94 protein-coding genes, 1 other RNA gene, 1 riboswitch and 2 other annotated features (1 of these 98 running past the window's edge) are annotated in these 115,343 nt (G+C 28.7%); of the genes, 72 read left to right on the forward strand and 23 right to left on the reverse strand.

Annotated features, from left to right (window positions below; genetic code table 11):
* Window positions 1–286 precede the first annotated feature (286 nt).
* Window positions 287–1,678, forward strand: coding sequence for an MATE family efflux transporter (locus AYC61_RS15775; protein WP_066504644.1), 1,392 nt, complete (start codon window positions 287–289; stop codon window positions 1,676–1,678).
* A gap of 75 nt (window positions 1,679–1,753) precedes the next feature.
* Here the strand turns inward: AYC61_RS15775 and AYC61_RS15780 are convergent, their stop codons facing one another.
* Window positions 1,754–2,281, reverse strand: a complete 528-nt coding sequence (locus AYC61_RS15780) for a hypothetical protein (RefSeq protein WP_066504646.1) — start codon at window positions 2,279–2,281, stop codon at window positions 1,754–1,756.
* A gap of 225 nt (window positions 2,282–2,506) precedes the next feature.
* On the opposite strand from AYC61_RS15780, the gene AYC61_RS15785 reads away from it, so the two are divergent.
* The 4 genes from AYC61_RS15785 (at window position 2,507) to AYC61_RS15800 (ending at window position 7,283) form a co-directional block, all read left to right on the forward strand.
* The gene (locus AYC61_RS15785; RefSeq protein ID WP_066504648.1) at window positions 2,507–3,229 is read left to right on the forward strand and encodes a class I SAM-dependent methyltransferase; all 723 of its coding nucleotides are present in this window, start codon (window positions 2,507–2,509) and stop codon (window positions 3,227–3,229) included.
* Between the two features lie 108 nt (window positions 3,230–3,337).
* Window positions 3,338–3,781, forward strand: a complete 444-nt coding sequence (locus tag AYC61_RS15790; RefSeq protein WP_066504651.1) for a hypothetical protein — start codon at window positions 3,338–3,340, stop codon at window positions 3,779–3,781.
* 445 nt (window positions 3,782–4,226) lie between these two features.
* Entirely contained in the window at window positions 4,227–6,335 is a 2,109-nt protein-coding gene (locus AYC61_RS15795) for a M6 family metallopeptidase (RefSeq protein ID WP_066504654.1), read from the forward strand.
* A gap of 639 nt (window positions 6,336–6,974) precedes the next feature.
* The gene (locus AYC61_RS15800; RefSeq protein ID WP_066504656.1) at window positions 6,975–7,283 is read left to right on the forward strand and encodes a DUF2325 domain-containing protein; all 309 of its coding nucleotides are present in this window, start codon (window positions 6,975–6,977) and stop codon (window positions 7,281–7,283) included.
* A 135-nt stretch (window positions 7,284–7,418) separates the two neighbouring features.
* Here the strand turns inward: AYC61_RS15800 and AYC61_RS15805 are convergent, their stop codons facing one another.
* The 5 genes from AYC61_RS15805 to AYC61_RS15825 all read right to left on the reverse strand — a co-directional run bounded on the left by AYC61_RS15805 (window position 7,419) and on the right by AYC61_RS15825 (window position 14,474).
* Complete coding sequence (locus AYC61_RS15805) at window positions 7,419–8,501, reverse strand: YibE/F family protein (RefSeq protein ID WP_066504657.1); 1,083 nt, start codon at window positions 8,499–8,501, stop codon at window positions 7,419–7,421.
* A gap of 388 nt (window positions 8,502–8,889) precedes the next feature.
* The gene (locus AYC61_RS15810) at window positions 8,890–10,161 is read right to left on the reverse strand and encodes an MFS transporter (protein ID WP_066504658.1); all 1,272 of its coding nucleotides are present in this window, start codon (window positions 10,159–10,161) and stop codon (window positions 8,890–8,892) included.
* A 335-nt stretch (window positions 10,162–10,496) separates the two neighbouring features.
* Window positions 10,497–11,531 carry an ArsR/SmtB family transcription factor gene (locus tag AYC61_RS15815; RefSeq protein ID WP_066504660.1) on the reverse strand — a complete coding sequence of 345 codons (1,035 nt, stop codon included), beginning with the start codon at window positions 11,529–11,531 and terminating at the stop codon, window positions 10,497–10,499.
* Between the two features lie 23 nt (window positions 11,532–11,554).
* Complete coding sequence (locus tag AYC61_RS15820; protein WP_066504662.1) at window positions 11,555–12,835, reverse strand: MFS transporter; 1,281 nt, start codon at window positions 12,833–12,835, stop codon at window positions 11,555–11,557.
* A 367-nt stretch (window positions 12,836–13,202) separates the two neighbouring features.
* Complete coding sequence (locus AYC61_RS15825; RefSeq protein WP_066504663.1) at window positions 13,203–14,474, reverse strand: MFS transporter; 1,272 nt, start codon at window positions 14,472–14,474, stop codon at window positions 13,203–13,205.
* 226 nt (window positions 14,475–14,700) lie between these two features.
* On the opposite strand from AYC61_RS15825, the gene iorA reads away from it, so the two are divergent.
* The 5 genes from iorA (at window position 14,701) to AYC61_RS15850 (ending at window position 20,785) form a co-directional block, all read left to right on the forward strand.
* Window positions 14,701–16,476: an indolepyruvate ferredoxin oxidoreductase subunit alpha gene (gene iorA, locus AYC61_RS15830; RefSeq protein ID WP_066504664.1), complete on the forward strand. Its 1,776-nt coding sequence runs from the start codon at window positions 14,701–14,703 to the stop codon at window positions 16,474–16,476.
* 15 nt (window positions 16,477–16,491) lie between these two features.
* Window positions 16,492–17,067: an indolepyruvate oxidoreductase subunit beta gene (locus tag AYC61_RS15835; RefSeq protein WP_066504665.1), complete on the forward strand. Its 576-nt coding sequence runs from the start codon at window positions 16,492–16,494 to the stop codon at window positions 17,065–17,067.
* A 102-nt stretch (window positions 17,068–17,169) separates the two neighbouring features.
* Window positions 17,170–18,249 carry a butyrate kinase gene (gene buk, locus AYC61_RS15840; protein WP_066504666.1) on the forward strand — a complete coding sequence of 360 codons (1,080 nt, stop codon included), beginning with the start codon at window positions 17,170–17,172 and terminating at the stop codon, window positions 18,247–18,249.
* 440 nt (window positions 18,250–18,689) lie between these two features.
* Window positions 18,690–19,340 (forward strand): GntR family transcriptional regulator, encoded by a 651-nt coding sequence (locus tag AYC61_RS15845; protein WP_162265481.1) that lies wholly within the window; start codon window positions 18,690–18,692, stop codon window positions 19,338–19,340.
* Between the two features lie 179 nt (window positions 19,341–19,519).
* On the forward strand, window positions 19,520–20,785 hold the full coding sequence (locus tag AYC61_RS15850; protein WP_066504672.1) for a BaiN/RdsA family NAD(P)/FAD-dependent oxidoreductase: 1,266 nt from the start codon (window positions 19,520–19,522) through the stop codon (window positions 20,783–20,785).
* Window positions 20,786–20,878: 93 nt separating this feature from the next.
* Here the strand turns inward: AYC61_RS15850 and AYC61_RS15855 are convergent, their stop codons facing one another.
* Window positions 20,879–22,720: a helix-turn-helix domain-containing protein gene (locus AYC61_RS15855; protein WP_066504677.1), complete on the reverse strand. Its 1,842-nt coding sequence runs from the start codon at window positions 22,718–22,720 to the stop codon at window positions 20,879–20,881.
* Between the two features lie 193 nt (window positions 22,721–22,913).
* Here AYC61_RS15855 and AYC61_RS15860 point away from each other — a divergent pair, with 193 nt between their 5' ends.
* From AYC61_RS15860 to AYC61_RS15870, 3 genes are all read left to right on the forward strand, one after another.
* Window positions 22,914–24,098 (forward strand): M20 metallopeptidase family protein, encoded by a 1,185-nt coding sequence (locus AYC61_RS15860; RefSeq protein WP_066504680.1) that lies wholly within the window; start codon window positions 22,914–22,916, stop codon window positions 24,096–24,098.
* 188 nt (window positions 24,099–24,286) lie between these two features.
* Window positions 24,287–25,825 (forward strand): AbgT family transporter, encoded by a 1,539-nt coding sequence (locus AYC61_RS15865; protein WP_066504683.1) that lies wholly within the window; start codon window positions 24,287–24,289, stop codon window positions 25,823–25,825.
* A 227-nt stretch (window positions 25,826–26,052) separates the two neighbouring features.
* Window positions 26,053–27,165, forward strand: a complete 1,113-nt coding sequence (locus AYC61_RS15870; RefSeq protein ID WP_066504686.1) for a M20/M25/M40 family metallo-hydrolase — start codon at window positions 26,053–26,055, stop codon at window positions 27,163–27,165.
* Window positions 27,166–27,247: 82 nt separating this feature from the next.
* Here AYC61_RS15870 and AYC61_RS15875 read toward each other — a convergent pair whose 3' ends face one another.
* Window positions 27,248–27,997, reverse strand: coding sequence for a hypothetical protein (locus tag AYC61_RS15875; RefSeq protein ID WP_066504688.1), 750 nt, complete (start codon window positions 27,995–27,997; stop codon window positions 27,248–27,250).
* A 242-nt stretch (window positions 27,998–28,239) separates the two neighbouring features.
* Between AYC61_RS15875 and AYC61_RS15880 the strand changes: the two genes are divergently transcribed.
* From AYC61_RS15880 to AYC61_RS15895, 4 genes are all read left to right on the forward strand, one after another.
* Entirely contained in the window at window positions 28,240–28,620 is a 381-nt protein-coding gene (locus AYC61_RS15880) for a (deoxy)nucleoside triphosphate pyrophosphohydrolase (protein WP_066504692.1), read from the forward strand.
* A gap of 302 nt (window positions 28,621–28,922) precedes the next feature.
* Entirely contained in the window at window positions 28,923–29,762 is an 840-nt protein-coding gene (locus tag AYC61_RS15885) for a hypothetical protein (protein ID WP_066504695.1), read from the forward strand.
* An 11-nt stretch (window positions 29,763–29,773) separates the two neighbouring features.
* A complete protein-coding gene (locus tag AYC61_RS15890) occupies window positions 29,774–32,026 on the forward strand; it encodes a DUF3160 domain-containing protein (RefSeq protein WP_066504698.1) in 2,253 nt (750 codons plus the stop codon).
* A gap of 147 nt (window positions 32,027–32,173) precedes the next feature.
* On the forward strand, window positions 32,174–33,988 hold the full coding sequence (locus tag AYC61_RS15895) for a methyl-accepting chemotaxis protein (RefSeq protein ID WP_066504700.1): 1,815 nt from the start codon (window positions 32,174–32,176) through the stop codon (window positions 33,986–33,988).
* 45 nt (window positions 33,989–34,033) lie between these two features.
* On the opposite strand, the gene AYC61_RS15900 is transcribed toward AYC61_RS15895, so the two are convergent.
* Window positions 34,034–35,194, reverse strand: coding sequence for an MFS transporter (locus tag AYC61_RS15900; protein ID WP_066504702.1), 1,161 nt, complete (start codon window positions 35,192–35,194; stop codon window positions 34,034–34,036).
* Window positions 35,195–35,267: 73 nt separating this feature from the next.
* Between AYC61_RS15900 and AYC61_RS22110 the strand changes: the two genes are divergently transcribed.
* A complete protein-coding gene (locus AYC61_RS22110) occupies window positions 35,268–35,390 on the forward strand; it encodes a hypothetical protein (RefSeq protein WP_275935257.1) in 123 nt (40 codons plus the stop codon).
* Between the two features lie 74 nt (window positions 35,391–35,464).
* Here the strand turns inward: AYC61_RS22110 and AYC61_RS21405 are convergent, their stop codons facing one another.
* From AYC61_RS21405 to leuC, 4 genes are all read right to left on the reverse strand, one after another.
* Window positions 35,465–35,659, reverse strand: a complete 195-nt coding sequence (locus AYC61_RS21405) for a hypothetical protein (protein ID WP_156456495.1) — start codon at window positions 35,657–35,659, stop codon at window positions 35,465–35,467.
* A 601-nt stretch (window positions 35,660–36,260) separates the two neighbouring features.
* Entirely contained in the window at window positions 36,261–37,346 is a 1,086-nt protein-coding gene (leuB, locus tag AYC61_RS15905; RefSeq protein WP_066504707.1) for a 3-isopropylmalate dehydrogenase, read from the reverse strand.
* Window positions 37,347–37,364: 18 nt separating this feature from the next.
* Window positions 37,365–37,859 carry a 3-isopropylmalate dehydratase small subunit gene (leuD, locus tag AYC61_RS15910; protein WP_066504711.1) on the reverse strand — a complete coding sequence of 165 codons (495 nt, stop codon included), beginning with the start codon at window positions 37,857–37,859 and terminating at the stop codon, window positions 37,365–37,367.
* A 10-nt stretch (window positions 37,860–37,869) separates the two neighbouring features.
* Entirely contained in the window at window positions 37,870–39,129 is a 1,260-nt protein-coding gene (leuC, locus tag AYC61_RS15915; RefSeq protein ID WP_202906855.1) for a 3-isopropylmalate dehydratase large subunit, read from the reverse strand.
* Window positions 39,130–39,211: 82 nt separating this feature from the next.
* Window positions 39,212–39,445: a binding site (T-box leader), on the reverse strand.
* 172 nt (window positions 39,446–39,617) lie between these two features.
* Window positions 39,618–39,861, forward strand: a binding site (T-box leader).
* A 535-nt stretch (window positions 39,862–40,396) separates the two neighbouring features.
* On the opposite strand from leuC, the gene AYC61_RS15920 reads away from it, so the two are divergent.
* Window positions 40,397–41,896 (forward strand): 2-isopropylmalate synthase, encoded by a 1,500-nt coding sequence (locus AYC61_RS15920; protein WP_066504714.1) that lies wholly within the window; start codon window positions 40,397–40,399, stop codon window positions 41,894–41,896.
* 186 nt (window positions 41,897–42,082) lie between these two features.
* On the opposite strand, the gene AYC61_RS15925 is transcribed toward AYC61_RS15920, so the two are convergent.
* Window positions 42,083–43,336 carry a GNAT family N-acetyltransferase gene (locus AYC61_RS15925; protein WP_066504722.1) on the reverse strand — a complete coding sequence of 418 codons (1,254 nt, stop codon included), beginning with the start codon at window positions 43,334–43,336 and terminating at the stop codon, window positions 42,083–42,085.
* Between the two features lie 347 nt (window positions 43,337–43,683).
* On the opposite strand from AYC61_RS15925, the gene AYC61_RS15930 reads away from it, so the two are divergent.
* The 4 genes from AYC61_RS15930 to AYC61_RS15945 all read left to right on the forward strand — a co-directional run bounded on the left by AYC61_RS15930 (window position 43,684) and on the right by AYC61_RS15945 (window position 49,141).
* Entirely contained in the window at window positions 43,684–44,691 is a 1,008-nt protein-coding gene (locus AYC61_RS15930) for a dipeptidase (RefSeq protein ID WP_066504725.1), read from the forward strand.
* A 17-nt stretch (window positions 44,692–44,708) separates the two neighbouring features.
* Window positions 44,709–46,820 carry a CocE/NonD family hydrolase gene (locus tag AYC61_RS15935; protein ID WP_066504728.1) on the forward strand — a complete coding sequence of 704 codons (2,112 nt, stop codon included), beginning with the start codon at window positions 44,709–44,711 and terminating at the stop codon, window positions 46,818–46,820.
* Between the two features lie 246 nt (window positions 46,821–47,066).
* On the forward strand, window positions 47,067–47,717 hold the full coding sequence (locus tag AYC61_RS15940) for a response regulator transcription factor (RefSeq protein ID WP_066504736.1): 651 nt from the start codon (window positions 47,067–47,069) through the stop codon (window positions 47,715–47,717).
* Window positions 47,714–49,141 carry a sensor histidine kinase gene (locus AYC61_RS15945; RefSeq protein ID WP_066504739.1) on the forward strand — a complete coding sequence of 476 codons (1,428 nt, stop codon included), beginning with the start codon at window positions 47,714–47,716 and terminating at the stop codon, window positions 49,139–49,141. The genes AYC61_RS15940 and AYC61_RS15945 overlap by 4 nt, the downstream gene beginning before the upstream one ends.
* 298 nt (window positions 49,142–49,439) lie before the next feature.
* Here the strand turns inward: AYC61_RS15945 and AYC61_RS15950 are convergent, their stop codons facing one another.
* Together AYC61_RS15950 and AYC61_RS15955 are read right to left on the reverse strand one after the other, a co-directional pair.
* A complete protein-coding gene (locus tag AYC61_RS15950) occupies window positions 49,440–49,955 on the reverse strand; it encodes a hypothetical protein (protein ID WP_066504744.1) in 516 nt (171 codons plus the stop codon).
* Window positions 49,956–50,763: 808 nt separating this feature from the next.
* A complete protein-coding gene (locus AYC61_RS15955) occupies window positions 50,764–50,970 on the reverse strand; it encodes a hypothetical protein (RefSeq protein ID WP_066504747.1) in 207 nt (68 codons plus the stop codon).
* 156 nt (window positions 50,971–51,126) lie between these two features.
* On the opposite strand from AYC61_RS15955, the gene AYC61_RS15960 reads away from it, so the two are divergent.
* The 26 genes from AYC61_RS15960 (at window position 51,127) to AYC61_RS16080 (ending at window position 83,985) form a co-directional block, all read left to right on the forward strand.
* Window positions 51,127–52,494 carry an MATE family efflux transporter gene (locus tag AYC61_RS15960; protein WP_066504750.1) on the forward strand — a complete coding sequence of 456 codons (1,368 nt, stop codon included), beginning with the start codon at window positions 51,127–51,129 and terminating at the stop codon, window positions 52,492–52,494.
* 194 nt (window positions 52,495–52,688) lie between these two features.
* A complete protein-coding gene (locus tag AYC61_RS15965; RefSeq protein ID WP_066504751.1) occupies window positions 52,689–54,683 on the forward strand; it encodes a transporter substrate-binding domain-containing protein in 1,995 nt (664 codons plus the stop codon).
* Window positions 54,661–56,007 carry a sigma-54-dependent transcriptional regulator gene (locus tag AYC61_RS15970; RefSeq protein WP_066504752.1) on the forward strand — a complete coding sequence of 449 codons (1,347 nt, stop codon included), beginning with the start codon at window positions 54,661–54,663 and terminating at the stop codon, window positions 56,005–56,007. Before AYC61_RS15965 ends, AYC61_RS15970 begins: the two co-directional genes overlap by 23 nt.
* 243 nt (window positions 56,008–56,250) lie before the next feature.
* Entirely contained in the window at window positions 56,251–57,483 is a 1,233-nt protein-coding gene (gene gltS / locus AYC61_RS15975) for a sodium/glutamate symporter (protein ID WP_202906856.1), read from the forward strand.
* 32 nt (window positions 57,484–57,515) lie between these two features.
* Window positions 57,516–58,412: a glutamate formimidoyltransferase gene (gene ftcD / locus AYC61_RS15980; RefSeq protein WP_066504753.1), complete on the forward strand. Its 897-nt coding sequence runs from the start codon at window positions 57,516–57,518 to the stop codon at window positions 58,410–58,412.
* Between the two features lie 95 nt (window positions 58,413–58,507).
* Complete coding sequence (locus AYC61_RS15985) at window positions 58,508–59,116, forward strand: HutD/Ves family protein (RefSeq protein ID WP_066504755.1); 609 nt, start codon at window positions 58,508–58,510, stop codon at window positions 59,114–59,116.
* Window positions 59,117–59,181: 65 nt separating this feature from the next.
* Entirely contained in the window at window positions 59,182–59,799 is a 618-nt protein-coding gene (locus AYC61_RS15990; protein ID WP_066504757.1) for a cyclodeaminase/cyclohydrolase family protein, read from the forward strand.
* Window positions 59,800–60,066: 267 nt separating this feature from the next.
* Window positions 60,067–61,335, forward strand: coding sequence for an MFS transporter (locus tag AYC61_RS15995; protein ID WP_066504759.1), 1,269 nt, complete (start codon window positions 60,067–60,069; stop codon window positions 61,333–61,335).
* A 603-nt stretch (window positions 61,336–61,938) separates the two neighbouring features.
* Entirely contained in the window at window positions 61,939–63,174 is a 1,236-nt protein-coding gene (locus AYC61_RS16000) for an MFS transporter (protein ID WP_156456497.1), read from the forward strand.
* Window positions 63,175–63,569: 395 nt separating this feature from the next.
* Entirely contained in the window at window positions 63,570–64,805 is a 1,236-nt protein-coding gene (locus AYC61_RS16005) for an MFS transporter (protein WP_066504767.1), read from the forward strand.
* A 718-nt stretch (window positions 64,806–65,523) separates the two neighbouring features.
* Window positions 65,524–66,627 (forward strand): BMP family ABC transporter substrate-binding protein, encoded by a 1,104-nt coding sequence (locus tag AYC61_RS16010; protein WP_066504770.1) that lies wholly within the window; start codon window positions 65,524–65,526, stop codon window positions 66,625–66,627.
* 459 nt (window positions 66,628–67,086) lie between these two features.
* The gene (locus AYC61_RS16015; RefSeq protein ID WP_066504773.1) at window positions 67,087–68,634 is read left to right on the forward strand and encodes an ABC transporter ATP-binding protein; all 1,548 of its coding nucleotides are present in this window, start codon (window positions 67,087–67,089) and stop codon (window positions 68,632–68,634) included.
* Entirely contained in the window at window positions 68,627–69,676 is a 1,050-nt protein-coding gene (locus AYC61_RS16020; protein ID WP_066504776.1) for an ABC transporter permease, read from the forward strand. Before AYC61_RS16015 ends, AYC61_RS16020 begins: the two co-directional genes overlap by 8 nt.
* Window positions 69,669–70,592 carry an ABC transporter permease gene (locus AYC61_RS16025; protein WP_066504777.1) on the forward strand — a complete coding sequence of 308 codons (924 nt, stop codon included), beginning with the start codon at window positions 69,669–69,671 and terminating at the stop codon, window positions 70,590–70,592. The genes AYC61_RS16020 and AYC61_RS16025 overlap by 8 nt, the downstream gene beginning before the upstream one ends.
* A gap of 32 nt (window positions 70,593–70,624) precedes the next feature.
* Window positions 70,625–71,557, forward strand: a complete 933-nt coding sequence (locus tag AYC61_RS16030; protein WP_066504778.1) for a nucleoside hydrolase — start codon at window positions 70,625–70,627, stop codon at window positions 71,555–71,557.
* An 18-nt stretch (window positions 71,558–71,575) separates the two neighbouring features.
* A complete protein-coding gene (locus AYC61_RS16035) occupies window positions 71,576–72,958 on the forward strand; it encodes an ADP-ribosylglycohydrolase family protein (protein ID WP_066504779.1) in 1,383 nt (460 codons plus the stop codon).
* Between the two features lie 390 nt (window positions 72,959–73,348).
* Window positions 73,349–74,149, forward strand: coding sequence for a M55 family metallopeptidase (locus AYC61_RS16040; RefSeq protein ID WP_066504781.1), 801 nt, complete (start codon window positions 73,349–73,351; stop codon window positions 74,147–74,149).
* Window positions 74,150–74,176: 27 nt separating this feature from the next.
* Window positions 74,177–75,349, forward strand: a complete 1,173-nt coding sequence (locus tag AYC61_RS16045; RefSeq protein WP_066504783.1) for a phosphopentomutase — start codon at window positions 74,177–74,179, stop codon at window positions 75,347–75,349.
* 18 nt (window positions 75,350–75,367) lie between these two features.
* Window positions 75,368–76,693: a pyrimidine-nucleoside phosphorylase gene (locus tag AYC61_RS16050; protein ID WP_066504785.1), complete on the forward strand. Its 1,326-nt coding sequence runs from the start codon at window positions 75,368–75,370 to the stop codon at window positions 76,691–76,693.
* A 345-nt stretch (window positions 76,694–77,038) separates the two neighbouring features.
* Window positions 77,039–77,164 (forward strand): hypothetical protein, encoded by a 126-nt coding sequence (locus AYC61_RS22115; RefSeq protein WP_275935258.1) that lies wholly within the window; start codon window positions 77,039–77,041, stop codon window positions 77,162–77,164.
* A 112-nt stretch (window positions 77,165–77,276) separates the two neighbouring features.
* Window positions 77,277–77,443, forward strand: a riboswitch (Lysine riboswitch).
* A gap of 228 nt (window positions 77,444–77,671) precedes the next feature.
* Window positions 77,672–78,874 carry an aspartate kinase gene (locus AYC61_RS16055; RefSeq protein ID WP_066504793.1) on the forward strand — a complete coding sequence of 401 codons (1,203 nt, stop codon included), beginning with the start codon at window positions 77,672–77,674 and terminating at the stop codon, window positions 78,872–78,874.
* A gap of 118 nt (window positions 78,875–78,992) precedes the next feature.
* Window positions 78,993–79,985 (forward strand): aspartate-semialdehyde dehydrogenase, encoded by a 993-nt coding sequence (locus tag AYC61_RS16060; protein ID WP_066504795.1) that lies wholly within the window; start codon window positions 78,993–78,995, stop codon window positions 79,983–79,985.
* A 16-nt stretch (window positions 79,986–80,001) separates the two neighbouring features.
* Window positions 80,002–80,895 carry a 4-hydroxy-tetrahydrodipicolinate synthase gene (gene dapA, locus AYC61_RS16065; protein WP_066504798.1) on the forward strand — a complete coding sequence of 298 codons (894 nt, stop codon included), beginning with the start codon at window positions 80,002–80,004 and terminating at the stop codon, window positions 80,893–80,895.
* 1 nt (window position 80,896) lies between these two features.
* A complete protein-coding gene (gene dapB, locus AYC61_RS16070) occupies window positions 80,897–81,655 on the forward strand; it encodes a 4-hydroxy-tetrahydrodipicolinate reductase (protein ID WP_066504802.1) in 759 nt (252 codons plus the stop codon).
* Window positions 81,656–81,777: 122 nt separating this feature from the next.
* Window positions 81,778–82,488, forward strand: coding sequence for a 2,3,4,5-tetrahydropyridine-2,6-dicarboxylate N-acetyltransferase (gene dapD, locus AYC61_RS16075; RefSeq protein WP_066504806.1), 711 nt, complete (start codon window positions 81,778–81,780; stop codon window positions 82,486–82,488).
* Window positions 82,489–82,791: 303 nt separating this feature from the next.
* Window positions 82,792–83,985: an aspartate aminotransferase family protein gene (locus AYC61_RS16080; protein ID WP_066504809.1), complete on the forward strand. Its 1,194-nt coding sequence runs from the start codon at window positions 82,792–82,794 to the stop codon at window positions 83,983–83,985.
* Between the two features lie 55 nt (window positions 83,986–84,040).
* On the opposite strand, the gene AYC61_RS16085 is transcribed toward AYC61_RS16080, so the two are convergent.
* The gene (locus AYC61_RS16085; protein WP_066504811.1) at window positions 84,041–84,874 is read right to left on the reverse strand and encodes an MBL fold metallo-hydrolase; all 834 of its coding nucleotides are present in this window, start codon (window positions 84,872–84,874) and stop codon (window positions 84,041–84,043) included.
* 180 nt (window positions 84,875–85,054) lie between these two features.
* Here AYC61_RS16085 and AYC61_RS16090 point away from each other — a divergent pair, with 180 nt between their 5' ends.
* The 6 genes from AYC61_RS16090 to AYC61_RS16115 all read left to right on the forward strand — a co-directional run bounded on the left by AYC61_RS16090 (window position 85,055) and on the right by AYC61_RS16115 (window position 92,788).
* Window positions 85,055–85,594: a GNAT family N-acetyltransferase gene (locus AYC61_RS16090; RefSeq protein WP_066504815.1), complete on the forward strand. Its 540-nt coding sequence runs from the start codon at window positions 85,055–85,057 to the stop codon at window positions 85,592–85,594.
* A gap of 312 nt (window positions 85,595–85,906) precedes the next feature.
* The gene (locus tag AYC61_RS16095) at window positions 85,907–87,040 is read left to right on the forward strand and encodes a glycerate kinase family protein (protein ID WP_066504820.1); all 1,134 of its coding nucleotides are present in this window, start codon (window positions 85,907–85,909) and stop codon (window positions 87,038–87,040) included.
* A gap of 219 nt (window positions 87,041–87,259) precedes the next feature.
* Window positions 87,260–88,585: an amidohydrolase gene (locus AYC61_RS16100; protein WP_066504821.1), complete on the forward strand. Its 1,326-nt coding sequence runs from the start codon at window positions 87,260–87,262 to the stop codon at window positions 88,583–88,585.
* Between the two features lie 2 nt (window positions 88,586–88,587).
* A complete protein-coding gene (gene deoD, locus AYC61_RS16105; RefSeq protein WP_066504822.1) occupies window positions 88,588–89,283 on the forward strand; it encodes a purine-nucleoside phosphorylase in 696 nt (231 codons plus the stop codon).
* 95 nt (window positions 89,284–89,378) lie between these two features.
* Complete coding sequence (locus AYC61_RS16110; protein ID WP_066504824.1) at window positions 89,379–90,989, forward strand: amidohydrolase; 1,611 nt, start codon at window positions 89,379–89,381, stop codon at window positions 90,987–90,989.
* A gap of 71 nt (window positions 90,990–91,060) precedes the next feature.
* Window positions 91,061–92,788 (forward strand): phospho-sugar mutase, encoded by a 1,728-nt coding sequence (locus AYC61_RS16115; protein WP_066504833.1) that lies wholly within the window; start codon window positions 91,061–91,063, stop codon window positions 92,786–92,788.
* A 79-nt stretch (window positions 92,789–92,867) separates the two neighbouring features.
* Here the strand turns inward: AYC61_RS16115 and AYC61_RS16120 are convergent, their stop codons facing one another.
* Window positions 92,868–93,758, reverse strand: coding sequence for a fumarylacetoacetate hydrolase family protein (locus AYC61_RS16120; protein WP_066504836.1), 891 nt, complete (start codon window positions 93,756–93,758; stop codon window positions 92,868–92,870).
* 323 nt (window positions 93,759–94,081) lie between these two features.
* On the opposite strand from AYC61_RS16120, the gene cobO reads away from it, so the two are divergent.
* The 4 genes from cobO (at window position 94,082) to AYC61_RS16140 (ending at window position 98,384) form a co-directional block, all read left to right on the forward strand.
* Complete coding sequence (gene cobO / locus AYC61_RS16125) at window positions 94,082–94,594, forward strand: cob(I)yrinic acid a,c-diamide adenosyltransferase (RefSeq protein WP_066504840.1); 513 nt, start codon at window positions 94,082–94,084, stop codon at window positions 94,592–94,594.
* A gap of 17 nt (window positions 94,595–94,611) precedes the next feature.
* A complete protein-coding gene (locus tag AYC61_RS16130; protein ID WP_082760012.1) occupies window positions 94,612–95,418 on the forward strand; it encodes a GTP pyrophosphokinase in 807 nt (268 codons plus the stop codon).
* Window positions 95,419–95,568: 150 nt separating this feature from the next.
* Window positions 95,569–97,368, forward strand: a complete 1,800-nt coding sequence (gene pepF, locus AYC61_RS16135) for an oligoendopeptidase F (protein WP_066504848.1) — start codon at window positions 95,569–95,571, stop codon at window positions 97,366–97,368.
* Window positions 97,369–97,787: 419 nt separating this feature from the next.
* The gene (locus AYC61_RS16140; RefSeq protein ID WP_066504851.1) at window positions 97,788–98,384 is read left to right on the forward strand and encodes a hypothetical protein; all 597 of its coding nucleotides are present in this window, start codon (window positions 97,788–97,790) and stop codon (window positions 98,382–98,384) included.
* A gap of 41 nt (window positions 98,385–98,425) precedes the next feature.
* Here the strand turns inward: AYC61_RS16140 and AYC61_RS16145 are convergent, their stop codons facing one another.
* The gene (locus AYC61_RS16145; protein ID WP_066504855.1) at window positions 98,426–99,229 is read right to left on the reverse strand and encodes an NAD(+)/NADH kinase; all 804 of its coding nucleotides are present in this window, start codon (window positions 99,227–99,229) and stop codon (window positions 98,426–98,428) included.
* A gap of 224 nt (window positions 99,230–99,453) precedes the next feature.
* Here AYC61_RS16145 and AYC61_RS16150 point away from each other — a divergent pair, with 224 nt between their 5' ends.
* On the forward strand, window positions 99,454–100,353 hold the full coding sequence (locus tag AYC61_RS16150) for an RluA family pseudouridine synthase (RefSeq protein WP_066504858.1): 900 nt from the start codon (window positions 99,454–99,456) through the stop codon (window positions 100,351–100,353).
* 4 nt (window positions 100,354–100,357) lie between these two features.
* Here AYC61_RS16150 and AYC61_RS16155 read toward each other — a convergent pair whose 3' ends face one another.
* Entirely contained in the window at window positions 100,358–101,104 is a 747-nt protein-coding gene (locus AYC61_RS16155; RefSeq protein WP_066504861.1) for a hypothetical protein, read from the reverse strand.
* Between the two features lie 303 nt (window positions 101,105–101,407).
* Here AYC61_RS16155 and AYC61_RS16160 point away from each other — a divergent pair, with 303 nt between their 5' ends.
* The 7 genes from AYC61_RS16160 (at window position 101,408) to ssrS (ending at window position 106,982) form a co-directional block, all read left to right on the forward strand.
* Window positions 101,408–101,689, forward strand: a complete 282-nt coding sequence (locus tag AYC61_RS16160) for a hypothetical protein (protein ID WP_066504863.1) — start codon at window positions 101,408–101,410, stop codon at window positions 101,687–101,689.
* 213 nt (window positions 101,690–101,902) lie between these two features.
* The gene (locus AYC61_RS16165) at window positions 101,903–102,673 is read left to right on the forward strand and encodes a nucleoside phosphorylase (protein WP_066504866.1); all 771 of its coding nucleotides are present in this window, start codon (window positions 101,903–101,905) and stop codon (window positions 102,671–102,673) included.
* 59 nt (window positions 102,674–102,732) lie between these two features.
* Window positions 102,733–103,077, forward strand: coding sequence for a DUF2500 domain-containing protein (locus tag AYC61_RS16170; RefSeq protein ID WP_066504870.1), 345 nt, complete (start codon window positions 102,733–102,735; stop codon window positions 103,075–103,077).
* 300 nt (window positions 103,078–103,377) lie between these two features.
* Window positions 103,378–103,935, forward strand: a complete 558-nt coding sequence (locus tag AYC61_RS16175; RefSeq protein WP_066504873.1) for a histidine phosphatase family protein — start codon at window positions 103,378–103,380, stop codon at window positions 103,933–103,935.
* Between the two features lie 442 nt (window positions 103,936–104,377).
* A complete protein-coding gene (locus tag AYC61_RS16180; protein ID WP_066504875.1) occupies window positions 104,378–104,701 on the forward strand; it encodes a nucleoside triphosphate pyrophosphohydrolase in 324 nt (107 codons plus the stop codon).
* Between the two features lie 202 nt (window positions 104,702–104,903).
* Complete coding sequence (locus AYC61_RS16185) at window positions 104,904–106,691, forward strand: ATP-dependent metallopeptidase FtsH/Yme1/Tma family protein (protein WP_066504877.1); 1,788 nt, start codon at window positions 104,904–104,906, stop codon at window positions 106,689–106,691.
* 114 nt (window positions 106,692–106,805) lie between these two features.
* Window positions 106,806–106,982, forward strand: a non-coding RNA gene (ssrS, locus tag AYC61_RS16190) — 6S RNA.
* A gap of 84 nt (window positions 106,983–107,066) precedes the next feature.
* Here ssrS and AYC61_RS16195 read toward each other — a convergent pair.
* Window positions 107,067–108,593, reverse strand: a complete 1,527-nt coding sequence (locus AYC61_RS16195) for a putative polysaccharide biosynthesis protein (protein WP_066504880.1) — start codon at window positions 108,591–108,593, stop codon at window positions 107,067–107,069.
* Window positions 108,594–108,677: 84 nt separating this feature from the next.
* On the opposite strand from AYC61_RS16195, the gene AYC61_RS16200 reads away from it, so the two are divergent.
* The 4 genes from AYC61_RS16200 to AYC61_RS16215 all read left to right on the forward strand — a co-directional run bounded on the left by AYC61_RS16200 (window position 108,678) and on the right by AYC61_RS16215 (window position 111,621).
* The gene (locus AYC61_RS16200) at window positions 108,678–109,490 is read left to right on the forward strand and encodes a motility protein A (RefSeq protein WP_066504882.1); all 813 of its coding nucleotides are present in this window, start codon (window positions 108,678–108,680) and stop codon (window positions 109,488–109,490) included.
* Window positions 109,477–110,193, forward strand: coding sequence for an OmpA/MotB family protein (locus AYC61_RS16205; protein ID WP_066504888.1), 717 nt, complete (start codon window positions 109,477–109,479; stop codon window positions 110,191–110,193). The genes AYC61_RS16200 and AYC61_RS16205 overlap by 14 nt, the downstream gene beginning before the upstream one ends.
* 163 nt (window positions 110,194–110,356) lie before the next feature.
* On the forward strand, window positions 110,357–110,596 hold the full coding sequence (locus tag AYC61_RS16210) for a hypothetical protein (RefSeq protein WP_066504889.1): 240 nt from the start codon (window positions 110,357–110,359) through the stop codon (window positions 110,594–110,596).
* A gap of 131 nt (window positions 110,597–110,727) precedes the next feature.
* On the forward strand, window positions 110,728–111,621 hold the full coding sequence (locus tag AYC61_RS16215; RefSeq protein WP_066504890.1) for a diacylglycerol/lipid kinase family protein: 894 nt from the start codon (window positions 110,728–110,730) through the stop codon (window positions 111,619–111,621).
* Between the two features lie 67 nt (window positions 111,622–111,688).
* Here the strand turns inward: AYC61_RS16215 and AYC61_RS16220 are convergent, their stop codons facing one another.
* Together AYC61_RS16220 and AYC61_RS16225 are read right to left on the reverse strand one after the other, a co-directional pair.
* Window positions 111,689–112,114 carry a bactofilin family protein gene (locus AYC61_RS16220; RefSeq protein WP_066504893.1) on the reverse strand — a complete coding sequence of 142 codons (426 nt, stop codon included), beginning with the start codon at window positions 112,112–112,114 and terminating at the stop codon, window positions 111,689–111,691.
* A gap of 2 nt (window positions 112,115–112,116) precedes the next feature.
* Window positions 112,117–113,058, reverse strand: a complete 942-nt coding sequence (locus AYC61_RS16225; RefSeq protein ID WP_066504897.1) for a M23 family metallopeptidase — start codon at window positions 113,056–113,058, stop codon at window positions 112,117–112,119.
* Between the two features lie 509 nt (window positions 113,059–113,567).
* Here AYC61_RS16225 and AYC61_RS16230 point away from each other — a divergent pair.
* A protein-coding gene (locus tag AYC61_RS16230; RefSeq protein WP_066504902.1) for a diguanylate cyclase crosses the window boundary here: on the forward strand, window positions 113,568–115,343 show its 5' end (the start). Its footprint extends 3,561 nt past the window's final position; 1,776 of the gene's 5,337 nt are visible here — the first part of the coding sequence; it begins with the start codon at window positions 113,568–113,570; its stop codon lies off the right edge, out of view.

Below are 115,343 nucleotides of genomic sequence, written 5' to 3' on the forward strand. Positions count from 1 at the left end.
TACAGCATATTATTCAAAGTTATACGAATAATCCGGGATAATTATTACAAAAAGTCTGGGTATAAACTTTTAAATAAGTAAACTGAAATATTGACAAAATATAAAAATTCATTTATAATAAATGAAGTTTGGCAAGTGAAAAATAATTAAATATATAGATATTTTTAATATCAAAGTGTTGAACATCCACTTCAAAAAAACTCGAAGTGGGTGTTTTTTTAATTTTGTGTAAATCTTACTTCATAGAACGAAGTATGTAGGAGCAAGATTTGAAAGGAGCTTTTATATGTCATACAATTTAATCAAGGATTTTAGAAATAATAAAAAATTTTACAAGTATTTGTTTACGATAACTTTACCAATAGTTTTACAAAATTTAATAGCGTCATCACTAAATATGCTAGATACTATGATGATAGGTAAAGTTGGAGAAACTGAACTAGCATCTGTTGGTATTGCAAATCAATGTTACTTTTTATTTACTTTATTTGTAATGGGAATAGGTAGTGGCTGTGGGGTATTAGTTGCACAACTTTGGGGTAAGAAAGATAAAAATAATATAAAAAAAGTTTTGAGTAAATCATTAATTGCAAGTTTACTTATATCTTTAATTTTTTTATTTCTAGGGCTTACAATACCTGATAGAATAATGGCAATCTTCACTAAAGACTCAGCAGTTATTTCTATAGGCAGTCAATATTTAAAAATAACAGTTATAAGTTATGTATTTACAGGTATTACTTTTACTTTTGCTTCTGCGCTTAGGAGCATAGGAAATACTAAATTACCTATGTTTGCAAGTTTAATTGGATTTATCGTAAACGGAGTATTAAATTATTTACTTATATTTGGTCATTTTGGTATGCCTGAGCTTAAAACTCAAGGTGCTGCAATAGCAACTCTTATAGCTAGGACATGTGAGTGTAGCATGATATTATTTGCTGTATATTTTAAGGACAAGCGATTAAATATTAAACTAAGTGATTTAAGGGGATTGTCTAAGAACCTGACAAAGACATTAATAAATGTCACAATACCAATAGTTTTAAATGAAGCATGTTGGGGATTTGGAAATGTAACATATATTGCAATTTATGCAAGGATAGGTAAACGTGCTGCCGCATCAATGCAAATATGTTCAACTATTATGAACTTATTTATGATTATTTCTTTTGGTCTTGCTTATGCTTCGGTAGTTATTATAGGAAATGAAATTGGTGCTAATAGAGAGGAACGTGCAATTGAAGCATCTAAGAAAATTTCGAGATTATCAATTTTAATATCTATATTTTTAGGTGTGGTTCTTTTTATACTAGCAAAGCCAATAGTTTCTTTCTTTAATGTGTTAAATGAAGTTAAATTAAGCTCAATTTACATACTTTACATTTATTCAATAGTTATGGTTATTAAGGTTTATAATGGCGTTATGATAGTTGGGATACTTAGAGGTGGTGGAGATACTACTTACGGTTCTATACTTCAAGGAATTACACTTTGGTTTATAGGTATACCTCTAGCTTTTGTTGCTGCATTTATACTTGAATTACCAGTATATTTAGTAGTAGCATTTACTGTAATAGAGGAGATTGTAAAGGTAATTTTTATGATAAAAAGATTTAGGTCTTTCAAATGGATAAGGAATATGACAAATGATAAGACCGAAACTGCTGTAATATAAAATTAAAAGATTTAGTAAGAGACAATAGCTCTCTTATTAAATCTTTTAAACATAAACCCAAATTCTATTCTGGTATTATGAAACAGCTATATCAGTTAGTTCCAAGTTCCATTTCTCATTTCTATATGTAGCTTTATACGTTGGAAAATAAGCAGCATTATTAGAATACCATGAGGTTGCAGTGATTTTAGCGCAGTTATTGTCATATTCGTGTACATTTATAGATAATACTGTGCCATTTTTTGCATGTGTTAAATTCCCGCTTTCATCTATTTCAAATTTATTAACATCATTTTTTACATCATCAAAAGCATAAACATTATCAGATAATGTTACAAGTCTTTTTAAAACTTCCTGTTTACCATCTTCAGATAGATTGACTAGTGTATTTTTATTTACTGCAATGAAATCATTACCTCCATTTCCCTCATTAAAAGCAGCCTTCATTACTTTTACATATAAATGAATTCTTTTCATTTCATCATAACTAAACTCTGTAGAGTTATTCTGTAAACTGTTTTCTGGGTTATTGTTTGTAGATTTTGTGCATCCGCTTACAAGTAAAGTAAGAATTAAAATAATAATTAGCATTGATTGTTTCATAAAATTGCTCCTTTCGTGATAGTATTTCTTCATAACAATTAGACTAAAATAGGTTTTATTTGTTCCAAAAATAAACAAAAAGTTTTTATTTATTTTTTGTCATATTTACATGTACTGATATTAACTAAGGTTTACTTTAATTTTAATATGAATAATATTCTTTTAAATGAATTTATAGGAAAATATGATAAAATTAAATATATTAAATAAAAAAGAGGTGAAGTTATGGAAAAAGTAAAAGAAGTTTTAAAAAATTATTCAGCAGGTAAGTTACTCGATGTAGGAACAGGAAGAGGAAATTTTATTCATTTAGTCAAAAATTGTTTCAATAGTTATGATGAAATTATAGCTATTGACAAAACAGAAAGAGCAAAAGAATTTTTTGAAAATGAATTTCAAGAAGAAAACATAAAATTTATACAAATGGATAGTTGTAATTTAGATTTTGAGAATAATTATTTTGATACTGTTTGTCTATCGAATGCAATACATGAATTAGAAGATATAAACAAGGTATTAGTAGAAATCAAAAGAGTTCTCAAAAGTGGGGGATTACTTATAGTAAATGAAATGTTCTGTGATAATTTATCTGATAAACAAATGTCACATGTATTAATTCATCATTTTGGTGCTAGATTGGATAGATTAAGAGGAAATTGTCATAATGAGACATTTAAAAAAGAAGAAATATTAGATATTGTAAAAGGTTTAAACATGGAAATTTTGAATTGTTTTGAATATAATACGCATGAAGATCAGTTGTTGGAAGATGAAGAAGATGATGATGTTGAAAGAATAACTGATTCTATAGGTAAAAAGGTAAAACAGTTTGAAGATAATCCGGAATATGAGGATTTAGAGCAAAACTTGAGAGAAATTAAGAAGTATATTAAAAATAATGGTATTTTTGGAGCAACAGAATTAATGATTGTTGTTAGAAAAAATTAAAATAATCTGGGTTTAGTGCAAAATCTATTAAGGTTTTATAAAACCATGTTATTATAAGGATATATATGATATAATATACAAAAATATATAAATTAGGGGGTCACTAAAATGATAAGAAAAAGTATAATAAGTACAGGTCATTTAAAGAAAAATAGTTATAACATTCTCAAAAAGTATCATGACTTAGCTGATAGAAAAAAATTCGAAAGAATATATGCAATAAAGGACGGAGAAGAGTATTGTTTTGTTACCTTAGTTCAAAATTTAAGAGAAATAATGAAAAATTCTCTTAGTAATATAGAGGACGGGGATTGTAAACTTATGGCAGAAGATTACCTTAATAAGCTAGGACATTTAACTAAAAGAGTAGAGGAATGTGCAAATAATAACAGTACGATACATGAGAGTTTTGTAACAAGTGTTTTAAAAGCACATACAAATTTATTCAATCGAATGGTTGAGGTTAAAGAGAAATTTAATTTTAATGATGCATGTAAAGAACTTTGGGATAATTGCTATAATACAGCATATAGTATTTGGAATAAGTTTTAAAAACTATTTCTAAAAATGTTATAATAAATGCTCAAGTAGACACCTAATTTACACTGATTTATATTTTTGGAATTTTAATAATAACAACAAATATAAAAGACAGATACTTTTTAAATAGCATCTGTCTTTTATATTTTTGAATAATACATTGACAATAAAACGGTAACACTAAATCATTTGCATCTATTTAGCTAAAATGGATCCTATGTCAGAAAATTTTGAAAAAACTTTCTATTTTATGAAGGAAAAACTTAAAGAAATGTAGAATAGTAAACATATTAAGTTAAAAAAGTAATATGATGAAATAAAAGACAAATAACCTCAAAAATTGTTTTATTATGAATGAAAAAATAAAATTTTGCTATAAAATGACTTAAAAGGGGGGATTATAAGAATTTTAGGAAACAAAGGACTTATAAAAAAACAAATATAAAGGGGGATATTTATGAAAAAAGTTTTATCAGTTTTTTTAAGCTTAGTGTTAGTATTTGGTATGCTTTCAATAATGGGCATGTCTAATGTTCAAGCTACTAAGGATGAGTGGGATACTGAGCGATACGGAGATGTATTAGACATAGGTACCTACTTAAGACATTTAGAAAATGATGAAGATTATAGAGACGAACTAGATAATGTAATAAAAGAAATGGCAGAAAATCTTAACCTCAATGAAGAAAGCAATATGGAAGCAGATAACAATGATGACAACTTTACTTTCAATGGTGGAACTAAGTATTACCTAGGCTATGATTCATTAAATGGCTATTATATAAAAACTTATACATTAAGAAGTTTAGGAGATACTGTAGAAGTTTGGGTTGCTGATGATTTATCTTTTGAAGATGGTAGACCAACTCATGTAGTTACTCAGGAACAAGTAGATAAGCTAAGAGATGAATTTGACAATAACATATATCAAAAAGATACTGAATTTTTCGGAGTACCTGATTCACATATAGGTGAAAATGCTCAGCTACCAGGCATGGTTGGATTACCACAGGATTATTATACACCTAATGATGGAATCGAAAGAGTGATTATGCTTGTTGATAATATAAGAGATGAAAACTTTTATGATTCTGAATATCCATTTTTTGTAGCAGGATTTTATTCATCAACTTATGAATCATATTTTGATAGAAATATAATTAGTATAGATACCAATGATTGGGAAGAAAGATTAGAGACAACATTCTGTGGGACTGTTGCACATGAGTTCCAACATTTAATACATGATGACAATGACAGCGCAGAAGAAACTTGGATAAATGAAGGAATGTCAGAGTTTGCAGAATATTTATGTGGATATGGACATCCTATGGGACATGTAAATTTCTTTTTAGATCATCCAGAAAATTCATTAGTTGAATGGGATGACCATTATAGTGCCACATCAGGTCCAGAAACATTAGCTGATTATGGTCAAGCATATTTGTTACAATTATATTTTAATGACAAGTATGGGAAAGATTTTGTTAAGGCTCTAGCTACTGACGGTGAAGATCAAGGGATTGAAAGTGTTAACAAAATTTTAGCTGAATTTGGAACAGGAATAGATTTTGAAGAGCTATTTAGAAGATTTACTATTGCAGTTGCAATAGATAGTAATAAACCAGGAAATGGTATATATGAATTTGACAATATAGATGTAAGTGTAAACTACGAATCAGCACTAGAATATGATAAAGATGGCGTACCTGCTTGGGGTGGCGATTATAAGGCTATAGATATATCAGATAAGATTAGAACTATAATCTTTGACGGTACTGACTTTATGCCAATACCTTGGGAAGTTGTTGAAGATCCTTTAGGAGTACAAGATCAAGTTATATGGGGTAATTTTGGTGATGAAGCTGACAACAAGATAATCATAGAGGCAGATTTAACATCAGTTGAATCAGCTACTCTAAAGTTTGACAATTATTATGAGATAGAAGAGCAATGGGACTTCGGAATGGTTCAAGTATCTACAGATGATGGTGAAACTTGGGTTAGCTTAGGAAATGAAAACACTAGAAACGATGTTGTAGAAGAAGGATATCCAAAGATCAAAGAAAATCTTCCTGGTTTTACAGGAGTTAACTATGAAGAAGAGCCTGTTTGGACTGAAGAGATATTTGATTTATCTGAATATGCTGGTGAAAAGATTTATATAAGCTTCAGATATTTAACTGATTGGGGTACAAATGAGGCTGGTTGGTTTATAGACAATATAGAAATACCAGAAATTGACTATGAGAATACATGTGATTCCATAGAAGCGTTTGTTAATATAAATGAAATAAAAGAGAACTATGTTGAATATGCAGTATCGTTTATAAACAAAAGAACTGTAGGGAAAAATGGGAAAAATACTCTTTACAAAGTTGTAAACGTTGAGCCGTTTAATATTAATGAAGAAGATGCCCTTGAATTAAGGCAGTTATTCAAAGACGGCGAGAACTATATGATTATATGGTACGCTGCACCTTCAGGAGAAAAAGGCTCAGCAGAATTTACTTATGAAATAATAACTAAAGAAAATCATAAGAAAAATGGACATGGTAATAATTAGTTAGAAATACTAAACTACTCTTATGTAGAACCGTTATGTTATATAAAATGGACCCTAAGTTAAGGGTTTTGAAAAAGTCTAGATAACTAAAAGCTGATTTCTATATTGTATAGGAGTCAGCTTTTCTAATCTCCATTTTTTCTAGCAATTCAACCTCGGTTTTTCAGTATGCTATTTCTGCACCTTTTTTAATAATTGAGAAGGTCAAATATAAGGTTAAGAAAGCTTTTTTTGCCTAATATAATTTAGTCCTTGTATATACAGTAAAAGAGCATGTAGTGATTTAGCTAAGAAAATGGATAACTGTAGAAACTGTAAACATAAAAATATGTTTACTACATATAAAAAGTACTACGATTTATTTTGATAATAATGAAACAAGAGTAAAAAAAAGCTCCATAAAGAAGCTATAAAAAAGGTAGTGTTATTTTATATTATGGAAAATGAGCATTTGTTTTATTTTAGATAGGAAATAGATTAATTATATAGATAATTATTATGTGCTGTATTTCTAAAAGCTATATATGTAGCTATGAGAGCGGTTATTGGAAGATAAATTTTAAATGAAACATTGACAAAAGAGAAGTAAAATGATATATTAACAATAATGATAATCGATATCAATAAGGAGGATGAAAAATGACTGCATTAATCGTTGGAGGAGATAAATTAGGAAATATTCCGCAGGTTTTAAATAATAAGGGAGTAGATGATTTTATTCATTGGACGGGTAGAAAGAAATTGATGTATAACAAAGAAATACCTAGTAATATAGATATGGTGATAGTTTTTTATGATTTTATTAATCATAATACAGCAGGTGCAATAAAAAAGATGACAAAGAACTTAGAGATTCCTTGTATATACAGTAAAAGAGCATGTAGTGATTTAGCTAAGAAAATGGATAACTGTAGAAACTGTAAACATAAAAATATGTTTACTACATAATAATAGGCACTACGATTTATTTTGATAATAATGAAACAAGAGTAAAAAAAAGCTCCATAAAGAAGCTATAAAAAAGGTAGTGTTATTTTATATTATGGAAAATGAGCATTTGTTTTATTTTAGATAGGAAATAGATTAATTATATAGATAATTATTATGTGCTGTATTTCTAAAAGCTACATATGTAGCTATGAGAGCGGTTAGTGGAATTGTTAATATTAGTCCTATGCTTCCACAGAGTGCTCTTATTACTTCTACTGCTAGTAATTCTGTATTTAATGCATTTAGAAATGGAGTTTTTGACATTATAAATATTAATAACAGTGGCAAAAAACTACCTGCATAAGCTAATATTAAAGTGTTTATCATTGTAGACATAACATCCTTGCCAACATTCAATCCTGAGTGTAATAAATCCGTAAATGGTATTCGTGGTGATTTTCTTTTGATTTCAAATATAACTGAGGTTATGGACATGCTAACGTCCATTATTACACCTATTGTACCTATTATGACCGCACATAAATATAAGCCTTTAAAATCTACTTCTAATCCCATGTTGGCTGCTAGGAAAACAGCTTCATCTTCAGCTAGACCTGTTATATTTGATAAGTTTGTAAATATTAGAGAGAGTATTCCAGCACTTATAGTTCCACCTATAGTTCCGAGTATAGAAACCAGAGTTTTTTTAGTAAATCCTGAAATAAGTAAAAAACTGATTATTATTATTATTGATGAGCAAATTACTGCACACAGTATAGAGTTATATCCTTTTATAATATATGGTATCAAGAGTTTAATTATTATATATCCAGAAAAGATTAGTGCTAGAAGTGATCTAATACCCTTCAATCTTCCAAAAATAATTAACAATATGACAAATATTATGCTAAGCTTTTTTAAAGAATCAAGCCTCCAAGTATCAACTATAGTACCCATTAATATTCCATTGGTGTTAGAAACTTCTACTAATAAAGTATCTCCAATATTAAAATGCTGATTATTTGCTGAGTAATCAATTATTAGATGTTTAATATTTAAAGTTTTGTTTTTATAGGGCTTATCCAATATTACAACATCTAAAAGCTGATAATCTGTTGAATCAATAGAAGTATTATTTGTATCTACAATTTTTGCTTTTAATATATTATTAGTAGAAGCATAGGCTATATTAGTTATCAATATAAAAATTAATAGTAATAAAATATATTTTTTCATAAGTGCACCTCCTATTAATTCATATGTATATTCAATAAAAAAAAGAACTTAAAAAAGGGGATGTCTCAAAATGATGAATTTTTGAGGTGAGTAGTGAATTTCATAAATTCATACGACTAATCGCGTATAATAAGTATGCTCTTATCGATGAGAATTTCAATGCCTTGAACTTCATTTATTTTTATTTCTAAAAGGAGCTGTCTTAATTTGAGACAGCTCTTATAGGAGATAAAGTTCTTTTTGTGTTATTTTATTTTGCATTAGTATAGTTCAATGAATATATTTCCTATACCTAAATTTTTCTTTTTATTTCTAGTATAATTGAAAAAATTAATAAATAAGCATACCTATAGCAAATACAGTAAATAAATATCAATAAAATATATAATTATATTTTATGTAATGTTTTATTAAAAGATATCATTATACCTACAATTACAAGTAGTCCACCTGATATGAAAACTATTAAATGACTTGGAACTATATCGATTAGAAAACCAAATAATATACATGCTATTGGTGTAATTATGCTTGATATAGTATCTAATATACCAAATAATCTACCTCTGAAATTCTCAGGAGTTTTTCGTTGTAAGGTTAGGTTTAAAGGAAGATTAATTAGTACAATGAAACATCCAATAATTAATCCAATTGTGCAGTAATATATTACATAAAACATTAAGCTTTTTGTTTCCACTAATCCTGATACAGGTATCCCTATTAGAGATGTTAATAGTCCGAGTGACGCAGTACATAATCCAATGCTTAAACCTACTCTTTTAATTTCTGGGATATATGAGAATATTAAAGACATTAAAAGCATGCCGCATGCAAAAGATCCTTCTATAATTCCAACGTATTTAGAAGGTAATAATAAATCCTGTACTGTTATATAAGGAAAACATATATTTATTGCAGTAAACAAAAAGTTAATAATTGGAAAGATCATAAATAAGGTAAAGAGAACTTTTTTTTGTTTAATATAATTTAATCCTTCTTTTATATCGTTTAAAATTGAAGACTTTTCTTTAGAAGAAGTTTGCACAGAATTTGATTTGTAAGCTTCAAAATCAATCATGTACTCTGAAATTGATGATAAAACGAATGATATTCCATTTATCAATATGATGTATTTAATGTCAAAGAAACCATATACTAATCCACCTACTACAGGACCTAAGATATTTGTTAATGAATTTATTGATGTATTATAAGAGGTTATTTTAACAAGGTTTTCATCATTGACTAAATTAGGCAATGATGAGGTGAATGATACACCAAATATAGTGTTAAGTGAAGTTAACAAAATAGTTGTAATATAGATATATATAATATTTAATTCATTAGTGATAATGATAAAGAAAAGTATAATTAATAAAAGTCCACTTAACATATCTGTAATTACTACAAGTTTCTTTTTGTCCAATCTGTCAGATATAACACCTGCTATTGGTCCTAATAATATTCTGGGAATAGTATTTAGTGCAAAGTTTAATGAAAAACTCATACCAGAACCCGTTATTTTTAACAGATATAAACCAATAGAAAATGCATAAATATTTGTGCCGAATAATGAAACAAATTTACCCGTTAAGAATAGAATTATATTTCTATTGTCAACAGTTTTTATTTTTTTTATCAGTTCAAGTTTGTTATTCAAAGCAAATCCCTCCAAAATAGCATTATATAAATAATTTTAATGTTAACATCTTTTATATTAATATATTTATAATAAAAAGTAAATATATTTAATAAAATATAAATAAAATTAATATTACTTTCAAAAGACAAAATCAATGAAGTTAGATTGACAAAAAGTTATCAGAAATACTGTTAAAGAAAAATTTATTAATATTAATATAATTTTAACAAGAGGGATGGAAGTTGCTTCATTCAAATTAAAGAGGTGATAATATAAAATAACATAGAATTTTGAAAGGAGCTGGCTTAAAAACATTTTGAGACAGCTCCTGTGGGAGATAGTATAGTTTATTATTATTCATCTAGTATTTCATTTAATGCAATTTGAAACATTTCCTTAATTCTTTCTTTATTTATTTTATAATATAACTTATTTTGTTCACCGAACTCGAAAAATACAAGTCCTGCATCTAATAGTTTGTTCATATGGTATGACATGGTTGCTGGAGTAAGTTTAAAATGTTTAGCTAGTTCATTAGAAAACCATTGTTTTTTATTTAACAGCTTTAATATTTCTAACCTTTTATCATCACTTAGTACCTTAAAAAGTTCTTTACTTTTTTCACGCATAATACTTTCATCAAATCTTTGTTCATAACCATAACCATATATGATAATAGTTTTATCATTTTTTAATATGATTGATGTTGTAAATTCTACAAGATAACATATATACATAATAATTGGTTTATCTTGAGGCAATATTTTCATAGAAGAAAAACAAGTTGTTTCAAGATATTTTAAAGAATTATTTTCGTATTTTTCTTTGTGTTCTTTTATTTTATTTCTCATAAACTCTTCAATTTGTTTTTCATAGGCTTTAAAATGATCATTGTAGAAAATATATATTAAAGTTTCTAGTTTTGATTTTACTATTTCAGGGTGCTTTAAAAATTGTATGAAAAATTTTGCTTCTTCTTCTCCATTAGTATTTACTATTGCGTTATAAATATCTTTTTCATCTGATTCTAGTGTTAAATCATAGCCATTTTCAGATAAATCATATTCATTGAAGCAATCTTTTAAAAATTCTTTAGAATCAAGCTGTTTTAAAAAAGTGAAAAATTCATCAACATTTTTTATGTTTCGTGTTGAAATATAATAAATTAAACATAATAATCCTATAGTGTTATCTCTAACTAATAGATTCAAATCGTTCTTGATAAATATAGACATATTATTGTTAAAATCTTCGATTATGGCTTTAATAGTTTCATCTAATTTATAACCGAATTCGCTTAATTTATTTAAGACTACATCATTTTTAGCACACCTGAACAGTGCTGTTATTAGTTCTATAGCCATGTTGTGTTTTATTGTTACCTTCATATTTGCCTCCTTCAGTACAGCTATTATATTTTATGTAAAGTCTTATTTGCTGATATAATCAAACCAATAATTGCAAGTAATGCACCTGATATAAATACTATCAAATGACTAGGTACCGTATCTAATAGAAAACCATATACTATACATGCAAGAGGTGTAATTATACTTGATATCGTACCTAAGGTACCGTAAACCCTACCTCTATATTCAGCAGGAGTTTCTCGTTGCACTGTTAAATCAATAGGTAGATTAATAAAGACAATAATTGCTCCAATGATTATTGCTACTGAACAATAGTATATTGCGTAGAACAGTAAACTATTTACTGTCATCAATCCTGATATAGGTACACCTATAAGAAATGTAGCTATTCCAATTAATATAGTTCCTATACCAATAACTAAACCTTTTCTTTTTACTTCTGGTATAATTGAAAAAACTAATGACATAATAAGCATACCTATAGCAAATGCTCCTTCGACTATTCCAACAAGTTTAGAAGATAGCAGCAAATCATTTACTAGAATGAATGGTAAACATATACTCAATGCTATAAATAGAAAATTTATTATTGGAGTAAACATAATTAGTGTAAATAATATCTTTTTTTGTTTAATATAATTAAAACCTTCTTTTAAATCATCTATAATACTATTTTTTTCGATTGAAGAATCTTTTTCTTCTTTTTTATTATCTACCTTATAAGCATTAAAATCAATAAAATATTCTGAAATAGCAGATAAAATAAACGATATTCCATTCAATAGTATAAACAGATTGATGTTAAAAATACCAAATATAAGTCCACCCAAAATAGGTCCAAGGATATTTGTAATTGAGGTAATAGATGTTCTATAAGAATTTATTTTTACAAGATTTTCGTCTTTTACTAAATTTGGTATAGATGCATCGAATGATATACTGAATATAGTATTTAGAGAAGTTAACAAAGCTGTAGTAATATATATATAGGTTAAACTCAAACCTTTATTAATGGAAATACTATATAGCAAAATTAAAAGAATCCCACTCAATATATCAGAATATACAACAAGCTTTTTTTTATCAAATTTGTCTGATATGACACCGGCAACGGGTCCTAATAATATTCTAGGAACCATATTTAAGATAAAGTTTATAGAAAAATTCATAGCAGAGCCAGTTAGCTTTAGTACATATAAACCAATTGCAAAAGCATAAATATTAGTTCCTAATAATGAAATAAATTTACCTGATAAAAATAGTAAAATGTTTTTTTTGTCATTAGCTGTTGTTTTCTCATTTGTATTAAATTGATAACTCATAATGAATACCTCCAATAGATTATTTTGTAATAAAAGAATTAGATAAAATTCTAATTACAATTTCAAAATTATCGACCATTAAAGGTACTTAATATAACTAAACTAAGATGACAATCTAAATTCAAGTAAAATATTAGCAATAATGTTGTACTAAGAAACGATAATTTTGAAAATTTACTTAAGTTAAATATATAATTGTGATTAATAATTAGAATTATTTCTAATGATATAATATTATGCATTTATAAAATTGTCAATATATTTTTCGAAAGTTATTAGAAAAAAATCTAATAACTTTCATTATAAATGTTTCTAATTCTTTTGTTTCTTTTTTAAAAGTTATATAAATAATTAGGTAATAGTGTATTTATATTTTATGTAGCGTTTTATTACAAGCTATTATTGTTCCTATAATAATAGTTAGTCCACCTGATACAGCTACGATTAAATAACTAGGAATGATATCTAATAGAAGACCAAATATTATACATCCTAGAGGAGTTATTATACTTGAAATTGTTTCTAATGTTCCAAATACTCTTCCTCTATAATTTTCAGGAGTTTCTCGTTGTAAAGTTAAGCTTAAAGGCAGATTAATTAATACTAGTAATAATCCGATGATCAATTTAATAGTGCAAAAATATATGGAATAAAACATTAAGCTTTTTACATCAAATAATCCTGATACAGGTAAGCCTGTAAGAGATATTAATATTCCAATTGACATAGTGCTAAAGCCTATAATTAAACCTATTCTTTTTATTTCTGGCAAGTATGAAAACACTAAAGACATTATTAACATACCACATGCACAAGATCCTTGTATTATCCCAACTACTTTAGAAGGTAACATCAATTGATGTACTGTTATATAAGGTAAAGTTATACTTGAAGAATTAAATAAAAAATTAATAATTGGGAAAGTCAAATATAAGGTGAAGAAAGCTTTTTTTTGCCTAATATAATTTAGTCCTTCTTTAATTTCAGATAACATCGAAGCTTTATATTCAGAAGGAGATTGTATAGAATTATCCTGAGATTTATAGGCATCAAAATCAATCATATATTCTGAAATTGATGATAATATAAACGATAATCCATTAATTAATATTATAAATTTTATGCTAAATAGTCCATATACTAGTCCACCTACGATAGGACCAAAAATATTTGTGAAGGAGTTGATTGATGTATTATAAGAATTAATTTTAACAAGATTTTTATCATTGACTAAATTAGGCAGTGATGAAGTAAATGCTATACCAAATATAGTATTAAGTGAAGTTAATAAAGTAGTAGTAATATAAATAGATACAATATTTAAGCTATTTACCTGAGATAAAATGAAAAGCATAACCAATAGAAGTCCACTCAACATATCAGTAATTACTACAAGTTTCTTTTTATCAAATCTATCAGATATAACTCCTGCTAGTGGTCCTAAAAGTATTCGTGGAATAATATTTAGTGCAAAGTTCAAAGAAAAACTCATTCCAGAACCGGTTAATTTTAATAAATGTAAACCAATTGCAAAGGCATAAATATTAGTGCCGAATAAAGAAACGAATTTACCTGTTAAAAATAGAAACATATTTTTATTGTCAACAGTTTTGTTTTTCAGTTTAATTTCATTTGTCATGTAAAACCTCCCATAGATTTACAATGTTAAATAAATTTCATATTTGAAATATTTTAACATTTATACTATTAATACTAATATATTTTTGTAATAAAGTAAATATATTCAATGAAAAATAAAGAAAATTAATAATAATTTTCAAGCTCTTATTATTGCATTGATAATCAATAGCAAGTAATATATAATATATTACATGTAATATATTATTAGATAAAGGGGTGTTAAAATGAAAAAACTTATGACAGGAAATGAAGCTATAGCCAGAGGAGTTTATGAAGCTGGAATAACTTTTGCTGCTGCTTACCCTGGTACACCTAGTACAGAAATCCTTGAAAATGTTGCATTATATAAGGATGATATAGTTGCTGAATGGGCTCCAAATGAAAAGGTAGCATTTGAATCTGCTTTAGGAGCTTCTATTGCTGGCGCGAGAACGTTTGCCAGTATGAAACAGGTTGGTGTAAATGTTGCTGCTGATCCAATGTTTTCATTTTCATACACAGGTGTTAATGGTGGATTTGTAATGGTTTCTGCTGATGAACCGGGTATACATTCATCACAAACAGAGCAGGATAACAGATACTATGCTAAATTTGCTAAACTTGCTATGCTCGAGCCAAGTGATAGTGGGGAAGCTAAAGAAATGGTAAAAGAAGCGGTTAAAATAAGTGAAGAATTCGATACTATAGCTTTAATTAGAATGACTACAAGGGTATGTCACAGTAAAAGTATAGTAGAGCTTAATGAAAGATGTAATGTACCATTAAAAAACTACACAAAAAATATTAACAAATATGCTACAATGCCTGCTATATCTATGAAGTTGAGAGTAAAAGTTGAAGATAGAATGAAGAAACTAGAAAAGTTTTCAAATGAAACTCCTTTAAACTATATTGAGTGGAATGATAAAAAAATTGGTGTTATTTCATCAGGAGTTGCTTATCAATATGCTAAAGAAGTTTTTGGTGATACTGTTTCATATTTAAAGCTTGGCTTTACATATCCATTACCAATGGATAAAATAAAAAGCTTTGCTGATGAAGTGGATACTTTATATGTTATAGAAGAATTAGAACCTTTTATTGAAGAACAAATAAAAGCTAATGGAATTGATTGTATAGGTAAAGACAAAATACCAAATGTGGGAGAACTCAATCCTCATATCATAAGAAAAAATATCTTAGACAAGGAAAACGATTCCTTGGATACAGATGCTAACAAATTGATACCAAGACCACCAACATTATGTGCAGGTTGTCCTCATAGGGGAGTTTTTTACGAACTAGGTAAAAGGAAAAATATCATGGTAACCGGAGATATCGGTTGTTATGGCTTAGGTGCACTACCTCCACTTAGTTCGGTAGACACAATCATATGTATGGGTGCAAGTGTAAGTGCAGGTCATGGCGCAGCAAAGGTATATAGAAATAATAATAGTGATAAAAAAGTAGTTTCTGTTATTGGAGACTCGACATTTTTCCATTCAGGGATGACAGGTTTATTAGATGTAGCATATAATCAAAGTAATACTGTAACAATAATACTAGACAACAGAATTACAGGTATGACAGGTCATCAAGATCACCCGGGTACAGGAATCACTGCTCAAGGACAAGAGACATTAGAGGCTGATATAGAAGTGATAGTTAAAGCTTTAGGAATCAGAAATGTCAAAACTATAAATCCTTTAAGACTAAATGAAATGAAAGAAGCACTTGATTGGGCTCTAGATTTAAATGAGCCATCAGTGATAATTACCAGATGGCCATGTGCACTTAAAAGAAGAACTGAAAAAGAAAAAAATGAGTTTGGAAGTAGATTTGATATATGCAAAGTAAATGAAAGTATTTGTATTGGATGTAAAAAATGTTTAAGTACAGGATGTCCAGCACTTTCATTTAATTTAGAAGATAAAAAAGCTGTTATAAATGAAAATATGTGCCTTGGTTGTGAAATTTGTTCGCAGGTATGTCCTGTAAATGCAATTGATACTATTAAGTAAAAGGTGGGTGAAAATGTGGATACTAAAAGTATATTGTTAGTTGGAGTAGGTGGTCAAGGAACAATATTGGCCAGTAAAATATTGACTACAGGTCTTATGAATGCAGATTATGATGTAAAAATGTCTGAAATACACGGTATGTCTCAAAGAGGGGGAAGTGTAAGCACTCAAGTTAGATATGGTAAAAAAGTATATTCTCCTATAATTGGACTGGGTGAAGCTGATATACTTGTATCATTTGAAGAAATGGAATGTTATAGATATTTACGATATCTCAAAAAAGATGGAAATGTTATATTAAATGATTATCAAATGCCATCAGCACCGATACTTAGTGGTAAAGCTGAGTACCCTGAAGGGCTAAAAGAAGAAATAGTTAAAAAAGTTGATAATTCATTGGTGATTGATGCAGCAAAAATTGCTAAAGAAATAGGAAATATTAAAACCATGAATATAGTATTATTAGGAGCTTTAATAAAATCAATGAAATTAGATTTCATTGATTGGGAAGATGTTATAAGAAATAACGTTAAAGAAAAATTTATTGATATTAATATAAAAGCTTTGAAAAGAGGTATGGAAGTAGTCTAGAAGTTTTTAGAGATTTTTAAGTTTAACAAAATAAAGTATTTTCTTCTCCTACTATAGTAATAAAAAGTAATAAAAATCCAAAATTTATAAAGAGGTGATTAAGTGAAGGATTATACAATTTTAGCCATAAACCCTGGATCAACATCTACCAAAATAGCTATATATATAAATGAAAAAGAAGTCTTTGTTAATAACATTGTTCATTCGAGCGAAGAACTTGAACAGTTTGAGACGATTAGCTGTCAATATGAATTTAGGAAAAATGCTATTATAGATTTGCTAAATAATGAAGGCTATAAATTATCAGATTTATCAGCAATTGTTGCAAGAGGAGGTCTTTTGCCTCCTGTAAAATCAGGTGCATACATCATTAATGAAGCCATGGTTGAAAGATTAAAAAACAGACCAATAGCTGAACATGCATCAAATCTTGCTGCAATAATTAGCTATGATATAGCTAATCAATTAGATATTCCAGCATATATATATGATTCAATAGCTGTTGATGAATTAGAAGATGTAGCAAGAATATCAGGAATGAAAGATATAGAGAGAGAAAGCTTAACGCATATGTTAAACATGAGAGCAGCAGCTATTAAATGTGCTAATGATAAAGGTAAAGAATACAAAGATCTAAATATTATTACAGTACATTTAGGAGGAGGAATATCATTAGCTATCCATAGTAAAGGTAAAGTTATAGATGTCATAACGGATGATGAAGGACCTTTTTCTCCTGAAAGAGCAGGCAGAGTACCTTGTAGAAAACTAATAGATTTGTGCTACAGTGGTAAGTATACGAAAAGAGAAATGAAGAAGAAATTAAGAGGTAAAGGTGGCTTGATTTCGTACTTATCTACTAATAGTGCTCTTGAAGTTGAAAAGAAGATAGCAAATGGTGATGAAAATGCAAAATTAGTATATAGTGCTATGGCATATCAAATTGCAAAAGGTATTGGAGAATTGGCTACTGTTGTAGAAGGAGAAGTTGATTTTATCATAATAACTGGAGGTATAGCTCATTCAAAGTTTATGACTAGCCAGATAAGTAATAGAGTCAAATTTATAGCTCCTGTAATAATTGTACCAGGTGAAAATGAACTACAATCTTTGACTTTAGGTGCTTTGAGAGTATTGAGAGGGGTAGAGCAGCCACACATATATACAGAAAGGGAGATTTAAAATGACGAATTTCTGCGTTATTGAAATGTCACACGACTAATCACGTACTATAGTACGCTCATATCCGTGTGAATTTCAATGCCTTGAATTTCAACATTTTTACCGTCTTCTCGGGGATTAGTCAAAATGATGAAATTCTGCGCTGAGTAGAGAACAGAAATCTATGATTTCTTGTGAATCGCTTACTCAGAGGAAGAATGAGTCTGAGTTTCAATTATAAAGCTTATGCCTTGAATTTCAACATTTTTACCGTCTTCTCGGGGATTAGTCAAAATGACGAATTTCTGCGCTGAGCAGAGAACAGAAATCTATGATTTCTTGTGAAACAATTACTTGTAGAAATGAGTGAAAGCATCAATAATTTTGGGCTATCTCAAAAGAATGATGTTAGGATATTAATAATAAATTATGGATAATATATAATGCAAGAAGGTGTAGTAATGAGTGATGAAATTATAGTAAAAATGTCACTATCAGATCAAATATATTCTTTACTAAAAAAACAGATAATTAATGGACAGCTTAAGCAAGGTGAAAGAATAAATATAGAAGCAATTGCAAAAAAATATAATGTAAGTAGGACTCCTATACGTGAAGCATTAAACAGATTGCAACAGGAAGGGTTTGTAGAAAATATACATAATGTAGGCCCGAGTGTTGTAAAATTTGAATCAGAAGATATAGTAGAACTAATATATGTCAATAGAATTTTGTTTTCAGGAGTTATTGAATTGCTTTTTAAAAACTGTAACATGAAATTATTATTAGCAGAATTAAAAAAGTGTCTAGACCAACAAATATTAGCTCATGAAAATAACGATTTTGAGAGTTTTCTAAATTATTCAGTTGAATTTCATAGAATACTAATTAAAAATTGTGGTAATAAAAGAATAAAACAGCTTACTTTGCAAACTCAAACACAGTTAGATATAGGTGTGCTAAACTATGTTAAAATTGAAGAAAACAAGGAAAAAGGCATTAATGATCACAAAAAAATATATGAAGCTTTAGAGAATAATGATATGAAAGGCGCTATCGAGATAATGGAGAAGCATAATGTAGATGCTGAGGAATTCTATAACAAAGCGTAAAGTGTCTTCAACCTTTATAGGTGCGGGTATCGATCAGACTTACAAGACAGGCAGTGTGCAATCTAGCGCCTTGTAGAAACGGTGTGTTGCAATTACTATGTAATTGTTTCCGTTGTTATAAAAAAAGATGATAGAGAGAGAAATATATTAATAAGAGTCTTGACAAGACTCTTATTAATATGTATATATACAATATAACGATATTTAAAGATGGTGATAATATGTATGATGTAATAGTTATTGGTGGAGGACCGGCTGGATTATTTACAGCAATTAATACAAGTATTAAAAATAATAGAGTATTATTACTTGAAAAAAAAGCTTCAGCTGGTAGAAAATTATTAATATCAGGAGCTGGTCAATGTAATATAACTCATGAAGGTGATATAAAGGATTTTTTAGAGCATTATGGCGATAACAATAGATTCTTAAAAAATGCTTTATATAATTTTAACAGTGAGAGACTAAAAAGTTTTTTTAATAAAAGAGGAATACACTTTATAACTGATGAAAATGGTAAAGTGTTTCCACAAAGTTTAAAAGCAATGGATATCTTAAATGTATTATTAAATGAATGTAAATTTAGAAATGTAGTTATGAAATATAATTCAAGGATAACTAATATAACTAAAGAAGATGAGTGTTTTGTTGTGAATTGTGAGAATAAAACATATAAATCTAAAATAATAATAATAGCAACAGGTGGAAACTCATATCCAAATACGGGATCAACGGGAGATGGGTATGGTTTTGGAGAAAAATTAGGACATACGATAACAGATATATCTCCTGCTTTGACCAGCGTATATGTACAGAATTATCTTTTTAAAGATTTAGCAGGTGTTTCTTTTACAGACATACCCGTGTCGCTATGGAGGAATAATAAAAAGCTTAAAAACTGGAAGGGAGATTTATTGCTAACACATAAAAATATATCTGGTCCAGCAATAATAAATTATTCTAGGTATATTAGAAAAAATGATGTATTAAAATTTAATTTTGTAAAAGCTGACAATGAAGAAGATTTCAGAGTCCAATTAAAGAACAGTATAAATAAAAATGGACATCTTATTGTTAAAACAATTATCAAAAAATTTGATTTACCTAAGAGGTTTTTAGATAAAATTTTAGATATATCAAATATTAGTAGTGAATTAAAATGTGCTGAGTTAAATAAAAAATTAAGAAATAATCTAATGAACAATCTTCTATCATATCCGATGATTGTACAAAAACTTGAAGGTTTTAACTTAGCAATGGCAACAGCTGGAGGAGTATGTTTAAAAGAAGTGAATTCAAAAACAATGGAATCTAAGATAGTAGAAGGATTATATTTTGTGGGTGAAGTATTAGATATAGATGGAGATACAGGAGGCTATAATATTCAGGCTGCTTTTTCAATGGGTAAATTGGCAGCTGATCATATAGTTTCAAAACTTGATTAGAGTTCAATATAAATACAAAAAAATTAAATGGAATTATACACACATCTTTATATGCTGTAGAAGTTTTATGTATAATTCCTATAGATAAAATTATCATAATAAATCAAGAATTTCAAAAGCTATTTGTAGCTTTAATCTTTGTTTATAATTATTTAGATCTATATTTAAAATATTCATTATTTTATTTAATCTGTAGCTTAGAGTATTACCGTGTATATGAAGATAATCTTTTGTATAAGTCCAATTACCATTACTTCTCAAATATACCTCAAGAGTTTTTATAAATTCATTTTTTGATATTTTAGGATAATTAATTAATGCCCCTAAGTTTCTATCTACAAAGTCTTTGAGTTCTGCTGAATCATTTTTTAGCAAGAATTTTTTTATTTCTAAATCTTCATAAAATAAATAACTGACATTTTTCTTAGAATTTATAGCCATATTTAAAGCTTGAATAGTATTATAAAAGGACTGTTTGAATTCGTTTAGATTATTAATTATATTGCTAATTCCTGCTTTAAAGTTTATTTTTTCATATCTATCTAAAAATATTGAATTATTATTTTTTAATTCATCTAAAAACAATTCTATGTTTTTCCTATTACTTGATTCATCAGTTTTAAATATTATTATAATTTTTTGATCTTTAATTAGAACAATAGAATTAGAGAAAAAATGTTTTGTTTTTATTGCAATAGTTTTATAGTAATATTTCATATATCTAATAAAAATTTTTTCGCAATTTTCACTGCTTAAAAAAGAACTATCTTTTAATATTTCTAGTATAATTAATTGGCATTTATCATTGAAATCAAAATTATATTTTTGTGAGCATTTTTTCAAGTAATCTTTGTCTTGATTTTTTAATAGACCATCTAAAAAATCTCCTTTAAGAGTTTGTTCTAAATCATTAAGTTCATTAAGCTTTAAATGCTCTAATGCTATTATAGTTGTACCTTTTTCAATGGTGATATTATCTATTTCAGGTAAAGAATAATCCTTCGAAACTACACAAATCCATCCTAATGTATCAAGGTTCACTATTATTGGGTAGAATAAATAGTAAAGGTCTTTAGTTTCATCAAACCAACGAGTTTTGTTGTGGTCATTTAAATGCTTATTAATATTAATTTCTTGTTTTTGAATAACATCTATATCTATAAAATAATTTAGATTTGAGCTAGTTATGTTATAAAACAAATCAATAACAAAGACATCTCTTTTTATCATTGATGCTAAATCAGATAATATATCTTCAATAGAACATCCGTTTAAAACCATCTTAGAAAATTTATTGTGAAGATTTGTTGAGTATTGATATCTGTTTTTTTCATCCTCCAATAATTTGTTATATTTCTCTAATTTTTTGTTGTTTTCAATTTCTCGTCTATAATTTTGAGCATTTATAATAGCAACTGCCGCCTGAGCTGAAATAGCTTCTAAAAAATCTACATCATCTTGTGTAAACGTTGATTGTCCATCAAAATTATCTATTACAATAACACCAATACATTCCTTTCTATACATTAAAGGACAACATATAGAGCTTTTTAATTCATTTGATTTAATTCTAAGTGATTTGTCAACTATTATTTTATTTTGTTCTCTCATAGTTGACATAGTTTCTTTTATGGTATCTATTTTGTTGAGGAAAACAGTTTCTTGTTGTTTAAATGCTAATCCTGTCATTGATTCACCGGGCAATAATCTGATATATTTTATACTTTCATGAAAGCCAATGTAAAGTTTTGGCTTTAAAATACCCTGATCTTTGCTATAAAGAAATATAACCCCTGTGTCTCCATTTTTAATTATTTCCATAGATTTTTTCAATAGAAAGTTCAGAATGTAGTTTATATCTTGTGTTGAGTTCAATAATTTGCTAGCTTCCAATATAACTTGTAACCTGTCAATAGTGCTGTGTTTTTTATGCAAAGCTAATCATTCCTTTCTACTTTTATGACATTATACACTTTAGCACAATAAAATGCAAAAAAATTTGTTGTTAACAACATAGATATTATTAACTGATGCTGATATAATTATGTAACAACTTTTTAAGATTTTGTAACAACTTTTTAAAATTTGTAACAAACATAATTGTTAGTTGAAAGGGGAGGTTAATTTAATGCTTGAGCAAAAAATTATTGAAAAATCTAAAGAAATTCAAGATGAATTAGTAGCTATTAGAAGAGATATTCATTCAAATCCAGAAGTTGGCTTAAAAGAAAAAAGAACATCTGAATTAGTAGCAAAAAAACTAGAAGAACTGGGTTTGGAAGTTCAAACAAATATTGGAATAACTGGAGTGATAGGAATATTAAGAGGTAAAAATCCAGGGAAAACAGTGTTGTTAAGAGCTGATATGGATTGTCTCGAAATGGAAGAATTGAATGATGTACAGTATAAATCAAAAAATAAGGGTTTGATGCATGCTTGTGGTCATGATGCTCATACAACATGGGTATTAGGAGCTGCTATGATATTGTCTCAGTTCAAAGATGAAATAAATGGTAATATCAAGTTTCTATTTCAACCAGCTGAAGAGACATTAGGTGGAGCTGATAGAATGATTAAGCAAGGCGCATTGGAAAATCCTGCTGTAGATACTGCAATTGGTGCACATGTTTGGCCTATAGTTGAATCAGGGAAGATAGGTATAAAATATGATTCAATGATGGCAGCTCCAGATATGTTCAAGTTAACGATATATGCAAAAGGCGGTCATGCTGCTGAACCACATAATTGTACAGATCCTATTTCAATAGGATGCCAGGTATATACTGCTTTACAAACAATAGTCAGCAGAAAAGTTAATCCTATTGATTCGGTAGTATTATCAGTGACAATGTTTAATGCTGGATCAGCTCATAATATTATAGCAGATAGAGTTGAAATGGTTGGATCAGTCAGAACATTAACTAATGAAATGCGTGAAAAAATGCCTAAATGGATGGAACAAATAATAAAAGGTATTACAGAAGCAAATGGGGGAACATATAAATTTGAATATATTCCATACTATCCACCAGTAATTAATAATAATGACATGGTAAAACTAGTTAAAGAAGCAGGACAAAAAATATTGGGTACTGACAATGTTGTCGAGCTTGCTGTACCAACAATGGGAGGAGAAGATTTTTCTTATTTCCAACAAAAAGTACCTGGTGTTTTCTTTGTAGTTGGCACATACAACGAGGAAAAAGGATTAGTTAATCCATTACACAATCCTAAATTTAACATAGATGAAGATATACTTCATAAAGCAGCAGCTGTTTTAGCTGAAGCAGCAATGTTATATCTAAACAAATAGTTATAATATGCTCTAAAAATAGGGTTAGGATTTGTATCTAAATTTTCTGTTAAGTATATATTTAAACTAGATTATTTGAATTAAATGAATAATCAATCTTATATAAAATAGTAAAAGATTAGGAATTATTATATTTAATATATTCAGAATTTTCAGGCTATTTAAAACACTAAAAGAGGAGGAGTAAAATGAAAAATACCAATAGTGTTACACCAAAAAAGAAGCGGAGTGGATTTGATAAGTTCCTAGATTTTATTGAAAAAGCAGGTAACAAACTTCCTGAACCATTGACATTATTCGTATGGTTAGCAGGATTTGCAGTGCTAATATCATTAGTAGGTTCATTATCAGGAATATCAGCGGTTCATCCACTGACAAAAGAGACAATAAAAGTAGTTAATTTATTCTCTAAATCAGGAATACAAAAGATGTTAATGAATGCGGTAGGAAATTTTGCTGGATTTCCACCATTAGGACTAGTATTAACATGTATATTAGGTGTTGGATTAGCAGAAAAAACAGGACTATTTTCAGCTTTACTTAGAAAAACTCTTGGAAATGTAAAAGGTTCTAAGGTTGTTATTATAGTTATTTTTACTTCTATTATGGCTAATGCAGCAGCAGATACAGGTTTTATAGTAATGCCGCCACTAGCAGCTATGTTGTTTGCAGCAGTAGGTATGAATCCAATTGTAGGTATGATGGCAGCATATGCAGCAGTGGCAGGAGGATTTAGTGCAAATTTAATTGTTAATTCATTAGACGTTTTGGTAGTAGGTTTTACTCAAAAAGCTGCTGAAATGGTTGATCCAAGTTTTGGAGTTAACCCTGCTTGTAACTGGTATTTTCTAATTGTATCAACTTTTATTTTAACATTTGTTGCAACGTGGGTCACTGTAAAGGTTGTTGCCCCAAGAATGGGTATGGGTGATTATAATATTGAAAAGGTAGAAGAAGTTACAGACAAAGAAGTTAAAGGTTTAAAAGCTGCTGGAATAGCTACATTAGTTTTCATTGGAGTAATATTAGCATTGGCAATTCCTAGCAATGGATTATTAAGAGAGCCTGAGACCGGATCTTTATTGTCTTTTAGCTCACCTATGATGAAAAGTTTAGTAGTGCTTATAACGTTGTTATTCTTTATACCAGGTTATACCTTTGGTAAAGTTTCGGGAAAAATTAAAAGTGATAAAGATGTAGTAAGTATTCTTGGACAGGCAATGTCGGAAATGGGTCCTTATATTGTATTATCATTCGTTATTGCACAGTTTATTAATTATTTTAATTGGTCAAATTTAGGTATTATAATGGCTATTAAAGGTGCAGATTTCTTAAAAGCAATAGGAGCTCCAACACCTGTATTGTTAGTGTTGTTTATCATTATTTCAGGTATTATAAATATATTTGTAGGAAGTTGTTCAGCAAAATGGGCGATATTGAGTCCGATTTTTGTACCAATGTTTATGTTTTTAGGTTTCCATCCTGCATTAACACAAATGGCTTACAGAATAGGTGATTCTATAACAAATGTCATAACTCCTTTATTACCATACTTTGCAATTCTCGTAGCTTTTGCAAAGAAATATGACAAAAATATAGGAATGGGTACTTTGATAGCAAATATGTTACCTTATTCCATAGCTTTCTTTATATTCTGGTCAATTCTAATTGTAGCTTGGTATTTCTTAGGATTACCATTAGGACCAGGATCACCTATAATGTTATAAATAAAAACTCCTATAATTACATTTGCAACACCCCCCTAAAGAGCTGTCTCATAAACATTTTGAGATAGCTCTTTATCTATGGAGTTATTGAGTAGAAGTTATTAGAAAGTCGCCTCCAAAGTATGATTTTAGCGATTTATTTACTTTCATTTTAGGGGTTGTAGTTGGGATTAAAAAAATATAAAATGTATATGAATTAATAGAGTAATAATAAGGGGGATTCTGTAATGATAAATAAGGAAAGGTTAATAAATACTTTTATTGATTATGTGAAAGTTGACAGTGAGAGTTTAAATGAAGGAAGATTTAGTGATCTAATGGTAAAAGAATTAAAAAGCTTAGGTATGGATGTATGGACTGATAATGCAGGAGAAAAAATAGGTTCAAATGGAAACAATGTTAATGCATACATGGAAGGCTCTAAGGATATTGAACCATTGATTTTTAGTTGTCATATGGATACGGTTAAACCGGGTGTTGGTATTGAACCAATTATTGAAAATGGCGTTATAACAAGTAAAACAGATACAATATTAGCTGGTGATGACAAATCTGGCATAGTAGCTTTAATAGAAGCATTAAAAGTTATTAAAGAAAATAATTTGCCTTGTGGTCCAGTTGAAATTATTTTAACTATCTCTGAAGAGGACGGTCTTAAAGGATCTAAAAATGTAGAATATGACAAATTAAAATCTAAGAGAGTATTAGTATTAGATAGTAGTGGTGATGTTGGTAAAATAATTATCAATGCTCCTTCACATAATAAGATGACATTTAAAGTTAAAGGTAAGCCATCACACGCAGGAGGATCACCTGAAAACGGTATAAGTGCTATTATGGTAGCTGCTGAGGCAATTTCAAATATGAAACTGTTAAGGATTGATGAAGAAACAACTGCTAATATAGGCAAATTTAATGGTGGCGTAGCTACAAATATTGTTTGTCCTGAAGTAGAAGTTGTAGCAGAAGCCAGAAGTTTAGATAATGAAAAATTAAAGGTTCAAACTCAGCATATGGTTAAATGTTTTGAGGATGCTGTAAATAAATATGGAGCTGAGCTTGAATATGAAATAATAAATAATTATAAAGCTTATAATATAGATAAAGAGGATGCACTTGTAAAAATGGCAGAAGGAGTGTATGAAAAACTAGGAATTCAAGCAATACTAACCTCATCAGGTGGAGGTAGTGATGCTAATAATTATAATACAAAGGGATTAACAGCTATAAATATAGCTACAGGCATGCAGAAGCCACATACTTTAGGTGAATATATAAAAGTTCAATCATTAATAGACATAACAAGATTTGTTCTAGAAGTTATGCTTAGAAATAAGTAGATTTATAAAAGCCTAAGTTAAGTAGTAATCTAAACTTAGGCTTTCTATTAAGTTATATTCAGATTGTACAAAAGATTAATGATTATAATGAAATACTTTTAGCTTGTAAAGGTTTTGTATAAAAATTATAGCCTTGAGAAAATACTATATATGGTTTTAATATGAAGTATCCATGTTCATCATTAAGTAAAAAATTAACACGAATAAAACATTTTCCGTTTGGTAGAATTTCTATATCTTTATTAATATAAGAATAATCAATACCATTTTTAGAGTAAGCTATGCTTATTTTATCAAAGACATCATTTCCGATTACAACATCTGATATATACACAGTTTCATCTGATATATTTCTTACTAAAGCATGATAATTGTCATTTTCCAAAATTGATTTTTCTAATTTTATTATTTCTTGTGTATCTACTATTCTTGCTATTTTGTTTTCAGATAAGTTTTTGTCAACTAAGATTTCAAAAATTAAATCTTTTGTGCTAATGCTGTATATATCATTGTTGATTTTTGTTAAAAAATCATTATAAATATAAGTACCTGGTGTATCGATTTTAAATATCATTTGGAGAACATCATCAAACAATAAATTGGTAGTTAACCATTTTAATTTATAATCATATTTTAAATTTTTAAGAGTATAACTTCCTTTGTGCTTTCTTGGCAAGTCAATTCTTAAATCTATCAATTCATTTTCGTATGAACAAAAAAAACCTTTGATATTGATAGTATTTTCCATACTTTTTTCATTTGTATCTGTTTGATTGCAGCTTGTAGTAAAAAGTAATAATATAAACAATAATAAATAAAGCTTCTTTATCATAATTAAACATCTCCAAATAGGTATTATCTTTGATTATTCATATAACGTTGAAAATTTACTTTCAAAAACTAGTATTTATTATTATTTTGTTCCGATAACATAGAAAATACATTGATGGATATCAAAAAAATATTAGTAATTATTAGTTAAAATTTATCTTTATGATAATACAGCGATCTAATGTAAATAATAGAAAATATATATAATAAAAAACTTTATTATTATAAAAAAGGAGAGTATATATGATTACTGTGGTTGCTGCTATAATAAGTCATGATAATAGAATTTTGATTGCTAGGAGAAACAGAAATAAATCGTTTGGAGGTTTGTGGGAATTCCCTGGTGGCAAGGTAGAAATTGGTGAAACATATCAAGATGCTCTTAAAAGAGAAATCAAAGAAGAGTTGAGTATTAATATCATAAACTTCAAATACTTTGGAACATCAAAGAATGATACTATAAAATTGATAGCATATACAGCAAATATGAAGAAAGATAGTATAATCAAAATAAACGAGCATGAAGAAATAAAATGGGTTCTAAAAAATGAATTAAGAGACTATAAATTTACACCTGCAGATAAGGTGTTTGTACATTCGCTTATAAGTAGCGACAAATATTAAAAATCCCTATATACATAACTATATGGGGATTTTTGATGTTATAACAAAATTTTATTATTAACTAATTTTATATAAATAACTAACCAGATTACATGAATAATTATAGACATGAAAATATTCTGTGATTTTATGTAAATCGCTTACTCATTAGTATAATGAGATTTATTAAAGAAAGTATTCAATTTTCTAGGAATAATCTGGATTAATTTATTAATGCAAATAATGTAAATATCAATAAAATATGATAAAATGTATACGTTGATAATAAAGATTATGAGTTGTTATAAATTTTGGGGGCAAAAATGAAAAGATATATTAAATATATAATAATTATATTTATTGTTAGTAGTGTGTTTTTGTTAGGGTACTATTTTTATAAGAATAATACTTTAAAAAATAGTGAATATACACGATTATTTGTTGAAGGTGATAAGCATTTATTAATGAGTATAAAAAACAACACAATACAGATATATTCAGATAATAAAAAGCTTATAAACGAAATGTCTATAGTAGGTGATGAAGAAACTATAATAAGTTATGATGTTATAGATTTAAATGATGATGGTAATGATGAAATAATTGTACTTACTGCTGAAAAATCTCAAGTGGATGGTAAGGAAGTGAAGATATTTTCATGTAATAGTGGACTTAAAGAAATATATAGTGAAGATTTCTCGTCTATAAAACCATGGAAGGTACAAGCTTGTGATGTTGAAGGTGATGGAGTAAAAGAGATATCAATTGGAGTTTATAAAAAAACAAAATTTCATCCTATTATGGCAAAACGACCATTTATTTATAGTTGGGAGGGTAACAGATTATATGCTAAATGGCGTGGGTCAAGGTTATCAAAACCTTTTGATGATTATATATTTGTTGATATTGATGAAGATGGAAAGGATGAAATTGTAGCAATTGAGTTACTTCAAAATGGAAAAAAGGTGATTAATACATATGATTGGATAGGCTTTGGGTTTGAGGGGAAAGTTCAAAGTGAAGCATTTGATGATATTTTATCTATTGAAAAAATAAGTAGAGAAGCAAATACATTTGAAGCGACTATTAGTAATAACAATAAAATTGAAGAGATTATCATGGTATATGATTTTGATAATTTAAATATTTATTTAGAAAAATGAGGAGGGAAAATATGTTAAAGAGAAGATGTATAGCTATGTTAGTGTGTATTGTTTATATTACAGCAATTACATTAGGAGCAATAGGCTGCAAAAACCAAGAGGTTAAGCTTACTGAACCTGCCGAAAATGTAAGTAATGAAAATTTATCAGGTGATAATGATAAGAATACTAAAGAGGATAATGAAATAAAATGTGTAGCTTCTCAGTACAAATTAAGCTTTAAGAATGAACCTGCAAGAAATACCATAGATGTTCCTTACCAAGTACCAAATTTTAAAGCATTAGTTAAGCCATATGAAGTAAAAGCTGATTTATCAAATGTTGAAAATCTAAAACAATTTGGTAATTTTACTAAAGGACAGATGGAGTTATTATCTAAAAATGGTTTTGTTGTAACTCCTACAAATGAAGACCAGCTTTTTTATATATACGAATATAACCAATATAATAAAATACCAAGTTTTATTACTACAGATTCTGTTTTACAGGTATATCATGTTTTTTATAGTTATTCATTAAGAAAGCTAGAAAGTGAAAAATTTTTAGATTCTTTAGATACATTAACTAAGGATATGCTCGACAAATCTCAATATTTATATAGACAGACAGAAAACGAAACTGTAAAAAAGGCATTGCTTAGAAATATTTCATATTTTACTGTTGCATGGATGCTATTAGATAAAGAAATACCAACAGATATACCAGAAGATGCTTTAAATTTAGCAAAACAAGAATATGATCTTATTGAAAAGAAAGAAGGCTTTAAAGATTCTTGTATATTCCCTTATGAATTAGATTACAGCCAATATGAGCCAAGAGGGCATTATACTAGAAGTAGTGAATTAAAAAAATATTTTAAAGCTATGATGTGGTATGGTCAGGCACCACTTCCGTTATACATCATAGAAAAAGACGGTCAAAAAAAGAAAAGTGTAGACCAAACTCTTCAAGCATTACTTATTACATACTGTATGTTTTTAAATGATGAAGAAACAAAAGATATAGAGTTATGGGAAAATATATATGACATAACGAATTTTTATGTAGGTTCATCTGATGATTTAAGTATATATGATTATAAGAATTTGTTGATAAAAGCTTATGGAGAAAATCCTGATATTAATACATTAGCTGATGAAGATAAGCTTGATATTGTATATAAGGAAGCAGAAAAATTGCCTGAACCTCAAATAGTTCCTCAGTTTACAGGCAGTACAATACCTGTAGGAAAACAATTCAGATTCATGGGACAAAGATATGTACCTGATTCAGAAATAATGCAAAGACTTGTAAATCCTAAATTCAGACCAATACCATCAGCAATTGATGTTATGGGAGTATTGGGCTGTGATAGAGCTTATGATATACAGATAAACATAAATAAAGAAGATGAAAAATGGGAAGATTATTCTAAAAAATTCAAAGAAACAAAGAAGAAATTTGACGAAATAAAAGAAGATAAATGGAAGTCAAACATGTACTACGGCTGGATATGGACATTGAAAGGATTATTTGAAGAATTTAGTGAAGGATATCCTTCATTTATGACTAATACTGCTTGGAAAGATAAATCATTAACAACAGCTATGAGTAGTTGGGCGGAATTGAAACATGATACTATATTATATGGGAAACAAAGCGGAGCTGAGTGTGGAGACGGTTATGATATAACTCCAAAACACTATGTAGAGCCAAATATAGATGTATATAATAGACTTTTATGGCTTACAAAGTATTCAAAAGAAAATTTAAAAGCTAGAAATATACTAACTGAAGATATGAAACAAAAACTAGAAGAATTTGAAGAACTATTAGAATTCTTAATAAATTGTTCAATAAAAGAGCTTAAAAATGAAGAATTAACAGAAGATGAAAATTATAAGATATTAACATATGGCGGTTGGTTAGAGTATTTAACTAGTTCTTTTGCTGAGGGAAATTGTAGGTGGTTTGAAATAACCTCAGAAACTGATAAAAATATGGCCTGTATTGCAGATGTCCATACAGTTCGATTTGGACATTATCTAGAAGTTGGAGTAGGACCTGCATATGAGATTTATGTAGTTGTACCTATTGGTGGAAAACTTTATTTAACCAGAGGAGCAGTTTTTAGTTATAATGAATTTTTGTCTGATAAAAGATTGACAGATGAAGAGTGGCAGAAGATGTTAAAAGAAAATAAAAAGACAGAACAAAATAATCTTCAATGGACAAAAAGCTTTCTTAATAAAGATAAAAAAGAAGTACCAAAACCTAAAAATTAGAAAACTTAAATGTAACGGTGGTTTTAATACTTTTTAGCAATATCTAATGAAAAACAAATAAAATAATGATTAAAATTCAGAAAACATTAGTTTTAGAAGGAAAATAGAATATTATGTCAAACCTTATTTATAAAAGGGGGTTATTCTATGCTAATAAAGGCTTTAGTTTCTATAATAGTGGTAGAATCTATATTTATTATTTATAGAATTATTAAGCACAATAATCAAAAGAAAAAGTTAATTAAGTATTTTGAGGATATTAGCAATGGAAATTACAATATTAATCTAATTTCCAATAATGGAGTTGATAAGAGTCTTAAAAAAATGCTTGAAGCTCAAAAATATTTTGTAGCTAGCATGAAATTACTTGTAAACAAAAGTTCTATGAGTATATGGAATTGTAATTTTATAACAGAAGATATTACAACCGAGATGAAGGAAATAACATCACATATGGATCAAGTTTCAGCAGGTATGCAAAATCAAACTACAAGTATGTTTTCTATTAATGAATTTATTAAAAAAGTATATGAGAATTTTTTGTCTTCTAAAAAACATTTTAGTAACGTACTGACAGAAACTAATAATAGCAAAAATATTATAGTTAATAGTACACTGGAAATAACAAAATGTTTAGATAGCTTTAATCAATTAAATGAAGAAGTTAATGCGTATAAGCTTCAAGTAGATTTTTTAGAAGAAAAAACTTCTGAGGTTAATGATTTTATTAAATCCATAGAAGGTTTATCAGAACAAACTAGTTTGTTAGCTTTGAATGCAGCTATTGAAGCAGCTAGAAGTGGAGAAAGTGGTAGGGGTTTTGCAGTAGTAGCAGATGAGATAAAGAAATTATCAGGACAAACTGAAGAATTTACATTAAGAATTAGAGAACTCTTACAAAATATAAGTAAGTCGGCTAAAGATATGAAACAGTCAATGAATACAGTAGTAGAAAAAATACAAAATGAGTCAATTAATCTTAAACAATCTGTCGATTCACTTGATAAGACTGCTTATGTAGTAAATAATTTAAATAAAACTACTAAAGAATACGACGAAGAATTAAAGGGATTAGTAGATGAATTCTCAAATATTAAAGAGGTAATTAATGAAATAACAAGTAATGTAGAAAGTATTACAACTTCAACAACTGATATTAATGACGCTACTGAAGAAGAAACAAGAGATATAAATACTATAAATGAAAACATTAAGGAAATATTTAAGTATAATCAGAAAATCATGTCAGAGTTAGATAATATAGTAGATAGTGATGAAAAATGCGTTAATATAGCTGCAACACCATATCCTCCATTTACGTATTATGATGATAAAAAGAAAGAAGTTGTAGGAATAGATATTGACGTATTAAATAAAATATTTGGTAGAAAAAACATTAAGTTAAAAATAATTTATACTGATTGGGAAAATAGCTTAAAACTAATAAAAGAAAATAAGGTTGATTTGATTAGTTCAATTAGTCTTGATGAAGAAAGAAAAGCATTTATGGATTTTAGTTTTGCTTATAGAGATGGCGGAGATGATATTATTTTGAGCATAAATAACAATTGTAATATAAACAGTTATGAAGATTTGTGTTCTTATAATGTAGGAGTTATTGATGGCTATAGTTATAATAAAACATTTGATGAAGATAGTAGAGTAAGCAAAGAATATAGTTTAAATGAAAAGAATCTATTTAAAAAACTTATAAAAAATCAAATTGATTGTATAGTTATGAATGAATACACGGCAAACTTTTATTCTGATTTATTTAGTATCTCAGAAGATATAAAAATACACCCATTTAAATTTAAAGCAAGTAGTACTAGTGAGCATAGGTTAGGTGTTGCCAAGAATAGTAAAAATGCCGATATAATACAAGTGTTTGAACAGGAGTATAAACATATGGAAGAATCAGGTGAAATAAAGAAAATATTAAGTAATTATGGTTGTGAGTAAATAAAAGAACACATAGGTAACTTTAATCTATGTGTTTTTTATATTTTAATTAATTTTAGGCTTCTTCATTGATAAATAGCCAAAACTTAATATTATTGCAATAATAGTTAATCCTGTAGATAATGCTAGTGTTGACTTTATACCTATATTATCACCTAAATAACCTGAGATGTTATAGCTTAATAAGCCTGCTAAACTAGATGATGCTGCAACAGCTATTGTTTGAGAGGAGGTTTTTATGTGTTGAGGACTAATTTCATCTACTAGGTACTTTGAAATAAAAACCAATATACTAAAAGATGGCATTTGTAATATTGATAAACATATGATAAATAAAACACTATTTGCATAAATTGTTAGAAAGTTTCTTAGTGCAAAGAAAATTGCGGATATAATTAAAAGCTTCTGTAAATTTATCTTAGAGGTAAGTTTTTTAGCACCTATCAATATAGGAACTTCACTAAAAGCTAATACCATCCAATACAAACCTATTTCTGCTTTTGTGCCACCAAAATTTGTTAGCAAAATTATTGAAAACAAGCTAACTGCATGGAATGAAAAATAAAGCAAAAAGAAAATAAAAACTAATAAAATGTATTTTTTGTTTCTAAGCAAACTTGATAAACTAGATATATTAAGTTTATCAGTAGGATTATGGACTGCTTGTTTAGAATCTTTTATAAAACAACAAATTATTAAATGAATAATCAAAGAAGATATAAATAAGGGTTTAATTATCCACCAACCATAAAGGTCAATGAGTTTACCAGTAATAAGATTTGACAACCCCCAGCCTATAGATCCATATGCTCTAATAGGTCCAAATGTATTTCTTATAGTATTATGGCTTTCTATAACCCAGCAATCTATTAATGATAAAACAGATGTTTGAAAAAAGCCGATAAATCCAATTAAGATCATTAATATATAAATGTTGCTAAATTCAAAAAAAATACATATAGACAATGCTAATAAAATCATACATGGTATAAATACTTTTTTTATAGTAGATTTTAAATCACATATATAGCCAGTAACAAATTGACCTATAATACCTGAAAAATATAAAATAGACATCAAAAAGCCCGTTTGAGTATTGTTATAACCAAGACTATTTAAATAGGGTATAGTAAATCCAAAGAATACAGCTAAAGTAAAATAAAATGAAAAATAATTGCTTTTAAATTTTTTTATGATAGTTAACATTTTAAACTCTCCTTATTAAATATATCATCACATTCTATCATAAAAATAATTAGTTTAAAAGGGAAATAAGTAAATGATTATATTATTGGTTGTAATAGTTATTGTAGTAGGAGTTTTGCGTCTTGCTAGGGTTGAAGCTTCGAAGATATTTAGCTTGAAGCTTTTTGGAAAGAAGCATTACAAAACATCTGCCTGACTCGGAGAAGTCTGTGTTTCTTGATTATATTAGAGCTGTTGAAACACAGACTTCAAGGTCGTGTACAGCAGATGTTATGTAGCTTCTATTAGTTTTATTGGTTGTACTTTTTTAGGGTAAAGCTTTGTAAGTGTAGTAGCAATACATATTGTTGGTTCACTACCTAATGGAGATGGCAAGTATCTGAGAATCTTTGCTTGGTTCAGACAACAGGCAGTTTTATTAATGGTGTAAAAGCGATGATAAAACTGCCTGTTGAATTTACCCACAAAGAAACCTCAGATACTCGCCTAGTTAATTTATTGGTTGTAATAGTTATTAGAGTATGTGTTTGGGGTGTTATTAGGGATGGAGCTTCGAAGGTTTTGTTATAGTAGTGCTTTGTAAGGTTAAGATATGGATACATTTTACAAATAGGATATTATAACAATCGAAAATTAACCCTAACTAACGGCTAAATAAAATTATAATCAATAGGTAACTAGGAAATCTCTAAGGTTTCTTCGGAAGGTGACTTCAAAAGCTTGTTTCTTCAACACTTTTACAATCAAAAGAAACAAGCTTTTGTCGGAACCGTAGAAGATTCTTAGAGATTTCCTATGCCAATGAGTTGTGAAATATAACTATTTTATTACATTGAAATTCTTACAACGCTTGACAATAAAGATAATACCAAAAAGTATATAGAAGCGGGTAAGAGATTTTTCGTAAACGACATTGAAGTGCGTATTTTAACCTTATAAAAATTTAAAAAATACGTACTTCTCCGAGTAAGGAAAATCTCTTATATCGCTGAATCAAAAAGTAATAGGTTACGTGACTTCCAAAGGATGGCAATAAGAAATATATATGAGTAACCTATTAACGCGGCTATAGGTTGTTTGTTCTCAAATTTTTAATTACTAAACTACCCATTTCTTCAGTGTTAACTAATTTAGTACCTTCACTATAAACATCCTTAGTTCTATAACCTTCATCTAAAACTGTTTTAACTGACGCTTCGATACATTCAGCTTCTTTGCTCAAATTGAAAGAATACTTTAGCATCATTGCTACAGAAAGTATTGTAGCTAGTGGATTAGCAATATTTTTACCTGCTATATCAGGAGCAGAACCATGACTAGGTTCATATAACCCAAAGCTTTCATCTGAAAGGCTTGCTGATGGCAGCATACCAATAGAACCTGTTAAAACACTTGCTTCATCAGATAATATATCACCAAACATATTTGATGTAAGTATTACATCAAATTGATGTGGATTACATATTAATTGCATTGCAGCATTATCTACGAGCATATGATTTAAAGTAACATCTGGATAATCGTTAGAAATAGACTCCACTATTTTTCTCCATAAACGTGATGTTGCAAGTACATTCATTTTATCAACGCTTGTCACGATTTTGTTTCTTTTTCTTGCAGTTTCAAAGGCTGTTTTAGCGATTCTGGTTATTTCTTTTTCATTGTAGCTTTCAGTATCATAAGCAGCTTTACCGTGTTTGCAATATAATTCACCTCTATTGCCAAAATAAATACCTCCTGTTAATTCACGTACAATGCAAATATTAAAGCCATCTTTGATTATTTCATTTTTTAATGGACAAGCTTTCTTTAATGCTGTATACATAAAAGCAGGTCTAATATTTGCGTATAAATTTAATTCTTTTCTAATTTTAAGCAAACCTGTTTCTGGACGATTTTCTCCATCTAGTTTGTCCCATTTTGGTCCACCAACAGCACCTAATAGTACGGCATCACTTTTTTTACATAATTCTATGGTTTCCAAGGGAAGTGGTATTTGTTTTTTATCACATGCTATACCACCTATTAAACCTTCAGTAAAATTAAATTTATGATTAAATATTTTACCTATTTCCTTTAATATTTGAACAGCTTGATTTGTAACTTCTGGACCTATGCCATCTCCGGGTAACACAGCTATATTGTAAGTCATAGTTTTTTCCTTCTTTCATTATTTTTTGTGGGTTTTTGATATATGATTTATAAGACCTTCATCATTTATTATTTTTTGCATGAATTCAGGAAGAGGTTGAGTATCATATATAACATTTTTGCTCAAATTGCTAATCTTACCTGTTGTGAAATCAACTTCTATGACATCTCCTGCATCAATATCATTTGCAGCAGCCTCACATTCAAAAATTGGAAGACCAATATTAAAAGAATTTCTATAAAATATTCGTGCAAAGCTAGCTGCAATAACACAAGAAACTCCAGCTGCTTTTATAGAAATAGGTGCATGTTCTCTAGAAGAACCACATCCAAAATTATGCCCTGCTACTATTATGTCATCTTTTTTAACAGAAGTAGCAAAGGTATTATCCATGTCTTCCATGCAGTGTTTTGCCAATTCTTTAGGGTCTGAAGTACTTAAATATCTTGCTGGAATAATTACATCAGTATCTACATTAATACCATATTTAAAAACATTACCTCTTTTTTTCATGTTATACCTCCTATAATTCTTGTGGATTAGTTAATTTTCCTGTTATAGCTGAAGCAGCAGCAACTGCTGGACTAGATAAATACACCTCTGATTTGGGATGTCCCATCCTTCCGACGAAATTACGGTTAGTTGTAGCTACTGCTCGTTCACCTTCTGCTAATATACCCATGTGTCCACCTAAGCATGGACCGCATGTTGGAGTACTAACAACAGCACCTGCTTTTATGAATATTTCGATTAAACCTTCTTTGATTGCTTGTAAATATATGCTTTGTGTAGCAGGGAATATGATAGTCCTGATTTTTTTTGATACTTTTCTACCTTCTAATATCTTGGCAGCAGTTCTTAAATCGCTAATCCTACCATTTGTACATGATCCGATGACAACTTGATCTATTTTCACTTCATCTATTTCATCAACTGTATAAGTATTATCTGGTAGATGAGGAAAAGCAATGGTTGGTTTTATATCATTTAAATTAATATCGTAGATTTCATCGTAATCTGCATTTTCATCTGGTGTAAAAATAGTATACTCCTTACTTGAGTGATTTTTAACATAATCGAGTGTAATATCATCAACAAGAAAAATTCCATTTTTAGCACCAGCTTCAATTGCCATATTAGCTATAGTAAATCTATCATCAATATTTAGATTCTTTAATCCTTCACCAACGAATTCCATTGATTTATACAATGCTCCAGCGACGCCTATTTTTCCAATGATACTAAGAATTACATCTTTACCGCTAACCCAAGGATTTAAGCTTCCAACTATATTAAATTTAATAGCACTCGGAACTTTAAACCAACATTTACCTGTAGCCATACCCGCAGCCATATCAGTACTACCAATACCTGTAGAAAATGCTCCTAAAGCTCCATAGGTACAAGTATGTGAATCAGCACCTATAATTACATCACCAGGCACCGCCAATCCTTTTTCAGGGATTAATGCATGTTCTATACCCATTTGTCCTATTTCAAAATAGTTCTTAATTTCTTTATTGTAGGCAAATTCTCTAACCATTTTACATTGAGTAGCAGTTTTAATATCTTTATTTGGTGTAAAATGATCAGGAACTATAGCAACTTTGTTTTTATCAAAAACTTTATCGACATTCATTTTGATAAATTCTTTTATTGCAACTGGAGTAGTAATATCATTTCCTAAAACTAAATCTAAATTTGCCCTAATGAATTGCCCTGGTTTAACTTGTTTTAAATTAGCATGTTTTGCTAGTATCTTTTGAGTCATAGTCATTGACATATATAATACCTCCTAATATTATTTAAGCAACTAAAATTGCTTAGAATTTTTTTATATAACAAAAAAGCCCTTGAATATAATATTCAAGGACGAGCATTGCACGCGGTACCACCTTAATTGTGTCAATAAAGACACCTCTCAATAGTTTGATAATAAAAGCTTTATAACGAAGCTAACCGTTATTCTCTAGTATATTTAATACTTCAAGAATACTGCTCGAGAGTGAGTTTATTTTATGGTAGTATCGGTTTTCAGCAAACACCGACTCTCTACAACTTACCATTATTAAAATAATTGTCTCTGTCATAGCATGGATTTTTAATTATGTGGGTGATTAATTATTCATGATTATAACAAGCTGAAAATTTAATGTCAAGTAAAAATGATGAATATTCAAAAAATTTCATTTAATCAAAAAATTCAATCAAATTAAGTGAAAAGATGCTTGACATTGAGAATTTTATCTGATAGAATTCAATGCAATATACAAAAAAGCTGTGATGGAGAGCGTGTTTTACGTTAGCAAATACAGAGAATCGATGGCTGGTGAAAATCGATATTGTGGTTAAAATACTACTCACTCCTGAGCTGAAGCTCTGAAATATATAGTAAGAGTTTCTGGTAAGCCACCATTATTTGGCTGGGGTTTGATAGAATCTTTAAATGAGAGGCTATTGTATTTATACATTAGCTATTAAGGTGGTACCGCGGGAAATTATACTCGTCCTTTGTTGTGAAGGATGAGTTTTTTGTATTTAAGCAGAGAATATAAATCTTGATTTGGAGTAAATCGCTTACTGCTATGAACGAAGTGAGTAGGAGTTATATTTAAAATAGATTCTAATATGTGGATTGTGATTAATAATTAGGTAGTTGCAAAATGCAAATTAAAAAATGTGGATAACTTTTAATGTTTTAGCTCATAAGTTTTGGGTGAGGGGACCAGCTCATAATCTTTGACGGTTCCGACAAGAGCCCGTTTTGAGTAGAGAACCAAAATCTATGATTTTGAGTGAATCACTTACTGCTAGGAACGTAGTGAGTAGAGAGCTACTTATTTATTTAAGTGAGAGCGATGAAGAAACGAACTCTTGAAGTCACGCTTTCAAAGAAACATGAGATGGTTCCCTAGTAACTATATTGGTAGTTTTTACAACTAACATATGGGGGAAACTTAATTACATCATAGCATATAAACATTGAATTTATGCATAGTGTAGAGTTTTGCAATTAACTATGATTAATAATTAAAAGGGGGATTAATATTATGATAAAAATATTTGATACAACATTACGTGATGGGGAGCAATCCCCTGGATGTAGTATGAATTTATATGAGAAAATACAAATGGCTAAACAACTAGAAGCTTTAGGTGTAGATATAATTGAAGCTGGCTTTGCCATAGCTTCTAAAGGAGATTTTCAATCTGTTAAAGAGGTGGCTAAAACTGTTAAAAAAAGTACTGTAGCGAGTTTGGCAAGAGCTGTAGAAAAGGACATAGATTATGCATGGGAAGCCGTCAAATATGCTAAAAAACCAAGAATACACACTTTTATAGCAACATCAGATATACACATGAAATACAAGTTAAAGATGCAGCCGGAAGATGTAATAAGACAAGCTGTAGCAATGGTGAAATATGCAAAAAAATATTGTGAGGATATTGAATTTTCCGCTGAAGATGCAACTAGAAGTAATCCAATGTTTTTGGCTAAGATATATGAAGAAGTCATAAAAGTTGGAGCTACTGTAATCAACATTCCGGATACTGTTGGATATACTACTCCAAATGAATTTTATGATTTTATTAATACTATTAAAACTAATATGTCTAATTCTGATAAAGCAGAAATTTCAGTGCATTGCCATGATGATTTGGGTATGGCTGTTTCCAATACATTGTCAGCAGTAAACGCAGGAGCTGTGCAACTAGAGTGTACAATTAATGGGATAGGAGAAAGAGCAGGAAATGCAGCTCTAGAGGAAATAGTGATGGCATTATATACTAGAAAGGATTTTTATAATAAACGCTGTAATATTAATACAAAACAGATAGTGAGAACTAGTAAACTATTAAGCACTATTACAGGAGTTCAAGTGCAGCCAAATAAGTCAATTGTTGGAGAAAATGCTTTTGCTCATGAGTCAGGTATACATCAACATGGAGTACTAGAAGAAAAAAGTACTTATGAAATTATGACGCCAGAGTCTGTTGGACTTAACACTAATAAGATGGTCTTAGGTAAACATTCTGGAAAACATGCATTTGGAGAAAGAGTTAAGAGTTTAGGATATAGCTTATCTCAAGAAGAAATATCTAAAACATTTAGACAGTTTAAAAATCTAGCAGATAAAAAGAAGAATGTTTTTAATAAAGATATAGAAGCATTAATTGCAGGTAAGGTTGTAGAAATTCCTAAGGTTTATCAGCTTGAAAGATTTGTTATAAATAGCGGAAATACGATTTCTGCAACAGCGACTATAGCATTAAAGAAAGATTCAAAAATAATAGAAGAATCTGCTACTGGAGATGGACCAATAGATGCAGCTTTCAAAGCTATAGAAAAAATTGTTGCTAAAAAATTAGCATTAGAAAGTTATAGCCTTAATTCAATTACGGAAGGAAAAGATGCTCAAGGTGAAGTAATTGTAAAAATAATCTATCATTCAAATGTTTATACAGGAAGAGGACTTAGCACAGATGTAATTGAAGCTAGTGTTAAAGCGTATATTTCTGCCGTCAATAAGATGATGTTGGATTTGTAATTAATTAGTTAGTTGCGAAACAAAAACAAAAATAAAAATAAAAAAATGTGGATGACTATTATTAGTTTGACTCAAAAGTTTTTGGTGAGGGGAACCATCTCAACACGTTATCATATAGTTTTTTCAATATGTGTATAATCTTTGATGGTTCCCTAGTAACTATATTGGTATTTTTTACAACTTAGACTAAAAAGCTGTTAAGCATGCAGGTTTATGTTTTACTCTAAATATGTTGTCAACAACATCTAAGTAGCTAGTATCAGAGATATCTGCCAGATTATAATGATAAAGAGTTTCAAAATTTATTGTTCCTGTTATTAAAGAGGCAAATTCTGCAATGTCCATTGATATTCTTACATCATAATTTGTGTTATTATTTATTGTTGCTAAACCATTATTGAATTCAATATAATATTTTTTATTATTATGCGGCATGAAAGAGTCCTTGATGTCTAAGCATAATTTACAGCTTGCATTGTTGAAATTATGAGATGACAATACTTCAAAAACTTTTTCTACATCAACCACTCTATACATAGTACCTACTCCTTGGTGATTGCTTCCATGAAATACATGAGGAATGAGTATATTAGAATCATCACGTACATCATTGAGTAGAAAATGAAAATTTTCATCATGAGTATCAATAATAATTCTTGATATTTGATCAGATTGAGAATTTAAAAAAGTAAATAATTCTAGCATAGCTTCTCTATTTTCATAGATGAGCTGATTTACGTGCAGATTGTTTATTAAGAAATTATCTTCATTACCTTTTTTAAATGTTATTGTGACATATCCTTGTATTTGACCATCTTTTTTATATGCTATAGTTCTAGCACCTCTTGCTTTAAAAGATCTATCAAATAAATCTTCATTATGCTGAAATAAACCATTTGTTTTAGATGCGTACCTATTGTAACAATCAATCAAGTCTTTTTTATCTTTATCAGTTACGAAAAATAGATGATCTTTACAATGATTTGAAGGCAAGTCATGAGGCTTTATTTTATATTGGCTCATTTTAGCTCCAAAACCAAAGCCCATTTTTTTATAGAAATTTGGATGAAACGGATATATTATTACTAATGGACAACCTTTATTTTTGAAGTGATTGAGACCGAATAATGTTACATCTCTACATATTTTTTCTTTTTTATGAAGTAAATCTACTGCTAAAGAACCTAATCCACCAACTGGTACTAATACTGATAAAAAGTTCATAGTAAAATCGTAAAATCTTCCTACACCATAAAGCTCTGAATTTTTATAGATTCCATAATAACCAAGATCGATTCCTAGTCTATCTAGTTCAGCTGCCTGCGTTTTTATTAACTCTGCTTTTTCTTTAGTTATTTCTAATGTTGTATAAGCATTAGATTGAATTTTGATATAATCATCAAAATTTTCAATTTTTAGTTTTTGAATATCATAACTCATAAAAAGCCTCCTATAATTAAGAAATTAAGGATATATTTCTATTTTAACATACAAAAATCCTCTAAACTTTCCATATTTATTAAATGTTTTTTTGAAATAAATATGGAACAATATTAATAAGCGTAAAGTCTAAATAAATGATTTGATTATAAAACTTGCTTTTTATCCAATATTATTGGTTATTATTTGTGACTATCTCGAATTTTTGAGGTAGTCCTTTTTTTTAACTGAGAACCTTGAATTTAAACTAGGATGTTGCTTATTACTATGAATGATTATCATTTTATTTAAAAAAGAGGTATGTATTATACTTTTATAGAAAGTATTAGAAAAAGGAGGGGGATAGTGTGAAACAACGTATAAAACACATACAAGATAATTTTCCAATAATTGATGCACACTATGATATGCTTATTGATGTAACTAGTAAGAGGTTAAAAGGTCAAATAAAGGTTATAGAGAATGATTACCTACAAGAATTTCAAAAGAGTGGAGCTAACTTAATAGTTTGCTCTATTTTTATAGATGATCAATTTGTACCTGAGATGGCTCTTAGACAAGCATTAGACCAAATAAGTGCATTATATTGTGAAATTGAAGAATCATCTGAGTACATTATGTTATGTAAAACATATGATGATATACAACAAGCAATTAAGGAGAAAAAGGTTGGTTTCCTTTTATCCTTTGAAGGAGTAGAACCATTAGGAAACGATATAAATCTTCTGAAAATTTTCTACGAATTAGGAGTAAGATTAGTAGGTCTTGTTTGGAGTAGAAGAAATTATGCAGGGGATGGAAGTAATTTTAAAGAAATAGAAGAAGGTAAAAAAGGTGGACTAACTAATTTTGGAATACAGATTGTAAGAAAAGCAGAAGAATTAGGTATGATTATTGATGTAAGTCATTTAAATGATGAAGGTTTTTGGGATGTAATTAGTATTTCGAAAAATCCTGTAATAGCATCTCATTCAGATTGTAGAGAATTATGTAATGTTATGAGAAATTTAGAAGATGATCAAATAAAAGCTATTGCGAAAAGTGGTGGAGTAATAGGTATGAATGTTTGTAGTAATTTTGTAGCAGAGAATGATGAGGATAAAAACTACAAAACATTAGCTAATCATGTTGATTACATAGCAAAACTTGTTGGAGTACAGTATGTGGGTTTTGGATTTGATTTTTGTGATTTTTTAAGAGGCGGTCATGATGGGATAGTATTTGATGTAATAAAATCTTATAAAGAAACTGAATTGTTTATACAAGAACTTATTTCAAGAGGATATACAGATGATGAGATTAAAATGATAACTGGTCAGAATTTCTTGAATCTTTATAAAAAGGTTCTTAAATAAATATAGGAGGCGCGCTTATGGATTGGCTTAATAGAGACGTTTATTTATTTTATAAATCAGGAATATTAAGGTCTGAAATTGTCATAAATAAGAATGAATTTTTAATTAGGACATTGAATATTTTTGATAATCTTTGGTCAGATTATGTGGAGATAAAATCTAGAGATATTGCTATTAAACATTTACCTGAACGAATTTTTGATGTCTATAATGAAGTTAAGGCTATCAATCTAAAAAATGTAGAGACGTTTAAAACAAAAAAATTTTGTCTTGAAAAATATAAAAAAATCGACGAAAACACATGGTTATGGGTTATGCAGACACGCAACATACCAGTTGATTTAATTGTCAAAAACAATGAAATTATAGGTTATATCCTAACTATAAGAGATGAATGTAGTGTTTTAATTAAAAAAGGTAATGAAGATTTAACACCTCTTGAACTATGGAATGATGAAAAAATTTCAAAAGATAAATATTGTATAAAACATTTAGGGACTTTTTATATCAATACTGTAGATGACGCAGATTTAGCTACAGATGTATGGATACCCAAATCAGACGATATAAACAAGAAATTCCCCGTTGTATTTAAAAGAACACCTTATGGCAGATTAGATAAGGCGGAAAGATGGTTTAAATACGTTTGTAGAGGGTACGCTTTAGTAATCCAAGACGTAAGAGGTAGAGAAGATTCTACAGGTGAATGGGTTCCGTATAAGTATGATAGACAAGATGGAGATGAAAGCTTAAATTGGATTTCTAAACAATATTGGTGTGATGGAAATATTGGCATGATCGGTTCTTCGTATTTAGGTTGTGTTCAATGGCATGCTGCTGCCAGCGGCAATAAGAATCTTAAAGCTATAGTAAGTATGGTAACTTCAGGTCCTCCATTCATTGATATTGAAAGAAAAGGTGGTATAATTCCTTCTGGTTCCTTTGCTTGGACTTTTATGATGGCAGATAAGAAAATGAATAGAAAGGCTCTAAAAAGAAATGACTGGGATACCTTATTAAACCATAGACCAATAAAGGAAATTCCTAGGGTAGGATTAGGGAGGAGTATTCATTTTTGTGATGAACAGATGAAACATTTAAATAATGATGAATTTTGGAAAAATACAGATTGGTCTTTATACGGTGACAAGATAGATGTACCTTCCTTAATAATTTCTGGATGGTATGATGATAATGGAATGGGTTCAACAGTAGCATGGGAAATGAATGAAAAAAATAAAAGAAATAATCAAAAGTTGGTATTTGGACCTTGGAAACATGGGTTTAACAGTAGTAGAGAAATACATGGAGTAAAATTTGGAAACAACTCTATTAGATATGATATAGATGTATTGACATTAAAATGGTTTGATAAATTTTTAAAAGGTATTGATAACGATATTGAAAACCAAAAATCTGTACAATACTATTTGGTAGGCGAAAATAAATGGATGGAAGATAATAAGTGGCCTCCTGAGAATGTAGAGTATACAAATATTTACTTAAATAGTGATGGTAATGCTCAAACAAGCAGTGGAAATGGTAGTTTAAGCTGGAATATTTCAAAAACTGATTTATATGATACATACGACTATGATCCACATAATCCTGTACCATTTTTAATAGATGTATCGGAAAATGAAATGAATGTACCTGCTAATTATAAGGATATAGATAAAAGATATGATGTGTTAGTATATACATCAGAGGTATTAAAAGAACCTGTTACGATTGCTGGGAATATATATGCAGTTTTATATGCAGCAAGTAGTGCAAAGGATACGGATTGGGTGGTCAGGTTAGAAGATGTTGATGAAAATGAAAATTCTATAAGATTAACAGACGGTATATTAAGAGCTAGGTATAGAAATTCATTTGAAAATCCAACGTTGTTAGAGCCAGAGAAAATAGAAGAGTATAATATAAGAATGGCTAAAACTGCTAATGTTTTTAAAAAAGGTCATAGAATAAGAGTTACTATTACATCTAGTGCTAAAGCATTAGTATTTCCTAATCATAATACTGGAAATAATCCTTATGAAGATGTAGAGATGATAAAAGCTGTGCAAAAAATATATCATGGAAGCAGTTATCATAGCCATGTAAAATTACCTATTATAAAACTTTAGCCTCTGATAATTAGTCAATTATAATACAATATAATCTTAACAATTATAAAAACACATAATTTCACATAATTCTAATATATTTATTCTATAGTTTTTTATTATAATAATGCTGTGGTTTGTGTTAATATATAAAATAGGGCTGTTTCAAATGAATGAAGTTCAAAATTGAAACAACCCTTTACTTAAATGTAAAGAAGTTTATCTATTAAGTTAATAATTTCTTATAAATAGTAGTGGGGTGTTAAAGTGTATAAAATTTATTTATTAGAAGATGAAAAAAATTTAAATGATCTTTTGACTTTTCACTTAGAAAATGAAGGTTGGGAAATTAAATCTTTTCTTTATGGTTTAGAAGCCTTAAAGCATATACAGGATGATGTGGATTTATGGGTGTTGGATATTATGGTACCAGATATGGATGGTTATACACTAATTAAAAAAATAAAAGAAGTAAAAGATGTACCTGTTATATTTATATCTGCACGAGATAAAGATATAGATAGGGTTATTGGTTTAGAATATGGAAGTGATGATTATATAACTAAACCATTTTTGCCGAGAGAGCTGATTTTGAGAATAGAAAAGTTGTTATCAAGAAATACTCCTAAAGAGGTTATAACTGTCAATGAATGTTACATATTAGATAAGAAACGTAGAGAGCTGTTATATAAAAATGAAGTAGTTGTATTGACTTCGAAAGAATTTGATTTGGTAAAAGTAATGATAGATGCTCCAAGAAAGGCTTTTTCAAGAGAAGATCTCTTAAATAACGTATGGGGAGAAGATTATTTTGGAAGTGAAAGAGTTGTTGATGATTTAGTAAGGAGAATCAGAAAGAAGCTTCCAAATTTAAAGATAGAAACAGTATATGGCTATGGATATAGGTGGGTTGAATGAAGAAAAAATCAATATTAAAGAAATATATAATTTGGTTTATGCTAATAACAATTTGTTTTATGTCATTAGTTGGTATTATTACTTATAAAGGTATTAAAGATTTCTTTACTGAGGAAACTTACAAAACTATAGAACATGCACAAAGTATAAAACTTCCGACTGTTATTAATAGAATTAACAGAGATGAGGTTTATAAAGAAGAAGATATAGCAATAGATCAAAATTCTAGAGCAGTAGGTCATATGTATGCAACCTATAATAAAGAAACAGAGAAAATTAGCAGTTTAAAAAATTTGCAAAATATTCCTTTCGACTTTGAAGATATAAAAAAAAATATATCAAAACAAATAAAAAATGGATATGAAGAAAAAAGGTATGTTCAAAATATTGAAGGTAAAAAACTTTACTATGTAATAAAAAAAATAGACAACAGAAATATTAATAGAAAGATTCTTTCTTATAAACAGGATAATAAAAATATAAATAGACTAGTAAAACAAGTAGCAAATAATAGCTTTATTATATCATATATGTGGGAAACTTACTCGAATGAGCTGACTAAAAATATATTTGGTAAATTTATAATTGTCATATTTTCTTTTATGATTATAATATTTATTCTTTCATATGCAATGATAAAAAAAATATCTATTAGGTTTAATAAGCTTCAAACAGATGTAGCAAATATAGCATCAATGCAGTGGGATAAGCCGATTTATGCACAGGATGATGATGAAATAGGTAGGTTGAGTCAAAGTATTGATAAGATGAGACTACAGCTAAAAAAATATGATGAAGATTTGCGAAATTATTTTCATTCAATATCACATGAATTAAAAACACCTATTATGATTATAAAAGGATATACGGATTCTATATTATCTAAAAAATATCCAAAAGGAGATTTAGATAGTTCTTTAATGGTTATTGATGAAGAAATAGATAGACTTGAAGATATGGTTAGAAATATTTTATATCTAAATAAAATAGATTTTATTTCAAAGAATTATTCTGTTAATAGTACATTAAATATTGTAAGTTTGATAGAAAATGCTTCAAAAAGATTTAAGCGACTAGATGAAACTATTAATTGGGACTTAAATATTACTTATGATTATGAAGTTAGAGGTTTAGAAGAACAATGGGAGTCAGTTCTTAATAATATTTTGGATAATCAAGTTAGATATGCAAAAAACAATATTAGTATTTATGTGAAAAATAATATTATTACAATAAGTAATGATGGACCTTCTTTAGATGATAAAACTATTGAAAAGCTATTTACTCCTTTTTTTAAGGGAAAAAGAGGAAGTACAGGATTAGGACTTTTTATAGTTAAAAAACTTTTAAATCTTAATAAATATGATATTATAGCAAATAATACTTCTGATGGAGTTAGCTTTAGTATAATTGATATATCTTAAAATAATATTGCACATTTAAGAGCAAATTTTCGTGTGATTGATTTAATGACTAATTTTGTACTTTATATGCTATATCAGTTATTTGACATGTATTATAGGTAACTATGAAGATCTCCTATTGTTTTCAAATTCACTTGTGTAATCATATTTCTTAATACTTCTTTTGGCACTGTGCTCATAAAAAAACGCTCTCTTCTGGTTATATTTGAATTGTTGTCAGAATAGAACGTTTTTTTCACAAAAGCACAGATTAAATTATATTACCTTAAATTTCATCCATTTTCATAAACTAAATATATCACCAATTTTCTTCTTGAATATTTTCATCCGTAATAAAGTTATTATGCAATTCTTTATATTTTTCATAGTTCATACCGCCTGTTATTATATAATATCTGCTGTTTATGTTAGCAACACCTTCGTTAACAAAATAAACATAAAAAATAATATTGTCATCTTTATCTTTAAACCTTTTAGGACTATTACCAGTAAGATCAAAACCCTCGAATTCAGTTAATTCTAGATATTCTTTATTTTTAAATAGTCCTATGAATTCATTAATTAATTTTTTATCATATGATACATATAATACACCAGTACCAGAGCATCTTTCTTCTAATTTATAAGGCTGATTACCATCAATTTTTACAATAGAATCAAAAGACTGAAATTTAGCTTCTAAAGGATCCTTATCATTATTTACTGTATTATTGTTTATTTCAGAATGAAAAAATCGAATACTTAATAAAACACCAGTTAAAATGATTATTGAAAATATTATAATGAACTTAATATACGGTTTCAGAAGAATCACCTCAATATTATTCTATTTTGGTTTAAATGTTGACATAGTAACAGATTTGTAGTTTCTTCCATAAGCGACATAAATTTTTCTTGGTGTAGAACCCCAATTGTCGTGAACCATCATATTACTGATTGGGAAAGTGGATATGATACTGTTGATTGCAAATACATATATACACCTGATATATTTTTAAAATAAATAAAAAATTATGTAAAAAAGTAAGTCAATAATAATAGTATAGCATAAATAAATTCAAAAATAAAGAATAAATAAAATATAATAACAATAAAACAATATGTTACCAATTAATTCGTTGTATTTAAACTTATGTTTATAATATTTTTGTTAAAGAATTTGTTTATCTTTTTGACTTGAGATAATTTAGAAAGCGTGTACATTGGATCAATGAAATGTAATCAAGTTAAGAAATATACAAATCAAAAAACTTTTTGATTATACCAAATTTATAATGATTATTTTTTACTTTAAGAATGATGTATAAGTGTCGTAATTCTTGAAAATGAGCCGTTAGAAGAAACTAAGTATTAAACAAATTAAAAAAATATGAAGTAGATTTAAAAGCTCAAGGAGTCAATGATATTTAAAATTGACTATTGTAGTAAAAGGGGAAAAGATTAAGATGAAGGTGTTATAAATCTAATTATTAAAGCTTATGTATCTGTTACATTGAAATGGAGGCATAGCTTTTTCTTTAGATTATAAGATTTTTTAGGTATAGGTTTGATAATATTACTCACAACAAAAAACTAGACCTTGGTTATGGTCTAGTCAAACATTTTGAGACAGCCCCTTTAGATTATTCTTCAATTTTATAAGTAAATGGATAAACTTGCTCTGGATTTTTATTTAACTTACTTGCAAATGCTTGAGCATCTATTTCTTCGACTGTATTACCATCTTTATAAACCTTCATGTTCCAAACTTCTCCATCATCTTTTACAAGTAAATCTGCTGGATAAGTTGTACCATCATCAAAAGTAACGCTTCCTTTTTTCCAAGGCATATTTTTATCTCCTTTCTTATGGTGTTAATAGTATTTTGTCAATATAACTGATAAAAATACATTAAATATATTCTTTAAATGTAATAAATAGTTCTTGCTTTTGTATAATAATATTTGGTATATTATTTCTATGTCAGATTGTATAGGTGAGAGAATATGTTTAACAAGAAAACTATAAAAGATGTACTAAGATTATCACTGCCTGCTGTTGGCGAAATGATTCTTTATATGTTAATATGGGTTTTAGATACCATGATGGTAGGAAAGCATGGTGGACAAATAAGTGTAACAGCAGTTGGATTGAGTTCAGAAATTATATATACTTTTATAAATATAGTAGTAGCAATGGGATTAAGTGTAGGGATTACATCATTAGTAGCTAGAAAAATTGGCGCTAATGAAAAACACAAAGCTGAAGAATATGCAAGTTTAGGTATTGCATGTACTATAGTTATAGCGTTTTTAATATCTTTAACATTCTTTGTTTTTTCAGAAAGTATATTAAAGCTAGCTAAAGCAGATTCACAAGTAGCTTATATAGGTGCTAAATACATGAGGATATGTTCTATTGGTGCTTTTTTTAACATGGTACAATCTTCGTTTAATGCGGTGTTAAGAGGCTTTGGAAATACTAAAACACCACTTAAAATATCTTTTGTGGTAAATATAGTTAACATAAGCTTAGACTATATGCTTATTTTTGGTAGATTTGGATTTCCTGAGTTAGGTGTTAGAGGTGCTGCTATTGCAACGACTACAGCTAATGTATGCGGATTATTATTAGTTGTAAAATACGTTTTTACTAATGATGAAATAAAACCGAGAATTAAGTATATAAAAAATTATAGTATAAAAAGGTTTAGAGAGCTTATCAATTTATCAATACCATCGTCTTTACAGGAAGGTGCTTTTAGTATAAGCAGATTAATAAATGTATTTATGATAATGCTGCTAGGAAATGCAGCTTTTTCAGCTAATCAAATAACAACTACAATAGAATCACTTTCATATATGCCAGGGTGGGGCTTTGCCGTTGCGGCTACAACATTAGTAGGACAAAAAATAGGTGCGAAGGATTATAAGAAAGCCAAAGAATATATGAATATTTGTTTATTTTTTGGTACAGCTATAATGGCATTAATAGCAATAATGTTTTTTGTTTTTCCGAAAGAACTTATTACATTATTTATAAAAGAAAATGAGAAACAAGTTATATTATTAGGAGCTTCTTGTTTGGCAGTAGCTGCACTTGAACAGATACCTATAGCTATTTCTATGATTATAGGAGGCGGTTTAAAAGGTAGTGGTGATACTAAAAGTCCATTTATAGTTTCTGTAATTTCAAACTGGCTTTTTAGATTGCCATTAATGTATTATTTTATTTATTTGAATAGAAAACCCGTAGTATATGTATGGAGAATAACAGCAATACAATGGCTTATAGATGCTGCTTTGTTGTTAGTGGTTTATAAAAGACGAATTAAAGAGTGGAATCAAGAAGGCATGAATATTACAAAAAAGTAATTACTAAAAATTTTTAAAAAAGGATTCTATGTATTACCTAATATGATAGTATTATAGAAGCTATAAAAAGAAAATTCCTTGTATTGCTACTATCAGGCAATTTATTAAATTAAACTAATAACAACTGAAAGGAAACCATAAGATGCAGTGTCTTGGTTATGATAAAAAACGATGTAGAAATCAGGTGAAGATTATTGTCTAAAAAAATTTTATTTGTAGTAATTGTAATATTAGTTTTTCTTGCTTTTAATGCATACGAAATATATGACAACATAACTTTAGAACAGTATAAACACACTGTTATAAAAGTAGCTGGAGATGAAAAATTTCCTCCTTATGAATATGTTGATAATGAAAAAACTTATACTGGTTTTAATGTAGATATAATGAATGCTATTGCCTCTAGAATGGAAGTACATATTAAGTTTTATCCCATGTCATGGGATGATGCATGCAAAAAGTTAGAAAATGGAGAGATAGATGTCATTCAAGGGATGAAATATACTAAAGAAAGAGACAAATATTATGATTTTTCAAAAGAGTATCTGGAAAATTCACAGTCGATTTTTGTACGAGCTGATAATAAGGATATAGCTGATTTTGAAGATTTAAACAGCAAAACTGTTGTTATACAGCAGGAAGATATTGTAGAAAACAATCTTAAAGAATTAAACAATGTTAATATTATTTATACAAAGAATCAAGAAGACGCATTACATGAACTACTTAGTGGACAAGTAGATGCTTATATAGGCAATACTTTGACAGGTGTTTACTTGATTAATAAAATGGAAGCTGAAGATAAAATAAAATTAGTTGGAGAGACTCTTAATTCAACCAAATATTGTATGGCTGTGAAAAACGGAGATAAAGAAATATTAAACATAATTAATAAGGGACTAAGAAATATAGAAAAAAATGGGACTTACGATAGGATATACAGAAAATGGTTTGGAAGAACTGTTGATCATACAAGACAGTATGTTTATAAAATATTGCTTTTTTTAAGTATATTAATAATTATATTTATTATTATCGTGTTTATGTTCTATAGATGGAATGCTACATTAAAAAAAGAGGTTTCAAGACAAACGAGTAAACTTAATTCAGCTAATGAAATACTTGTTAAAAAGAATATGCAGATTAAATATGAAAGGGATTTTAGAGAATGGATACTTAATTCTATATTTAGTGGAGTTGTTACAATTAATCAAGAAGGTACAATAACATTCTCAAATAAACTAGCTGATAATATATTAAATACTAAGCAGAGTATGGAAGGTAAAAGGTATAGTGATACAGTTATTAGCAAAATATATTTTTCTGATAAACTAGTGCAACACAAAGGCGAGAAAGAAGTCTTAATAAATGGTAATAAAATATATTTAAGTTATAAAATTAGTACACTAAATAGTATTAATGGAGAAAATAAAGATACTATAATTATTTTTAGAGATGTAACTGAAGAAAAATTACTTCAGGATAATATAATGAGAAAAGATAAGCTTCAGTCATTGGGAAACCTTATTGCAGGTATCGCACATGAGATAAGAAATCCATTAACTTCTATAAAAACATATACAGAATTGATACCTAAAAAATTTGATAATCCAAAATTTAGAGAGATGATATCAAAAGATATTCCAATAGAAATAGATAGGTTAAATGATCTTATAACAAATTTACTTGAGTATTCAAAGCCCAGAAGACCATTTAAAGAATTTGTCAAATTAAATGATAGTGTTGATAGTGTTATGTTATTTTTAAAAGATAAAATAAATAAGGAAAACATAATTTTTGAAAATAATATTAGCGAAGATATATATATATACGTTGATAAAAACCAGTTTAGACAAGTATTTATTAATTTAATGCTAAATTCTATTGAAAGCTTAGATAAAGAAGGTAAGAAAATAATTATTTCTGCTAAAAAGCTAGATAAGATTATATCATTATCTATACAAGACAATGGCTGTGGAATAGATGAAGATAGTTTAAACAAAATCTTCAATCCTTTTTATACTACCAAAGCTAATGGGACAGGTCTTGGGCTTTTTATAGTTTACCAGTTGCTTTTAGAAAATGATGTACAAATTAAATTTGAAACTGTATTAGGGAAAGGTACAAAAGTTATTATGGATTTTAAAAAATTGGAGATTGATAATCATGGAAAAATTATTAATAGTTGATGATGAGTCGTCAATATGTACTTCACTAAGTTTTGCTCTTGAGGATGAGTTTGAAGTATTTACAGCTTATGATGAAATAACAGCTATAAATATTATAAAGAATAATGAAATATCAATAGTGCTTTTGGATTTGAAATTAGGTAGAAGTGATGGAATAAATGTGTTGAAAAAAATAAAATTTTTAAAATCTGACGTTTTAGTTATTATTATGACTGCCTATGGGACAATAGAGTCTTCAGTGCAGGCTATTAAGGCTGGTGCTTTTTATTACATAACAAAACCAATTAATATTGACGAACTTAGACTTCTTCTCGAAAAGTCAAAGGAATATATTGTATTAAATTCTAGGATTAAATACTTAAGTGCTCAAATCGGTAATGGTGTTTCTAAATTTGGATTAGTAGGAAGCTCAAAAAAAATGATTAATATTTTTGATTTGATTTCAAAAGTAAAAGATATAGATACAAATGTGTTAGTAAATGGAGAAAGTGGTACAGGTAAAGAACTTGTGGCTAGAGCAATACATTTTGAGGGAAAAAGAAAGGACAAGCCTTTTAACATTATTAATTGCCCTGCTATCCCAGGAAACTTGTTAGAAAGTGAATTATTTGGATTTAGAAAAGGTTCATTTACTGGAGCAGTTGAAGATAGAAAAGGGATAATAGAGCTTTCAGATGGAGGGACACTTTTTTTAGATGAAGTAGGTGACATAGATATAAGTCTTCAAGCGAAACTTTTGAGAGTTATTCAAGAAAAGAAAGTATGCCCTATTGGATCATCTGAAAGAATAAAGGTTAACGTCAGATTTATTTCAGCAACTAATAAAAATTTAGAAGAAGAAGTGAAATTAGGCAACTTCAGAGAAGATTTGTTTTATAGGTTAAATGTAATAAATATTAATATGCCCCCATTGAGGGAAAGGACGGAAGATATATCTAGACTTACGGGTGAGTTTATTAAAAAATACAATATACTACTAGAAAAGAATATAAAAGGGATAACAGCTAAGGCTCTTGAAGCACTGGAAAAATACAAATTTAAAGGAAATGTAAGAGAACTAGAAAATATAATAGAACGCGGGGTAGCATTAACTGATAATGATTTTATTGACGTAGATGATTTACCTGATAAAGTGATGAAAGTAGAAAATATTATAAAGACTAGAGAAGATGTCATACCTGTACATGTAGGTGAAGACCTAAAAACAATAGAGAAGAAAGTTATAAAGGCAACATTAAAGAAGTTTAATAATAAAAAGAAAACAGCACAAATACTTGGTATAAGTGAAAGAGCTTTAAGATATAAAGCGAAAGAGTGTGAATAGTAAACCTGCAAAATTTGCATAACGGCAAATTTTGCAGGTTTTTTTATTGCTGTAATAAAAGTTGAAAAAAGCAAAATTGATGCTTAAGCTGATGATATACAGATTTCAAATAAAAAATATATACTGGCATAAAATTTGCTATATATAAATTCACAGTCTTTTAAAATTAGAACTGCAAACGTTTGCTCTAAAATAACTTGTTTCAATAAGCATTTTAATATCAACATTAGAGGGGGAATTATTTTGGATGGAAAAATTGTAAATAATATTTTAACACTTAATTTTGACATGATAGCAACATTAGCAATAGCGGTTTTATTATTACTTTTAGGGTACTTTCTACGAAAAAAAATCACTTTATTGGAAAAATTCTGTATTCCTGCTCCTGTTATTGGAGGATTAATATTTGCAATAATTGCATTAATATTAAAAGAGACAAATGTAATGACAATAAAATTAGATACAACATTCCAAACACCATTTATGATTGCATTTTTTACTATAGTTGGTCTTGGAGGTAGTTTTTCACTTCTTAAAAAAGGTGGAGTTACTTTAATAATATATTGGCTGCTTTGTGGAGTAATGTCTGTTGCGCAAAATGCAATTGGTGTAATTTGTGCGAAATTAACAGGGATTCATCCTATTCTTGGAGTTATGGCAGGCGCTGTATCAATGGAAGGTGGTCATGGTGCAGCAGCAGCGTTTGGTAAAACAGCAGAAAGCATGGGAGTAACTGGTGCTTCTACAGTAGCAATAGCAGCTGCAACATTTGGTCTTATAGCTGGAGGGCTTATTGGAGGTCCAATTGCCAAACATCTAGTTGATAGAAATAAACTAAAAGCCGAAAATGTTAATATGGATAGTACTGAGACTTTTGAAGAAGTAGCAGGAATATCAAATAATACCAAAATTACATCAAATGTATTGATGGTACAGATAGCACTCATAGTAGTCTGTATGACGGTAGGTACTGTTGTTAGCGGTTGGTTTTCAAAAGCTACAGGACTTGTTCTTCCGCAGTATGTTGGTGCAATGTTTGTTGCTGTAATTGTTAGGAACATCAACGATAAATTAAATTTTGTAAATATAAATTATTATGTAATAGATTTACTTAGCAATGTATTCCTTGGGATATTCTTATCAATGGCTCTAATGTCATTAAGATTATGGGAGCTAGCTGGACTAGCTGGACCATTATTTGTAATAGTTGTAGCTCAAGTACTATTTATAATTGTATATACAACATTTATAGCATTTAAATTACTTGGTAAAAATTACGATGCAGCTGCTATGTGTGCAGGTATGGCAGGACATGGAATGGGAGCTACTCCAAATGCTATAGCTAATATAGGAGCAGTAACAGAGAAATATGGATCATCACCAAGAGCATTTCTTATAGTACCTGTTGTTGGAGCATTTTTAATAGATCTTATTGGAATACCAAATATAGTGTGGTTTATGAATATGTTTATATAAAATAAAAAAATACTTTTAGGGAGGAATAAAAAATGGCAAGAAAGATAATCGAATGTGTACCAAACTTTAGTGAAGGAAGAAATAAAGAAGTAATAGAGGCAGTAGTTGATGAAGTAAGAAAAGTTAAGGGAGTAAGCCTTTTAAGCTATAGCTCAGATAAAGATCACAATAGAACTGTTGTAACATTTATAGGTGAACCTCAAGCCGTTGAAGATGCAGCTTTCTATTTGACTAAAAAAGCTGCTGAGCTTATAGATATGACTGTTCATCATGGTGGACATCCAAGAATGGGTGCTACAGATGTTGTTCCATTTATACCTGTTTCCAATGTTACTATGGAGGAATGTGTTGAAGTTGCAAAAAAAGTAGGTAAAAGAATAGGTGAATTAGAAATACCTGTATATCTATATGAAGACGCTGCTTCAAAACCTGAAAGGAAAAATCTTGCAAGTGTAAGAAAAGGACAATATGAAGGATTTTTTGAAAAGATAAAGGAAGCTGAGTGGAAACCTGATTTTGGTCCAGCTGTTATGAATGCAAAAGCAGGAGCTACTGCTGTTGGTGCAAGAGTGCCTCTTATTGCATATAATGTTAATCTTGATACAGATGACATTGATATAGCAAATAAGATTGCAAAAATAGTTAGACATATAGGTGGAGGCTTAAGATATGTAAAAGCAATGGGAGTGAAGCTTGAGGAAAGAAATATAGTACAAGTTTCTATGAACCTTGTAAATTTTGAAAAGACATCAATATACAGAGCAGTTGAAATGGTTAGAATGGAAGCAAAAAGATATGGTGTGTCAGTTATTGGGACTGAACTAATAGGGTTACTTCCAATGAAAGCACTTATTGATTGCGCAGAATATTATTTGCAGATAGAAAACTTCAATATGGATCAAATACTTGAGACAAGAGTATCGGAATAAGAATAAACTTGATATAGCAGCATAAATACCCTATTAATATAGGTATTTATGCTGTATATTTTGGAATTATTTAGAGTTTGAAGGGGAGAAAAAAGGTGGCATATTCTATAAAAATAGTAAAAAAAGAGCTGCAAAAAACTAGTGAATGGTCTGGAGGAACTACTACAGAATTATACATATATCCTGAAGGCAGTGATTACAAGAAAAGAGATTTTTTATGGAGGCTTAGTTCGGCTGCTGTAAATTTAGAAGAATCGACATTTACACATCTTCCAGAGGTACAGAGAATTATTATGGTATTAGAGGGTGAAATGAAACTAAAGCATGAAGGTCACTATACTGTAGATTTAACTCCTTTTAAGCAAGATACTTTTGATGGCAACTTTACTACTAAAAGTTTTGGTAAAGTAAAAGATTTTAATCTTATGATGAAAGAGGGCTGTAAAGGAAAAATCAAGGCTTTAGATTTCAGTAATGATTTAGAAATAGATATAAAGAATCATGAAATAAAAACAACAGAAGCTTTTTACAGCTTGAGTGATGATGTTGAAATAATTATTAATGATAAAGAAAAAGTTTGTTTAAATAAGGAAGATTTGATGCTTATAAATATAGATAATAATTTAGAAACTATTCATTTATCCATAATTAATAATGAAGGGATAAATAAGAAATTAGTAAGAGCAAGTATTAAGGAAAAATAAGTTTAATTATTATGTGTAGAAATTATGAGAAAAGAATGTTAACTTATTGAAAAGGGGGAATTAGAATGTTACAAGACTTAAAATTAAAAGAATTTTTAGAAAAAACCGCATCTAAAGATCCTGTTCCGGGTGGAGGAAGTGTAGCTGCTTTAAGTGCATCTATTTCTGCAAGTCTAATAGCTATGGTTGCTAATCTAACCATAGGAAAAACAGGATATGAGAAATCAGAAGATGAGATGAAAAAAATATTGAACATAGCCAGTAATGTAAGCAAGAAATCTGTTAATGATATAGATAGAGATTCAAATGCCTTTAATGAAGTTATGACAGCATTTAAACTTCCGAAAAGTAATGACGACGAAAAGTCTAAAAGAAAAGATGCAATACAAAGTGGTTTTAAAAATGCTGCTTTAGTTCCTTTGGAAGTAGCAAAAGATGCTATTGAGTTGATGGATTATGCTTCAATAATGGTGGAAAAAGGTAATAAAAATGCTGTTACAGATGCTGCTGTGGCTGCAATGATGGCAAGAACTGCGGTATTGTCAGCGTTATACAATGTAAAAATCAACTTATCGTCAATAAAAGATGAAAAATTTGTAACTGAAACTTCAAAAGAAGTAGATAAATTAAGAATAAAAGCAGTAGAGTTAGAGAATAAGATTCTTTCAAAGGTACAGCTGTAATAGTATAAAGATAAAGAGTTAGTATCCTTTTCTGGTGTTTTATAAAAATAATATAAAGCACTATTGAAAAGGATTTTTTTTATTTTATACATACAAGTTTTAGATATTTTACTTTAAAATATAATATTGTGATATAATTATGCATATTTGGATAATTCAAAAAGCTAAAATTGATTCAAAATAGAATTAAATATTGATGTTTATTAAACTACTCATATGAAAAATTAGCAGCAGTTTATATAATACATAAATAAAAGGAGGCAGAAAATGAAGATAATCAAGGAATTAATAAAACCTTATAAGGGCTTGCCTAAGGAGGTATATATAATAGCCTTATTAAGGCTCATTAATGCTATGAGAGTATGGATGAATTCATTTTTAGCTATAAAATTAAATAGTATATTTACAATGAATAATATTTTATTAGGTAAAGATTTTTTAACTTGTAGTGGGACTGGTATTTTGGGATTGGTATGTATTTTATTTATATTATTAGGTGGAAAATTAACTGATACTGTTGGTAGAAAAAAAATTATAATTATATTTGATTTACTTGTAGCTTTAAGTTACTTAATAAGTGGGTTTATGAAGTCCTCTATGGCTATGTTGTATATAATTTCTTTAGCTTCAGTATTTATTAGTATTGCACAACCAGCTCATGATGCACTTATAGCAGATATAACAACACCTAAAAACAGAACAGGAGCATATTCGTTATTATACTTAGGAAAAAATATAGGTCTTGCTGTTGGTCCATTAGTAGGCATGTTGTTATTTAGGAAGTCAATTAAATTTCTTTTTATTGCAAATGCAGTAATTTCTTTAGTTACAACATGTATTATCTTAATATTTATTAAAGATACATTTAAAATATCTAAAAATGAAGAATTAGGAGAAGATAGAAAGTTAGAGCAGCATGTTAAAGGTTCTGTTCTAAAAGTATTGGTTAGTAGACCTATTTTAATATATTTTTCATTGATTATGGCTGGATATTTTTTTGTATACTCACAGTGGAGTTTCTTAATCCCACAGTATACAGAAGCTAATTTTGCAAATGAAGGTGCAAAATTGTATTGTTATCTAGCTAGCTTTAATGGAGTAATAGTTATAATCTTTACGGCAGTAATTACAGCTATGCTGTCAAAGGTAAAGAATATTAGAAAAATTGTGTATGGCGGACTATTATATGCTGTTGGGATAGGTTTATTAGGATTTTATAGTACCAAAGCAGGCTTTTTTATAGCTGCATTTATATTTTCTATAGGGGAAATAACTGTAATGATTAGCAGTGTGCCTTTTATAGTGAATCATACTCCAGCTTCTCATAGAGGAAGAATAAGCGCTGTATTACCTCTAATAACAGGTTTTGGGTATGGGCTTGGCCCAATTATTAGTAGTAAGTTAATAAGAAAAATTACCATTGCAACAGCATTGAAATATATTGGAGTGATAATGTTGATTTATACTTTGTTGATGTTCTTGTTAGGAAAAAAAGAAAAAAATATTGAACAAAATGTAACTTTATTAAAAAATTGAGTAAATATCAATGCTTCAAAGTTTATATTCATGTTATTAAGCAAAAATTATAAAACAAATAAATTAATATTTGACAATTTTGAAAAAATATAATAACATGTAATAGCAATAATAAATTATAAAGGAGGTCGTTTTAATGAAATCAAGTAAATATGGTAATTCTGATAATTCTAATTTAATAAAACTTCATAACATCTTTTTTGAAATGACCAATAAGGTTAATTACATACAGTAATCTGCATATAATTAAATTAATGTATATAAGACCATGGGTTGTTTCCTGTGGTCTTTATTTGAGCAGAGAACCTAAATCTATGATTTAGTGTGAATCGCTTACTCCTAGGAACGAAGTGAGTAGGAGTTTCATTGTATAAAATAAATTATTATTTTGTATAAAAAGACCGTGATGTTACAATGTAACATTTATGGTCTTTTTAATATAACCTAAATTTTGATCTAATGATTCATATTACTTTTATCAAGGTTAGGAACTAAAAGCGGAGGGATGAATAATGCTAATTGATTTGTATAGAAACAAGATGATAATTAATTATAAAAACAAAGGAATTTTTTACAGCAATACATAATAAAGGAGAGATAAAATTGAATATTATAAAAAAATTACTAAAGCCGTATACAGGGTTACCAAAAGAAGTATATGTAATATTTATATCAAGAATTATTAATGCAATGGGAGTATTTATATTTCCGCTATTAACACTTATATTAACTAAAAAAATTGGTATGAGTGAAGATACAACTGGAGAGTGGATAGCTGTTTTTGGGATTATATTTATGCCAGCAGGGTTATTAGGTGGAAAACTAACAGATACAATTGGTAGAAAAAAAATCATAATTATATTTGATTCACTTGGAGCTTTGAGTTACTTATTATGTGGGTTTGTAGAGCCTTCTATGACTACAGTGTATTTAATTGCCTTAGCTTCAGTATTTATGGGTATTGCACAACCTGCACATGATGCACTTATAGCAGATGTAACAACACCTGAAAATAGAGAAGGAGCGTATTCTTTGACATATTTAGGTTTCAACATGGGTTTTGCATTAGGACCAGCAATTGGAGGTTTATTATTTGAAAATCATTTGAATTTGCTATTTATTGGAGATGCACTAACAGCTATGATTGCAACGGGTCTTATTCTAATATTTGTTAATGATACATTTGAAAAATCAAAGAATGAGAAAATTGGCAAAGAAAGAAAGTTAGAACAACATGTTGAGGGTTCAGTTATAAAAGTATTATTTAGTAGGCCTATTTTAATAATTTTTTCAATGATAATGTTTGGGTATGCTTTTGTATATTCACAATGGAGTTTTTTAATGCCACTACATACAGAAGCTAATTTTACAAATGAAGGTGCAAAATTATTTGGTTATATAGCAAGCTTTAATGGAGTAATAGTTATGATTTTTACAGCAGTAGTTACAGCGATGCTTGATAAAGTAAAAAATATAAGAAAAGTTGTGTATGGTGGATTATTATATGCAATTGGCTTAGGTTTACTAGGATTTTATAGTGCAAAAGCAGGCTTTTTTATAGCTGTATTTATATTTACTATAGGTGAAATAATAGTGACTATTAGCAGTACTCCTTTCATAGTAAATCATACACCAGCTTCTCATAGAGGAAGAGTTAGTGCAATATTACCTTTTATAATAGGTTCTGGGAATGTTTTAGGTCCAGTTATTATTGGTAAGGCTCTTAATATAATAACTATTGCTACAGCATGGAGATATATTGGATTAATTATGTTGATTTATGCTATGTTAATGTTCTTGTTAGAAAAGAATGAAAAAAGATTGACAAATGTGGATTAACTAACATATCAGCTACGGCATTTATTAATGCAATTTATAAATTCAGAATGGACTAATAAAAAAGTTTGACATACATAAAGCATTATTTTATAATAAAAATAATGCTTTATTATTTAAGCAGAGAATCCAAATTTTATTTGGTTAATGTAATAAATTAATACAAAAATAAATTATAACTATGGTAGATATTTAAATGTTTTTATTAAAAAACGCATTGATTTCTGCGTTTTTTTTTGGTTTTAAGTAGCGAACCCCAATCAATATTTGGTGTAAGTCGCTCGCTTACTCATATGATTAGAATGAATATGAAGTGCAACTCCGCTTACTCCTAGGAACGAAGTGAGTAGGACGTACTGATTTTTTATTGAATCAAAGTTATTGTTAAGGAGTATATAATGAAAAATAAAGTTAGGCAGATTGTAAGGACTTATGGACATTTTCCTAAAGCTATATATGTTGTTTTTTTTGCAAAATTAATAAACTCATTAGGGGTTTTTGTTTTCCCATTACTTACATTAATATTAACAAAAAAAATTGGTTTATCAGAAGCTGAAACAGGAAAATGGATGACAGTTGCGGGATTGTTGTATTTACCCTCTAGCATGGTAGGTGGTAAGTTAGCAGATCTTATTGGTAGAAAAAAGAGTATAGTTATATTCAATATTCTTGGCTCAATATTATATTTAATATGTGGATTCATGTCATCAAATATTTATTTAATTTACATAATAATGATAGCTTGTGTGTTTATGAGTGTTGCAGCACCAGCCTTAAATGCTTTAATAGCAGATTTAACAGACCCTAAAGATAGAGAAGGGGCTTATTCACTTGCATATTTAGGTTCAAATATTGGATATGCTGTAGGACCTGCTATAGCAGGAATGTTATTTGAAAATCATTTTAATCTAATATTTATTGGAGATGCAGTAACAGCTATAATAGCAACATTGTTATTATTATTTTTTGTTAAAGAAACTATTCATAAAACGAAAGACGAAGATGTGAAAAATAGAGAATTAGAAAAAAGAGTTGATGGGTCAATATTGCGTGTATTGTCTGAAAGACCAATATTAGTTTATTTTTCATTGATTTTATTTGGATATTATTTTGTATATGCTCAGTGGGGATTTTTAGTACCGTTACATATGGAAAGCTTATATGTAGGAGAAGGAGCTAAGTTATATGGTAGGTTAACAATTGTTAATGGATTAACAGTTATTATATTTACACCTCTGATTACTTCATTTTTTAGAAAAATTAGTCATATAAGAAAAATATTTTTTGCAGGAATACTATATACTATAGGGTTTGGGTCGTTAGGATTTATAAATAGCAAATTTGGAATTATAATTGCGGTAGTAATTATTACCCTTGGAGAAGTAACAGTAACAACAAATTGTATGCCATTCATAGCGAATCATACACCTATTTCACATAGAGGAAGAGTTAATGCTATAATACCTTCGATTATGGGTTCAGGTTTTGTTGTAGGACCATTAATTATGGGATATGTATTAGAATTCAAACCAATAGTAACTGCTTGGAAATATATAGGTATATTCATGATGGTATTTACTGTATTTATGCTTGTGTTGGAAAAATTGGAATTCAGAAAGGTTTCTAATAATTAAAATTTTCTACCATGTTATTTTAATATAAAAGCATGGTTTTTTTAACCTGAAAAAACAAAAAAATCTATGTTTTAAGTGCATCACTAACACTTAGTAATTAAAATGAGTAGAGAATTTCTGATTAATAAAATAAACATAGAGTTACAATTAATGTTAATTCATGGAAAATATAAACTTTAAAGCTTTATATATAAATTAATATCAAAGCGATATTGAAATTTATAGTAGATTCAGTTATGCCTATTCTATTAATGTATTAAATTACTAATGCATTAATAGATATATATAATATTGACATTATCGAAATTTGTAGATATAATTTAGTTAAACGTTTTAGTAAACCGTTTAACCTGCTTTTATATGACAAATTTTTTGTTTTGTTATGCTAGAGTTTTATAAATTAAGATTTGTAAATTTTTTTTAAGATCATATGTAAATTATAATATTATCAAATTTGAAGAGTTTATAATTTTATATAGGTTTTAAAATGAATACAAAGGACTTGTAGCAAAATGTTAAATTTCTAAGTTATTGAAATATTTCAAAAATAATCATAAGTAGAGAACAGAAATTTATGATTTCTTGTGAATCACTTATTTCTAAGAACAAAGTGAGTAGTGTACATCTAGTACGCTCATCTCCTTGAAAATTTTAGTGCTTAGAACTTATATTATTTTGAAACAGTCCATATAAACAATATTTTTGAGGAGGTTACATAATGAAAAAAACAGTTTCATTGCTTTTATGTGTGTTTTTGTTGTCTACTATGTTTTTTACTGCATGTGGAACAAAACCAGCAGAAGAAGTAAATCAAACAGATGACAAATTAAAAGTAGTATTATTGATACCTGGATCTTTAGGAGATAAATCTTTCTTTGACTCAGCAAACAGAGGTATGGGTTTAATCAAAGAAGAATTAGATGCTGAAACTAAGGTTATTGAAATGGGAAGTGACAGAACTAAATGGGAACCTACTTTAGTTGATGTTTCAGAGCAAGATTGGGATTTGATTATCAGTGGTACATGGCAAATGACTGAATTATTAAACCAAGTTGCTGAACAGTATCCTGATAAAAGATATATAAACTTTGACACTTCTGATGAAGAAACAGCTGACAATGTATACTCAATGTTCTACAGAACAAATGAAGTTTCATTTTTAGCTGGAGCATTAGCAGGATTAGTAACAACTTCTGATATGCCATTAGCAAATGAAGAAAAAATAATCGGATTCTTAGGTGGAATGGACAACCCTGGAATCAATGACTTTTTAGTAGGATATATCGAGGGTGCTCAATATATAGATAAAGACATTAAAGTTGCTATTTCTTATGTTGGAAATTGGAACGACCCTGGAAAAGGTAAAGAAATGACTTTAGCTCAGTATAAAGCTGGTTCAGATATAGGTTTTAGCGTTGCTGGACAAACAGGTTTAGGTCAATTAGATGCTGCTAAAGAATTGGATAAGTATGCTATAGGAGTTGACTCTGATCAAGCATTATTATTTAAAGAAACAGATCCACAGAAGGCTGAGCATATAGCATCATCAGCGTTAAAAAATATTGGTGAAGCAATTTTAAGAGCTAGCAAAAAATACCAAGAAGGAAGTTTAGAATTTGGTAAATACGAAGTTCTAGGATTTAAAGAAAATGGTGTTGGTTTAGCTAAGAATGAATATTTTGATAAAATTGTTCCAGAAGACATTAAAACAAAATTAGCTGAGATTGAAACTAAACTTACTAACGGAGAGATAAAAGTAAGTACTGCTTTCGGTTTAAGCACTGAAGAGATAGATAAAATAAGAAATACTGTTAAACCTTAAATAACATAATTAGTCCAAAATTTATGGATAAAAGCTACTGAATCAGTGGTTAACTGGTTCAGTAGTGTTGCTTAAGTAGAGAACTTAAACCCTGATTATTCATATAACTTTGAATAATATGCTGTAGGTTTCTGAATTATGAGCAGAGAACCTAAATTTTAATTTAGTGTGAATCGCTTATTCAGACGTAGTCTGAGGTACATTTAAGTTAACCTTCGAAGGCATACCGAGTTGGTATGTTGAGAATTTAATGGACATCTTCTAATCAGAAGGAATACTTAATAATGAATCTCCTATTCCGTTCCTTCATAGGAGTAAGCGATTCACATAAAATCATAGATTTTAGTTCACTGCTCATAATTTTCTATGAATAATCTGGGTTAAATATTAATTTGGCGTGAATTGCTTACTCCTACGAAATATGAGTAGGAGTTTCATTTTAATTAGGAGTTGAAGTAAATGAAACTTTTAGAAATGAAGAACATTAGAAAAATTTATGGCAATGGTGTAATAGCAAATGAATCAGTTGATTTTGACCTAGAAGAAGGAGAGATACATGCACTTGTAGGAGAAAACGGTGCTGGTAAATCAACACTAATGAAGATTTTATTTGGTATGCAAAAACCTGATAATGGAGATATTCATCTTGGTGATAAAAAACTAGTAATGAATTCTTCAAATGATGCTATTGCAAATGGTATAGGTATGGTGCATCAGCACTTCATGCTGGTTCCTTCTTTTACGGTTGCAGAAAATATAGTACTGGGTAGCGAACCAAAAAAAGGAATGTTTGTTGATTTTGAAAAAGCTGTTAAAATAACAGAAGAATTTTCAAAAAAGTATAATTTAAGAGTTGATCCAAGAGCAAAGGTTGAAGATTTGTCAGTTGGGATGAAACAAAAGGTGGAAATATTAAAGGCTTTGTTCAGAGGAGCTAAAATACTAATACTTGATGAGCCGACTGCAGTTTTAACACCACAAGAGACTGAAGCACTATTTGAAGAATTAATAAATTTAAAAAATAATGGACATACAATTATTTTCATATCTCATAAATTAAAAGAAGTTAAAACCATAAGTGATAGAATTACTGTTATGAGACAAGGCAAAAATGCAGGAGTTTTTTATACAAAGGACGTAACAGAACAAGAAATATCCAGAAAAATGGTTGGAAGAGACGTTATTTTGAAATATGATAAAGAAACAAAAGAGTATACGGAATCTATTCTTAAAGTTAAAGATTTAAGTTACACCAATGAAATTGGGAAAAAAGTTTTGAAAGATATAAATTTCTCTGTAAGAAAAGGTGAAATTGTAGGTATAGCAGGAGTAGAAGGAAACGGACAAAGAGAACTTATAGAAATCATAACAGGGAACAGAAAACTTGCGAAAAATAATGTATATGTAAATAAAAAACTAATTAAAGACATGACTATAAAGCAAATAAGAAATTTAGGATTAAGTTACATACCAGAAGATAGAATGACTATTGGAGCAGCAATGGAAGGAACAATTAAAGAAAATCTTATTTCAAATCAATTTGATAAAAAATCAATTAATAAAGGTTTACTAATAGATGACAAGAAAATTAATTCTTTAGCAGAAAAGTTAATACAAGATTTTAGAGTTAAATGTGCAGGAGCCTTTCAAAAGATTAGAATGCTATCTGGAGGTAATATGCAAAAGGTTGTTGTAGCCAGAGAATGTTCAACATCACCACAAATATTGGTTGCAGAGCAGCCAACCAGAGGTGTAGATGTAGGTGCAGCTAGATTTATACATGAAAAGCTCTTAGAACTTAGACATGAAGATACTGCTATATTACTAGTTTCCGCTGATTTAAATGAAGTATTGGAATTAAGTGATAGCCTTATAGTAATGTATGGTGGAGAAATAGTTGCATATTTTGATAATCCTTCTGCCTTATCGGAAGAAGAGCTTGGACTTTGCATGCTTGGGTTAAAACACCAAAGCAAAGAAGAGATAAGGAGGGCTATGCATGAATAGAGAAAAATTATTCGAGGTAGTTAGAACATTAGTTGCAGTAACTATAGCCTTAGCTATTGCATTTATAATAATTTTGTTTGTAAGCAGTGAACCACTTGAAACAATTAAAAGCTTTTTATTAGGACCATTATCTTCAAAAAGACATTTTGGTAATGTTATAGAAATGGCAATACCTTTAATATTTGCGGGATTAGCTACAGCAATATTATTTCAAACAAGTATGTTTAATTTAGGTTCAGAAGGTATTTTTTATATTTCCGGAATTATAGCAAGTGTTATAGCTATATTTGTAAAATTACCAAGCGGTATACATCCTATGGTTGCAATAATAGCCGCAGGAATAATAGGTGGAATTATTGGTGTTCTTCCAGGATATTTAAGAGCTAAATGGAATGCAAACGAATTAGTTACATCGTTGATGTTTAACAGTATATGGTTTGGAATAGGTATGTATTTTATTAATTATTATTTAAGAGATCCATTTGCACTGGAAACAGTATCTTACAAATTTGCTAAGACAGCTAGATTACCAATCATATTAAGAGGAACAAGAATACATGTAGGTCTCTTAATAGTTTTAGTAGCAGTTGTATTTACTTATTATTTCTTGTATAAAACAAGGTGGGGTTATGCTTTAAGGATGACAGGTACAAATAGAGAATTTGCTGAATATTCAGGTATAAATTCTTTTAAAGTTATAATATATGCCCATGTTATTGCTGGTATAATAGCAGGTATAGGTGGAGGAACACAAATGCTAGGAATGTATAACAGATTTCAATGGCAGGCATTACCAGGTTATGGATTTGATGGAGCTCTTATTGCTATGCTAGCCAGAAATAATCCTATAGGAGTTGTAGGCTCTGCAATATTTATCGCTTATATAAGAATAGGTGCTGACATGATGGCAAGAATGACTGATGTTCCCTCAGAAATGGTTGCAATCATGCAAGCTGTAATCATATTCTTAATATCAGGTGAAAGATTCTTACAGGCTTGGAAGCATAGAATGATTGTTAAGGGGGCGAATAAGAATGCATGATTTATTTAATATAATTTTTACAACAGATTTTGCTTTTGCTGTGCTTAGAGTAACAACACCAATATTATTTGCTGCCCTTGGAGCAGTTATAGCTTCCAAAGCAGGTATTCCAAATATAGGACTTGAAGGAATTATGCTTTTTACTGCATTGATGGGTGTTTTATTTAGTGCTGCTACGCAAAGTGCTTTTATTGGTCTTGTTGCAGCTGTTTTGGTAGGCGTTATTATAGCAGCTATTTTAGGATATTTCACACTGCATTTCAAAACAGATGTTATACTCGGAGGTATAGCTGTCAATTTATTTGCAGATGGAGGTTCGATATTTTTTCTTTATCTGTTTGCACACGACAAAGGAACATCTGCTTCTCTTGCAAGCAAGATACTACCTTCTATTGATATTCCAATAATCGAGAATATACCTGTGTTAGGTAGTATTATATCAGGGCATAATGTATTGACATACGTATCATTTTTATTAGTTATTGTTGTTTATTATATGCTCAATAAAACTCCATTAGGGTTAAGGATAAAAGCTGTAGGCGAAAATGCAGATGCAGCGGATTCGGTTGGTATAAGTGTCATAAAAACAAGATATATAGCTTTACTATTAAGTGGAGCTTTATGCGGTTTAGGTGGTGCTTATATGTCTATGGGATATATATCATGGTTTTCTAGAGGTATGACTTCAGGTAGAGGTTGGATAGCTTTAGCAGCTGAAGCAATGGGTAGAGGTACTACAATAGGTACGTTTGCTACATCATTGTTATTTGGGGCTGCAGATGCACTATCTAATTCATTACAATCATTAAGCATACCATCAGAGTTTGTTCAAATAATACCATATGTGGCTACAGTAGTAGGTTTGGTGGTATATGCAATAAGTGAGAACAGAAAGAAAAATAAAATTAAGCAGTAAACCTAATATTTAGTTAAAGCGAGGGATTAAATATGAGACATATACTTATGGATTGCGATCCGGGGCATGATGATGCTATAGCTATTTTGTTGGCATTGGCTCATAAAGATAAATTGAATATTAAAGGCATTACAACTGTTGGTGGAAATCAAATTTTAGATAAAATAACAAATAATGCTTTAAAGCTTCTGAGCTTTGTTGATGAAGATATAAAAGTAGCCAAAGGTGCAGAAGGTCCTTTATTAAAAGAACTTAGAACAGGTGAAGAAGCACATGGTGATAGTGGAATGGATGGACCGATATTACCAGAATCTAAATTTAAGCCTGTAAAAGAAGGTGCAGTTGAGTTTATGGCTAGGATTATAAGGGAGTCAGAAGAACCAATAACATTAGTTCCAACAGCTCCACTTACTAATATAGCTTTATTAATTACCGCTTATCCTGAATTAAAAGAAAAGATAGAGTATATTTCATTAATGGGAGGAGCAGGTAGAGGTGGTAATGTAACACCTTGTGCTGAGTTCAATATTTTTGTTGATCCAGAGGCAGCCAAAATAGTTTTTAATTCAGGTATACCTATTGCCATGAGTGGCTTAGATGTTACTGAAAAAGCTGAAATTTATGATGATGAGATAGCTGAGCTTAAAAAGCGTGGAAAAGTATCTAAAATGGTAGGAGAATTATTAGATTTTTATTCAATTGCAAGTAAAAAATTTGGATTTGAAGGTAGTGCTCTGCATGATCCATGTGCTGTAGCTTGGCTACTTAAACCAGAATTATTTACAACAAAGGAATGTTATGTAGATATTGAAACTAAAGGTGAATTAACTAGCGGAATGACAGTAGTTGATTTTAGAGGTTGGTTAGGAAAAGAGCCAAATACTGAGGTATTAGTTGATGTAAATAGAGAAGAATTTATAAAGATGTTGTTTGAAGCTTTAGATGTAATGGATAAAAGACAATAATATTAATGGAGTGATACTATGAAAGCTTGGGAAATAGCTAGAGATATTGTTGCAAACGCAAAAGCAAAACTTGTAATTGAAAGCGATGATGATTGGTGCATGCAGGATGCTCAAAAGCATGATGTAGATAAATTAAAAACAATATGGAAAAGCATAGCGCCTGGCTCACAAGCACCTGCTAGTTTGATTGCTGGTGCAGTTGGGTCAGTGGAGAATTTAGGTAAAGATGTTTCGAAGGCAGAAGTACTTTTGCCAAAAGGCTTTAAGGCTCTAGAAAAAAATGATATGCAAAGTCTATTTAAAATAACATCAGAGATTTTTTATTTATTAAATAATGCACCTAAATGTAAGAATGCTGATTATTGGAAATACACTATATATGATAATTGGGATGATTTTGAAAGTAAATGTGAATTTCCCAAATATAAAGATGTTGATATTAATAATAATGAAGTTGAAAAGAAAATATTAAATGGTTGGCTAGGACAAATCTGTGGTGGAGCATTTGGGACAGCACTAGAAGGCTATGATAGTAAAACAATCAAAGAATATTTTGGTGAAGTAAGAGGCTATTTAAAGAAACCTAGCACATATAATGATGATATAACGTATGAACTAGTATTGTTAAAAACTATATTGGAAAAAGAATCTGATGTTACAGCATTTGATATAGCTAATAACTGGACAGCCATGATACCATTTGGATGGTCAGCAGAAGATATAGCTATGAAAAATTTAATGTTAGGAGTTTATCCTCCTGAAAGCGGATATATAAATAATCCTTATAGAGAATGGATAGGAGCTCAGATGAGAGGCTGCGTATGCGGTATGGTTTGCCCGGGAAATCCTTATAAAGCTGCAAAGCTGGCATGGTTGGATGGACAGATATCACATCACAATAATGGTATAATTGGAGAAGTATTTAACGCTGTAATGACAGCTATTACTTTTGTAGAAAATGATATTAAAGAAATAGTTAAAATAGCAATAAATATGTTACCTAAAGATAGTCAGTATTATAGTGTGGTTAATTATGCATTAAAGCAATGTCAAAATAATGATGAATGGGAAGATGTTTTAAGATTATGTGAAAAAGAATTTGAAACATATAATCTTGTTCATGCTTTTCCTAATGCTGCAATTGAAGTAGTAGCATTGTGGTTTGGTAACGGAGATTTTGATAAAACTATGCATATAGCAGGAATGGCAGGGTTGGATGTTGATTGCAATACAGCACAGATAGGAAATATTGTAGCGATATTAAGTGATAAATTAAATGAAGAATGGACGAAACCAATTGGTAATGTTTTAAATACTTATGTAAGAGGCATAAGTCAAATAACATTAGATGAGTTAGTTAAAATGACAATACAGGCCTCAGAAAAGTTAAAAGATTTTTAAAGGAAGCATCTAAAAGGAGTTATCTCAAAATTGAATCCATTTTGAGATAACTTTTTTTAATAATCATACTTCTCCTATGAGAGTTTGAAAAAAATAGCTTCTTAAAAGTCACCTACAAAGAAACCTCAGATTGAGCCTTAGTTAGTTTATTGGTTGAAAAAGTTATTAGAGTAGTTATTTATGGATAGATTAGGATAGAATGCCATTAAGATATTTGTATGAGTAACCATTGTTACGTAAACCACTTTTGTATTTGTTTGAGGTTTATAAATCAGTAGTTTACAAATAATAATAAACAAATATGCTTGAAATATAGATAATTATAGAATAACATATAATCACAGATAAAAAATGCTCAAAACTTAATATGAAAGTTTAGGAGGGTTTTATATGAAAGTATATATTAGTGCAGATATTGAGGGTATTACAGGCATTAATCATTGGGATGAAACTTCAAAAGGGAAGCTTGGATATGTTTATTTTGCGGATCAGATGACTGCTGAAGTAAACGCAGCTTGTAAAGGTGCATTAAATGCAGGTGCTGATGAAATAATAATAAAAGATGCTCATGAAAGTGGAAGAAACATAGATATAAGTAAGTTACCTGAAAAAGTTAAAATCATCAGAGGATGGAGTGGGCATCCGTTTAGTATGGTTCAAGAGCTGGATAGGACTTTTGATGCAGCTATTTTTATTGGATATCATTCATATGCAGGTTCCGATGGAAATCCATTATCTCATACTATGCATGTTACTAAAATTGATAGTATTAAAATAAATGATATTTACGCGAGTGAATTTTTACTACATATGTATACAGCTGCTTATGTCGGTGTTCCAGTAGTGTTTGTGAGTGGTGATAAAAAGCTTGGTGAACATATAAAAGATATAAATAATGAAATTGGGTTTAAAGGTGTTATAGAAGGGATAGGTAATTCAGTTCTTTCAATTCACCCCAATATTGCATTGAGGGATATAACAACAGGAGTGGAAACCGCTCTTAAAAGAGATTATAGTTTATGCAAGATAAATTTGCCAAGAAAATTTGAAGTAAAAATTAAATTTAGTAATCATTATGATGCATACAAAGCATCTTTTTATCCTAATATGGTTAAGCTTTCAGAAAGAGAAGTTCTTTTTGAAACAGATGACTATTTTGAAGTTATGAGGATGATGTTGTTTGTGATTTAAGTTTTTTGCACACGAGGGGGAAAAAATATGATAAATAGAGTAATATGGATTATATTAGATAGTGTTGGTATTGGAGCATTACCTGATGCTGAAGAATATGGAGATTGTGGTAGTAATACATTAGGAAACATATCTGAAAAGCTAGGAGGACTTAAGCTTTGTAATATGCAAAAGCTTGGTTTAGGAAATATAGACGGTATTAAAGGTGTAGAACCTACAGATAATCCTATTGGATGTTATGGTAAATTTATGGAGAAATCTAAAGGCAAGGATACAACAACTGGACATTGGGAAATGTGTGGAATATGTATGGATAGAGCATTTCCAACGTATCCAAAAGGATTCCCTAACGATTTAATTGAGAAATTCGAGAAATTAATAGGAACTAAAATATTAGGTAATAAACCTGCTTCAGGAACAGCTATTATAGAGGAGTTAGGAGAAGAGCATATTAAAACAGGATATCCAATAGTTTATACTTCTGCTGATAGTGTATTTCAAATTGCTGCTCATGAGGATGTTATATCTGTTGAAAGGCTATATGAAATATGTCAAATGGCAAGAGATATTTTAATAGATGAACATGCTGTTGCTAGGGTAATAGCTAGACCATTTATTGGGCAGGAAGGTAATTTTACTAGAACAGCCAATAGAAGAGATTTTTCGCTCAAACCATTTCATAGAATACTATTAGATGAGCTTAAAGACAATAATTATGACGTTAAAGCTGTTGGTAAAATAGAAGATATATTTTTAGGTCAAGGGATAACAGATGCTGTTCATACTAAGTCAAATATGGATGGTGTTGATAAGACTATTGAATATATTAAAAAAGATAGTAATGGTTTAATATTTACCAATCTGGTTGATTTTGATATGAAATGGGGACATAGAAATGATGTAGAGGGTTATGGTAAAGGATTAGAGGAATTTGATGTAAGATTGAAAGAAATTATTAATTGCATGAAAGATGATGATATATTATTTATTAATGCTGATCATGGTTGTGATCCAACATTTCCTGGTACAGATCATACAAGAGAACATATACCTTTCATAGCTTATGGTAAGAATTTAAAGAAAAATATCAACCTTGGTACTAGAGCTACATTTGCAGATATTGGTCAAACTATTGCAGACATCTTTAATGTAGATAGTATTAAGAATGGAGAGAGTTTTTTAAAACAAATAAAAGGTTAATAATTAGAGGTGAGTATCATGAGAATGTATGATATTATAATGAAAAAAAGAAACGGTTTGCAGCTCTCAAAAGATGAAATTAATTATTTCATCAATGAATATACAAAAGGAAATATTCCTGATTATCAAGTATCTGCCTTGATGATGGCTATATATTTTCAAAAGATGAACAAAAGAGAAACCTCAGATTTGACTAGTGCTATGGTAAATAGTGGTGAAGTAATCAACTTATCTTCAATAGATGGAATAAAAGTTGATAAACACAGCACAGGAGGGGTTGGAGATACTGTAACAATGATTGTTGCACCGATTGTTGCAGCATTAGGTGTACCTGTAGCAAAAATGTCAGGTAGAGGTTTAGGACATACTGGTGGTACTATAGATAAACTGGAGTCTTTTGATGGATTTTCTGTAGATATGTCAATTGAGAATTTTATAAATAATGTAAATACTATAGGAATTGCAGTTGGAGGACAAACAGCTAATTTAGCACCCGCAGATAAGAAACTATATGCTCTTAGAGATGTAACTGCTACTGTTGATAATTTATCGTTGATAGCTAGCAGTATAATGAGTAAAAAAATTGCATCTGGAGCAGATGCTATAGTACTAGATGTAAAGTCAGGTAGTGGAGCATTTATGAAAGATGATGAAAGTGCATTTGAATTAGGTAAAGCTATGGTTGATATAGGAAGTGCTTTAGGAAGAAATACTATAGCTGTAATATCTGATATGGATCAACCATTAGGTAATGCTGTAGGCAATATTTTAGAAGTAAAAGAAGCTATTGATACATTGAAGGGAAGTGGACCTGAAGATTTAACAAAATTATGTATAACTTTAGGTACATATATGCTGTTGCTTGGTGGTGTTGCAAATGATACTGAAGCTGCAAGAAACATGATTGAGCAAACTATTGAAACAGGTGCTGGTTTAAGAAAGCTTAGAGAATTTATTAAAGCACAAGGTGGAGATACAAAGTATATAGATGATTTAGATGCTTTTGAACAAGCAAAATATATATACAAAGTTAAAGCAAAGGATAAAGGTTATGTTAATCATATCAAAGCTGATGATATAGGCAGAGCGGCATTAATTTTAGGTGCAGGTAGAGAGACAAAAGAATCTCAAATAGATTTAACAGTAGGAATATATTTAAACAAAAAAGTAGGAGCAGAAGTTGAAAAAGGCGAAATAATAGCAATCATACATGCAAATGATATGGATAAAGCAAGAGAAGCAGAAAGAATGATACTAGATGCATACAAAATATCAAATGACAAAGTTAAGCCAAATAAGCTTATAAAGGGAATTGTAACAAAAAACAAAATAATAAGATATTAAAAAAATTAGGTTGAATAACCTAATTTTTTAGTAGGTAAAAAAAACTACATATTATCGAATGTAAAGGTCTATCAATATCTATAAATCGTACTACTGTGATAATTAAAAAATTATACTTTTAAAGTTAAAAGTGTTATTTGCTCGTCTCAATAAATTATAGAAACTATTTATGATTGCATAATTTCTGAAAACGGTTTTGAAATTTGTGAAAATTAATTAAAATAGAAACGATAATATAAAAAAATTACAAATAATAAAAAAAATAACACATATAACAAACAATTCATGATATAATAATTAAAATAAGTTTTTTTATTAAAAATAAATATGAAAGGTAGTGATTAAATGAGGAAGTTAACTAAAAAAGTAGTAACTACTAATGTCATTGGTAGAGGAACAAATGGTTGCTTATGTGTTTGTTGTTCATATGAGGATTTTAACCATACTTATTATATTCCAAATTATGCTTAAAGTTATTTGTAGTTAATCAGTTTCTTTATTTTAGATTATTCAAAATATTTAATAAAATCTATTGACAATATATTATTATACTGTTATAGTGTATTAAACGAATTAAATAGTAATGTGTTACAGAGGCCGCAGGAGTCATTAGTATTGCTTTAAGCAAGAAAGGGGTTACTGCCGAAACGTACAAGATGTTTGGTATTTTGTATGTTGGGACTATGTTGAATAAATATGGTACTGTCTATTGAGAATCACCCAGTTTTCTATAGGAGTGCTGTTTCACATTAGGGTAAGAGAATAGGTTATTTGTGTATGCAAAAGTCTTGAGTTCTTTTACTCGAGGCTTTTTTCTTTTACTTTAAAGAAAATAAAAGTTAGCTTTTAGTTATTATAATGTGAAAAGTATAAATGAGTGATGAAATATATAACGAGTATTTTGGTATATGTGATAAATAACATACAGGTCATAATGTAACGATTTAAATCACTAAAGATAACGAAAGCGGTGATGATATGGAAAGGGTAGTAATGAAGTATGGAGGAACATCAGTTGGTACCATTGAGAAAATTAAAGCTGTAGCTAGGAGAGTTATTAAACAAAAAAAACAAGGAAAAAATGTTGTAGTAGTTGTATCAGCTATGGGTAAAACTACAGATAAATTAATAAAAATGGCTAAACAAATCTCAAATGTACCTAATTCTAGAGAAATGGATGTGTTAATTTCAACTGGTGAACAGCAGTCAATAGCACTTTTATCAATGGCAATCGAAGAAGAAGGATATAAGGCTATATCGCTTACGGGATTTCAAGCTGATATAAAAACAAAGGGAGCTCATACTAAAAATGTGATAACTGAGATAAACACACAAAAACTTGAAAAGTACTTAGATCAAGATTATGTAGTTGTTGTTGCTGGATTTCAAGGAATAAATGAAAGTGGTGAAATTACTACGCTTGGTAGAGGTGGCTCAGATACTACGGCAGTTGCATTAGCAGCAATGTTAAAATGTTCTTGTGAGATTTATACAGATGTAGATGGTATATATACTGTTGACCCAAGAGTGTATCAGAAAGCTAAAAAGTTAGAAACAATATCTTACGAAGAAATGATGGAGATGTCCAGTTTAGGAGCTGGAGTTTTAGAAACAAGAGCTGTACAGTTAGGTAAAAATTATAATGTTCCAATAATGGTTGCCTTTAATACAGGAGAAATAGCAGGAACTTATATAAGGGAGTTGGATAATATGGAAGAGAAAGGAGTAACAGGTTTATCAGTTTGCGAAGGTATTTTAATGATTACAGTTGATAATATATACTACAAGCCACAAAATATATCTAGATTGTTTGAAATACTTGCAGAAAATCATATTAATATAGACATGATAAGTCAAACAGCACCAAAGAAAGGGATGGTTAGTGTATCATTTACATGTAATGCAGATGATAGGTTTAATGTAGAAAAAGTATTAACCACATATAGTGCTAATATGAATGATGTTGAATATACTATAGATGAAGATCTTATTAAGATTTCTTTAGTAGGTGTTGGTATGATGAATCAATCAGGTGTAGCAGCTAATATTTTTAAAGCTTTTTCCGAAAATAATATTGAGTTTAAGCAAGTAACAACATCAGAAATAAGTGTTTCTTATGCATTAAATAAAAGTGATATGCTTAGAGCAGTAAACAGCTTAGCAAGAGCATTTAATTTATAGAAGTAACACGGTAAAGGAAAAAATCATTATTAATTCAAGGAAATTTACCCCGTTACACATAAATAGATGTTATTATTATATATTATAGATTTAAGTTGAATATATGGAGGTTGTTAAAATGAAAAAAGCAAATATTGCAATAGTTGGCGCTACAGGAATGGTTGGAAGAACTTTTATTAAAGTTTTAGAAGAAAGAGATTTTCCAGTTAATAATATATACTTTTTCGCTTCAGCAAAGTCAAAAGGCAGCAAGATAATGTTTAACGGTGAAGAGTATACAGTTGAGGAGCTTACAACAGAATCCTTTGATAGAGATATTGATATAGCTTTGTTCTCAGCTGGGGGAGATATAAGTAAAAAATTTGCTCCTATAGCTAAAGAAAAAGGTGTTACAGTTGTAGATAATAGTAGTGCATGGCGTATGGATAATGATGTACCTTTAGTAGTACCTGAGGTTAATCCTCAAGATATAGAATGGAACGAAGGTATAATAGCCAATCCTAACTGTTCAACTATACAATGTATGTTACCTTTAAAAGTTTTAAAAGAAAAATACGGAATTAAAAGAGTTGTATTTTCAACTTATCAAGCAGTTTCAGGTTCAGGTGTTGGAGGAATAAAAGATTTAGAAAATGGAATAGAGGGTGGTCAAAATGTTAAATATCCTCATCAAATAGCATACAATTGTCTTCCACATATAGATGTATTTTTAGATAATGGCTATACAAAAGAAGAAATGAAAATGATAAATGAAACAAGAAAAATACTTAATGATGATAGTATTAAAATAACAGCTACAGCAGTAAGAGTTCCTGTTAAATACGGTCATTGTGTTTCTGTAAATGTGGAGCTTGAAAAAGATTTTAATATTGAAGATGTATTTGAAATTTATAGAAACACAGATGGAATTATATTGCAGGACGATTTAAGTAATGATGTATATCCAATGCCAATTAATGCTGAAGGAAATGACGAAGTATATGTAGGTAGAATAAGAAGAGATTTTAGTATTGATAATGGACTTAATATATGGGTATGTGCAGATAATATTAGAAAAGGAGCAGCAACTAATACTGTTCAAATTGCAGAGCTTTTGGTGAATAAACTTTAGATGAGGAGTGATTATTTTGAATTTATTTAAAGGGTCTGGGGTAGCTATGGTTACCCCTTTTAACGAAGATGGTAGCGTGAATTATGCAAAATATGAAGAATTGTTAAACTGGCATATAGAAAAGGGTACTGATGCAATCATAACCGTTGGAACTACAGGTGAAGGTTCTACATTATCAGATATGGAACATAAAGAGGTAATAAAATTTACAGTCAAGATTGTTAATAAAAGAGTTCCTGTTATCGCAGGGACAGGCAGTAATGATACTGCTTATGCTATAGAGCTAAGTCAATATGCCGAGAAAGTTGGTGCCGATGGTTTATTAGTGGTAACACCATATTATAACAAAACTACTCAAAAAGGATTAATTAAGTATTTTGCAGATATTGCGAATAACGTAAATATACCAATAATTCTATATAATGTTCCTGGTAGAACAGGTCTGAACATAGCAGTAGATACAGTAGTCAAGTTAGCAGAGCATAAAAACATACAAGCAATAAAAGAGGCTAGTGGAAACATAAGTTATGTAACAGAGATAGCTAGACTATGTCCAGAGGATTTTGATATATATTCAGGAAATGATGATATGATTGTACCTATTTTATCTATAGGCGGTTGCGGTGTAATATCTGTTGTAGCTAATATTTTACCTAGTGAGACACATAGTATAGTAGAGAAATATTTAAATGGTAATGTTACTGAAGCTAGGAATTTACAATTAAAGTTAAATGGTCTTATCCATGCATTATTTATTGAAACTAACCCTATCCCAATTAAAACTGCCATGAATCTAATGAACATGGAAGTTGGAATGTTAAGAGCTCCTTTATGTGATATGGAGGATAATAATTTAGAGATATTAGCCAATGAGATGAAAAAATTAGATATAAAAGTGGGTAACTTTTAATATGATAAGTGTTGTAGTAAACGGATGCAATGGGAAGATGGGACAGGTTTTAATAAATAAGCTGATTGAAAGTGAAGGTTTTAAAGTTGTTGGAGGAATTGATAAAAATACATTATCAAAAGATATTCCAGTTTTTAATAATATAAATGGTATTAAAGAAGATGTAGATGTTATAATAGATTTTTCAAATAGAGAATGTTTAGCGGAATTATTGAAATATGGATTAGATAATAATGTTGGACTAGTAATTGCTACCACTGGATTGACTAACGAAGATAAGCTTGAAATATATGAAGCTTCAAAAAAAATACCTATTTTTAATTCATCTAATACATCAGTAGGTATAAATACTTTGATTGAAATAATTAAAGGTACTGTAAAAGCTCTTAGTGATAGTTTTGATATAGAAATAATAGAAAAACATCATAACCAAAAGCTAGATGCACCAAGTGGTACTGCTTTTATGTTAGCAAATCAAATCAACAATGAATTAAACAATTCAATGAAGCTTATATATGGAAGAAATGGAGATAATGCTAAAAGAAGCAAAAATGAAATAGGAATACATGCAGTAAGAGGAGGAACTATAGCAGGTGAGCATACAATAATATTTGCAGGTGATGATGAAATAATAGAATTAAAGCATATAGCATTGTCAAAAAAGATATTTGCAAATGGAGCTATAGATGCAGCAAGGTTTATTAGTACTAAAAATAATGGATTATACAATATGAGTGATGTAATAAAAGCTAAATATTAGAATATGTTTAATAAATTTGACAATATTGTACATCATGCAGTTTAGCGATTTAAATTAAAAAAGTAACTAATGATAAAATTATTGGAGATACTATATAAAGAAGAGAAAAGGAAGGTGATTAAATGGATGCTAAAATGACTGATCCTTATGAAATAGCTAAATTTATTAAAAATGCAAAAAAAGCAACACCTGTTAAGGTGTATATTAAAGGTGATTTAACTAATATAAGTTTTGATAATTTTAAATTTTTCGGAGACAACAAATCTGGTATTTTATTTGGAGAGTATGATGATTTAAGTGATTTATTAAGTGAAAATAAAGAATGTATTGAAGACTATCACATTGAGTATGATAGGAGAAATTCTGCTATACCTATGCTAAATACAAATCATTTACACGCTAGAATCGAACCGGGAGCAATAATTAGAGACAAAGTTGAAATAGGGAAAAATTGTGTAATCATGATGGGAGCGGTTATTAATATTGGTGCTGAAATTGGTGAAGGTACAATGATAGATATGAATGCGGTTGTTGGTGCTAGAGGAACTATAGGTAAAAATGCTCATATCGGTGCTGGTTCAGTTATTGCTGGTGTTTTAGAACCACCAAGTAAGACTCCTGTTATTATAGAAGATGAGGTATTGGTAGGAGCAAATGCAGTAGTACTAGAAGGAGTTCGAATTGGTAAAGGAGCTGTAGTTGCAGCGGGTTCTGTTGTTACAGAGGATGTACCGGCAGGATGTGTTGTAGCAGGTACGCCAGCTAAAATAATAAAGCAAAAGGATGAAAAGACTGCTAAGAAAGTGGAGATACTAAGTGATTTAAGAGAATAGTTAGTTGTAAGACAAAAAATAAATGTGGATAACTATTATTAGTTTGACTCAAAAGTTTTTGGTAGGGGGAACCATCTAATAATCTTTGACGGCTGCGCAAGAGCTCGTTTCTAAATAAATAAGAAACTCACTACTCACTACGTTCCTAGGAGTAAGTGATTCACTCAAAATTGTAGATTTTGGTTCTCTACTTAGAAGCGATGAAAAAACGAACTCTTGAAGTCACGCTTTCAAAGAAACATTAGATGTTTCCCTAGTAACTATATTAGTGGGTTTTTTACAACTAATAAAGGGGGAAGTTATGTGAACTTAGTAGAAAAAGACAAACAATACGTACTGAATTTATATAAAAGAATAGACATTGAAATAGACAGAGGCGAAGGATCTTATTTATATGATGTTGATGGGAATAAATATTTAGATATGTACAGCGGAATTTCTGTAAATAATCTAGGACACCTTAATAAAACACTTTCTGATATAATTGCTAAACAAGCTGAAAGATTTATGCATCTATCTAACTACTTTGCCTGCGAATCTACTGTTAATCTTGCTAAAATACTTGTAGAAAATACTTTTGCTTCAAAGGTATTCTTCTCAAATTCAGGAACGGAAGCAAATGAAGCTGCTATAAAACTAGCTAGAAAATTTGGAAGAAAATACAGTGATTCAAAGAATGTTATATTGACTGCATCTAATTCTTTTCATGGAAGAAGCTGTGGCAGCTTGACTTTAACAGCAAGAGATAGATATAAAAATGATTTTTTACCATTGTTACCAAGAGTTAAGAATTTTATATACAATGATACTAATGATTTGAAAGCATTAGTAAATGATGATGTATGTGCAGTATTTTTAGAAACGGTTCAAGGGGAAGGTGGAATCGTTGAAATTTCACAGGAATTTATTGATAAACTCATGAAGCTTTCAAAACAGTACAATTTTCTTGTAATTATAGATGATATACAGGCTGGATTAGGTAGAACAGGAGATTTCCTTTCTTTTGAAAAATATGGAATCAAACCACATGTTGCTACTCTTGCTAAATCTCTGGGAGGAGGACTTCCATTAGGTGCTATGTTAGTAAGTGAAGAAGTAGAGGATGTTTTAAAACCCGGTGATCATGGAAGTACATTTGGTGGTAATCCTGTTGCTTGTGCTGCTGGTGAATATGTAGTTTCTAATATAGCAGATAGTGAATTCTTAAATCAGGTTAAAAGAAAAGGCAATATAATGATTAGCGGGTTAAATGAACTAAAAACAAAATATCCTCTAGTTATAAGGGATGTTAGAGGCAGAGGTTTAATGATTGGTATAGATGCTGGTCAGTACGCTCAATCAATTAAAAATACTGCATTAGAACTTGGCTTGATGTTAAATGTAACTAATGATACAGTCATAAGATTATTACCGTCATTAAATATTAATGATAAAGAAATAGAAGAGTTTTTAGGGAAATTTGAAAAGACTATAAATAGCATAAAAACCGCTAGATAATATATAGCGGTTTTTCTCCGTTTGTGTTCTATTTTTTAAAATAATATTTAATATTTTACTTATATTTTAAAACAATGCCTGTTGCTACATTTTCTATTTTAGAAACTTTGCTTAACTCTATTTTTGAATTTAAGCTTGTACAGTGACAAGGATGAATACAAGTAGTATTTAATGATCTAATATATTCTAGTGTTTTTTCCATTTGTTCCTTTTCGGGATCTATAAGATGAAATCCTCCTATTATGTCTTGAATTTTCTCCTTAGAGGTTACAGCTTTAGCATGTTCACATATATTACATATACCTGAATGTGAACAGCCTGTTATTATGGTCAAAATTTCCTCATTTATATATGCAAGTGCCGTGTCATCATAAATATAATCATCTTTACATTGATTGTCTATGTAGATTTTTCCTAATGGTTCTTTATTTTCATAACCAAATTTTCTGGTTATTTCACCTAGAAAAACAAGATTTTCTGTAATGTAATATGGTTCATCTGTAAATATTGTATTGAAATTTTTCATTACTTCATCTTTGTAAATAATTGAGCCGTGTTCGAAGCTTTCTTTATCTTCTGCATATTTAGGTATAAATGCCAAAGGGTGAGCTATTATTGTAGGTCTTTTGGATTTTGGAATACTTTTATCTCTATAATATCTTATAAGATATTGTAGTCCCCATACATGATCCCAGTGTCCATGCGATATTACAACATAATCGAGGTCTTCAAGATTTATTTTCATCTTTTCGGCATTTTCTATGAATAAATTAGAGCTCCCAAGATCAAACAATATTTTTTTATCACTTTCTTCAATATAATATGATAAACCCCATTCAGCATACATGATGTTCATAGCATTATTATCAACTAATACTGATAATTTCATTTAATCACTCTCCTTATTAATCTTTTACATTATTTTAATTATACTAAATCATAATGAATAAGTGAACCTTTATGCACTTAGTAACCTCAAAGGTAGAATAATTATTTTTTATAGAATTTACACAAAGTACTATTAATATAGTATAATTAAATATTATACTATATTAGGGAGGTATTGGCAATGTATAAAGGGGAATTAGTACGTTTAAGAGAAATAACTGAAGAAGATATTGATGTACTTAAACATCAAATTAATGATTATGAGTTAAAAAAATTTAATACTAGTGGTATACCTTATCCGACTAGTATTGAGAAAATGAAAAAGATGCTATTTGAAAGAGATGAAAAAAGAGGCAGTTTTTCATTTGCAGTAGAAGATTTGAAAGAGAAAATTTTTATTGGTACCTGTGGTATGAATTATGTTGACTGGAAAAATAGATATGCTTCTATTGGTATCTCAATTACTGATAAAAATTATTGGGGTAAAGGATATGGTACAGATGCTGTGAAATTAATAGTTAAATTTATATTTGAGCATATGAACTTGAATAAAGTTAGTCTGGGAACATTTTCTTTTAATAAAAGAGCTATAGCATGTTACAAAAAATGTGGATTTAAAGAAGAAGGAGTTTTAAGGCAAGAAGTATATGCCGAGGGACAATACTATGATGAAATATGTATGGGAATATTAAGAAATGAATATGAAGAATTATACAAATAGAATGTATTTGTTCATTTATATTAGTAAAAATGTTAAGTAATACATTTAATTAAAAAAGTTGATATTAAACTACAGTTTATGAGTAAATTCAATCTGTAGTTTTTTTTATCGTGTATATATTTAATAATAGATTTTTTTAAAAATATGATATTCTATAATTATCCCTGATTATTCATATAACTTTTGTAATGTGCTGTATAATTCTGAATCAAAAGATTTAAGTGAATTTGAAGCTATATAGAGTTAGATTCAATGCTCATGATTTTTAAGGAATAATTTGTGATTAAATATCATTAAGAAGGTGTAGACAATATGTCATTAAAAAAAGTAGTTATATGTTCGGATTCTTTTAAAGGTACTTTATCAGCAATTGCTGCATGTGATGCGATAGAAAGTGGTATTAAAATGGCAGATAGTGATATAGCTACCGTAAAACTGCCAATGGCTGATGGAGGAGAAGGTACAATTGAAGTTTTGTTGAAAGCACTTGGAGGAGAAAGAAAAACTATACAGGTAACTGGTCCAAATTTCAGGAGGATATATGCAAGCTATGTGATTTTAAATAATAAAACTGCTGTTATAGAGATGGCACAGGCTTCTGGTTTATGTTTAGCAAGTCAGCCAAGAAATCCATCTAAAACTACTACATATGGAACAGGAGAATTAATATTAGATGCTTTAAATAACGGATGTAGAAAATTTATTGTTGGAATAGGCGGTAGCGCTACAAATGATGGTGGAATAGGTATGGCTTCAGCTTTAGGAGTAAGGTTTTTAGATAAGCAAGGAAACCAAATTTCTTTAAATGGTGGAGGTTTAAAGTCATTAGAAAAGATTGATTTATCAAATATTGATACTAGATTAAGTGAATGTGATATTGAAGTAGCATGTGATGTAGATAATCCTCTTTATGGTCTAAATGGAGCTTCATATATATATGCAGCGCAAAAGGGTGCTGATAAAAGTATGATAAAAGAACTTGATGATAATCTTAAAAGCTATGCTGATATTATTAAAAGAGATTTAGGGATTGATGTTCAAGAGATTAATGGTGCTGGAGCAGCGGGAGGTTTAGGTGCAGGATTAGTTGCTTTTGCAAATGCTAAGTTAAAATCGGGAATTGAAATAATTCTAGATGCTGCTAATATAGATAATGCAATAAAGGATGCTGATTTAATTATTACTGGTGAGGGTAGAATAGATGGGCAAAGTTTAAGAGGTAAAGTTCCTATTGGTATTCTTAATAGAGCTTTGAAATATAATGTACCTGTTATTGCAATAGTTGGTTCAATAGGAGATGAAATAGATAGTATATATCAAGCAGGAATCGTTTCTGTTTTTAGCATAAATAGAAAGCCTTTAGATTTTGAAGCAGCTAAATTACACACTAGAGAGAATTTAACTAGAACGGCAGAAGCTCTTATAAGATTTTCTTCTATTTTTTAGAATAAGTGTAATTCATATTTATCATTTAAACTCATTCTTAGAATGAAAAGCGTTCATATGAAGACAAAGAGTACAGTTCTCTGCTTAAAATCAAGATTTTAGCTTGATAAAGGTTTTATTTATATTTATAATTATATTGATGATATGCTTTTTTAATACTTAAAAATATTAAATGGAGTACACAGTTGTAATATATACATAACGAATTGAGGTGTTAGTTTGAATATTCAAGAATTAAAGAAAATAGTATGTAAAGCTATAGATGCTGAAAAAGATGAAATAATTAAAATTGGGAATGATATTTTTAAGAATCCTGAACTAGGTTACAAAGAGTTTAGAACTTCAAATATTGTTAACAATAAATTTAAGGAACTGAGTTTAGATATTAAAAAAGATCAAGCAATTACTGGAGTTAGTGGTGTTAAAAAGGGCAAATCATCTAAGGCAAAGATATGTGTTGTAGGGGAACTTGATGGCGTTATACAACCTAAGCATAAATATGCTGATAAAGACAATAGTGGAGTAGCACATGCATGTGGACATAGTGCACAAATTGCTGTAATGTTAGGAGCAGCTTCAGGAATTATTAAATCTGGAGTTATGGATTATTTGGATGGAGATATATCGTTTTTGGCTTCACCAGCAGAAGAATTTGTTGATTTGGAATATAGACAAAGTTTAAGAGATAACAAAAAAATAAAATTATTTGGCGGTAAACAAGAGCTAATTAGAGAAGGATATTTTGATGATATAGATTTAGTTATTGCTACACATGCTATGGGCAGCGAACCTGAGAGAAAAGCTATGATTGATGTTGATTTAAACGGATTTGTAGCTAAAAGAGTTATATATAAGGGTAAAGCAGCACATGCAGGGGCACAGCCTCATAAAGGAATAAATGCTTTAAATGCTGCATTAATAGGAATGACAGCTATAAATACTCAAAGAGAGACATTTAGAGATGAAGATAATGTAAGAGTTCATCCAATAATTACAAAGGGTGGAGATGTGGTTAATACTGTACCTGATGAAGTAACATTAGAGACTTATGTAAGAGCAAATTCTATAGATGCTATTATTAATTCAAGTGAAAAGATTAATAGAGCATTAGAAGCGGGTGCCTATGCTGTAGGTGGGACTTGTGAGATTCAAGAAATACCTGGTAATTTGCCTTTAGATCAATCAAGAGAACTTTCTGAAGTATTTTACTCTAATATTGCAGGTTTGATAGGTGAAGAAAATATAATAAGAGGACAGAGAGTTTTTGCTTCAGGTGATATTGGAGATGTTTCGAGTCTATTACCAACAATACAGCCTAACTTAGGAGGCTTTGACGGTACTATTCATGGTGAAGATTTTCGTATTGCTGATGAAGAAATGGCTTATATAATTCCAGCTAAAGCAATTGCAATGACAATTATTGATTTATTAGTTAATGATGCCAAGAAAGCATTAGAAATAAAAGAAGGTTACAAACCAATATTTAATGACAAAGAAAGTTATGAAAAACTTTGGGATAATTATAATAAAAAAGGAGTGTTATAAAAATGAGTATACACATAGGTGCAAAAAAAGGAGATATTGCAGAAACAATATTATTACCAGGAGATCCTTTGAGAGCAAAATATATAGCAGATAATTTTTTAGATAATGTTTTTTGTTATAATGAAGTTAGAGGAATGTATGGTTATACTGGTGAATATAAAGGCAAAAGAATATCCGTTCAAGGTACAGGTATGGGTATTCCATCTATATCTATATATGTTAATGAATTAATAACTGAATATGGTGTTAAAAATTTAATTAGAATTGGTACGTGTGGTTCTGTTAGAGAAGACATAAAGGTAAGAGACGTAATCTTAGCAATGAGTGCATCTACTACTTCACATATCAATAGACTTAGATTCAACGGCATGGATTTTGCTCCAACAGCAAATTTTGACCTTTTATTGAAAGCATATAACATAGCTAAAGAAAAAAATCTAGATGTTAAATGTGGTAATGTACTAACAAGCGATTTGTTCTATGGTGATGACCCTAACGCATGGAAGCATTGGGCTAGTTTTGGAGTTTTAGCTGTTGAAATGGAAACAGCAGGACTTTATACGTTAGCTGCTAAATATGGTGTCAATGCATTATCTGTTCTAACAATTAGCGATAGTATTGTAACGGGTGAAAAAACTACATCTCAGGAGAGAGAAAAGACACTAAATGATATGATAGAAATTGCATTAGAGATTTAAATTATTTTTTTAAATTTATTCTAGTCTATAAACCAGGTGGAGCAGAAACTCCACCTAAAGTTTTATAAAATCCAGTTAAGAAAGGAGTTGTTTTATTGGAAGCGTATATCAATGGAAATATTATTACAATGAATTCAGATTTACAAAATGCTAATTATTTTATAGTTGAAGATGGTTGTTTTAGTGAAGTTGGGAATGACTTTGAGCTAAGTAGTTTTGATGGGGAAATTATAGATTTAAAAGGCAAGACTGTTTTACCAGGTTTTACTGATTCTCATATGCACATTTTATCTTATGCAACCAAAAAAGAATTTCAGGTTGATCTTACAAAAGTGAGATCACTAGAGCAACTTGCAGATGTCACTAAAGAGTTTGTTAAAAAGAAGAAATTGAAAAAGGGTGATTGGGTTGTAGGTGTTGGTTGGAATCATGAATACTTTGAGGATTGTAAATTGCCGGATAGAAAATTATTGGATGAGATATCAGCTGAATTACCAATAATTTTAATAAGAGCTTGTTATCATATATGTGTTGTAAATACAAAAGCTTTAGATTTAGCAGGTTTATTAAGTGAAACTAAAGAAGTAAATGGCGGTCAAATTGATAGAGATGGACAGGGTAATCCAACAGGCATTTTGAGAGAAAATGCGTGTGAATTAGTAGAAGGTTTAATACCTACGATAAATGATATTAAAACAGTAAAAGAGCTTTTGATATCGGGATTAAATGATGCTGCTAGTGTTGGTCTTACAACTGTTTGCATTGATGATTTTTCATACGTTGAAGATAAAGAAATGCTCTTAAGAGCATATAAAGAACTAGAAAAAGATGACAAATTACCAATTAACATTATATTACAATTAAGAACTGAAAGCGTAGAAGATATACATACATATAAAAGGTTAGGATTAAAATCTTGGCAAAAGGGAAAAAGAATAGTAGTAGGTCCTATAAAGATAATAGGTGATGGTTCATTAGGTTCAAGTACAGCAGCATTAAATGAACCTTATGAAAACGAAGGCGATAATAGAGGTATATTAGTAGAGACAGAAGACAAATTGGATAAGATGATTAATGAGAGTTTTAATAATGATTTTGATATAGCTATTCATGCTATAGGAGATAGAGCAATGCAAGTTATTTTAGATAGCTATAAAAGGTATCAAAATATTATTAAAGAAAAGAAATTTACACCATCAATTATTCATTGTCAGATTGCTAATGAAAAAGTTATACAAGATATGAAAGCAATGAACATAATTGCTAATATACAGCCTATTTTTGTTTGTACTGATTGGCGTATTGTAAGAAAGCGTGTTGGTAAATTAAGAGAGAAATACTCATATTGCTGGAATACTTTTTTAAAAAATGAAATACTATGTGTTGGGGGATCAGATGCTCCTATAGAAAGTTTTAATCCATTGTATGGTATATATTCAGCAGTTACCAGAAAAGATATGGAATCAAAACCTGAGGGTGGATGGTGTACTGAAGAAGCTGTATCGATTAAAGAAGCTGTAAAAATGTTTACAATAAATACTGCTTATGCCACGCATCAAGAACAAGAAAGAGGAAGCATACAGAAAGGGAAAAATGCAGACTTTGTGATATTAGATAAAGATATAGAAAATATTTATGATGACTTCAATGGATGTAGAGTTATCAGGAGCTATGTAGCAGGTAAACAAGTTTATACGAAGATTTAAAACTAAATTCCCTTGTTATTTGTAAGTTGTTTTATTTCCCATGAATTTTCTAAAATGAAGGAGTGAATTTAATGGAATACAGGCAGAATTATGATAAATGGTTAAATGAAAGTTATTTTGATGAATCTGTAAGAGAAGAACTTATGAATATAAATAATAACGAGGAAGAAATAAAGGATAGATTTTATAAAAATTTAACTTTTGGAACTGCTGGACTTAGAGGGAAAATAGGTGCTGGTACAAATAGAATGAACAAATATACCGTAGCTTTAGCTTCGCAAGCTTTAGCGCTAACTATTATTTCTCAAGGGGGAGATATTGCTAAAAATAGAGGTGTTGCGATTGCTTATGATACTAGAAAATTTTCAGATGTATTTGCTAAAACGGCTGCGCTTGTTTTAGCTTATAATGGTATCAAGGTATATTTATTTGACGAGATTAAACCAACTCCTGTTTTAGCCTATACAATAAGAAAGTTAGGATGTTATTCAGGTATTATGATTACAGCAAGTCATAATCCAAAAGAATATAATGGATATAAGGTTTATTGGAATGAAGGATCGCAAATACTTTCTGATATTGCTGATAAAATAATAGATGAAATTGAGAGTATTAAAGATATAACAATGATATCTTTAATGGATGAAAGTGATGCTTTACAAAAAGGACTATTGAAAATAATTGATGCAGAAATTTATGATGCTTATATCAAAGATGTTTTAAATTTAAGTTTAAGACAAAAAATAGACAAAGATTTGAATATTATATATACTCCATTAAATGGAACAGGTAATCGTCCTGTAAGAAGAGTCTTAAAAGAAAGAGGTTTTAAAAATGTATTTGTAGTAAAGGAACAAGAAAATCCAGATCCTAATTTTACAACTGTTGGTTATCCAAATCCAGAGAATATAAATGTTTTTGATTATGCTAAAAGGTTAGGTAAACAAAAGCAAGGAGATATAATAATAGCAACAGATCCAGATTGTGATAGAATGGCGTGTATGGTTACTAATAAAGATAAAGATTATACTTTTTTAAATGGGAACCAAATTGGAGCATTATTAATTAACTATATTTTAGATGCAAGAAAAGAACAAAATACTATTCCTAAAAATGGAGTAATAGTAAAAACTATAGTAACAGGAGAATTAGGAAAAAAAATAGCTCAAAGCTATGGAGTAGAAACAATAGAAACTCTAACTGGCTTTAAAAATATATGTCAGAATAAAAACGGATACGAAAAAAACGGTAAGTATAAGTTTATTTTTGGCTATGAAGAAAGTATAGGTTATGTGTATTCTACTATAGTTAGAGACAAAGATGGAGTTATTGCATCTATGCTTTTATGCGAAGCAGCAGCATACTACAAATTACAGGGTAAAACACTATTAGATGTATTAGAAGAGTTATTTCAGAAATATGGATATTTTAATGAAAAGCTTGTGTCTATTATACTAGAAGGAAAAGATGGTCGTGAAAGAATAAATAGAATAATGGGCAGATTAAAGAAAAATTATTTAAGACAAATAAATAATAATAAAATTGATATATTCATTAATTATGAAGAGGGTAAGAAATATAATTTGAAATTGAATACAGTTGAAGATGTTAAATTACCAAATACGAATGGAGTTAAGTTTGTATTTGAAGATAATTCATGGTTCGCTGTTAGACCTTCTGGAACGGAACCAAAACTTAAGATATATATATATTCTATATCAGATACCAAAAAAGACTCAGAAGAAAAAACTAAAAAAATTGAAAAAGTAATTATGGAAATGATTGAAAAGGTAAATTAAGGTATAAAGGACTAATTCAAAATGTATTTTGAGTTAGTCCTTATTTCAAGACATTAAATTTTTAAGTTACCAAACAATACTACTCTATATAATTAGTTAGAGTTCCTATACCTTCAATAAAACATTCAATTTTATCTCCTGATTTCAAGAATTTGAAAGGTTTAAAACCTAAACCTACTCCGGATGGTGTACCCGTCATAATTATATCACCCGCATTTAATTTCATTCCCTTTGATAAATCACTAATTATATATGGGATATCAAAAATTAAATTTTTAGTATTAGAGTTTTGTCTTAATTCTCCATTAATGAAACATTTAATATCAAGATGTACTGGAAAAGGTATAAGGCTTTTATGAACTATATAAGGACCCATAGGGCAAAAAGTATTGAGGCTTTTACCTTTAAACCATTGTATGTGCTTTTTTTGTAGGTTTCTTGCAGAGATATCATTTGCAATAGTATATCCAAATATATAGTCCTGTGCTTCTTCTTTTTTAATGTTGATACCGTCTTTGCCTATAATTATGGCAAGCTCTACTTCATAGTCAACACTATCTGTAATAGATGAGTGTTTCATTATTATGTCATTATTACCTATGGCTGGGTTTGCTCGTTTGCTGAAGTAAATTGGTTGAGTAGGAATATCTAAATTATCAGAAGTCAAACCCATTACTTCTTTAGCATGTTCTATATAGTTTTTACCAAGACAAATTACGTCATTTTTAGGATAAGGAATAGGTGCCAGTATTTTAACCTGATCGAGTTCAATAGAATTATTAACCATTGAATCAGCTGTATTATTTATTTTCTCTACTAGAGAATCATTGGACATTTTAATAAAACTTAGCATATCCGTTGGTGGGTTTAGATTCAATTTATTATATATTGTATCAAGAGGTATAATTTTATTTTTAGATAATATACCTATTTTTTCTTCTTCATTAAAAAGATAAGTTAAGAAATACATAATATTACTCCTTTCATAATCTTTGTTATTATTTATAATAACAAGGCGTAAGAGTTCTCCAACTCTATAGCTGGTGGGGTACCGATTAGATTTAACAGGCGGTTGCATATTTCCTGCCTCGTTGAATCGGTGTGTTGCAATTACTACGTAATTGCTTCTATTGTTATAATACTTATTAAAGAATAGCTTGTCAATCAATAGAAAATAAAATGTTAAATTTTTTTAATTAATCTAATTTATTTTTTAACATAGAAGTATGATAAAATAAGAATATATATGGTAAAATATACTATGGGTTTATGTGAATAAATGAGGTGGTCTAAATGAATAAAGGTTATGTGCATGTATATACAGGAAATGGAAAAGGCAAGACTACTGCGGCTTTTGGATTAGCACTTAGAGCAGTATGTGCAGGTAAAAAAGTTTTTGTTGGTCAATTTGTTAAAGGTATGAAATACAGCGAAACAAAAGTTGAAAAATATATTTCTAGTATTGAGATTAAACAATTTGGATTAGATTGTTTTATATACAAAGAACCCACACAAGAAGATATTGATATGGCAAAAAAAGGCTTAGGTATATGTAGAAAAAAACTACAAGAAGACTATGATGTTGTCATACTAGATGAAATAAATATTGCATTATATTTTAAGCTAGTTTCAATAGATGAAGTTTTAGAACTAATCAATAGTAGGAAAAAAAATATAGAGTTAATTTTAACAGGTAGATATGCACCAAAAGAAATTATAGAGGCTGCAGATTTAGTTACTGAAATGAAGGAAATAAAACATTATTATAATATTGGAGTTGAGGCTCGTAAAGGTATAGAAAGTTAATAGTTAATGTAAGGAGTATAGTAATGATAAAATGGAATGAAATGTTAATGCCTTATGAACAAGCAGTAGAAGAATTAAAAATAAAATTCAAAAGTATTAGAAAAGAATATAGAAAAATTGATGAATATTCTCCTATAGAATTTGTTACAGGTAGAGTAAAAAAAATATCAAGTATTATTGACAAGGCTGCAAAAAGAAATATTAGCTTAGATATGGTGCAAGAAGAAATTGAAGATATAGCAGGTATTAGAATAATGTGTCAATTCACTGAGGATATATATAGGGTTATAGAATTAATCAGAAATAGAGATAAAAAAGATTTGTTTATTGTAGAAGAACGTAATTACTTAGGTAAGATTAAAGAAAGTGGTTATAGAAGCTATCATATAATTATAAGATACCCTGTACATACAGTGTTTGGCGAAAGAAGAGTACTTGCTGAGATACAAATTAGAACATTGGCAATGAATTTTTGGGCAACTATTGAACATTCTTTAAATTATAAATTTGAATATCAAATTCCACAAACTATAAAAGATAGACTTAAAAATGCGGCAGAAGCTGCGTATAATCTTGATAAGGAAATGTCTGAAATAAGAGAAGAGATAGTTGATGCCCAAGAAGTATTTCAAGCTAAATCAAATGTTATAGAAAAGATAGCAAAAAATATTCAAAAATTATCTATATTAGGGAATAAAGATTGTGTAGATTTACAAAATAAGTTTTTAATTTTACAAAAGGAGGGTAATTATAATAAATTAAAAGACTTTAATAATAAATTAGAATTAAGGTTAGACAAGAGGAATAACTATTATAAACCCTGATTGTTTATATATTTTGATTAGTGTACTGTATAAATTTTAATTTAGTGTGGATTGCTTATTCAGACGAAGTTATGAATCTAAGGTACATTTATAAAAGAATATTTGATGCTATATGAATAATTTGGGTTAAAATTGAAAGGAGAATAAATAATGAGTGACAACAAAAAATTAAAGGATAGAAATCAAATTAATGAGGAATACAAATGGGATTTAAGTTCATTGTTTGAAAGCGATGAACAGTGGGAGGAAAGCTTTGAAAAAGTAAAAGAACTTTCTAGCAAAATAAAAGAGTACAAAGGAAGAATTTCAGAGTCAGGTAATACTTTATTAGAAGTAATGAATCTAAAATATAAAATTAATAGAATCACAGAAAATGTAGTAACATATGCAAAGATGAAACTTGATGAGGATACCAGAATAGATAAATACCAAGGTTATTTTTCTAGAGCTGAAGCTTTGGATGTAAAAGTAGAAGAAAGTAATTCATTTATAATACCAGAAATTTTAGAAATAGAAGAAGATACTTTGAACGATTATATTAAAAATACAGAAGGATTATCTTTGTATAGACATAAATTTGATGAAATATTAAGACAAAAAAATCATACTTTATCATATGCTCAGGAAGAATTATTAGCTCAAGCAGGTGATATAGCTGGAACACCACAAAATATATTTTCTATGTTTAATAACGCAGATATTAAATTTCCAACTGTAAAAGATGAAAATGGAGAAGATGTTGAAATAAGTCATGGAATGTTTATTCCTTTGATGGAGAGTAAAGATAGATCAGTAAGAGAGAATGCCTTTAAAGGGTTATATAGTACTTATTTAGGATATAAAAACACTTTTGCTTCTATGTTAAGTGGAGAAGTTAAAAAGAATATTTTTTATGCAAAAGCAAGAAAATATAATTCTGCTTTAGAATCTGCTTTAGACGATAATAATGTTCCAACAAGTGTGTATGATAATCTTATTAAAGCAGTGCATAATAATTTAGATTCTATGCACAAATATATGAAAATTAGAAAAAAAGCATTAAAATTAGATGAACTTCACATGTATGATTTATATACTTCAATTGTTAAAGATGCAGATATGAATATACCTTATAAAGAGTGTCAAGAGACTATTTTAGAAGGTCTAAGTCCTATGGGAGAAGAATATATAAATTTAGTAAAACAAGGCTTTGATTCAAGATGGATTGATGTATATGAAAATAGAGGTAAAAGAAGTGGAGCTTATTCTTGGGGGACATATGATTCTAATCCATTTATATTATTAAATTATCATGATACTTTAAATAACATGTTTACAGTTGCTCATGAAATGGGTCACTCTCTTCATAGTTATTATTCTAAGCATGAACAAACCTATATCTATGGAGGATATAGCATATTTGTAGCTGAGGTTGCATCAACTACTAATGAAGCGACACTAATGAATTATTTATTAAATACAGTTAAAGATAAAAATCAAAGATTATATTTATTAAATTACTATTTAGAGCAATTTAGGTCTACTATATACAGACAAACTATGTTTGCAGAATTTGAAAAAATAATTCACAGTGAAGTAGAAAATGGTAAAGCATTAACTGCTGATAATTTATGTAGAATATATAAAGAATTAAATGAAAAATACTATGGACCAGATGTAGTTGTAGATGAAGAAATTGCAATAGAATGGGCAAGAATACCTCATTTTTATTATAATTTTTATGTATTTCAGTATGCTACAGGTTTTTCAGCTGCTATTGCTTTTTCACAAAAAATATTACAAAATAAAGAAAACTTAGAAAGATATATTGGATTCTTAAAAAGTGGTAGCTCTGATTATCCAATAAATGTATTGAAAAAAGCCGGCGTAGATATGACTACTCCTGATCCAGTTAATAATGCATTGAAGTTATTTGGTGAACTTGTTGATGAAATGGAGAAATTAATATAATAAAACTACTATTAAAAAGCTCTGATTTGACAGAGCTTTTTAATAGTGTATGATGATTTATTTTTAATAATTATTAAATAAGGACTTTGGTACTATATGTAATCACTGATTATTCATATAACTATAAATAATATGCTGTATAATTGTTAATTAGAAGGTATAACGAGTTTATATATAGAGAATTTAATGGCATCTGATAATCAGAAGGATGCATAGAGTATTTGATTTTCTATGAATAATCTGGGATAATATATTATGAAAAATTATTTCAATATATCTTGCAGATATGTTTGAATAAATGTAGAGTGGTAATGTAAAATACGATATACTTGGTATTAATAGCTTTGAATAAATATTATGCTGTACTAAATATATTAAATGTTTTATAGAAGATACTCGATAACAAAGGGTGAGATGTTATGTTTAAAGCAGTGGATAAATTAAAGAATGCAGTAAATAATTTGGAATCTAGCTTACTTAATGAAGATGCAAAGGAAACATTAATTCAAATTAAAAAAATAGTTGAATTAAGTAGTAATATGTATAATAAAATAAAAATAATTGAAGAAGAATCTAATTTAGATGACAATACTAATATAATTTGTGATAAAACAGACTTAGAAGTATTTGAGCATACTTCTAGCATGGATTTTTTGTATAAGCCTACAACTATCGAAAACTATTATGAAGGAAATTATCTTGAAATGTTTTCTGAGAGGAGAACAAGTGAATTAAAAGATTGTCAAGCACTCCATATACATAATAAGTTTTGGACAGCGAATAGTGTAATTTATGGAAATATATTCGGTTCAATTCCAAAGGACTTAATAAGTAAAGATTCAATAAATAAGCTCCTAACATATGGATGGAAATCAGTTGTTGTTTATGTATTTGAGATAAAAAAAGACTTAGAATACCATGAGCTATATGATATATGTAAGAAAAATTTTGAAAAATATTTAATTGTTAACGAAACTAAAAATAATACAAAATTAGTATTAGTATTTAAAGTTTAAATTATATTATTAATAGTTTGGTAACATTGTGTTTATTATTATTATAAAAATTTATCTTTTACATTAGTCCAAAAACTATGATTTCCTAAGGTTAGAATATTGGCTTTCATTGAGGATATCTTAAATGATATCTCAACAATATTTTCATATTTATGTTCTTGTCCGTCAACAACTATAAGTATTGAATTTTCATCTCTATATTCAGGTTTAATTTGAATGAGTAAGCTATTAGGAACTATAATACTAGATGTTAACGATCTGTAAGCCTTTGAATTTATAGGTGCTATTGGAGTTAATTGTAGTACATCTAATGTAGGATATACAAGACTGCCACCACAAGAAAAATTATAAGCAGTACTTCCTATAGGGGTAGATACAATAACTCCATCACCGCTAAATTTTTCTAAATAGTTATTGTCTATGGAAACATTTAAGTGAATAGTTTTTGAATGATAACCTTTTATTACGATTTCATTAATTGCAATTAACTCAATACAACTTGTTCGTGTACATATTATCCCTTCAACCAAAAATATCGGTTCAATTTTATAATCTTGATTTTTTATCTTTTGAATTAACAAATCTAAGTTTTCAGGAGATACTTCTTGAAAAAATCCTAATGTACCTGTGTTTATACCAATAAAAGGTATGTTAGTGAAATCAAAATTATGAATAGCTCTCAAAAAAGCTCCATCTCCACCTACACATATATTTAGAAAAGCATCATAACTAAAACTATCTGTTATACAAAAGCCTTGGTGTTCAAGTTTTTCTTTTAATAATGAAGTTATATTCAAAGATTTTTCAGTATTATTATGTATGATATTAATTTTTTTAGTTTTCATAATTAGCACCTTCTTTTATAAAGTTAAAAATTTTATAACTTGTGCAGGGTAAAATTATAATAAATATTTATATCGAATATTTTATTGTATAGATTTTTTTATATAGTGATGAAATATTTGATATAATAATAATGATTATTACATGTTCATTATAGTGTTTATGAAAATATTATGCAAGTATATTAGCTAATATATTAGTTAATTGATAAAAATGGAGGTTTTTTATGCAAATAGAAAATGAAGATACATTAATATACAAAATGGCATCAGATCATGAATCTGTCTTTGATGCATTTATAGATGAACTAGGACTCTCAGCAAGGTTTTTTAAAAGTTTAGTTAAGGAAAATAGTATTTCCCTAAATGACAAAGCTATAAAGAGAAAGACAAAGGTTAAAAGAGGAGATGCTATAATAATAAATATGCTTGATGAAAAACCTGTATATCAGCCTCAAAATATGTCTTTAGAAGTATTATATGAAGATTTAGATTTATTAATAATTAATAAACCACCATATACATTAGTACATCCAACTAAAACTCATTCAAATAATACTATAAGCAATGGAGTTGCTGATTATTTTGTTAAAAAAAATATAAGAAAAAAAGTTAGGTTAATTAACAGATTAGATATGAATACTTCTGGTGTACTAGTAATATCAAAAAATCCATTTGGACATTTGAAGTTAGCAGCGCAAATGGAAAAAGATATAGTAAAAAAGAAATATATTGCTGTAGTTGAAGGTGTAGTAGAAAAAGATAGCAACATAATAGATTTACCTATAGGCAAAGATGATGATAATCCAATAAAAAATAAAGTCACACCAACTGGTAAAAAATGCATAACAAAATATACAGTAATAAAACGTTATAAAACAGCTACCTTATTAGAGGTAAATATAATGACTGGAAGAACACATCAAATAAGAGTTCATTTAGCACATATAGGATATCCGATAATAGGTGATGAGCTATACAATAAAGAGTGCAAATTAATAAAAAGACAAGCATTACACGCGTATGAGATCAAGTTTTTAAAGCCAAGGAGCAATGAATTAATTAGTGTATGTGCTAAATATCCAGATGATATTTTGAATTTATTGAGGAAAATTGATGAAGAATAGGAAACTATTCTTCATCAGGTGAATTAACAACATTTAACAATTGAAACATTTGTACCATTTCTTTTATCTTACCTAAGTTAGCTACATCAACTCCTAATAAAGGTCCTGCAATATCTATAATAGATTTAATTGTGTCTTCTGGGGCATTGTCAATATTTCCCATATTTTTTATTCCATCCAAGACTGTTTTATACTTGTCCATATTGGAAAATATTTCTATGAAAGGACTTATTCCATTTATTGCACTATCTGGATAGTCTTCTTTTATTACAGTTAGTATATTACTTACCTTGTCTTGTTTGCTTAAATTGCTTACTGACTTAATTTCTGAAAGGCTAGAATTATTTTGTGCAAATTCAATTAAAGAATACATTTTGTTTAGCTTGTTATATATTGGGATGTACTTATTGACTGTGCTTATCATGTTTTCAGGAAGATATGGTACTATTTTTAAAGCAGTATCAAGTTTGTTTCTTAATGAATTTATAGAATCTGTATTTAAATTTAAACTATTTAAATTTAAATTATTTAATGATAGTCCTTTAATATTATTAACCACATGTTTTGAAGCAAAGAAAAGCAAAGCATAGCCTAGTATTGGAGTTGCAAAAAGAGGAGCAAACAATGTATTTATTGGTGATGTATTATACGAGTTGTCGTTTTCCTTTATTATGTTATAAGGCAAACTTGTATTGTTGTTCATTGGAAGATTTTGAACTCTTTTAGCTGGTGTTGAAACTATTTTTTTCAAAATTAAAGTACCTCCTATCTTGAGAATTTCTGTGCTAATTATATAATATGTCAGTGCACTTTAATGTGTTACTATTCTTAATTAACTTTGATTGTTAATATAACTGTCGATAATATTCTGTTAGTTTCTGTATTTGAAGATGCTGAATTGATAAGTCTACTGCTAAATTGATATCTTATAAACGGATTTGAATTATCGTAATTTGTAATATATATAATCTGTATCTCATAAATTAAAATATGATAAACTTTACCAAATGTTTAATTATAGTTTTTTGTTTCAAGTATTTTAAGGGGGGAGAATATGAAAGAAAATAAGAATATTGAAAAAATGTTAGAGAAGCTAAAAGTTAATGGAAACCAAGAACAATTTGAAAAATTCAAAAAATTGGCTAACTCATATTCTGATAAACCAGAAAATGAAATAATGGATGAACTAATGCAGTTAAAGGAAAAACTTAAAGCTGGAAGCAGTGATGAAGAATTTAATAAAAAACTAAAACGATTTGAAAAAATAAGACCATTTTTAAATAATGAACAGCAAAAAAAATTAGATGGTCTTTTGAATTTATTAAAAGATAATTAAATGATTAAACAAGTGGGTGGTTGCAATTTATTTTGAAACACCCGCTTGTTTTTTAAAAAAAGAGCTAAAGTCTTCAGATTTTTGTAAGGCGCTTACTCGTACGAAAATGAATAACAATAACAGATTTGCAGCTTATTTTATACGAGCTAAAATTGTTGTAAAATAATAAAAAATGCGTTATAATTTAGAATAATTAGAAAAGGGAGGATGAAAATGTTAAAAAAACAAGAATATCCAATACTGGAATTTGATACATGTAACGATTCTTATATTGAGCCAACAAAAATTTATAAAAAAATTGATGTGCCAGAATGTTGTGTTATAACATTTTTTAAAGATGTAATTGATAATAAAAATAGATTAGAGGAGTTAAAGCAAGTGGGTACTATTTATACTGAAACTATTGATATCCCTATCTATGAAACTATCTTTAATGGTAAAAGAATTGCTCTTGTGATAGGTTTTTTAGGTGCTGCTGGATCAGCTGGAATTCTTGAGGATTTAATAGCACAAGGATGTAAAAAATTTATTGTTTGTGGCGGAGCAGGTGTTTTACAAAAGAATATAGCAGTAGGACATTTAATTATTCCGACTTCAGCAGTAAGGGATGAAGGAGTATCTTATCATTATATTAAACCTTCAAGAGAAATTGAATGTAATAAAGATGTAATAGATGTAATTGAAAAAGAATTTTTAGAGCTAGGTATAAAATATACTAAAGCAAAAACTTGGACAACAGATGCATTTTTTAGAGAAACAAAGGACAAGGTTGCATTGAGGGTATCTGAAGGTTGTGTGACTGTTGAAATGGAAGCAGCAGCTTTTTTTGCAGTTGCTAAATTTAGAAATGTTAAACTAGGTCAAATATTATATGGTGGTGATGACTTAAGTGGTGAAGAATGGTGTGGGAGAAGTTGGAAATCAAGAAAGGAAATAAGAGAAAATTTAGTTAATTTGTCTATGAGTGTTTGTTTAAAGATTTAAGAGAATAAATATAGTTATTATAAAAGTTAAACATTAAAAATAAGGAGTGGTTTTATAAAATGAATAGTTTTGATAGTACCTTTACAATTTTAGTTCCCATTTTAGCGATATTAATGCCTATATTAGTAATAAGTCTTATTGTTTATTCGTCTGTAAAACAAAAACGGTATAATGATAGTCAGCCCAGATTAAATGTACAAGCTAAAATAATTGGTAAAAGGACAAAAGTGACTGGTAGCGATCATGCACGTACTCACTATTATATAACTTTTCAGTTAAATACAAATGACAGAATTGAATTAGAGCTTAATGGTGAAGAATATGGGATGTTGGTTGAAGGTGACATGGGGGAATTAATTTTTCAAGGGAATAGATATTTGGGATTTAAAAGACTTAATATGTAGATTTGATTTACAATATACTTAATTTATATGGTATGACACTTATATGAATTGAGTATATTGCATTTTTATGAGGTGGCCATAGGAATAGTATAGTATTTGATGTAAAGAAAGTAATTGAAAATTATTTTCAAAAATTAATCAATGTTTATATTAGAGAAAGATTGGTTGGTTATATAAAATATTCATGTACTACTGATAAAAATATTGTTACTTTATCACATGAGCATCAAAATTATTTATGGACTATAAAACCTTAGTCAAAATAACTTTGAAAAAATAAAATATTTTGGAGGAGATGAAATGATAAAAGTATATTTTGTTAGACATGCTGAATCAGATTATTCTATTCATGATGATTATAATCGACCATTGACTAGAAAAGGTATATCTGACTCAGAAAAAATAACAGATTTATTGATTAATAAGAATATAAATAGAATATTTTCAAGCCCATATAAAAGATCAATAGATACAATAGTTCATTTAGCTGATAAGACGAGTTTAAAAATAAATATCATAGATGATTTTAGAGAAAGATCAATAGGTGAATGGCTTGAAGATTTTAATAGTTTTTCTAGAAAACAATGGGAAGATTTTAACTACAAAACTCAAAATAGTGAGAGTTTAATAGAAGTACAGAAACGAAATGTTGCAGCTTTAATGGAAATATTAAAAGCATATGATAATGAAAATATTGTTATAGCAACTCATGGGACAGCGTTAAGTACTATAATAAATTACTATAACAATGATTTCGGATATGAAGATTTTGAAAAATTAAGACCTATAATGCCATATGTTATTTGTTTTACATTTATGGAAGGTACATTAATAGACAGTGAAGTGATAGATGTGTAGGTAAACTAACATTAAGGTAAATAAAGATTTATTCTTAATATAAATCATAGGTAGTTGCAAAATGCAAATTAAAAAATGTGGATAACTTTAATGTTTTAGCTCATAAGTTTTGGACGAGGGGAACCATCTCATAATCTTTGACGGCTGGGCAAGAACCCGTTTTAAAATGAATAAGAAACTCCTACTCACTGCGTTCCTAGCAGTAAGTGATTCACTCAAAATCGTAGATTTTGGTTCTCTACTTAAGAGCGATGAAGAAACGAATTCTTGAAGTCACGCTTTCAAAGAAACATGAGATGGTTTCCTAGTAACTATATTGGTAGTTTTTACAACTAACATATGGGGGAAACTTAATTACATCATAGCATATAAACATTGAATTTATACATAGTGTAGAGTTTTGCAATTGACTAAAAATAAATTATATTAGGAGGAGAATAGAATGAAAAAAGAAATACCGTATAACAAACTTGTTAGAGACTTGATACCTGAAATAATAAAAAAGGATGGAAAGAGGTGTAAAGTACATACAGCAACTGAGGAAGAATATGAAAAAAAATTGTTGTTAAAATTACATGAAGAAACACAAGAATTTACTGATGAGCCTTGTGAGGAAGAATTAGCTGATATTCTTGAAGTTATAGATGGTATAATAAAATATTATAATTTTTCCTTTAAGAAAATAAATATGATAAAATCGAAAAAATCAGCTTCGAGAGGGAGCTTTGACAAGAGAATAGTGTTAGAAAAAGTATTAGAAGAATAAAAAAATAATTTACTACAGGATGCAATAGTTTAAAGAGATATTAAAAATGATCTTTGATTTCGATTGTTTTTTTTATGTTCTATAAATGATTAGCTGGATAAAATCGATAATATTATGTAAACTAATACATGGTTCAATAGACTTATAGACAAAATTATGTTATACTAATAAAGACATTATGTAAACTGGAAAGGAGATATATATGACTTCATTTTCAAAGAAGCAATATATTAGTATTAGTATAATTTTAGTTATAATTTTAGCTAGCTTATCTGTTTATTTAATCAAAACTCAAGAAAAACCACAGGAAATCACATATAAAGTTTTTTATGAATTGGTAATGGATAATAAGGTTTCAGAAGTAGTTTTAGATAGTAATGCTAAAATTAAGGGATATTTAAATAATGGTCAATATTTTGTGACTGACAATCCGAGAACTGAAGATTTTAAAGAAGAATTATTGTTAGCAGGTGTGGAGGTTAAAGAGAAGGATGGAAGCTTAAATGCTATAAACATTATTCAAACTCTAATAGTTATTGGAGCCTTTATTGGGTTAATATTCTTTTTGAATAAAGGGAAAGCAAAACTAGCACAGAAAGAAATTAATGATTTAGCTAATATTGATAATAGTAATGATGGATGTACAATAAAATTTTTAGATGTAGCAGGTAATGAAGAAGCGAAAAATAGTATAAAAGAGCTTGTTGATTTTATTTGCAATCCTGATAAATACGAAAAACTAGGAGCTAGAATACCTAGAGGGGTATTGTTATACGGGCCTCCTGGTACTGGAAAGACATTATTAGCTAAGGCATTAGCTGGTGAAGCTGGAGTACCTTTTATTGCAGTGAATGGATCTGATTTTGTTCAAGTTTATGCAGGCTTAGGAGCAAGTCGTATTAGAGAATTATTTAAAAGAGCTAGATTGGCTGAAAAATGTGTAATTTTTATAGACGAAATAGATGCTGTTGGTAAAAAAAGAAGAGGTAATGAAATGAGTGGTGGTAATGATGAAAATGATAGAACCCTTAATGCTTTGTTAACGGAAATGTCTGGATTTAAGGGTAATGAAGGTATTATTGTTGTTGCTGCTACAAATAGAGTTGATATTTTAGATGATGCTCTTTTAAGACCAGGTAGATTTGATAGGCAAATAGAAGTGGGGCTTCCTGATGTTAATGCAAGACGTAAAATATTACAAGTTCATACTCAAAACAAACCTTTAGCTATTGATGTTGACCTAGATAAGGTCGCTCTTGAGACGGTGTATTTTAGCGGAGCAAAGCTTGAAAGTTTGATGAATGAGTCTGCCATGTTAGCTGCTAGATATGGTGATGATGAAATAAAAATGAAGCATATTAATAAGGCTTTTCATACTGTTATAGTTGGAGAGGAAAAGCAAGATAGAAGTTCTATCTCTAATAAGGATAAAGAAATCACAGCTTATCATGAAGCTGGACATGCATTAGTAACAAAATTATTATGTCCTGAAAATAGAGTTACTAAAGTTTCTATTATACCAAGTACAAAAGGGGTGGGAGGATTTAGTATGAATGTTCCTGCTGAAAGAATGTATCAAACTAAAAAGGACATAATAAACAATATTATGGTAGCACTTGGTGGAAGAGCTGCTGAAGAAATAGTATTTGGTATAGATAGCATAACAACGGGTGCAGTTAATGATTTGGAAAAAGCTACTGAGATGATTTTAGCTATGGTATATAAATTTGGTATGGATGAAAAAGTTGGACTTTTGAGTTATTCCAAGTTTATAGGAAGAGATAAATATATTGATAACAAAATGATTATTAGGAGTAAAGAGGTTATTGAGGATTTATATATAAAAACAAAATTACTACTAGTAGACAATTTGCATATATTAAATAAAATTACTGAGAAACTCATTTTTAATGAGATTTTAGAAGAAAATGAGTTAAATACTATATTATCAGAAAATCTGAATGATAAGAGAATGTTTGTCAAATGCTAAATGTATAAGATATCAGTTAATTACACGAATATATGCTAGGAAACAACCAAAAACTGAGCAAAATAGTATATATTTTGATTTTACTTTATTATAATTTATAGTATAATGTATTTAAGAACTCTGAGGTGTTTGTTCTTGCTTTATAATTCAACCGACATATTTTATACGGGAGTCTGAGTTCAATTGTGTATAACAAGCCTGTATTGCTGGAAGTTAAAAGCCGTTGATAAGACACCCACCTGCTAGTAGTGCGGGTGTGAATTATGAGTATAACGGCACCTTGGAGATATCTATACAATGGTCTATTTGACCATGTTTTTTTTTGTTAAAAATAGGGAGTTTGCGAAAAAACCAAAATTTAGGCATAGATTTTATTTAATGTTTGAATAATTTAGGTTCAAATAATATTATACATACTAGATAAGTTGCAAATGCACAAATTAAAGCTAAAGCTAAAATTAATAGCTGCGAATTAATAAAAATAGTGCATAGCCTAATATATATTGAGTTTCCAATTATTATCATTATGATGGTAGAAGCTAGAACCTTTAAAGCAAAGAGTATATATGTATTTTTTAGTTTAATAGTTTTTCTTAAAATAATAGCATTTAAAATAAATGTGATTAAATTACCTATAAAGAAACTGATAAAAAAACCATATATACGAATATTTGGGTTGGATACTAAAATATAAGTTATTAATAATTGAATAGACATACCTATTGCATGATTTATAGTAGTATATACTTGTTTTCCTAATCCGTGCAGTATACTTGCTATAATGTGATGAAGTGCTAAGAAAATTGTACTATAACCCATGCTTTTTATATATATTCCAACAAGTTCATCATTGTATAAAAATAACCCTATATCATGTGAGAACAATATGTATATAGCTGTTAGTGGGAATGAAATAAGTATAGCTATTTTTATTGCAGTGTTAGTGTCATTTTTTATTTTACTATAATTTTTATATTGCAAATTTCTAGATATATTAGGAATTATATTTACAGCTAATGCTGAAATAACTATAAAAGGTAAAAAGATAAAGGGCATAGTCATACCTGTAACTCTTCCAAATGAAGAAATTGCTTCTTTGCTGGATAAACCGCTAACGATTAATCTATTAGGTATTATAACAGCATTTACAAGTTGGAGTAAAATACTTATAAGCTTTGATATAGTGATAGGGGTAGAAATATTTATTATTTTATGTAGAATTTTTGTTGATGAAACGTTTATATTTGTTATAAAATTGTGAATGAGGTAATTTTTTTTATGTGCTTGGTAAAATGAAATCAAACTTGTTAGACCTATTAATTCTCCTAAACTTAATCCTATTATTGCTATTAAAGCTCCAAGGTGTGGCTTTATAGGAGATAAATAGTATAAATATCCAAGTACAAAGATTATTCTACTTACTTGTTCTAGTATTTGAGAAATACTTGTGGGTTTTATTAATTTCATTCCATAAAAAAAACCTCGAATGACTGATGAAAGAGATATTATTACTATGGCTGGTGAAAGAAAAAGTATATGCAAATATAAATTTTGATTTTTTAGTATATTTGTGCATATAGATTTACTTGTAATTATTAACAAAATGCTTAGAGAAACTGATATAATTAGTGTTATGAGTATAGATAAATTGAAAATCTTTTGGTTTGATTTGCTATGAGTAGAGGGTTGTTTTGCAATAATTTTAGAGACTGCTATTGGAATACCTGATGAAGGAATAGTAACAAAAAGCATCAAAACAGGTATTGACATTTGAAAAATACCAATTCCTTCAGCTCCAATTATTTTTGATAGGACGATTTTGTATACAAAACCTAATATTCTAACAATAAAATTAACTCCAGATAATATAGCGGTTCTATATATTAAATGAGATTTGTTCAAAAATATCACCTCATAAGTATAGTATCTTTATATAATATTATTTTAACTTAATTACTATGATGAAAATTTGTAGGAGTGATAAAAATGAAAAAGTATAATACAAATAAATACAGTGTTATAATTGTTATATTATTACTAATAGCTTTAACTCATTCGATTTTTGGAAGTGTATCAGCTAAGAGTTTTTTGAATTTACAAGCTTTAGAGATAATCGTTGCAGGTGTATTACTTACAATAATAATAAGTTTTTCTTTTGATACATTGTTATTTACTGTAAAAATGTTAAAAGCCAGTTTTCAGGATAATATAGATTATGAAGGAGCTATTTATACAATATATAATTATGCGATTAAAGTGAAAAAAAATGGAGTTCTAAAGATCCAACACCAAATTAAGCATGAAGAAGCATTTATTAAAAAATCAATGATTCTTGTATGTGATTATGTAAAACCTGTTGATATGGAAGATATTTTAAGTAAAGAAATAGAAGCAGCTGAGAATGATTTATATAGAGCATATAATGTATTGAAATTAGTAGCACAAGTAGCACCAGCATTTGGATTGATAGGTACTTTGATTGGAATGATAGGTCTATTATCGCATTTAAATGATGCCAGCCTTTTAGCATATAATATGTCCTCTGCATTGGTTAGTACTTTGTATGGTGCATTACTCGCTAATTTTGTTGCAGTTCCATTAATGGGAAGGCTAAAGGAGTTAATATATAAGAGAATATTATATTATAAAATTATAGCAGCAGGATGTATATTGATAGCTAAAAATGACTCTACTAGGAATGTTTTTGATAAAATGAATGCTATGCTTCCAGATGATAAAAAGCTACAATATCCAAAACAAAGGTTACAAGAAAGGAAAACAGCTTATGAACCTAAATAACAATAAACGAGAAGATGTAGAGAATTATTGGATGGTTACATATAGTGATATGATTACAATAGTGTTATGTTTCTTCATAGTATTATTCACAATATCTACGAATGAAACGAGTTTATTAAATCAAATAAAGGTAGCTCTTGATAGTAAAGTGAACTTGCTTGAAGATGAAAATAGTAGATTATCAAGGAATAATGAACAATTGACTAAAGAAAAAGAGAGCTTACTAGAAAAATTATTCCAAACTACTAATATTGAAGATGAAATTGATAACTCAAATGAGGATTTTATTAAATATTTGAGAGAGAATGGTTTGTTAAATGATGTAGATATTATAAATGAAGATATAGGTGTAAAAATTAGATTTAAAAATAGTATCTTGTTTGATAGCGGACATGCCGAAATATCCTCTGATGGCAATCTGATTTTGGACAAAATTGGTGATAAAATAATGAATATCGATAATATGGTTAGAATTGAAGGATTTACTGACAATGTTAAAACTAATACTAATAGATATGCATCTAATTGGGAACTTTCAGTAGATAGAGCAATAAATGTGGTTAAGTATTTTGTAAATGAAAAGAATATTAGAGAAGATAGAATGTCTGTGATTGGATGGGGAGAGCAAAATCCAATAGCTACAAATGATACACCAAAAGGTAGAGCACAAAATAGAAGAATAGAAATTACTATATTAAAATAATTTATTAAAAACAGAATTTTACACAATTTTGTGTAATACATTATTAATTGTATAATTTATTATGACTGATTTTTGCAGTTATTATCCTAAATATTAATTCATGTAAATTTTATTATTATATTTGGTTAGAATATTAATAAAGCGACATAAAGGAGATGGTACTATGCAATTAGTATGTCCATTATGTAATAGTATTCAGGATATAACTGTTAAATGTGAGTGTGGATCAGAAATGATTAATAAAGGCCCGTTAGTTGATTATTTAGATGATTATAGTCCGTATTTATCGAATGATATTACTCAATTAGTTGATGGTGCCTCACATAATGAATGTATGCATCTTTTTTATTGCAATAATTGTTCTAAAGATAAAAGAGTTGCTGTTAAGAAGATTTTATTATAATTATTTTTATGATAAGGAAACTAAGATTTTGATTCAATGGTTACACGCTTGTATAAAATCATTTATTATTGTATTATATTATATGGAAACATAGGATAATTAATGATGTTTATAGAAAAGGGGAAAAACAAATGAAAAAAGTTATGTTTATATATAATCCTACATCAGGTAGACAGATAATACAAAGAAGAATTGACAATATATGTATACAATTATTAAATAAAGGATACTTAGTTTCAAAATATGCTACAACTAAGAAAGATGATGCTATGAATAGAACTATTCAATGTTGCAAAGAAGATTGGGATATTTTATTAGTTTCTGGAGGAGATGGAACTGTTAATGAAGTTGCAGCTGGGATAGTTGAAGGAGGAAGAAAAATACCTGTTGGTATATTAGCATCAGGTACTGTAAATGATTTTGCAAAATTCATGAATTTACCTAGACAGGTAGATGAATTTTGTGAAATGATTTTTAGTGAGAAAACTATAGATGTTGATTTAGGTAAATGTAATGATTTGATTTATGTAAATGTTTCAGCTGGTGGATTGTTGACCAATGTTGCGCATCAAGCATCTAGCGAATTAAAGACAATTCTTGGAAGAATGGCTTATTATATTGAAGGTATAAAAGAAATACCTAAGCAAAGATTTATACCAATTAGACTAAAATTTACTTCAAAAGAATATTCAGAAGAAGAAGATGTATTGTTGTTCTTAGTATCAAATAGTGCATCTATAGGTGGGTTTAAGAAATTTGCTCCAAGTGCTGAAGTACAAGATGGTTATCTTGACTGTGTTATAATTAAGAAATCAGAAATACAAGATATTATCTCTATTTGTCTTAAAGTATTAAGAGGTGAACATGTGAATCATCCAAATGTTGCATATTTTAAAACTAAGGAATTATCTATATCTAACATGTCTGAAAAGGAAATAGATATAGATATAGATGGTGAATATGCTGGAAAACTTCCTGTAAATTTTAAAGTCATACCAAAAGCATTTAAAATATTTGTGTTATAGACATCAAAAAAAACAGCTGTAAGCTGTTTTTTGTTCTATAGAATATTTTTTTGCTTAAAAAGTTAAATTATGAATTTTTAGCGTCTTTATTGGCAGTTTTTTTACTTTTTTCATTATTAACGATCTCTGATTTATCATTTTTCATAGTACAGGAACCTTCAAATACAGCGTTTTCGTCGACAATAAAGCTTTTTACAACAATATCACCAAGTAGTTTACCCGAATTTGTAATTCTTAGTTGTTCTTTACTAACAGTATTGCCAGTTATAGTTCCAGATAGTTCAATATTAAAACATTCAACATTTCCATTGACTTTTCCAGATTCTCCAATTATAACATTTCCTTGAACGAATAAATCTCCATCAAGAGTACCATCAATTCTTATTGTTCCATTAGTAGTTATTTTCCCTTCTATTTTTGAATTTTTCCCAATTATAGTATCTATCTGGTCTGAATTATTATAATTATTATCATATTCCTTTTTTCCAAACATTTTTATCTCTCCTTTTTATTCAATACATCATATGGGTTTATTGGTTTTCCATACTTTCTTATTTCAAAATGAACGTGATTACCAGTGCTTCTACCGGTACTGCCCATATATGCTATAACTTGACCTTTTTCAACTTTTTCTCCAACCTTAACGCATAATTTACTATTATGACCATAAATTGATTCATAGCCATATCCGTGACTAATTATAACAACTTTACCATAGCTACCATTATAGCCTGCATAAGTGACTACACCGTTACCTGCAGCCTTTATTTCTGTTTTGTAATTGTTTGCTATATCAAGTCCATGATGAAACTCAGTACCTCTACCAAATGGATTTTTTCTATATCCAAAACCAGAAGTTATTCTTCCTGTACATGGAGCAACATTAGGTTCTGCAGATAAATATTTCAATCTTTTTTCCACATCACTTATTAGACATGTCAAATCATCTTGACTTTGATCTAGTAGTCTTGATATTTCCATCATTTGATTGTCAAAAGTATCTATTGGAGGCTCAAAGTGAGTTGACATTGTACGAGATAGTAATGGTTCTTTTTTTTCTTCTCTATTATTTTCAAGACCAACCATATTTTTAACTGTATCTTGTAGAGTCTGAATTTGAACGAGTTTATCTTCGAATTCTAAAGTTTTTTTCTTTAGAGTTTTTATTTGATTCTCTTGAGCTACCTTTATATTACTAAGTTCATTTATCAAATTGACTTTAGCTTGATAATCATCTTTCATTGTATGATAAGAAGTATATAAATTAACAATATAAATTGATGACAAAGCTAAAATTGTAATAATTGATATAGAAACCACTTTTGGAATCCAAGCAGAAATTTTTACTTGTTTTATTGGTTTTGATGGGGGGACAAGTAGTAATGAAAATTGTTTGCGTTTTTTGGATTTAATATGTATAAAATTTTTTTTCAACATAACTCCCCTCTTTTATTAAAAATTTGATAAAATTATAAATAATTAAATATACATTAAATATATTCTATATAAAAAATAAAAAACCTTCTTACGGATATAATATCTTTTTGAATTTTACATTGATTGATCATATAAATTTAAATAATTAGTTAAAATGTTAATTGGAGAACCTAAATTTTAATTTAGTATAAATTTATAAAAAACAAAAATTTTGCAGAAATACAATATAAGTGTTAAAATATTAAGTAATATTATGTATTATTATAAGTATTTATAATAATATTTATCAGTTTTTAAGGCTTACAATTTTATCTGTGGGAGAAGGGATGTTTAGCTAGATAGACTAACTTGTAAAATAAATAGTAATATTTGTAATATTACAGCAAAAGCTATATTTAATTTACAAGATATATGATATAATTTAATGATAGTAGTTTTTATTGAGAGTTTCATAATAAATGAACTAGTACTTTGAGAATATTAATTAAATACCATGAGGAAGTGTTCATATGGAAATGATAAACAAACAATTTAAAATAAACTCTATTCATAAACAGGAGCAAAATGGGATTGTTTATCAAGCAATTGATTTACTAAATAATAACAATAATGTATTATTAAAAGTTTTTTCTAATAATATTAAGAATGATGTTATTATAGATTTTCTTATTAATAATTTTACAATGATTAGTAGTATTCAACATCCTTATATAGTACCAAACCTTTCATTTGATTTAATAAATAATGTTGATAATAAGCATGTTTATAGCAAGCAATATTTTTACACGATGGGATTTGTTGACGCTATAACACTTAAAAGTTTTAAAGGAAACTTTGCTATAGATGAAGTTATTGATATAATGATTAAAATTTGTGAGATAATAGATTACCTACGTTTTAGGGGCAAGGTATATGTTGCTATAGAAATAGATAATCTTTTAATAAATAAGAATGAAAAAAATTTAGAGATATATCTTAAAGACTATATTTCTGCTAATGAATCAAATCTAAATCAAAAAATAAACAGTAATTATAAGAGTAATGATAAAACTAAAGATAATAAAGACATATTATATGATTATATATGGAAATTGGCAGTTATAGGCAATCATTTGTTAGAAAAAGTTCTAGATAAAGATAGTAATAAGTATACGCAAATAAGAGAAATTGTAAAAAAATTGTATTCGCAAAAAGTTAAAAATTCATATAGAAATATTAGTGAAATCATATCGGATTTAAAAGTTAATAAACTAAATTATAAACGTATTAATAAAGAATATAAAGAGGTTTTGAATTTTAAAACGCCAATTGTTGGTAGAGATGAATATATCAATTTTATTTTAGATATCAATAAAGAATACAATATGGGCTTATATAATAAAAAACTTGTAGCTGTTAATGGTGTATCTGGAGTAGGTAAAACAAGGTTATTAAAAGAAATAAGCTATAGGTTAAAAATGGAAGGCAGCTGCGTTTATACATGCAAAATATCTGAAAATAAACAAAAGCTAAAACCTATTATAGACATATTGAGAAAAATGATAAATGATTGTCAAAATAGATATGACCCAAATAGTAATTATCATTTGATTATTAAGTATGGGTCTGAATTAGTTAAAATAATACCTGAATTAAGTTATATTGATGGCATCACGCCGTCAGCGTTGTTAAATAAACGTAGAGAGGAATTAAGACTTTATAACAGAATATCAAATTTTATTATTGATTTTGTAAAAGACAAACCATCATATATTATTTTAGATGATGTATGTTATTGTGATGAAGATACAATAAAATTCATAAGTTACATGGTGAAGAATGTAAAAAATTACCCGCTATTATTTATATTTTCTTATAACGAAGAGCTTAATTCAAAGTGTCTTGAGAAAATAAGACAAATGAAACGATTGAGCAAAAATGATGAGGTTTATGAGATAAAACCTATGCGATTCAATATCAATGAAACAGCTGAGTTTATACAAAATATTTTAGGTATGAATTATACACCAATAAAATTTGCAACAAGAATAATGAATGAAACCAAAGGAAATCCTGCATATATTGAAGAAGTTATGAAAAATTTTTATAATTCTAAGGAATTATTTATAAATGATAATGGCTACTGGGAGCATAAATGGAAAGATTACTCAGAGGTTAAGATACCTAACAATATTGAACAAGTCATAAATCAACAATTAAAAATGATAGAAAAAAGGCAATATGAATTATTAAAATGTGCATGTATTTTTAAAACTCCTGTTTCTAGAAATATACTAAGTTCATTG

The organism is Abyssisolibacter fermentans, assembly GCF_001559865.1.
In the GTDB taxonomy this organism is placed as follows: Bacteria; Bacillota; Clostridia; order Tissierellales; family MCWD3; genus Abyssisolibacter; species Abyssisolibacter fermentans.

What these genes read in the sequence shown, in the direction of transcription:
- AYC61_RS16060 (WP_066504795.1), top strand. Translation starts at nt 78,993, where the DNA reads ATGAAAAAAGCAAATATTGCAATAGTTGGCGCTACAGGAATGGTTGGA.
- AYC61_RS16175 (WP_066504873.1), top strand. Translation starts at nt 103,378, where the DNA reads ATGATAAAAGTATATTTTGTTAGACATGCTGAATCAGATTATTCTATT.
- AYC61_RS16035 (WP_066504779.1), top strand. Translation starts at nt 71,576, where the DNA reads ATGAAAGCTTGGGAAATAGCTAGAGATATTGTTGCAAACGCAAAAGCA.
- AYC61_RS16220 (WP_066504893.1), bottom strand. Translation starts at nt 112,114, where the DNA reads ATGTTTGGAAAAAAGGAATATGATAATAATTATAATAATTCAGACCAG.
- AYC61_RS15945 (WP_066504739.1), top strand. Translation starts at nt 47,714, where the DNA reads ATGAAGAAAAAATCAATATTAAAGAAATATATAATTTGGTTTATGCTA.
- AYC61_RS16225 (WP_066504897.1), bottom strand. Translation starts at nt 113,058, where the DNA reads ATGTTGAAAAAAAATTTTATACATATTAAATCCAAAAAACGCAAACAA.
- AYC61_RS15880 (WP_066504692.1), top strand. Translation starts at nt 28,240, where the DNA reads ATGATTACTGTGGTTGCTGCTATAATAAGTCATGATAATAGAATTTTG.
- AYC61_RS16095 (WP_066504820.1), top strand. Translation starts at nt 85,907, where the DNA reads ATGTCATTAAAAAAAGTAGTTATATGTTCGGATTCTTTTAAAGGTACT.
- AYC61_RS15885 (WP_066504695.1), top strand. Translation starts at nt 28,923, where the DNA reads ATGAAAAGATATATTAAATATATAATAATTATATTTATTGTTAGTAGT.
- dapD (WP_066504806.1), top strand. Translation starts at nt 81,778, where the DNA reads ATGGATGCTAAAATGACTGATCCTTATGAAATAGCTAAATTTATTAAA.
- AYC61_RS15935 (WP_066504728.1), top strand. Translation starts at nt 44,709, where the DNA reads ATGGATTGGCTTAATAGAGACGTTTATTTATTTTATAAATCAGGAATA.
- AYC61_RS16055 (WP_066504793.1), top strand. Translation starts at nt 77,672, where the DNA reads ATGGAAAGGGTAGTAATGAAGTATGGAGGAACATCAGTTGGTACCATT.
- AYC61_RS15895 (WP_066504700.1), top strand. Translation starts at nt 32,174, where the DNA reads ATGCTAATAAAGGCTTTAGTTTCTATAATAGTGGTAGAATCTATATTT.
- AYC61_RS15995 (WP_066504759.1), top strand. Translation starts at nt 60,067, where the DNA reads ATGAAGATAATCAAGGAATTAATAAAACCTTATAAGGGCTTGCCTAAG.
- AYC61_RS15790 (WP_066504651.1), top strand. Translation starts at nt 3,338, where the DNA reads ATGATAAGAAAAAGTATAATAAGTACAGGTCATTTAAAGAAAAATAGT.
- AYC61_RS16180 (WP_066504875.1), top strand. Translation starts at nt 104,378, where the DNA reads ATGAAAAAAGAAATACCGTATAACAAACTTGTTAGAGACTTGATACCT.
- AYC61_RS15875 (WP_066504688.1), bottom strand. Translation starts at nt 27,997, where the DNA reads ATGATAAAGAAGCTTTATTTATTATTGTTTATATTATTACTTTTTACT.
- AYC61_RS16200 (WP_066504882.1), top strand. Translation starts at nt 108,678, where the DNA reads ATGAAAAAGTATAATACAAATAAATACAGTGTTATAATTGTTATATTA.
- iorA (WP_066504664.1), top strand. Translation starts at nt 14,701, where the DNA reads ATGAAAAAACTTATGACAGGAAATGAAGCTATAGCCAGAGGAGTTTAT.
- AYC61_RS15960 (WP_066504750.1), top strand. Translation starts at nt 51,127, where the DNA reads ATGTTTAACAAGAAAACTATAAAAGATGTACTAAGATTATCACTGCCT.
- AYC61_RS15805 (WP_066504657.1), bottom strand. Translation starts at nt 8,501, where the DNA reads ATGAAAAAATATATTTTATTACTATTAATTTTTATATTGATAACTAAT.
- AYC61_RS15825 (WP_066504663.1), bottom strand. Translation starts at nt 14,474, where the DNA reads ATGACAAATGAAATTAAACTGAAAAACAAAACTGTTGACAATAAAAAT.
- AYC61_RS15775 (WP_066504644.1), top strand. Translation starts at nt 287, where the DNA reads ATGTCATACAATTTAATCAAGGATTTTAGAAATAATAAAAAATTTTAC.
- AYC61_RS16165 (WP_066504866.1), top strand. Translation starts at nt 101,903, where the DNA reads ATGTTAAAAAAACAAGAATATCCAATACTGGAATTTGATACATGTAAC.
- AYC61_RS15920 (WP_066504714.1), top strand. Translation starts at nt 40,397, where the DNA reads ATGATAAAAATATTTGATACAACATTACGTGATGGGGAGCAATCCCCT.
- AYC61_RS15815 (WP_066504660.1), bottom strand. Translation starts at nt 11,531, where the DNA reads ATGAAGGTAACAATAAAACACAACATGGCTATAGAACTAATAACAGCA.
- AYC61_RS15925 (WP_066504722.1), bottom strand. Translation starts at nt 43,336, where the DNA reads ATGAGTTATGATATTCAAAAACTAAAAATTGAAAATTTTGATGATTAT.
- AYC61_RS15890 (WP_066504698.1), top strand. Translation starts at nt 29,774, where the DNA reads ATGTTAAAGAGAAGATGTATAGCTATGTTAGTGTGTATTGTTTATATT.
- leuB (WP_066504707.1), bottom strand. Translation starts at nt 37,346, where the DNA reads ATGACTTACAATATAGCTGTGTTACCCGGAGATGGCATAGGTCCAGAA.
- AYC61_RS16085 (WP_066504811.1), bottom strand. Translation starts at nt 84,874, where the DNA reads ATGAAATTATCAGTATTAGTTGATAATAATGCTATGAACATCATGTAT.
- deoD (WP_066504822.1), top strand. Translation starts at nt 88,588, where the DNA reads ATGAGTATACACATAGGTGCAAAAAAAGGAGATATTGCAGAAACAATA.
- AYC61_RS22115 (WP_275935258.1), top strand. Translation starts at nt 77,039, where the DNA reads ATGAGGAAGTTAACTAAAAAAGTAGTAACTACTAATGTCATTGGTAGA.
- AYC61_RS15820 (WP_066504662.1), bottom strand. Translation starts at nt 12,835, where the DNA reads ATGAGTTATCAATTTAATACAAATGAGAAAACAACAGCTAATGACAAA.
- AYC61_RS16205 (WP_066504888.1), top strand. Translation starts at nt 109,477, where the DNA reads ATGAACCTAAATAACAATAAACGAGAAGATGTAGAGAATTATTGGATG.
- AYC61_RS16090 (WP_066504815.1), top strand. Translation starts at nt 85,055, where the DNA reads ATGTATAAAGGGGAATTAGTACGTTTAAGAGAAATAACTGAAGAAGAT.
- ftcD (WP_066504753.1), top strand. Translation starts at nt 57,516, where the DNA reads ATGGCAAGAAAGATAATCGAATGTGTACCAAACTTTAGTGAAGGAAGA.
- AYC61_RS16160 (WP_066504863.1), top strand. Translation starts at nt 101,408, where the DNA reads ATGAAAGAAAATAAGAATATTGAAAAAATGTTAGAGAAGCTAAAAGTT.
- AYC61_RS16020 (WP_066504776.1), top strand. Translation starts at nt 68,627, where the DNA reads ATGAATAGAGAAAAATTATTCGAGGTAGTTAGAACATTAGTTGCAGTA.
- AYC61_RS15900 (WP_066504702.1), bottom strand. Translation starts at nt 35,194, where the DNA reads ATGTTAACTATCATAAAAAAATTTAAAAGCAATTATTTTTCATTTTAT.
- AYC61_RS15850 (WP_066504672.1), top strand. Translation starts at nt 19,520, where the DNA reads ATGTATATATACAATATAACGATATTTAAAGATGGTGATAATATGTAT.
- AYC61_RS16015 (WP_066504773.1), top strand. Translation starts at nt 67,087, where the DNA reads ATGAAACTTTTAGAAATGAAGAACATTAGAAAAATTTATGGCAATGGT.
- AYC61_RS16040 (WP_066504781.1), top strand. Translation starts at nt 73,349, where the DNA reads ATGAAAGTATATATTAGTGCAGATATTGAGGGTATTACAGGCATTAAT.
- AYC61_RS15845 (WP_162265481.1), top strand. Translation starts at nt 18,690, where the DNA reads ATGAGTGATGAAATTATAGTAAAAATGTCACTATCAGATCAAATATAT.
- pepF (WP_066504848.1), top strand. Translation starts at nt 95,569, where the DNA reads ATGAGTGACAACAAAAAATTAAAGGATAGAAATCAAATTAATGAGGAA.
- AYC61_RS16120 (WP_066504836.1), bottom strand. Translation starts at nt 93,758, where the DNA reads ATGTATTTCTTAACTTATCTTTTTAATGAAGAAGAAAAAATAGGTATA.
- cobO (WP_066504840.1), top strand. Translation starts at nt 94,082, where the DNA reads ATGAATAAAGGTTATGTGCATGTATATACAGGAAATGGAAAAGGCAAG.
- AYC61_RS15865 (WP_066504683.1), top strand. Translation starts at nt 24,287, where the DNA reads ATGAAAAATACCAATAGTGTTACACCAAAAAAGAAGCGGAGTGGATTT.
- AYC61_RS16010 (WP_066504770.1), top strand. Translation starts at nt 65,524, where the DNA reads ATGAAAAAAACAGTTTCATTGCTTTTATGTGTGTTTTTGTTGTCTACT.
- AYC61_RS16185 (WP_066504877.1), top strand. Translation starts at nt 104,904, where the DNA reads ATGACTTCATTTTCAAAGAAGCAATATATTAGTATTAGTATAATTTTA.
- AYC61_RS15780 (WP_066504646.1), bottom strand. Translation starts at nt 2,281, where the DNA reads ATGAAACAATCAATGCTAATTATTATTTTAATTCTTACTTTACTTGTA.
- AYC61_RS15990 (WP_066504757.1), top strand. Translation starts at nt 59,182, where the DNA reads ATGTTACAAGACTTAAAATTAAAAGAATTTTTAGAAAAAACCGCATCT.
- AYC61_RS15870 (WP_066504686.1), top strand. Translation starts at nt 26,053, where the DNA reads ATGATAAATAAGGAAAGGTTAATAAATACTTTTATTGATTATGTGAAA.
- leuC (WP_202906855.1), bottom strand. Translation starts at nt 39,129, where the DNA reads ATGTCAATGACTATGACTCAAAAGATACTAGCAAAACATGCTAATTTA.
- AYC61_RS16025 (WP_066504777.1), top strand. Translation starts at nt 69,669, where the DNA reads ATGCATGATTTATTTAATATAATTTTTACAACAGATTTTGCTTTTGCT.
- AYC61_RS16145 (WP_066504855.1), bottom strand. Translation starts at nt 99,229, where the DNA reads ATGAAAACTAAAAAAATTAATATCATACATAATAATACTGAAAAATCT.
- dapB (WP_066504802.1), top strand. Translation starts at nt 80,897, where the DNA reads ATGATAAGTGTTGTAGTAAACGGATGCAATGGGAAGATGGGACAGGTT.
- AYC61_RS16005 (WP_066504767.1), top strand. Translation starts at nt 63,570, where the DNA reads ATGAAAAATAAAGTTAGGCAGATTGTAAGGACTTATGGACATTTTCCT.
- AYC61_RS16170 (WP_066504870.1), top strand. Translation starts at nt 102,733, where the DNA reads ATGAATAGTTTTGATAGTACCTTTACAATTTTAGTTCCCATTTTAGCG.
- AYC61_RS16030 (WP_066504778.1), top strand. Translation starts at nt 70,625, where the DNA reads ATGAGACATATACTTATGGATTGCGATCCGGGGCATGATGATGCTATA.
- leuD (WP_066504711.1), bottom strand. Translation starts at nt 37,859, where the DNA reads ATGAAAAAAAGAGGTAATGTTTTTAAATATGGTATTAATGTAGATACT.
- AYC61_RS15795 (WP_066504654.1), top strand. Translation starts at nt 4,227, where the DNA reads ATGAAAAAAGTTTTATCAGTTTTTTTAAGCTTAGTGTTAGTATTTGGT.
- AYC61_RS16150 (WP_066504858.1), top strand. Translation starts at nt 99,454, where the DNA reads ATGCAAATAGAAAATGAAGATACATTAATATACAAAATGGCATCAGAT.
- AYC61_RS16215 (WP_066504890.1), top strand. Translation starts at nt 110,728, where the DNA reads ATGAAAAAAGTTATGTTTATATATAATCCTACATCAGGTAGACAGATA.
- AYC61_RS16045 (WP_066504783.1), top strand. Translation starts at nt 74,177, where the DNA reads ATGATAAATAGAGTAATATGGATTATATTAGATAGTGTTGGTATTGGA.
- AYC61_RS16050 (WP_066504785.1), top strand. Translation starts at nt 75,368, where the DNA reads ATGAGAATGTATGATATTATAATGAAAAAAAGAAACGGTTTGCAGCTC.
- AYC61_RS15785 (WP_066504648.1), top strand. Translation starts at nt 2,507, where the DNA reads ATGGAAAAAGTAAAAGAAGTTTTAAAAAATTATTCAGCAGGTAAGTTA.
- AYC61_RS15860 (WP_066504680.1), top strand. Translation starts at nt 22,914, where the DNA reads ATGCTTGAGCAAAAAATTATTGAAAAATCTAAAGAAATTCAAGATGAA.
- AYC61_RS15970 (WP_066504752.1), top strand. Translation starts at nt 54,661, where the DNA reads ATGGAAAAATTATTAATAGTTGATGATGAGTCGTCAATATGTACTTCA.
- AYC61_RS15800 (WP_066504656.1), top strand. Translation starts at nt 6,975, where the DNA reads ATGACTGCATTAATCGTTGGAGGAGATAAATTAGGAAATATTCCGCAG.
- AYC61_RS22110 (WP_275935257.1), top strand. Translation starts at nt 35,268, where the DNA reads ATGATTATATTATTGGTTGTAATAGTTATTGTAGTAGGAGTTTTGCGT.
- AYC61_RS16140 (WP_066504851.1), top strand. Translation starts at nt 97,788, where the DNA reads ATGTTTAAAGCAGTGGATAAATTAAAGAATGCAGTAAATAATTTGGAA.
- AYC61_RS16210 (WP_066504889.1), top strand. Translation starts at nt 110,357, where the DNA reads ATGCAATTAGTATGTCCATTATGTAATAGTATTCAGGATATAACTGTT.
- AYC61_RS15955 (WP_066504747.1), bottom strand. Translation starts at nt 50,970, where the DNA reads ATGCCTTGGAAAAAAGGAAGCGTTACTTTTGATGATGGTACAACTTAT.
- AYC61_RS16115 (WP_066504833.1), top strand. Translation starts at nt 91,061, where the DNA reads ATGGAATACAGGCAGAATTATGATAAATGGTTAAATGAAAGTTATTTT.